The organism is Sphaerisporangium sp. NPDC005288 (assembly GCF_040607475.1).
Taxonomy (GTDB): Bacteria; Actinomycetota; Actinomycetes; order Streptosporangiales; family Streptosporangiaceae; genus Sphaerisporangium; species Sphaerisporangium rhizosphaerae.
Genome location: NZ_JBEXGT010000044.1, coordinates 1 through 84,126 on the forward strand (window position 1 = coordinate 1; position 84,126 = coordinate 84,126).

The following is an 84,126-nucleotide window of genomic DNA, read 5'->3' on the forward strand; positions in this document are numbered from 1 at the left end:
CGGGCGGCCTCCGCCGCGGCGGCCGGCCGTCCGGCGCGCGCGGCGGTGTGCTCGCGGTCCGCCCGCCCGTCCCCGTCTTCGGCGAGTTCCCGCCGGGCCTTCGCGGTGGCGACCTCGCGGATGGCGTCGACGATGCCGTTGTAGGCGCCGCAGCGGCACAGGTTGCCGCTCATGCGCTCTCTGATCTCGGCGTCCGTCAGCTCGGCGCCGGTCGCGGCCAGGTGCTCGGTGACCAGGCTCGGCGCGCCGGAGGCGTGCTCGGCGAGCATGCCGATCGCCGAGCAGATCTGCCCGGAGGTGCAGTAGCCGCACTGGAAGCCGTCGTTGCGGATGAACGCCGCCTGAAGCGGGTGCGGGCCCTGCTCGCCCGCGACGCCCTCGATGGTGGTGACCTCGCGGCCGGCGTACTGCACGGCGAGCGTCAGGCAGGAGTTGATGCGCTCGCCGTCGACGAGCACCGTGCACGCGCCGCACGCCCCCTGGTCGCAGCCCTTCTTGGTGCCGGTGAGCCCGAGATGCTCGCGCAGGACGTCCAGCAGGCTGACCTGTGGCGGGATTTCGCAGGTGTGGACGGTCCCGTTGATCCTTAGTTGTACCTCGACCACGCGCTGCCTCCCGCCGGTGGACGTGATGCGTCCAGATGTGCGCCGACGTTAACAGAACGATGTCATCTTAACAAGAGAACGGCGTTCTTTTATCGTCACCGTATGCTTGCTGCGACATGACGCAGGGATTCCTCCGGGCCAGACGGCCCGAGCACAAGCTGCAGCGGCGCGAGGCCATTCTGGAGGCCGCCCGCGAACTGGCCCTGCGATCCGGCGTGCGCGCGGTCAGCCTCGGCGGGGTCGCCGCCGCCGCGGGCCTGGCCAAGTCCAACGTCGGACGCTACTTCGGCACCCGCGAGGAGATCTACCTCGTCCTGGCCGCCGAGGAGTGGCGAGAGTGGGGGAGCGAGGTCGCCGAACGGCTCGGCCGGGCCACCGGCCTCGCGGCCGTCGTCGCCGCGCTCACCGAGACGCTCGAGGCGCGGCCGCTCATGTGCGACCTGCTCGGCAACACGGCCACCAGCCTCGAGCACAACGTCTCGGTGGAGGCGGCGCGCGCGTGCAAGCGCGCCGTGCTGGACGTCATCGGCGACCTGGCCGCCCGCGTTGCCGCGGCGCCCTCCGGCCTGACCGAGAGCGAGGCCTACGAGCTGGTCGGGCTGGCGACCGCGGGCGCCGGAATGCTCTACCCCGTCTCCAACCCTCCCGCGGTGCTGCGCGAGATCTACGCCGAGGACCCGGTCATGGCGGCCGCCTGCCCCGCGTTCCTGCCGGCGCTCAAGCGCATCGTGATGGCCGCCGCCGTCGGCCTGCCCGCGCTGCGCTGACCCTTCCGCACCCGCGCCTCAGGGGACCGGCGGCCCGGCCGCGCCCATCGCCGCGTGCTCCCCGGGGTAGTCCTCGCCGAGCCCGGTGGTGGTGGTGGGGGCTTGGGCGGTGAGGTGGAACCAGCCGTCGGTGTCGATGCCGGCGGTGAGGTGGCCGTTGATGGTGCGTAGGCGGGTGGTGAGGTTTCCCAGGCCGTTGCCGCCGTTGACGGTGGGGGTGGTTTCTGTGGGGTCGACGCCGTCGTTGGCGATGTGCAGGCGGATGGTGTCGTTGTGGCCGTTGGTGTGGAGGGTGGCGTGGATGGTGGCGTGCTGGGCTTTGCTGTGGCGCAGGATGTTGGTGACGGCTTCGCGTAGGACGGTGGCCAGGACGGTTTCGATGTGGGGGGGGAGGTCGGGGGTGGTGATGGTGGTGGTGACGTCGATGTCGGCGGCGGTGAGGACGCTGGTGGCGGAGTCGGCTTCGGTGGTGAGGGACATGGTGCGGTAGCCGTTGGCGACGGTGCGGACGTCGGAGAGGGCTTGGCGGGCGACGGTGAGGATGTCGGTGATCTCGTCGCGGGCGCGGTGGGGGTGTGCGGGGAGCAGGCGGTGGGTGAGTTCGCTTTTGAGGGTGATGGCGGAGAGGCTGTAGCCGAGTAGGTCGTGCAGGTCGCGGGCGACGCGCAGGCGTTCGCGGGTGACGGCCATGCGGGCGAGTTTGCCGCGTGCGGCGTACAGTTCGGCCACCAGCGTCGACAACGAGCTCATCCCGTACACGATCATGCCGGTCAGCAGGCTGGACACCGGGAGGTACACCAGGTAGCGGGGCTCGGCGCCGAGGGCCATCGCCAGCGGCACCACGCTGCCCACCACGGCCGCGTACAGCGCCCACCCGGCGCCGCCGGGCACCACCAGCAGCACCGATCCGGCCAGGAAGCCCACCATGGAGCCCCACGGACGGCCGACCCACAGCAGGGGCAGATAGCAGACGAGCGCCTGGGCGCACAGAGAGAACACGCGGGCCCCTCGTGACCAGCTTCGGGGACCGCGGAACGAGTGGACGAGTTGCAGGCCGAGGTCGGCGGCCAGGCACGCCGCGAACCCGAGCAGGCCGGCGGTGCCGGGGGCGGCGTCGATCACGTTGATCAGCATGATCGCCGCGTATCCCGCCAGCACCACCAAGGTCACCGGGATCGGCTGGCGCGGCCCCCACAGGTCGGTGTCGACGTCGTCGGGCACCATGCCCGCGCGGGGGAACGGCAGCATCTGTTTCAGCCGGTGCCGCGCCGACCTGAGCCGCCACAGCGGTGAGACGCGCGGCGCGGCGCCGTCGGCGGGATCGGCGCGCGGGGCCGGGCCCCGGGAGAGCGCCCGCTGCGCGAGCCGGGGGACCAGCCGGGGGACGATCGCGTCCGGCGGCAGCGCCCGTTCCGGGACGGGCCGGTGCCCGGTGGTGGTGGTGGGGGCTTGGGCGGTGAGGTGGAACCAGCCGTCGGTGTCGATGCCGGCGGTGAGGTGGCCGTTGATGGTGCGTAGGCGGGTGGTGAGGTTTCCCAGGCCGTTGCCGCCGTTGACGGTGGGGGTGGTTTCTGTGGGGTCGACGCCGTCGTTGGCGATGTGCAGGCGGATGGTGTCGTTGTGGCCGTTGGTGTGGAGGGTGGCGTGGATGGTGGCGTGCTGGGCTTTGCTGTGGCGCAGGATGTTGGTGACGGCTTCGCGTAGGACGGTGGCCAGGACGGTTTCGATGTGGGGGGGGAGGTCGGGGGTGGTGATGGTGGTGGTGACGTCGATGTCGGCGGCGGTGAGGACGCTGGTGGCGGAGTCGGCTTCGGTGGTGAGGGACATGGTGCGGTAGCCGTTGGCGACGGTGCGGACGTCGGAGAGGGCTTGGCGGGCGACGGTGAGGATGTCGGTGATCTCGTCGCGGGCGCGGTGGGGGTGTGCGGGGAGCAGGCGGTGGGTGAGTTCGCTTTTGAGGGTGATGGCGGAGAGGCTGTAGCCGAGTAGGTCGTGCAGGTCGCGGGCGACGCGCAGGCGTTCGCGGGTGACGGCCATGCGGGCGAGTTTGCCGCGTGCGGCGTACAGTTCGGCCACCAGCGTCGACAACGAGCTCATCCCGTAGACCACCAGGCCGGTGAGCAGGGCGAAGCCGGTGCCGTACGCCAGGCCCACGGGGGGCACGCCCTCGGAGGCGAGCACCGGCAGGATGCCCGCGCCGCCGGCCACGTACAGCGGCCAGCGCGCGGGCCCGGTCACCGACAGCAGCGCCGATCCGGCGAGGAAGCCGATCATGCCGCCCCACGCGCTGCCGAGCCACCAGAACGGCAGGTAGGTGGCCAGCGCCTGGAGTGTCAGGGTGGTGGCCCTGGTGCCGGCCCGCCAGTGCCGCGGTCCGGCGAGGGAGTGGGCGAGCTGCAGGGTGAACACGAGCGTCAGGCAGACCGCGAAGCCGGCGAGACGGGCCGCGTCCGGGCCGGTCATGAGCACGTTCATGATCGTGGTCAGCGCGAACCCTGCCAGCATCACCACGGTGATGGGCAGCACCACCCGGGGGGTCCACGGCGGGCCCTCCGCCTCGCCGGAGGGCTGCAGGGGCGCCGCTCGCGCGCCCCTGGTATGCAACGGTGAAAGCCCGCTTGTCACTTCGCTGTCCATTGACTCCCGCTCCGAAGCGCGAGGACTGGGAGCGCTCCCATGTGTCCGCCGCTCTCTACGGATGTCCATGGATGGTGCGCGCCGTGATCAGGGTCTCAGGGGATTCTACGGAAGAACAAGGGTTGACGCTCATCGCGGTCGAGCGCGGGCTTGGCGTGCGAAGGGTCTCGGTCGTGCGCCGGCACGGGGTGCGGGGGCACCGGGTGCGGGGGCGCAGGCGGAGGGCGGGCGGCGCCGCCGGTGGTTCATCCGCAGTAGGTGGGCACCGCGAACGCCGGGGTGGAGCCGTCCAGCTGCTCGATGATCAGGTCCTGCCCCAGGTCGAAATGTGACTCGAACTCGTATCCGGCGTCGGCGGGGCGAATGCCGAATGCGCCGAGAAGGTGGTTTTCCCCCGATCCCGTGGACTTCGGGTCCTGCCAGGCCTGGGCGACGAACTCGGTGAAGTGCCGGTCGGTGTCGATGGTGCAGGTCGGCATGGCCTTCCCCTTCTTTTCGCGGTGGCGTTCCCAGCTGTCCTAATTGTGCGATGAGAAGCCGGGTAAGAGGAAGGCCGCACTTCACGAACCGGTCGTGAATTCCTCATGGCCGGTATTCCCCATGGTTTGACCGAGCATTTTATATCGGACCGAAATCAGCGCTTGATATGGCGCGGCGGGCGTCGGGAGGCGACCGGAGGGCGCGGCGCGAGGCGGGAGGAAGCCGCCCGAAGTCGCCGCGGGACGGCCGGGGAGCGCGGCGGCGGGGTCAGCCGGCGCTCTTGTGCAGCAGCTCCGCGGCGAGGTCTCCCCAGGCGGGGTCGTTGGCCGGGCGGCGGCCGGGCGGCAGGGCCTGCGGCTCCTCGTCCCGGTTGCCGAGCGCGAACCCGCTCACGCACGACTCGGTGCGCCAGTCGGTGCCGAGGGCCCGGGCCGTGGCCTCGATGTCGGCGGCGCCGAGCGCGCACCCGGCCAGCCCCATGGCCGTGCTGACCAGGTAGAGCGTCTGGGTGAGCGCGCCGGCGTTCTTCAGGATGAGCGCGTACCCGGGGCCGGTGTACTTCCAGGAGACGCGCCTGAACCGGGCGGTGACCAGGATCAGCACCGGCGGGACGGACGCCAGCCCCGCCGACAGCCGCCCCCGGTCGAGCAGTTCCCGCAGGTCCACCGCGTCCACGTCGATCGGCTCCAGCCGGTGCCCCAGCGGGTCGTAGTGGTACATCCCATCGCGGATGCCGGCGCACCCGCTGACGGCCGTGTACAGCTCCAGCTCGTAGGCCGACCCCGCGCTCGCGTACGGGCGGTCGCTGGCCAGGCCGCTGCCCGCCCCGCCGTGGGCGGCCGAGGTGAGCGAACGCACCCGGGCCGTCCGGTACAGCACCTCGCCGAGCTGCCGGTCGCTCAGCGGTTCATCGCCGAAGCGGAACGCGGGGCGGTGGCCCTCGATGGCGGCGGTCAGCGGCGGGTCGCCCTCGATGAGCCGGTCCCAGCACGGCCGGGGCAGCGGGACGTACCCGCCCTCGGTGGCGGGTTTGGTGACCGGCTCGACGGCCCAGCGTTCGCCCATCGGATAGGTGGCGCCGAAGTCGCGGTCGTGCCGGCCGAGCGTCGAGCGGGTGTGGAACATCAGGTCCTGCGGCAGCCAGGTGACCAGCGCGGGGTCGGTGTCCTCGGCGAAGGTGGGCGGGCCGGGCGACTCACCCGGCTCGGCCTGGACCACCATGCCGGCGGCCACCAGGTAGGCCAGGGCCGCCGCGCCCGGCACGGACGCGGGCAGCCCCGCCAGCGCGGCGTCCGGGGTCATGCCCCGGCTCAGCGCGCCGACGAGCCACATCGCCTCCGCCCGGTGGAACACCACGCGGTGCAGCGACAGCGGCGACTCCAGCCAGTACGCGCCCTCCTCGGCCCGGAGCACCGCGAACCGGGACATGCGCACCGCCCGCACCGGCGACAGCCGCGCCGGCCGGAAGCGCGCCTGCCTGCTCAGCGGCACGACCGACAGTAGGGCCCGCTCCTGGTCCAGGCCGAGCGAACGGACCACCAGGTGCTGCAGCCGGACCAGCAACCGGTCCAGCTCGGCCCGCTCGGCGGGGTCGCTGATCGCGTTCTCCAGCGAGACCGGGCCAAGGCTCATCCGGCGCAGCGCCTCCACCACCCGGGGCGCGGGATGCGGCACGCTCTCGTCGCCCCAGCGGCTGTGCAGCGTGACCACGTCCTCGCGCGCGTCGGGCTCCACGTGCACGTCCTCGCGCAGCGACCAGAGCAGGAAGCCGCCTGAGGCGGCTTCCTCGTCCAGAGGTGGGGACACGTGGCTTCTCCTGGTTCGTGTTACGGCGCGGCGCGGATCACAAGAAGAACGGGATCGGGTTGAGGTCCTGATAGGCCGTCGGCGCGTCAAGGCGGCCGAGCGCCACCGGGACGTCGTACAGACGGCCGGGCGCGAACCTCGCCCAGAAGTGGCGCAGACCCGGGACCACGACCTTGACCACGGGCAGCCCGATGTCGGGCCGGGTCTGGTCGAGCACGAGCACCTCCAGGCCCTTGGCGCGGGCCAGCTCGGTGATGTGGGCGACGTCGTCGCGCAGGTCCGCGAACGGGGTGTACGGGCGGCAGGCCGCCGCCGTCCGCGCCAGGCCGGGGTCGGGCAGCAGGTACGGGTTCCGGGCCACCGTCTCGCGCGTCCACCAGGCCAGCAGCCCAGGGTCGGTGGTCGCGTACCCCGCGCCGTCCCCGGCCGGCGTGATGGGGAGCAACTGGCCGAGCTCGGCCAGCGCACGGCGCAGCGCCACCTTGGGGTCGAAGTGCGCGCCGAAGCCGAACATGATGTCCTCGGCCCGCCCGCCGGTGCGCCGCGAGATCGCCGCCATCACCGGGATGCCCAGGTCGGAGGTGAGGTCCAGCACCCAGACCTCGCGGCCCATCGAGGCCAGGCCGCGCCGCACGGTGGCGATCCACGGGTCGTCGAAGGAGTCCAGCGCGACCCCGGGCTGGCGGGTACGGTTGTACCACCACAGCGCCACCGCGTCCCGTTCCACCAGTTCGAGGAACCCCTGCAGGATCGCGTCCTCCACGCTGGCGCCGGCCGCGGCGCCGTTGGAGTCCGCGCGCACCGGCGAGGCGCCGCGCGGGGTGAACGGCCGGTAGTACAGCAGGTCGGACGGCAGGTAGCGGTGCCGCTCACCGGTGAGCGACCACACCGGGGTCCACTCCAGCGGCGCCCGCTCGTCGAACGGGGCGGGGACGTGCTGGAACGGGGGCTGCGCGGCGTTCCACCGGTCGCGGTCGCGGAACTGGCGCGGGTGGAACAGCTGGCAGGCGTCGGGGTGGACGGCGGCCCCGCCGAGCCCCCGGTAGGTGTCGGTGATCGCCGGCTCGTCGCCGAAGCGGGAGCCGCAGTAGCGTTCCACGGCCTCGCACAGCGCGCTGACCCTGGAATCGAGGTCGGTGACGCCCTTGCCGCCGGCCTGCGCGCGCAGGCCCGCCCGCGCCGTCGTCAGGCTGCTCACCGGCAGCGCCAGGTTCGGGCCCGCGAGGTGGCAGTGCAGGAACGAGGGGCTGCGCGGGTCGCGCCGGACCCCGCCGATGATCCCGGTGACCGGGTCGACCAGGCCGCCGAACCGCTCCCAGACCTGGCGGGCGGACGCGGCCCGCTCGCCGGTGCCGCCGAGCGCCTCCTTGGGCCGGGAGACCGGGACGACCGGCCGGCGCACACGGCGGGCGACCAGGCCGGGGTCCCCGCATGACGGGCACTGCGGCCGGCGGGTCAGCCGGTGGTGCCGCCCGGCCATGGTGAGGGTGTCCAGCGTCCACACCGCGTCCTGGCCGTCGTGGCGGTGCCCGGCCAGCCACTTGGCGGCCTCCAGCGCCACCGCCAGCAGCCCCATGCCGCGGGTCAGCGCGGTCGAGGCCTCGGGCGGGAGCGCGGGGGCCCCGGAGGCCGTCAGCAGGCAGCTCTCGGCGCGGCGGTGGCCGCGCAGCCGCCGCTCCAGGCACGCCCAGCACGGGCCCGAGCCGGGGCGGAACACCGGGCCGACCCACACGTCGGCGCCGTTCGGCTTGGCCAGCAGCCAGGGCCGCCCGTCGGCCAGCCGGCGGGCGTTGACCTCCGCCAGCGCCGGGTCGAGGTAGTCGTCGCAGACCACCAGCGAAAGCTCGCCACACGGCTCGCCCCCGCCGGTGTCGGGCACGGCGGCCAGGCCCGCCGCCCGGCAGGCGGCCAGGACGGCGCCGGTCTCGACGTGGCCGAGCGCGAGGACGCCGACGACCGCGCCGGCGAGCGCGGCCGGGGCGCGGGAGCCGTCCAGCCCGGCCAGGTCCCAGTACGCCTCGGCGGCCGGGTCGGCCGGGCAGGTGGAGGCGCGGTGCCCGACGAGGTTGGCCTTGGCCATGCGGCCGAGCACCTGGCCGACCTGTGCGGCGGGCAGCTCCCGGGAGGCGTGCTCGTGGATCTCGGCGAGGGTGCGGGTGCCGTCCAGCAGCGGGGCGAGCACCTCGGCGGGGCGGCCGGACAGCGCGGTCGTGCCGCGCGCGGAGACCAGGTACACCGCCTCGCCGGGGATGATCTCGGGGCGCAGGTGGCTCTTGAAACCGATGCGCGGGGCCGTGGAGGCGCCGGTCGTGGCCGGGTCGGCCACGGGCGCCGGCGCGGGCGCGGGCGCCGGGAGGGGCGTGCCGGCGACGCGGGCGCCGGGAGTCGTCGTGCCGGGGCGGCGATGGGCGACGGTGACGCCGGTGCCGGTTTCCGTTTCCACCATGAGAGCCTCTTCCGGGCCGTCGGGGGGCACAGGGGGATGCAGGCGGACCTCGCCGCCTCGGTCGGCGCATTACCCGCGGGCGCGGGGCGCAACCGCCGCCCCGGTGGAGCGACCCCGCGCACCGCATCTTGCACCGCCGCCCCGCCACGGGGCCAGTTCGCCGCTCACCTTCGCGGCATGAATCCTTCACATCGCACCGATGAGCCGGTCAGTGGCCCTTTCGCCCCATTTCCGAGCACACTTGTCGAACGTCGGACCGATCGGAGGGAGCCGGTCATGCGTCGCATCCGGTGCACAAGACCCGCCACCCCGAAATCAGCGGGAAAACGGCTCACGGACCATTTGGACCTGCGAACTCCCGCCGGTCGCCCGATGTCCTACTAGCGAGTTCTCCTCAAGCGATCGGCCGCCGCATTTTCGATGACCGGACATGCCGGCGGCGAAATACCAGACAGCCGAAAATCGGCCTCCAGGAAGGGAGCGGAAACATGGCTCCGGTGCTGGAAATCACCGGCGACCGTTTCAGGGCCGAGGGGGTGTGGCGCGACCGCACCGCCATGGACGACCTGCGCGGCGCGGTCGAGCGCTTCCCCGGCCGCACGGCGGTGGTCGTCTGGCACGCGGACGGCCGCGAGCCCGACCGGCTCACCTACGCGGAACTGGCAGCGCGCGTCGAACGGCTGGCCGCCGCCCTGCACGGGCTCGGCGTGCGCCGGGGCGACGTGGTGACCCTCCAGTTGCCGAACTCCTGGCAACTCGTCGCCCTGAGCCTGGCCTGCGCCCGCGTCGGCGCGATCGCCGGCCCCGTCGCGACCATCATGCGCCGCCGCGAGGTGGAGTTCATGACCCGGCTCACCCGCAGCCCGCTCTACGTGGCCGCCGCCGAGGTGCGCGGGTTCTCCTTCGCCGACATGAGCGCGGAGGTCGCCGCCGCGGTGCCCACGCTGCGGCACCGGGTGCTGCTCGGCGGCGGCGGGGCCGGCGGCACGCTGGACCTCGACCGCGACCTGCTCGGACGGGAGTGGGAACGGGAGGTCGAGCCGGGCGTGCTGGACGCCCGCGAGGCACGGCCGGACGACCTGGCGCAGGTGATGTTCACCTCCGGCACGACCGGCGAGCCCAAGGGCGTCATGCACAGCCACAACACCCTCGGCGCGCTGAACCGCGCGCAGATCGAGGTGCTAGGCCTGACCCCCGACGAGGTCACCGCCATGGGCTCGCCCACCACCCTGCAGGCTGGCTACACCTGGAACTTCCTGATGCCGCTGATCCTCGGCGCCACGGCCGTCCAGATCGACGCCTGGGACCCCGGCCTGATGCTGCGCGTCATGGAGCAGGAAGGGGTCACCTTCTTCTACGGCCCGCCGCCGTTCCTGATGGACCTCATCCGAGCCCAGCAGGAGGGTCCCCGCGACCTGTCGGCGCTGCGCTCCTTCGCCACCGGCAGCGCCCCCATCCCGCCGGTGCTCGTCGAGCAGGCCCGCGACGTGCTGGGCTGCCGGCTGTACGCGCTGTGGGGGATGACCGAGAACGGCGCGGTCACCGTCACCCGTCCCGAGGACCCGCCGATGCGGGCCGCCGAGAGCGACGGGACGCCGGTGCCGGGCATGGAGGTCCGCATCGTCGATGAGCGGACCGGCCGGCCCGTGCCGCCCGGCGCGACCGGCCTGCTCCAGGTGCGCGGCGCGAGCCAGTGTCTCGGCTACTACCGCCGCGAGGAGCTCTACGCCGAGTCGCTCACCCCCGACGGGTGGTTCGATACCGGCGACCTCGCCAGGGACGACGGGTACGGCGGCATCCGCATCGCCGGCCGGGTCAAGGACGTCATCTCCCGCGGCGGGGTGAAGATCCCGGCGGTGGAGGTGGAGGCGGCGCTGCTGCGCCACCCGGCCATCCGCGACATCGCCGTCGTGGGCCTGCCCGACGAGCGGATGGGGGAGCGCGCCTGCGCGGTCATCGTCCCGGACGGGACTCCGCCCACCATTTCGGACCTGCGCGCCCACCTGGCGGAGCTGGAGATGGCCAAGCAGTACTGGCCCGAGCGCGTCGAGATCGTGGACGCGCTGCCCAGGACTCCCTCGGGCAAGGTGCAGAAGTTCGTGCTACGCGACCGGCTGACCGGCTGAACGGCTGAGTGAGGGCATTCCCATGGACTTTCTCCTGACCCCTGAGCAGAACGCGCTGGCCGAGAAGGTCCGCGCCTACGTCGCGGACCGGCTCGCCCCGGCCGCCGCCGAGAGCGACCGCGAGGGCCGGTTCGCGCCGGGCCTGTTCGCCGAGCTGGCCGCCGAAGGCCTGTTCGGGCTGCGCATCCCCGTCGAGTACGGCGGCATGGGCCTGGACGCGGTCAGCACCGGCGTCGCCATCGAGGAACTGGCGCGCGGCGACATCACCGCCTGCTACCCGGTGCTCAACGCCGCCCTGGTCGGCGGGGTGCTCAACCTGCACGGCGGCGAGGAGCTCAAGGCGCGCTGGCTGCCGTCCATCGCCCAGGGCGACGCCGTCGTCGCGGTGTGCATGACCGAGCCGGCCCACGGCACCGACGCCGCGGCGCTGGAGCTGCGCGCGGAGCCGGACGGCGACGGCTGGCGGCTGTCGGGCGAGAAGACCTCCATCATGCTCGGCGCGTACGCCACTCATGGGCTGGTGTTCGCCCGCACCGGCGAGAAGCGCGAGCGCTCGCGCGGCGTGACCGCCTTCTACACCCGGCTCGACGACGCCCACGTGACCCGCACGACGCTGCCCAGCCTCGGCAGCCGGACCGGCGGGCGGGCGACCATGGTCTTCGACGGGCTGCACGTCGGCCAGGAGAACGTGGTCGGCGGCACCGGGCTCGGGTTCGTGCAGGGCATGCGCGGCTTCGACTACTCCCGCGCGCTCATCGCGCTCATGGCCGTGAGCGCTGCCAGCGTGACGCTGGAGGCGGCCTTCGAGCACGCCAGCGAGCGCGAGGCGTTCGGCCAGCCGCTCAGCCGCTTCCAGGGGCTGACGTTCCCCCTGGTCGAGCACGCCACCTACCTGCACGCCGCCCGGCTGCTGGCCTACGAGGCGCTGTGGCGCAACGACGCCGGCCTCAACCACCGGGTCGAGGCGAACATGGCCAAGTGGTGGGCGCCCAAGACCTCGGCCGAGGCCGCCCACCAGGCGCTGCTCACCCTCGGGCACTTCGGCTGGTCGGAGGACGGCCCGGTGGCGCGGCGCCTGCGCGACGTGATCGGCACGCAGCTCGCCGACGGCACCGCCGCCGCGACCAAGCTGGTCATCGCCCGCGAGTTCCTCGGCCGCGAGCACGCCCCCTGACCGTCCACCCGACGAGCGGAGACCGCCTGATGCGCGAACCCCACGCACCCTTGCCGACCTACGCCTCCTATGTTGGAGGGCGCGACATCGACGCGGCCGAGCACATCTACGCCGTCTCGTCCCGCGCGATCCTGGAGGACGCCCCGCGCGCCCTGCGCCTGAAGCGCATGCTGGAGCGCGGCGAGATCGACCCCGCCTCGGCCGGTCCGGAGGTGATCGGCCGGTGCGCGCTGGCCGACGCCGCCACCGCCCGGGCGTCCCTGGAGGCGGCCGCCACCGCGGCCCGCGAGTGGTCCAGGAGCCCCCTGGACGTACGGCTGCGGGCCGGTGAGCTGATCCGCAAACGCCTGGCCGAGACGCGGTCCGCCTTCGTCGAGATCATGGTCGCCGAAGGGCGGACGCGGACGCTGGCGGAGTGGGAGGTCGACGGGCTGCTGCACATCGTCAGCCCCGAGACGCTGAGCTGGTGCGCCGAGCTGCTGCGGCGTGACTTCCACTACGGCGGCAAGCGCATCTCGATGCGGCGCAAGCCCGACGGGGTGGTCTGCGTCGCCCCGCCGCAGAACGCCCCCCACTCCAACGCCATCTACGGCGCCGCCGCCGTGCTGTCGGGGAACGCGGTCGTCGTGCGCGCGCCGCGCAGCATCCCGTTCGGCGTCATGTACGCCCTGCGGGAGATCGTCGCCCCCGCCCTGGAGGAGGCCGGCGCCCCGCCCGGCACCCTCAACGTGGTGTGCGGCCCGCCCATGATGCAGGAGTGGCTCGCCAGCGAGCACGTCGACGACATCATCTACTTCGGCGGCACCGAGAAGGGGCTGGTCTTCCAGAACGACTGCGTCGCCGCCGGCAAGAAGCCCATCCTCGAACTGGCGGGCAACGACTGCGCGGTCGTCTGGCGCGACGCCGACCTCGACCTCGCCGCCGGCGCGCTGGTCGAGGCGTTCCACGCCTCCGGCCAGATCTGCAACATCCCCAACCAGGTCATCGCCCACCCGGCCATAGCCGAGGAGCTGATCGCCCGCCTGGCGGACGCCGCCGCGCGGATCAGGCCCGGCTACCCCGAGCAGGAGGGCGTCGTCCTCACCCCGGTGCTGGCCGCCGACGGGTTCTTCGCCTTCCTCGCAGACGCGCTCGGCAAGGGGGCCGAGCTGGTGTGCGGCGGGCGGCGCCTGGAGGTGGACGGCACGCCGTCCGACACGGGGTTCTTCATCGAGCCCACGGTGATCCGCGTGAACGGCCTGGCCGGGGCACGGGAGGTCGAGGCCGTGCGCAGCGAGACCTTCTTCCCGTTGCTGCCCGTGGTCGTCCCCGAGGCCGGCGGCTCCGACGAGCGCCTGCTGGACGAGGTGCTGGCGTTCGTCGACGGCAACGCCTACGGCCTGCGCAACTCGCTGTGGACCGCCGACGAGCGGATCGCCGGGCGGTTCGCCGACGAGGTGCGCAACGGCGGCGTGCTCAAGGTCAACGACGACTCGCACTGCGGCTTCTATCCCTACATGCCCTCCCACGGCGGCACCGGCTTCACCGGCGGCGTCTTCGGCGAGGCCAGCTACATGATGATCCGCACCACCCACCTCCAGGGCGTCGCCCTGACCCCCGCGAGACCGGCCGCGGCCGGCGGGATGTGAAAGGGGACCATGACATGCGAGAGGTAAGGGTGCGTGCCCGCGTCGCCCTCGACGCCCGCACCGCGCTGGCCCGCCTGACCACGAGCGCCTGGCACGGCCGCCTGGACGGCGACGCCCTGAGGGTGACCACAGGGAAGCGACCTCCCACCTCCGGGGCGTCGGCCGAGCCTGCGACCCCCCTCGACATCGAGTCGCCCCCCGGCATCGAGGCGGTCCCCGGCCGCCCGGTGAGCCCGGCAGGACCGGCCGGAGTGGGAAGCGACGACGACCGCCTCAGCGAATGGGCCCTGCCCTTCCGCGGCGGCACGGTGCGCTGGCGCCAGCGCGAGTGGACGCCCGCCGCACCGGCGGACGTCTCCTCCGCGGCGCCAGGCATCGCCTTCGAGCAGGTGGACGGCGACTTCGCCGCCCTGTCCGGCGCCTGGAACCTCCTCCCCGGCCCCGGTGACGCCTCCTGCGAGGTGGTCTTCGAGGCCCGGTTCGACCTCGGCGTGCCGATGTACGACCGCGTGGTCGAGCCGCTGCTGGCGCGGGTGCTCGCGCGAGCCGTACGGGCGGTCCTGGCCGCCGCCTACGGCCACGTGGAGACCGAGGAGGACCCGCCGACGATCCCCGCCCCCGAACGCCAGGTGGCCGCCGCCCTGTCGGCAGCCCTCTGAAGTGGGGGCCGCAGGAGCGGCCCCCACCGCCGGCGCCGCGACCGTCACCACCGCGGGGCCGAGCCCGGCGGGCACGGCCACCGAGGGAACGACGGCCGGGCGGGAATGTCCTTCGGCCCTTCCGGCGCGGGGTGCGAGGCCGCATCCTGAGCACCATGGCTCCGATCTCAGCGAATGAGCCGATGAGCGAGGAGATGAGGATGATGTACTGGAACGGGCCCGGCATGAGCTGGGGCTACGGCCTGATGATCCTGAACATGGTGCTCTTCTGGGGCCTGGTGATCGCCGTGGTCGTGCTCCTGTTCCGTTACCTGACCCGCAGGACGGGTCCCCAGGGCGCCGCGGGCACCGCGGTGCCCGCGGCGGAGGACGTGCTGGCGCAGCGGTACGCCCGGGGGGAGATCGACGCGGAGGAGTACCACGCCCGCCTGCAGACCCTGCGCGGCGCCCGCCCTCCCGGCGACTGAGGCCGGGCGCGGCTCCCGTCGCGGGGCCGCCCGCCGTCACGGCGGCCCTGCGACGACGCTCAGCCTGGCCGTGGACGTCGACGCCGGTGGGGAAGCGGCCGGAGCAGGCAGCGTCGCCCACCGGGCGGGTGTTCGCCGCGCAAGCGGTGGCCGTGCGGGCGCGGCCGGGTTAGGTTGCCGTTCATGGCGGATACCCACGGCATGTGTGACGAACGGTTCGGCGCGGTGCGCGAGACGCTGGCGGCGTCCCTGGACGACCGGGACGTCGGCGCCTCGGTGGCGGTGTACCTCGACGGCGAGCCGGTGGTGGACCTCTGGGGCGGGTACGCGGACGCGGAGCGCACCGTCCCCTGGGAGCGCGACACCATCGTCAACGTCTGGTCCACCACCAAGACCATGACCGCGCTGTGCGCGCTGATCCTCGCCGACCGCGGCGAACTCGACCTGACGGCCCCGGTGGCCAAGTACTGGCCCGAGTTCGCCGCCGCGGGCAAGGAACGCGTGGAGGTGCGGCACCTGCTCTCCCACACCGCGGGCCTGCCCGCCTTCGACGAGCCCATCACCGTCGAGCAGGTCTGCGATCGGGAGGAGTCCACGCGGCGGCTCGCCGGGCAGTTCCCGCGCTGGGAGCCGGGCACCCAGGCCGGCTACCACGCCGTCACCCAGGGGCACCTGGTCGGCGAGGTCGTCCGCCGGGTCACCGGCCGCACCCTGGGCGCTTTCTTCGCCGAGGAGGTGGCCGGGCCGCTCGGCGCCGACTTCCACATCGGGACGCCGGCCGAGCACGACCACCGCGTCGCCCCCGTCATCGCGCCCCCGCCGTCGCCGGGGGACTCCGGCGAGCCCGGCAACCCCCCGCTCCGGGCCGAGGACGCCAACACCGTCGCCTGGCGGCGCGCCGAGATCCCGGCCGGGAACGGGCACGGCAACGCCCGGGCGGTCGGCGCCGTCCAGTCCGTGCTGTCCAACGGCGGGACGGCGCGCGGGGTGCGGCTGCTGTCACCGGCCGGCTGTGAGCGCGTCCTGGAGGAGCAGTACCACGGCCCGGACCGCGTCCTCGGCGTGCCGATGCGCTACGGCATCGGGTACGGGCTGGGGGGCGGTATGTTCCCCGGCCGGCGCATCTGTTACTGGGGCGGATGGGGCGGTTCGCTGGTCGTCAACGACCTCGACGCCCGCATGACCGTCGCCTACGCGATGAACCGCATGCTGAGCGGCACCCTGGGCGACGACCGCGGTCTCCTGCTCGTCACCGCCGCCTACGAGAGCCTTCCGGCGTAGGCGCCGGCCGCTGGTCCTCGTCGGCGCCTTCACCTCTGCCCAGGGCCGGCCAGGCCCCCTACGTCCGAGGCTGTTCCGACTCGGTGACGTGACCCTCCGACGCCGGTTCGGCTCCGCTGAGCAGGCCCGACGTGGCGGCGCTGTCGCGCGGAGGCGGACCGCGGCCGCAGGCGGCTGCCGTACCGCACCGTGCACGCGGGCCCGCTGGGCGCTCAGGGGATCAGCAGGGTTCTGCCGGTCGTCATCCTGGATTCGATGGCCTGGTGGGCTCCGGCCGCGTCGGCGAGGGGGTAGGTCTGGCCGATGACGGGGTGCAGGCGACCGGACGCGGCGAGCGCGAGGGCCTCCTCGGTGAGGGCGCGCGTCCGCGCGGCGTCGGGCGGAGGCGCGGAGATCACCTTCACGTGCTCGCCGGCCTGCGGCCACGACCCGCCGGCCATGCCGTAGATGCGCGCGCGCCCGCCGGGCCGCACGGCCGACATGCCCTGAGTGCCCACCGGCCCGCCCACCCCGTCGAAGACCACGTCGACGCCGGCGCCGCCGGTCAGCTCGACCACCTCGCGCTCCCAGCCCGGACGGGTGTAGTCCAGGCAGGCGACCGCGCCCAGAGACCTGACCAGCTCCGCCTTGCCGGGACCGGCCGCGCCCACCACCTTGGCGCCCGACGCCGCCGCCAGTTGCACCAGCAGGGTGCCGACGCCGCCTCCGGCCGCCTCGACCAGCACCCACTCGCCCGGCTCGATCTCCGCCTGCCGGTGCAGCATGACCGCCGTGCGCCCGCCGGCCAGCAGGGCCACCGCGTCGGGCATGCTCACGCCCGGCGGGACCGGGATCGCGTCCTGCGCCCGGCCGAGGGCCAGCTCCGCGTACCCTCCCTCGCCGCCGGTCGTCGTGACCACGGTCCGCCCGGCCAGCCCGGGATCGACGTCCGCTCCCACGGCGCGCACCCGGCCGCCGACACCGTTGCCCGGGATGCGCGGCAGGGTGGGCGTCTCGAAGACCGGCGGGGCGTTTCCGCTCCGCACCTGCGTCTCCACGAACGTGATGCCCGCGTACGCGACCTCCACCAGCACCTGCCCTGGCCCGGGGACCGGGTCCTCGACCTGCCGCAGGCGCAGGACCTCCGGCCCGCCGAACCGCTCCATCACCACAGCGCGCACGCCCGCCGTCCCTTCCCGAACCTTCGTCGAAGCGCCGTCGCCGGCGCGCCCCGGACGATCGGCACGCCGGTCGCCGGGTGGCCGCTTCGTCTCGCAGGGGCCAGCATGCGAGTTGAACCAAGGTTGAGGTCAACCCCGCGCGGACGGCCTGGCCGGATCGTCCCTGTGGCGCAGGCGCGGCCGGCCGCGGGAGTGGCGATGACGGCCGCGGGAGGCGATGACGGCCATGGGAGGGGCGATGTCGGCTCAGGGGAGTGGCGGTGACGGCCACCCGGGGGTGAGCCGAGGGTTCGCTCGTGATCCATCTTTCGGCCGTCGCCGCTCCATGCCGGTGTCATCCGGCGCGGGGACCTTGATCATGTGCCTGCCACGTGGTGTCGTGACACTGCGAGGCATGTTCCACATCGGCGCCGCAACGCCGCCGGTGCCCCTGCCACCCCCCACCATGCCGGCGCGATGTCGCGGCATGGCCCGTGCGTCGAGAGAGCGGAAGAATGCGAAAACTGCCGTCATTCACGTCGTCCCCCAGGGCATCGAAGTCAGCGACCGTGTCGGACAGGAGCACGTCCCCCGCCAGGCGCGCCAAGCGCGGGCGTTCCCGGCTCGGGGTCGTGCTCGGCCTCACCGCCATGGCGGTCGTGGTTCCCGCGTCGGCGGCCTTCGCCGACCCGCCGCACAACCTGCCGCAGAACGCCGGCGGATACGAGCAGTCGTTCTCGCCGGCCTTCGACTACGACGGCGACGGCTGCTACGCCACCCCCGCCATCGGGCCGGACGGCACCCTCGCTCCGGGGCTGAACCCGACCGGCGCGGTCAACGGCAACTGCCGCGACCAGTCGGACCTGGACAACTCGCAGACCTACGCCCGTTCCACCTGCAACAACGGCTGGTGCGCCGTCGTCTACGCCGGGTACTTCGAAAAGGACCAGGCGCTGCCCGGCAGCAGCCTCGGCGGGCACCGCCACGACTGGGAGCACGTCATCTCCTGGATCGACCAGGCGTCCAACCGGGTGGAGTACGTGTCGACCACGCAGCACAGCGGCGTGGTCACCTACGCGCGCTCACAGGTGCGCTTCGACGGCTCCCACCCCAAGATCGTCTACCACAAGGACGGGCTGTCCACCCACTTCTTCCGGCTCGCCAACGGCAACGACGAGCCGCCGGAGAACCACTACCACAACTGGCGCTACCCCCCGCTGGTGGACTGGAACGGCTGGCCCAGCACCGCGCTGCGCGACCGGCTGATGAACGCCGACTTCGGGGCGGCGACCATCAAGATCAACGACGGGCGGTTCCAGGACCTGCTGTCGCGCTCCAAGCCGGCCGGCATCCCCTTCGACCCCTTCGCCTGACCGGCGGCCGGCCGCCTCAGCCTGACGGGCCGGTCGTGGCGGCCGGCCTCCACTGGTCGCCCGGCCGCCCTGCTCCCGCCGCGCCCGCGCCGCCGGTCCCACAAGGGGCCGGCGGTGTCCGGCGGGGCGGGTCTAGGGGACCCAGCCGGCCTCGGTGGCGATGCGGATGGCGTCGACGCGGTTGCGGGCGTTGAGCTTCATGACGATGGTCGTCAGGTAGTTGCGCACCGTGCCGGCGGACAGGTGGAGGCCGGCGGCGATCTCGGGGGCCTCGGCGCCCTTGGCGGCCATGCGCAGCACCTGCAGCTCGCGTTCCGACAGCGGGTTGTCGCCCACGTCCCAGGCGCTCAGGGCGAGCTGGGGGTCGATGACGCGCTTGCCGGCGGCCACGTTGCGCACCGCCTCCGCGAGCTGGTCGGCGGGGGCGTCCTTGAGCAGGAACCCCGACACCTGGGCGGCGAGCGCGCGGCGCACGGTGCCCGGCCGGCCGAGGCTGGTGAGGATGAGCGTGCGGCACGACGGCAGCTGCTGCCGCAGCAGTTCGGCCGCGGTCAGGCCGTCGACGACCGGCAGGTCGATGTCGATGATCGCCACATCGGGCCGATGCTCCATGGCGGCCGACACGATCGCGTCACCCCGGTCGAGCTGTGCCACGACGGTCAGATCGGGCTCGAGTTCGAGCAGGGCCACGAGCGCTCCACGCACCATGTGGACGTCCTCCGCCAGGAGGATCTTCAGGGTGCGCACTAACAGCTCCCGCTTTCCGTAGGCACCCGCCGCTTCCCTTCGTTGATCTCCAGGACAACCCTATGTGCCCGGCCCCGGAAACGTAAGCGACGGTCCTGTTTGACTTCACCTTCGCACAAAGGTGAACGGCGAGAGTTCGGGCACTCCCGCCGTTCAGGTCAAGCGGCTGGTCAAAGCGGTCGAGCGACTGGAAATCGGTCAATCGGTCAGCCAGCGCACCTCGCCGATCGAAAGGACCGTCCGGCCCTCGGTGTAGAGCATGAAGGGCACGTCCACGTGGCGAAGGTCCACGCCGGCGCGTTCGAGGTCGGCCAGCGGCACCTCCAGGGTGGTCCAGGTCCCCGCCGGCAGCGCGCGCAGGGAGGGGGCGAGGTCCAGCCCGGGCTGGGCCGGGTAGTCGTCGTGACAGCCGAGGTACACCGGCAGGTCCGGGGCCTCGACGACCTGCACGTCGAAGGCGATGCGCCCGCCGGCCTCGCGGTAGCCGCGCAGGTCCCGCGGCCGCTGCTGGGGGTCCTGCGCGTAGACGAAGGCCACGTACCCCATGAACCGCAGCGACACCGCGGACGTGCCGCCCGGCCCGGGGACGGGCTCGGCCCGCACCACCAGCGTCTCGGTGGGCCGGTCGAAGGAGATGTCCTCCCGCGACCAGGTGTTGTGCCCGCCGATGCGCAGCCGGTACGCCCCGCCCGCGCGGGCTCCGGCCACCTCCAGCGGCCCGGCGACCGGGGGAGCGGGCGGCGGCGGGGGCTCCTGGTCCAGCGGCAGCTCGCCGGGGTCGGCGGCCGTGCCCGTGTCGCGCAGGGACAGTCCGAAGCCGTAGGGGAACAGCGGCTCGTGCTCGCCCTCGGGGGACAGCTCCTCCGCCGGCACCTGGTACCCCGGGATGTGCGGCGGGACGCGGTTGACGCTCATCGACCGCTTCCTGCGCGGCCAGCTGAAGGTGAGCCGCCCCTGGAAGTCGTGGGCCGGCGCGCCGTCCGGCCCGGCGAACAGCACGTCGGTGATCCCCACACCCTCGGTGCCGGGCAGCCAGGCCACCACGAACGCGTCGGACAGGTTGATCTCCTCGGTGACGTACAGCGGGCGCCCGGTGAACATGACCGTCACCACGCGCACCCCGGCCTCGCGGAGCCGGCGCAGCGTCGCGAGGTCGCGGGCGTAGGACTGCTTGAGCCTGGCGTACTCCAGCGTCCCCCACGGCTTGATCGTGCCGCGCATCTCGGCGTAGGCGTCCTCGCCGATCGCCACCACGGCCACGTCGAACGCGGCCGGGTCGGCGTGCTCCAGGTAGGGGTCCACCTGGCAGCGGTCCTCGCCGGTGACCGAGGCCACGGCCGCGGCGAGCGTCGTCGCGCCGGGCAGGTCCGACAGGGTCACCTCGTTGCCCTGCCAGCTCAGGGTCCAGCCGCCGGCCTGCTTCCTGATGTCGTCGGCTGCGCTGCCGGCGACCAGCACCCGCGACGCCGGGGACAGCGGCAGCGTGCCGCCCGCGTTCTTCAGCAGCACCAGCGACTTGCGCACCGCCTCGCGGGCGAGCGCGCGGTGGTCGTGGTGGCCGAGCACCGACGCCTCGCCGGCCAGCGACCGCTCGCGCGGGCGCGGCTTGTCCCACAGTCCGGCCCGCATCTTGACGCGCAGCACCCGCCGCACCGCGTCGTCGACGCGCTCCATGGGGATGACGCCGGACAGGACCTGCTCGCGGGCGTTGCGCCACACCGACCGCCAGGCCTCCCGCCCGGCCACCATGAGCACGTCCAGCCCGGCGTTGATCGCGTACCCGGCGTCGCCGACGGTGCAGCCGGCCACCTCGGCGTGCGCGTCCCAGTCGCTGATCACGATGCCGTCGAAGCCCATCGCGCCCTTGAGGACGTCGGTCAGCAGGTACCGGCTGCCGCAGATCTTGTGGTTGTAGGCGACCGGGCGCCCGGGGGTGTGGTCGTAGTTGGCCGGTCCCGACCAGCCGCTGAAGGACGCCATGACCGCCTGCGCGCCGGCCTCGATGGCGGAGATGAACCCCATCGCGTGGATGTTGCGCAGCACGTCCTCCTCGCAGCGGGCCGTGCCCCGGTCGACGCCCTCGAAGGTGGCGCCGTCGGCGACCCAGTGCTTGATGGTGGAGATGACGTGCGCGTCGGTGGCCAGCCCGTCCGTGCCGCCCTGCAACCCGCTCACCATCTCGCGCGCGTAGGCGTACACGACCTCCGGGTCCTCGGAGTAGCCCTCGTAGTAGCGCCCCCAGCGGCGGTCCCTGGGAGTGGCGACGGTCGGGGCGAAGGTCCAGTCCATCCCGGTCGCGGCGATCTCACGGGCGGTGGCCTCGCCGATCCTGCGCACCAGGCCGGGGTCGCGCGCGGCGCCCAGGCCGATGTTGTGCGGGAAGATCGTCGCCCCGTACACGTTGTTGTGGCCGTGCACCGCGTCGGTGGCCCACATGAACGGTACGCGGAAGGGACGGTCGGCGTACCCCTCCTCGACGGCCTCCCAGAACGCGTCGACGGTCTCGACCCATTCCTTGACGTCGGCGTGCCGGTTCCCGCCCGGCCAGATGCCGGCGCCGTTCAGCGCCGAGCCGATCTTGTACTCGCGGGCGTCCTCCAGGGTCAGCTCGGCCAGCTCGGGCTGGATCATCTGGCCGAGCTTCTCCTCCAGCGTCATCTGCGCCAGGATGCCCTCGACGCGCTCCTCGACCCGCGGGTCGGCCGCGAACGCCGATGCCACGCGCGGCCACTCGGGGAAGTAGGGCAGCCCGGCCGCGGGCGCCCCGGCGCCGTCCCGCCCCGTCCCGCCGGCGGCGGCGTCCTCGGCGTCCTCGGTGGTCCGGTTCTCCGGCTGGCCGGTCACGCGTCCTCCTCGGACTCGTCGATCCAGAAGTCCTCGGTGCGCTTGGCTCGCAGGCGCGCGAGGAACGGCTCGGGCACCACGGTGCGGGTCTGCGCCGGGGAGAACAGCGTCACCTGGGTGCGGTGCTCCTCCAGTGCGTCCAGCTTGCGGGCCACCCACGGCGCGATGTCCACGCTCACCAGCCGCTCGGTGGGGGACGGCTCGCGCTCGGGCTCGGCGCGGTTGGCGAACGCGAACGCGGCCTCGGTGTCCTCGTCCCACACCACGTACTTGCGCAGCCGCGGCGACAGGCCGAGCCCGGCCAGGCAGCCGGTCACGCCCTCGCCGGTCAGCCGGTGGTCGGCGTTCAGTTCGCGCACGTCGTGCGGCAGGTACACCTCGGCCACGTCCCTGTGCCCGGCCAGCAGGCGCGTCACCTGGGCGCGGAAGGCGTCCATCGACGCGGCGAGCCGGGTGTCGGTGTGGCCCAGCCAGACCACGTTCTCGGCCGGCACGCCGAGCGCCTTGGCGGCCGACTCGGCCTCCTTGCGCCGGATGACCGCCAGTTCGGCGGGCGTGGGGTCGGACTCGATGCCGAGGACGGCGCTGTGCGAGCGCGACCCGTCGGTGGAGAACACGATGAGGACGCGGGCGCCCGCGGCGGCCTTGGCCGCGATGACGCCGCCGCAGGCGATGACCTCGTCGTCGGGGTGCGGGGCGAAGACGATGACCTTCTCGCCCGCCGCCGGCTCAGCGCGCATGCTCCACCACCTTGGCCAGCGCCCGCTCGCGCGCGGCTCGCGCCCGCGCGCTGACGATCTCCGCCTGCTCCAGCAGGGGCAGCTTCGGGTGGACGGTCCCCGCCGGCTCCGGCGCCGCCGCGCCGGCCAGGTACTCCTCGCAGGAGGGCAGGCCGCGTTCACGGACCAGGTCGTTGATCAGGAAGAAGTGGTTGCCGACGACCAGGCGCGTGATCGGGGTGTCGTGCTTCTGGGCGATGTACTCGTAGTTGCCGAGCGCGCCGCCGACGTTGGCGTCGTAGTCCTTCTCGTGCGGGTGGTGGATGGCCGCGGCCTCGCGGTTGAGCACGAACCTGGCGCCGCCGCGGTGCAGCCGGTAGCCGATCTCGACGTCCTCCCCGCCCCAGCGGCTGAACCACTCGTCGAACCCGCCGATCTCGCGCAGCAGATCGGTGGACGCCGAGACGTCGCAGGTCCAGTAGACGACCCAGGGGACCGGCTCGTCGGCGAAGTCGTCGCCGTAGATTGAGTAGAAGTCCTCGCGGATGTCCAGCCACTGCCCCTTGTCGCGCAGCATGGCGATGGTGGCGTCGGGGTCGTCGACGTCGATGACGCGCAGCATCTGCGCGCCGTCCTCGTTGCCCTCGTTGAAGCAGTAGACGTAGCCGACCACGGCCACCGGGCCCGGCCAGGCCGCGTGGCTGGCCAGGTGGGCCACAAGGCAGCCGGAGGCGAGCAGGACGCCGGAATCGACGAAGACGCAGACCTCGCCCCGGGCGTTCGCGATGCCCACGTTGCGGGCCTTGGCCACCCGGTAGCCGCGGTCCTCCTGGTAGAAGTAGCGCACGTCGAGACGGTCCTTGAACGACTCCACCACGGCCGCGGTGTCGTCGCTCGACCCGTCGTCGACCACCAGCACCTCGAAGTCCGCGGGGGAGAGGGTCTGCCGTACGAGGGAGTTGAGGGTGTGGGCGAGCAACTCGGCCCGGTTGTACGTCGGGATGATCACACTGCACGTGGGCGTGCTTTTCATGCTTTTCTCCTAAGGATGACGGAGAGGAGCGCTCCGGCGGACAGGACGGCGCAGGCCCAGAAGACGTTGGTGAAGCCCACGTACTGGGCGACGATCCCGGCGACGACCCCGCCGAGGAAGATGCCCGCCTTGAACGCGCTGGAGTACAGGGAGGAGGCGACGCCGGGACGGTCGGGCATCGAGTCCTGCAGGATGGTCACCGGGATGCTGAGCGCGATGGCCGTCCAGATGGCGTTGGGCACCTGCAGCAGCAGCAGCGCCGGCTTGGAGGTCGCGAACGGCATGGCGGCGAAGAACAGGGTGGCGCAGATGGCGGCTCCCATGACCACCCGCCAGTGGCCGATGCGGTCCGCCTTCGCGCCGATGTACATGATCGCGGGAACCTCCAGCGCCGAGCCGAGCCCGAGGACCAGCCCGGTGAACCCCTCGTCCATGCCGAGGTCCTTGGTGATGTAGAGCGCGATGTCGAACTGGTACATGGCGTTGACGGCCAGCAGCAGCACGATCGTGACCAGCAGCGCCTTCACCTTCGGGGTCAGCCCCGCGAACGGGTTGCGCGTCCTGCGCTCCGGTTCCGCGGTCACGGCCGCCCCGCCGGAGCCGCCGGTCCCGGCGTCGGCGTCGGCGATGAGGGAGGCGGTGCTGTCCGCGTCCGGGGCGGGCCGCCGGTCGGTGTTGGGCAGCCCCACGAAGCAGATCACCCCGCCGATGGCGTAGAGCACGGCGGCGACCCCGTACAGCGTCTCGAACCCGCGGGTGGCGATCAGCGCGAACGCCAGCGGCGGGCCGGCGATCCAGGCCAGCGAGGTCACCGCCCGCAGCGCCGAGTTGAAGAACGTCACGCCGTGGCCGCGGGTCTCGGCCAGCTCGCGGGTGTAGGCGAACATCTGCGGGAAGGTGGCGCCGCCGAGCCCGAACATCACCGCGGAGGAGGCCAGCAGCAGCCAGTACTCGCGCATGAACAGGTAGCACAGCGCGCCCCCGGCCGCGAACATGGCGCACACGCCCAGCACGATCCTGCGGTTGCCGATGCGGTCCGACAGAACCCCGACCGACAGGTCGGTGGCGATCTCGGCGATCGCCCGCCCGGCGACGAACGCCCCGATCATCAGCGGCGTGGCGCGCACGGCGTCGGCCAGGAAGAGGCTGACGGTGGGGACCACCATCGCGCCCCCCACCCCGATGGCGGCGGTGGCGGCCGCGAGGCGGGTGACCGCGCCGTCCCTGAAGATGCGCAGGCCGCTGCTCTTCGTCGAATACACATCGTCTCCTTGGGGGGTGAGGGCGGGACTAGCCGGCGTCCGGCCCGGGACGCGCCCGCAGGGACGCCGTCCCCGCGGCGGGCAGTGGGGGATCGCCCTGCAGCCGCTGGCGGTAGGGCAGCCACGGGGCGACACGGCGCGCCGGCGGCACCTCCAGCGCCCCGGCGTGCTCGGCCGCGCCGATCTGGCCGGACGCCAGCAGAGCGTCCAGCGCCGGCCGGGGCAGCCAGGCGAGGAGCCGCAGTTTGAGGCCGGGAAGGTCGAACAGCTCGTCGCAGGGCGCCGGACGGTCGGTCTGCGCGCCCGGCCGAAGGTTCGCCGGGTCGACGACCCCCGACACCAGCCGCCAGTAGTCGGCGAACTGGGTGGCGGGGTCGGGCAGCGCGCCGCTGTCCAGGCCGATGCGGACGGTCTCCAGCCAGCAGTCGTAGTAGCGGCGCTCGTGCAGCGCGCCCATGTGGCGCTCGCACCAGGCGGCCATCTCCTCCCGGCCCGGCAGCTCGGCCTTGCCCGACAGCACGGCGAGCGCCCATCCGGCGATGGCCTCGAAGTACGGGCAGGCCGTGCCGAACGCGTCGGTGTCCACCGGGGTGTTGACCACCACCAGGGACGGGTCCCGGTACCAGAAGAAGTGCTCGTACAGCTCCCGGCGGTCGAAGCCCTCGACGAACCCGTAGTCGGGCATCTGGTACCCCAGGCACAGGATCACCGCGTCGTACCGGCCCCACGTCCCGTCCGCGAAGACGACGCGGCCGTCGGCGGCGAAGCGGTCGAACGCCGCGCGGGCCCCCACCTCGCCGCGGTGCACGTGCGGCACGATCTTCTCGTTGACGTGCACGGCGCCGTGGAATCCGGTCTCCGGCAGCAGACCCGTGTCCCGGTACATGGCCATGTACTCCGGCATCAGCCGCGACAGCCACGCCAGGTAGCCGTCGTAGGGCATCTCCTCCAGGGCGACCCGGCCGATGTAGGAGAACAGCATGTCGTTGGCCAGGCCGCCGCAGTCGCGGGGCAGGAACAGCGCCTTGCGGCGCACCGCCCAGTCGACCGCCGCCGCCTCGCCGACCAGCTCCGAGGCGATGTCGGCGCCGCTCACCCCGCCGCCGGCCACCAGCACGCGAAGGCCGCGGAAGGCGTCCGGGCGGCGGTAGTCCTTGGCGGTCAGCACGCGGACGCCGTGCGGCGCCTCGCCGGCGGCGGGCGGCACCCTGGGCCGCCACAGCTCGCCGTTGGCGACCATGACCGCGTCGAACCGGGCGGTGACCGGCACGCCACGGCACTCGGCCGTGACGTGCCAGTCGCCCTCGCCGCCGGCCACCCGGGTCACCTCGTGCCCGAACCGGATGACCGGCCACACCCCGAACCGCTCGGCGTATCCGCGCAGGTACGCGTGCACCTCGGGGACGGTCAGGAAGTCGCCGCCCTGCCGCGGGGCGAAGTCGGAGAACGGGAAGCCGGACCGCGAGGTCTGCATCCTGACGCCCTCGTAGGCGCCGAGCGACGCCGGATTCCAGATGCCTCCCACGTCGTCGTGCTTCTCGAACACCACGACGTCATGTCCCGCCTCCAGCGCCTGCTTGGCGCTGGTGAGGCCCGCGGGCCCCGCTCCGATCACCGCGATGCGCATTCCCGCCGCCTAGATGAAGGGGTCGAAGTCGTCGAGGAGCTCCACCGGCCGGCCACGGCCGGGCATCGCGGCGATCTCCAGGTTGGTCTGGTGCCGCGCGCAGTGGAACCGGCAGTCGGTGCTCGGGTCGACGACGGTGGTGTCGGCCTTGGCCCACAGCTCGGCGAAGGACGACTCGTTGATGTCGCCGAGCCTGGCCTTGTCGTTGCCCCGGTGGTAGGGGCAGACGAACACGCCGTTCGGCGTCACGGTCGTGCGCAGTTCGGCCACGTGGCAGGTGCGGTAGTCCTTGGGCTGCACCGGGTCCAGGTCGTGGCGCACCGTCTCCCAGTTGGAGGAGCCGAGCAGGTGGAACGAGCCGTCCTCCAGCTCGCGCAGCCGGGCGATCTGCTCCTCGACCAGGGCGACGTCGGCGGGCGTCTGGTTGACGGTGAAGTGGTCGTCGTCGAGCATCGCCTTCAGCTCGAAGTAGTCGCAGCCGAGGTCCTTGGCGAGCTTCCCGGCCGTGTACACCTCGTGGTAGTTGGTGTCGACCACGGCGCCCGCGGCGTCGCGGCGCTGCATCAGCAGGAAGGAGTACCCGAGCGCGCCGCGCTTGCGCTCGGCCAGCGCCCGCAGGTTGTCCACGATGAGCGGGAAGACGCTGGTCTTGCGGCGGCTCGGCCGGAACTTGTCGTAGGTCTCCATCGTGCCGGCGTCCATCGACACCCGCACCCAGGACACCATCTCGGCGAGCTGGTCGATGTAGCGGGCGATGAGCGTGCCGTTGGTGACCAGACCGACCTGGATGCCGGCCTCGTACAGGATGGTGATGATCGTCCCGATCGACCGGTGCATCAGCGGCTCGCCGCCGCCGATGAGGATCACCGCCTTGACGCTGGAGGCGGCCAGTTCGTGCGCCAGCTCGACGATGCGGTCGCGCGAGAGCTGGCCCTTGTGCAGCACCCCGGCGCTGATGCACTCGGGGCAGGCCAGGTCGCACAGGGTGGTCGGGTCCAGGTCGACCACCAGGGGGGAGCCGAGCCTGCGCCCGTGCGCGACCTCCGCGGCGCTCGGGTACACCGACCGCTGGTACAGCTTGCCGGCCAGGTCGAGGTTGCGGTCGATCCGGTCGGTGCCCAGGGTCCGTTCGGATCTGCCGGCGGCCGACAGGTCGTGGATGAGGGTCATGCCGCCTCCACCGCCGCGGAGTCGCTGTGCTCGGCGCGCTCGGTGAACTCGTGGGCGAAGCGGTCGATGCGCCCGATGGGCTCCTCGGGCTTCCAGCTCAGCGGCGGGATGTGCGCGTTGGTCAGCTCGCCGTCCTCGCGCAGCGCCGACGCCGGGGGGTGGCGCAGGTGCAGCAGCGGGTCGTCGTAGCTGTCGTAGGCGTTGGCGAAGTCGAAGCGGTAGTTGAAGTCGATGTCCTCGCCGCCCCAGCCCTCGTACCGCTCGTCCATGCCGTCGATGCGGTGGAAGGCGCTGGTGCGCACCCACAGCGAGCAGCCCGGCCCGCGGCGCAGCGTGTAGCCGCGCAGCCGGTCCAGATCAGGCTGGCCGGCGCGGTCCCACAGCCGCTCCTTGATCGCCCTCTGGCTGGAGGGGGTGTCCAGGCACAGCATGTTGCGGTAGGTGAGGTGGCCCATCGTGCCGGGCCGCTCGAACCGGGTCGCGTTGCGCTCGACGAACTCGCGGTCGGCGAGCACGTCGGCGTCCAGGATGGAGATGACCTCCGAGTGGCCGGGGGAGTGCACCACGCCGACGTTGACCACCCACGACTTGTTGAAGGTGCTCGCCTTGGGGGCGAACAGGTAGTTGTCGGCGTAGGGCTCGATGACGTCGCGCCAGCGCGGGAAGGAGTCGGACTCCACCACCGTGACCTGGTAGCGCTCGCGGGGGAAGGACTGGTCGCGCAGCGACTGCAGGCAGGCCAGCAGGTTGCGCAGGCGGGCGCCGCCGGTGTCGCGGTCGCGGAAGGGCACGACGATGAGCACCTCGGGGTCGGCGCCGGCCGGCAGCCCGGGCCCCGGCGGCAGGGTGCGCAGCTCTTCGACGGTGACCACGCTCTCCTTGGCCGTGTAGGCGGCGCCCACATGGTGGCCCAGGCGGTTGTTGCACTCCGACCGCCACGCCAGGTCGAAGATGCGGTCCAGTCCCGGTCCCTGCGCTTCGGGCGCCTTCAGGGCCTCGCGCAGGGCGGCGTACCGGCCGGCGTCGGACGGGTCGGCGATCAGGGCGCGTCCGAGCTCCCGGACGGCGGGGTCCTCGGCGTCGCGCACGGCCTCCACCACCGCTCCGGTGAACGGGCGCGCGCACTCCCAGTAGTAAAGGCCCGACTGGGGCGCGTCCGGGTCGAGGGCAACCGCGATGGAGTCCACGACGGCGGTGGCGAGAGTATCGAGATCCGACGGTCGCAAGGTGGGCATCGGAGCTCCTTCCGGTTAAGGGGGACATACGGGGGCGGCGCCGTTTGCCAAGACGAAGGTACGAAAGGCGGCGGTGCCGGGTTAATGGCCGGCGCTACTCCATTGGCGCCCGGCGTTACTCAATTCGCGGACCGGCCGCCCGGAACCCCCGGGCGGGTCCGTCCCGGGGGTGGCGCCGCGTCCAGGTGACGGTCGGCGGGACCTCAGTCGAGGCCGCCCGACCCGGTGATCATTCCGGCGCCCACCGTGGCGTTGGTCGCCTCGTCGATGAGGATGACCCCGCCGGTGAGCCGGTTGCGCGAGTAGGGGTCGCAGAACAGCGGGCGGGTGACCCGCAGGCTCACCCTGCCGATCTCGTTGCGGCGCAGGACGCCGGCGTCCTGGTCGCGGTGCAGCGTGTGCACGTCGAGCCGGTAGTGCAGGTCGCGGACCTGCGCCCGCGCGGTGCGGGTGGTGTGCTTGACGGTCAGCGTGGACTGCGGCCGCATCGGCTGGTCGCCCATCCAGCACACCATCAGGTCGACGTCCTGGGTGACCGACGGCGCGTTGCGGGGACGGCAGAGCATGTCGCCGCGGGAGATGTCGATGTCGTCGGCCAGCCGCAGCGTCACCGACATCGGCGGGAACGCCTCCGCCACCGGCCCGTCGAGGGTGTCGATGGCGGTGACCCGGGTGGTCAGCCCGGACGGCAGGTGCAGCACCTCGTCTCCGGGCCGCAGCGTGCCGCCCGCGAGCTGGCCCGCGTAGCCCCGGTAGTCGCGGTGGTCGCCGGTCTGCGGCCTGATCACGTACTGCACGGGGAAGCGCAGGTCGACCAGGTTGCGGTCGGAGGCGATGTGCACGGTCTCCAGCAGGTGCAGCAGCGAGCCGCCCTCGTGCCAGGGCATCTCCGGCGATCGGGCGACCACGTTGTCGCCGTTCAGCGCCGAGATGGGCACGAAGGTCACGTCGGAGGCGGTGAGCTTGGCGGCGAACGCCGTGAACTCGTCCTTGATGCGCTCGAAGACCTCCTGGCTGTAACCGACCAGGTCCATCTTGTTGACGCACACCACGATGTGCGGCACGCCGAGCAGGCTGAGCAGGACGGCGTGCCTGCGGCTCTGCTCCAGCACGCCCTTGGTCGCGTCGACCAGGACGATGGCCAGGTCGGCGGTGGAGGCCCCGGTCACCATGTTGCGGGTGTACTGCACGTGGCCGGGGGTGTCGGCGATGATGAACTTGCGCTTGGGCGTGGCGAAGTAGCGGTAGGCCACGTCGATGGTGATGCCCTGCTCCCGCTCGGCCCGCAGGCCGTCGGTGAGCAGCGCCAGGTCGATGCGGTCGTTCCCGCGGGCCAGGCTGACGCGTTCGACCGCGTCGAGCTGGTCCTCGAAGATCGATTTGGAGTCGTACAGCAGGCGGCCGACGAGCGTGCTCTTGCCGTCGTCGACCGAGCCGGCCGTCGCGAACCGGAGGATGTCCATGGTCATAGTGGCTCGATTCGCCGAGTCGGAAGTGGCCGTGGTCATGGAGGGTTCATGGCGGGGTCACGGCGGGGTCGTGGCTGGGGCGTGGCGGGCGCGCGGCGCGCCGCGGGGCGGCGGCCCGGAGGCGGTCGCCGGCGCGGCCCGCCGCCGGCGTACGAGGGTCAGAAGTAGCCCTCGCGTTTGCGGTCCTCCATCGCCGCCTCGCTCGCGCGGTCGTCGGCCCGGGTGGCCCCGCGCTCGGTGGTCCTGGCGACCGCGATCTCCTTGATGATCGAGTCCACGTCGGAGGCGGCGGAGGAGACCGCCCCCGTGCACGTCATGTCGCCCACCGTGCGGAAGCGCACCGTCGTCCGGTACACCGGCTCGTCCGGGCCGGGCGACAGGTACGGGTTCTCGGCGAGCAGCATGCCGTCGCGCTCGAAGACCCGCCGGGCGTGGGCGAAGTAGATGGAGGGCACCTCCAGCCGTTCGCGCTCGATGTACTGCCACACGTCCAGCTCGGTCCAGTTGGACAGCGGGAACACCCGGATGTGCTCGCCCTTGCGGATGCGGGTGTTGAACAGGTTCCACAGCTCGGGCCGCTGGTTCTTGGGGTCCCACTGGCCGAACTCGTCGCGGAAGGAGAAGACGCGCTCCTTGGCCCGCGCCTTGTCCTCGTCCCTGCGGGCGCCGCCGAACACCGCGTCGAACCGGTGCTCGGCGATGGTGTCCAGCAGCGTCGTGGTCTGCAGCCGGTTGCGGCTGGGCCACCGCCCGCCCGGCTCGGCCACCCGGCCGGCGTCGATGGAAGCCTGCACCGAGCCCACCACCAGCCGCATGCCGAGCTCGTCCACCCGCCGGTCGCGGAAGTCCAGCACCTCGGGGAAGTTGTGTCCGGTGTCGACGTGCACCGCGGGGAAGGGGATCGGCGCCGGCCAGAACGCCTTCTCCGCCAGGCGCAGCAGGACGATGGAGTCCTTGCCGCCGGAGAACAGCAGGGCGGGGCGCTCGAACTCGGCGGCGACCTCGCGGAAGACGTGGATCGCCTCCGACTCCAGCGCGTCGAGCTGCCCGAGCTGGTAGTCCATCACCGCCGCCCTCATCCCAGCCCCCGCGTGTTGCCGCCGTCGGCGACCAGCACCGTGCCGGTGACGAACCGCGCCTGCTCACTGGCGAGGAACGCCGCCAGAGCCCCGAAATCGTCCGGATCGCCGACCGTGCCGAGCGGGATCTCCGCGGTGATCTCCTTGAGCGCGGTCTCCTTGTCGTGGGCCAGGCGGGCGTCCAGGAAGGTCTCGAACGCGGGCGTGCGGTGGCACCCGGGCGCCAGCACGTTCACCGTGACGCCGCTCGCGCCCAGGGTGTGCACCAGGCCCTTGGCGAAGCCCAGCAGGCCGAGGCGGGCGGTCGCCGACAGGGCGGTGCCCGGCAGCGGCTGGCGCACCGCCTCGGAGGTGATCAGCAGGACGCGGCCCCAGCCGGCGGTCTTCAGGTGCGGCAGCGCGGCCAGCGCCAGCGCCACGTGCGGGAGCATGGAGGAGTCCATCGCCTCCCGGTACTGGTCAGGGGTGAAGGCGTCGGCCCGGCCGTGCGGCACCCCGCCGGAGTTGGTCACCACCACGTGCAGCGCGCCGAACGCGGCGACGGTGCGCTCCACCCAGCCGGCCACCGCGCCGTCGTGGCGCAGGTCCACCGCGGTGCTCAGCACCCGCCCGGGACCGGCGGCGTCGACCTCGGCGTGCGCGGCGGCCAGGCGCTCGGGGTCGCGGGCGGCGATGGACACGTGCGCGCCCTCGGCGGCGAGCGCGCGCGCCACGCCGAGGCCGAGCCCGCTGCTCGCCGCCGCGACCAGGGCGACCCGCCCGGTCAGTCCGAGGTCCATCTCAGGCTCTCCTTTCCGATCGGGGTGCGGCGGCCCGGCACCTGCACCGGGTAGCCGTAACGGGGCAGCAGCGGCAGGGCCAGAGCGGTCGCCGTCACCGTGTGGCGGGCCGGCAGGTCGGTGCGCCACCGCTCGTCCGGGCGGATCGCCACCGCGCCCTGACGCAGCCGGTCGGGGTTGCCGGTGACGGTGTGGTTGCCGCCCAGGTGGACGGTCCCGCCGGCGTCGACCGGCGTCGCGTCGTCCAGCCCGGCGAACCGGATGACCCGCTCGACCACCTCGGCCGGGGCCGCGCACAGGTCCTCGTGGCGCACCCGCAGGTAGCGGTCGCCGGCGGCGGAGCCGACCAGCTCGGAGGCCACGTTGAACCCCGTCCAGTAGGCGGTGCTGGCCGCCGGGCTCATGGGGGAGATGTACTGCTTGCTCTTGTGGTACGAAAGGGCGGTGGCGCGCGGGTCGCGCACGACGTGCAGCACCCGCACGTCCAGGTCGTCGCGCCCCAGCAGAGCCGCGGCCTCGGCCGGGTACTTGGAGCCGTCGACCACCAGCCGCTCGCCGCCCCGGGCGGCCAGCTCGCGGTAGAGCCCGGCCATCCGGTCGAGCACGGCCGCCACCCGGGCCGGGGCGGGCCGGCCCGACCGCGTCTCGGCCAGCCGGGCCCGCGTGTGCCGGGTGCGCAGCAGCCGCCGCTGGGCGGCCGTCATGCCGCGCGCCGCGGCCGCGAGGTCCTGCTCGCCGGTGGAGGCGAGGACCGCCGACCACAGGGAGCAGGCCCGAACCTGCTCCCCGCAGCCGCAGACCGAGTTCGTACCCGCCCGCAGCACCCCGTTCTGCCACAGATAGTGCAGCTCGCCCGCGTGAAGCACCCCCGGAAGCTCGTTGAGCACGTTCCCCAGGAGGGTGCTGCCGCTGCGCAGCCAGCCGGTGATGTACAGGACTCTGGGTCGGTCTGTCATCGTGGGTGAACCTCCGGTCGCATCAGGGGCGGGACAGCAGCAGGAAGTGCTGGGGCAGGTGCACGGCCAGGCCGACCCGGGCGTGCGCCCTGACCACGTCCTCGCCCTCGGGCCCGGCGTTCCTGCGCAGTGACAGGGACGACACGCCCGGGTCGAGCAGCGTGACCGCGGCGCGGAAGTCGCCGAGCAGCGCCTTGCCGCGCGGCATCATGCGGGTGCGGGCCACCTTGATGCCCACCTCGGTGAGCTTGCTCAGGGTGCCGTCCTGCACCAGCCGCCAGTACAGGGACGGGTGGGCGACGATGCCGTCGCAGGAGCCGCCGGTGTCCTCCACGCGTGCGGCGGCGGCGGTCAGGTCCGCGCAGACGTCGTCGCCGAGTTCGCCGGTGCGCACCTCGGGCAGGGTCAGCAGGCCGCTGATCCTTCCGTCGGCGGTGCCGTGCAGCAGCGACTCGTTCTCCACCACGCCCAAGCGGACCAGCACGCGGTAGTCGACGAACGCGGCCAGCAGGGCGGGCTCGTCCAGCAGGCCCTTCGGCAGCGGGACGTCGATCACCAGGTCGGTCAGCTCGGCGTGCTGGACGCTCGGCCCGAACGCCGACTCCGGCGTGCTGGCGTAGGTGTTGCCGGGCACGTCCCGGCCCGCCTGGGGGGCCTCGCGGACGTAGGCGGAGGGCCGGTCGCTCACGCTGGCCACCTTCAGCAGGTGGCGGACGGTGTAGCGCGGGCGGGTGGCGAACAACGGGAACGCCGCCGGCAGGTAGCCGTGGATCGGGACGACGGTGTCGCCGTCCTCCCGGCCGCGCGAGACGCTCCAGGCGAACTCCTCGCCGGGGCTGCGCCTGGTCAGCGCCGGGTCGGCGAGGGTCTGGCGGGTCACCTCGAGGGCGGTGGCGCTGCTGTGGGTTGTCGTTGTCATGTCGCTCCCTGGCTCAGGTGGTGGGGGAGAGCGTGGCGCCGGGGTTCGCCATGCTGGGGGTGGGACGGCCGGCGGGGGCGCCCGCCGGACGGGTGAGGGGGTCGTGCGGCCGCGCCGGGCGGGACGCGCCGAGGACCGATGCGCCCGCGGGGGTCTCGCCGGCGCCCGCCGCGGCCAGCACGGCGGGCACGGTGAGGCCGAGCGCGGCCAGGGTCTCGTCGTGGGACCCGCCCTCCGAGGGCCAGGAGGGCCCGGCGTTGACGCTGTGCACCTCGTGCCGGGGCAGCAGCAGCGCCAGCGTCGAGGCGACGCTGCCGGCGGCCCGGTGCTCCTCGACCACGACGATCCGCCGGGCGTGGTCGGCGAGCTCGGCGGCGGCCTGCGACAGGCTCTCGAAGTCCACCCAGCACAGGTGGGCGTGTGAGAGGTCCGGGCGCCGCTCGGTGGCGGCCACGCAGAGCTGCGCGGGCTTCTCGCCGACCGACACCAGGAGGGTGGGCCCGCCCGTGCCGCTGACCCAGCCGACCTCGCCGCGCCCGGCCGGCTCGAACGGCGCCTCGTAGGGCTCGTTGCGCGCCAGCCGCACGTAGCAGGGCCGGTCCTCGTCGGCGGCGGCCTGGATGACCGCCCGGGTCTCGGCCTCGCCGCACGGCACGGCGATGCGCACCCCGGGCAGGCTCTGCACCACGGCCAGGTCCTCCAGGCTGTGGTGGGTGGGCCCGAACCAGCCGCCGGACACCCCGCCGTACGGGCAGACCAGCACGACCGGCGCCTGCTGGTAGCCGAGCCCGAGCTTGACGCTCTCGGCCGCCCGCCAGGTGCCGAACGCGGCGAAGGTGCTGAGGAAGGGCCGCAGGCCGGCCGAGGCCAGCCCGACCGCGATGTCCACCGCGGCGGTCTCGGCGATCCCCAGGTTGAGGAACCGCTCGGGGAAGCGCTCGGCGAACGGGTGCGACGGGCCGCCGAGGTCGGCCTCCAGGCAGACGATGCGCGGGTCGAGGGCCGCGAGCGCGGTCAGCTCGTCCTTGTAGGCCTCGCGTCCGGGGAGCGTCATCGGAGCACCGCCTTCCACTGCCGGGCGCGGGCCGGGCTGATCTTGACGTAGTGGGAGGCGGCCTTGCCCTCGGTGGCGGGCACGCCCTTGCCCTTGACGGTCGCGGCGAGCACCGCCTTGGGCCGGTCCTCGGGGACCAGCACGGCGGCGAGCTTCTCGATGTCGTGCCCGTCCACCTCGGCCACCTCGAACCCGAACGCGGCCAGCCGAGCCGGCAGGTCGGTCATCGGCGAGATGTCGGCCACGTACCCGTCGTTCTGGCCGCCGTTGACGTCGACCACGACGGTCAGGCCGCCGATGCGCTTGGCCTGGACGATCTGGAGGGTCTCCCACACCAGGCCCTCCTGCAGTTCGCCGTCGCCGACCACGGCGATGGCGCCGCCGGGCTCGCCGAGCAGCCGCCGCGACAGCGCCCAGCCGGCCGCGTAGGCGAGCCCGTGGCCGAGGCTGCCGGTGGGGAACCGCACGCCGGGCACCTTGGGGGAGGGGTGACCGGTGTAGGGGCCGCCGGCCCTGCCGTAGCGCGGCGCGGGGTCCTCCTCGATGTCGCCGGTCTGGTGCAGCACCGCGTACAGCGCGGCGGCGGCGTGGCCCTTGCTCAGGACGACCTCGACGCCGGGCCTGGACTCCGCGACGGTGTGCGCGGCGATCAGGATGTCCAGCACCGACAGGCTGCCGCCGAGGTGGCAGCCTGCCGGGCTCGCCGCCATGTCCACCACCGACCCGCGAGCGCGCAGGGCGCGCTCACGAGCCAGGTCGATGTCGTTCATCTCCTCTCTCCCGTCGTGACGGCGCCCGCGACGACGGGCACAGGGGACACTGGGGACACGGGGGACAGCGGGGACACCGCGGGTACGGCGGTGACCGCGGGCGCCAGGGACGCGGCGGAGGTGCCGTCGCTCAGCCAGCGCCGCACCGCCTCGCCGAGCACCTGGACGGCCAGCCGGTACTCGGCCGCCTCCAGGCGCTCGTGCGGGGTGTGGTCCAGCGAGGCGTCGCCCGGCCCGTAGGCCACCATCGGGACCTCCCGCCAGGTGGTGGCGAGGGTGTTCATGTCGCTGCTGCCCTTCTTGGCCAGCAGCCGGGGCGAGGCGCCTGTCGTGGCCCGCAGGGCGCGGGTGAACGACTTGACCAGCGCGCTGGTCCGCGGGGTGGCCACGGCGGGGGTCGCCAGCAGGGTCTCCACGCGCACCGGGTCGGGGGCCGCCCTGCGCAGGGCGTCGATGACCTCGCTCGTCGTGGTGCCGGGCGGGACCCGCACGTCCACGACGGCCTCGGCCGTCTGAGCCTCGCCCTCGCTGCCCGCGCGCAGGCTGAGCACGGCGAACAGCGTGTCGGCGCCCAGGCGGGCGACCTCCGCCTCCGCCGCGGTGACCGCGTCGGCGATCCGGCTGGCCGCGGTCCGCGCCGCCTTGCCCGCGGTGTGCGCGGTCGTCTGGGACACGCTCAGGCGCGCCTTGCACACCCCGTGGTAGCCGACGGTCAGGGCCGCGGCCCCGCTCGGCTCGCCGATGATCACCGCGTCGGCCGGGTAGTGGTCGCGGGCGTAGAACGCGCCTTCGGCGGTGCGCTCCTCCTCGACGGTGCCGACGACGCGCACGGTGGCGTCCTCGGGCACCTCCAGGGCGGCCAGCGTGGCCAGGAAGGCGGCCAGGCTGCCCTTGGCGTCGACGCTGCCGCGCCCGGTGATCGCCTCGCCGTCCCAGCGGACCGGCCACCGGTAAGGCACCGTGTCCAGGTGGCCGAGCATCAGCAGCCGCCGCGGCCCGGTGCCGCGGGTGGCCACCAGGTTGCCGGCCGCGTCGACGCGTGCGTCCACGCCGTTCGCGGCGCACCAGTCGACCAGGTAGTCGGCCAGCTCCCGCTCGTCGCCCGACACCGAGGACAGCTCGACCATCCGGGTCAGCAGCCCCAGGTCGGGCGCGGGGGCGGGGGCCCGCCAGAAGCGGGTGCCGCCCCGCGCGTCCAGGGTGTGCGGGCCGGTGATGGCGATGTCGGGCGTGCCCGCCAGCGCCAGCTCGGCCGCGCGCACCTTCTGCCGCATCCGGCCCCCGGCGTAGCCCATGCCCTCGCCCGCGGTGGCCTCCGGAAGCGTGCTGCCGGGGTCGGCCGGGTCGGTGAGCAGCCCCGCCGTCCCGGTCACCAGCCGCAGGTGGTCGGCGTCCAGGGCCAGCGCCGCCTCGGCGGCCAGCACGTCGGCGTCGACGTTGAGCGCCGAGCCGCCGTCGGTGGCGGCCACCGGCGGCGACAGGCACACCACGTCGAAGGCTTCCAGCAGCCGCGCCAGGCGGGCGCCGTCCACCTGGGCGACGGTGCCGGCGCGGTGGTCGCGCACGAAGCGCTGCCGGCCGCCGTCCAGCGCCCGGATGGGGCCGTTCGGCGTCGCGGTGACCAGGCTCTCGGCCCGGCCGGTGGTGGCGAACACCGACAGCCCGCGCCGGCCCAGCTCCTCGCGCACCCGGGGCAGGGTGATCTGCTCGTAGGCGTCGATGATGTGCGCCATCTCCTCCGGAGGGCAGTAGCGCACCTCGTCGCCGCCGCGCAGGGTCAGCGTCCTGACCGGCCGGCCGATGAGGGCGTAGTGCAACTTGATGTCGGCCGCGCCGCCGGTGATCACCAGCAGCCGGACGCCGCGCCCGCTCAGCTCGGCCAGCTCGTCGTACACGCCGTCGTGGCGCAGCGTCGAGCTGCCCAGTTTGACCACGTACAGCGCCCGGTGGCCGTTGACGGCCTTCAACGCGGGGGCGCCGTACCCGGCGGCCCGGCTCACGGCCATGGTCCCACCTCCGGCAGTCCGAGGGTCTCCTCCAGGCCGAAGATGCGGTTCATGGCCTGGACGGCCTGGCCGGCCCCGCCCTTGATCAGGTTGTCCAGGGCGGACACCGTCACGCAGCGGGAGCCCTCCACCGACACCCCGACCTCGGCGGTGTTGGAGCCGACCACGGTCTTGAGCATGGGGAACGCCATCGGCGAGCGCCCGTTGCTCATGCGCACGAACGGGGCGTCCGCGTAGGCCCTGGCGTAGGCGCGGCGCACCTGGCCGGCGTCCACGCCCTCGCGCAGCCAGGTGTAGGCGGTGGCGAACACCCCGCGGGTCACCGGCAGGCTGAAGGCGGAGAACTGCAGCTCCGGCGCGGCGCCCGTCCAGGTGGACAGGGCCTGGCGGATCTCCGGCGCGTGCCGGTGCCCGTGCAGCTTGTGCACCCGCACGTTGCCGTCGCGCAGCGCCGGATGCTCGGCGCTGTGGTTGCCGCCGCCGCTGGAGCCGGTCTTGGCGTCGACCACCGCCCTGGGCTCCACCAGCCCGTCGCGGAACAGCGGGTACAGCGCGTACAGCCCGGCCGAGGCCATGCAGCCCGGCAGGTTGACCACCGGCTCGCTCGGCTTGGCGGTGAACTCCGGCACGTAGTAGGGGATCGGCTCGCGCCAGCCCTCCGCCGACTCGGGGTAGTGCTCGGCGATCTCGCCCGGGTCGCGCAGCCGGTAGTCGCCGGCGACGTTCAGCACCAGGTCGGCCTGGCCGCTCACCTCGTCGAGGATGCGCGGGAGCACTCCGTTGGGCAGGCAGGAGAAGGCCACGTCCACCTTGGACAGCTCGTCGGCGGCGCGCAGCCGCCGCCCGGCGAGCCGCGAGTTGCGCAGCCCGGACACCACCTGCCCGAGCGGCTTGCCCGCGTGCTGCTGGGACGACATGAACGACACCTCGGCCTGCGGGTGGTCGCTCAGCAGCCGGATCAGCTCGGCGCCGATGAAGCCGCTCGCCCCGAGCACGGCGACTCTCATCCGCTCGGTCATGCCGCCCTCTCCTTCCGCTCGGCGAACCTGCCGGCCCGGTCCTGGGCGTCGATGACCGAGCGGGCGAAGCGGGCCAGGTGGGCGGGGATGTCGACGCCGTGGACGCCCACCGACTTGGCGAACTCGGGATTGGTGTTGACCTCCAGCACGTACAGCTCGCCGGTCTCGGCCGACTCGGCCAGGTCGACGCCGTAGAAGCCGGGGCCGAACAGGTCCACGACGCGCCTGGCCAGCTCCGCCGACCTCGGCAACAGCGGGATCGGCTCGACCGTCCCGCCGAGGTGGGTGTTGGTCCGCAGGTCGGGGCTCACCTGCTTGTAGGCCACGACCGGCGTGTGCCCGACGATGATCACCCGCTCGTTGAAGCCGGGCTTGGGGATGTACTGCTGCACGACCACCGGGAAGGAGCGCCCTCCGGGGTCCAGCCCTTCCCAGCCGCCGCTCCAGGCGGCCAGCTCCGCGGGGGTGGTGATGTGCACGATGCCCCGGCCCCAGGAGCCGCTGACCGGCTTGACGACGGCGTGGCCGCCGAGGGCCTCGATCTGCTCGCCGACCTGCTCGGCCGAGAAGGCGATGCGGGTGGTCGGGTGGGGGAGCCCGGCGCGGGCGAAGGCGAGCGCCTGCAGGTCCTTGGACAGGCACAGGCGCACGGCGGCGGGCGAGTTCAGGGTGGGGATGCCGGCATGCTCGAAGCGGTCGGACATCCCCGCCAGTTCGCGGTGGGAGACGTTGCGCAGGATGACCAGCCGCGGCGCGAGCGCCGGGTCGTTGAGAAACGCGGTGGTGTGGCGGGGCGTCACGGACCGCGCGGTCAGACCGGCCGCGCGGAACGCCGAGAGGAGAAGCCGTTCCTCCGGGCGCATGATCGTGACGGAGACCAGCACGTCCGCAGGGGCGTCACTCACCCCAGTCCTCCTCGACCTCCGGCGCCAGGTCCAGACGGACGACCGGCGCGGTGTCCAGCACTTCGTGCTCCTGGCCGCAGCCGCGGCAGGCCAGGATGTCGCCCAGTTCGACGTCGGACGGCACGGCGATGTCCGTCTCGCACTGCAGGCAGGCGGGGGCGGCCGTGATGTTTGCCATGACAACTCCTCGGCGTGGTTTGGCGTTTCGGGTGACGGGACGTCCGGCCCGGCCGGTTCGCCCGGGGCCGGCGCGTTCGCGCGCGCCTCGCATGCGGCGCCCTCGAGGTGCAGGGCGCCGATGGCGTGCGGGCGCCGCCCGGGGCGGCGGTCGGTTCAGCCGCCGGGCTGCACGCGGTCGAAATCGATGATCATCATGTCCCGGACGGCGCTGGTGGCGTCGGCCGGCCTGATCGGGGTGACCTCGTGCTCCATCGTGCGGTCGTCGATCACGACGGTCTCCATCGGCTCCAACAGCGTGTGCTCCAGCGCGGGACGGTCGCCGCCCTTGCGGAACACGCGGCTGAGGCCGCCGGAACAGCGCTCCCGGTTGACCAGGTGCATGATCACGTAGTCGTGGCCGTCGCTGTGCCGCCCCTCGGGGGCCGGCGCCGACGCGGCGTCGCCGGTGGCCACGATGCGGATCAGGTGCACGGTGACCAGCCAGGTCTGATGGTCGCCTTCCAGGCGCCTGACCAGGGCGAGGTCATGTTCGAGGGCCGCACGGAAGCAGAGGTTCTCGTAGGTCTCGGCGGTGATCGGGGCGAAGGTACGCACCTGCCCGCCGTACACCGAATTGATCTCAGCGCTCTGGTAGAAGGCCCCGTGCGGCGCCCTCTCCATGGTCACGCCCGCGCCCTCGCCGCCGCGGGCCAGCAGGTGCCCGATGCGGCGGAGCCGGGTGGTGCCGTGACTTTCCCTGACGTACTCGTCGGCCGGAAGGTCTTCCCAGTACTTGGCGAACTCGTTCCATTCGCTGGTCGCCGGAATGGGGAGCCTGCCGTGGCTCCACCCTTTCTCGACGACCTCGGCGGGCCATGGGGCGGACGTTTTCGTTATACGCATTGGGCCGCTTTCTCGTGTCGGGTTTCCCTGTTCTGTGCGCGGAGTGCCGGTCCGATCGGAACTTTCAGCCTTGCCTGCGACCAAGGTAGGCAACGGTTTATCGCGAGGTAATACCTCGCGCTGCTCTGTTGGCCGCACGGCGCTACTCAATGGGCGCCGGGTCGTTACTCAGCCGCTTTGCCGCCGGTAACGGCGCAGGTGGGAGCCCATTGTGAGCGTGTAAGGGAACGCGCATGACGGATTCACATCGGCCGAATGACCGGCGCACTGGTGTCGGAGATGGGCGCTAAATGACAATGATCGGGAAACGCGCAACGATGACACGGGAGAGGCGATATGACGCTCGAAGTCCCTGTCGCGCCGGACCAGGTCGGCCTGATCACAGGCGACGGGCGCTCCCCGCTCTACGTTCCGCGGTCATGGGTCGCGATGGCCGAGCTCGGGCACGTCTTCGTCGGCCGGCGCGACGAGCTGGACCGCATCGCCGCCGCCATGCGCCACCCCGGCCTGTCCGGGGCCGCGCTCATCGGCGACGGCGGCGCCGGCAAGAGCCGGCTGCTCGCCGAGGTGGTCCAGCGGGCGGACGACGAACGGTTCCACGTCGTCCGCGCCTGCGCCTGCCAGGCCACCTCGGCGGTGCCGTTCGGAGCCTTCGCGCAGTACCTTCCCGCCGCCCTCATGGACACCGCCTTCAACGGCAACGCCCTGCGCATGGCCGCCGACGCCCTGATCGGCCAGTCGGGCGGCCGTGACCTGCTCCTGATCATCGACGACGCCCACCAGCTCGACGAGGCCTCGGTGGCCCTGGCCTTCCAGATGGCCCGCCACCGCGAGGCGTTCGTCCTGACCGCCTCACGCAGCGGCGAGGGCGTCCCCGACCCCGTCGCCGACCTGTGCACCAGCGGCCTGGCCGAGTGGATCGAGGTGCGCCCCTTCACCCGCGACGAGGTCAGGGAGATCCTCTCGACCACGCTGGGCGGCCCGGCCGAGGGCGTGCTGGTCCAGCGGTGCTGGGACGCCACCCGCGGCAACGCCTTCCTGCTGCGCGAGCTGATCACCGCCATGCTCGAGACCGGCGCGCTCACCCTCGCCGAGGGCGTCTGGCGCGGCGGCGACCCGCTCCCGGTCACCTCCCGGCTGGCCGGGCTGGTCGACAAGCGCCTCGCCGGCCTCACTCCCGAATGCCGCAGCGCCCTGGAGCTGCTCGCCTTCGGCGACTCGGTCAGCCCGGACGTCCTGGCCGCCCTGGTCTCCCGCGCCGCCGTCGAGACCGTCGAGGCGCGCGGCATCGTCAAGGTCGAGCGGCTCGGCGGCCGCGACCGCGCGCGGCTCGCCTACCCCCTGTACGGGGACGTCCTGCGCGCCCGCGCCCCGCGCCTGCGGGCACGCCGATGCAGGGAAGAGCTCGCCGACGCCGTCGAGGCCGCGGAACCCGGCGCGGACGACCTGCTCAGGGTCGCGGCCTGGCGCCTGGAGAACGGCGTGCAGCCGCCCGCCGGCGCCGTCGCCGCCGCCATGAGGAGCGCCTGGTCGCACATGGACCTGCCGCTGAGCCGGCAGCTCGCCGCCTGCGCCGTCGCCGCGGGCAAGGGCGTGGAGATCGCCGAGCCGCTCGGCTACGGGCTGATGTTCGCCGGCCGGCCCGGCGACGCCGAGGCGCAGCTCGCCCGTCTCGGCCGCCCCACCCGCGAGCGCGAGCGCGCGCTGCTGACCGGCGTCCGCGCCTTCAACCTCGCCTTCGGCCTCGACAGCGTGTCCGAGGCGTGGCTGCTGCTCCGCGCCGAGCTGCACGACCTGCACGGCGGCGAACCCCGCGCCGAGCTGCGCGCCCTGCAGTCCCTGCTGCACGTCTTCGCCGGACGCTGCCAGACGGCCGTCGTGCTCGCCGAGCAGGTCATGGCCGAGACGCCCGCCGGCGTACGCGCACGCTGCGTCGCCGAGGTCGCCCGCGGCGTGGCGCTGGCCTTCCTGCGGCGGCCCGAGGAGAGCCTCGCCGCCCTCGCCGAGGCCCGCGAGCACAGCCTGCGCTGGCAGGGCGAGCTGCCCTGGCTGGAGATCTTCATCGAGCTGGGACGGGTGCACGCCTGCCTGCTCACCGGCCGCTTCCTGGAGGCCCAGGAGTGCGCCACCGAGGGGTACGACCGGGCGGTGGCGCGGCAGTTCCCCTTCGCGATCGCCTGGTTCTGCCTGCTGCGCGGCCTGGTCGCCCGGGCGCGCGGCGAGGTCCGCGAGGAGCTGCACCGCTGCCGTGAGGGCGTCGCCATCGCCCGCGACCACGGCAACCGCGGCCTGCTCGCCGTCCTGCTCGCACAGCTCGCCCAGGGCCTCGCGCTCGCGGGGGACGTCAAGGCGGCCCGCAGGGCCCTGGCGGAGGCCGACGGCCTGGACCAGCGGTCCCTGTGGCTGCTCCAGCCGTGGATCGAGCTGGCCCGCTCATGGGTCGCCGCGGCCGGCAACTCTCCCGACGCCCCCGCCATCGCCCAGAAGGGTGCGGCGCTCGCCCGCGAGTTCGGCGCCGTCGGCATGGAGGCCCTCGCCCTGCACGACGTGGCCAGGATGGGCGCCCCCCAGCACGTCCTCGGCCGGCTCCGCGAGCTGGCCGGGCAGGCCGGCGGCGGCGCGGTGCCGCTGTACGCGGCGCACGTCGCGGCGGCCGCCGCCGGCGACGGCGACGGGCTCGCCGCCTCCTCGGCCGGTCTCGAGCGGCTCGGCAGCCCCCTGCTGGCCGCCGAGGCGGCGGCCGAGCAGGCCAACTGCCACCGCGCGGCCGGCGACCTCGCCGCCGCCTCGGCCGCGGCGGCCAGGGCGCTGCGCCTGGCCAAGTCGAGCGGCGCCCGCACTCCCGCCCTGTCCGCGCTGGAACGGCCGCGGCTCACCCGCAGGGAGCACCAGATCGCCGAGCTGGCCGCCAAGGGCATGTCCAGCAAGGAGATCAGCGCCCACTTCGTGCTGTCGGTGCGCACCGTCGAGAACCACCTGCAGCGCGCCTACCGCAAGCTCGGCATCGGCGACCGCACCGAGCTCGGCGCCCTTCTCGGCCTCTTCCAGCCCGCCCCCGACGACGACCGTGACCCGGCGACGTGAAACGAGGTGTGCGATGAACTCCGGCATGCAGTCCTACGTGGAGTGGATGGTCAGGGCCCGCTGGGGCCAGGTCCCCACCACCCCCGACGCCCTCGCGGGGCCCCCGTCCACGCGGCCCCCGCACGGCGACCAGGACCACAGACCCGGTGACCCGGCCCGCGCGGACGACGACCCGGCCTTGGCCACCGGTCAGCCGCCCCTCGCGAACGGCGACCCGGCCGCCGCGAACGGCGAGCAAGGCCATGGCCGCGAGGGCGGGCGTACCCGTGTTCCGCGACTCGCGAGCCTCCTCGGGCGCCGACGCGGCGGGTTCCCCGTGGACCATCGGGAGTCGGCGTTCCCTCCGCCTCTCGATTGATCTCCGGCAGCGGCGCTCCCGGTTCGGGACACCCGCCTCTGTGCGGGCGCGGGACCGGTGGGTTCCTGGTGGGACGTCGCGCGGCGGGGGTCACTCCGCCTCTCGATCGACCGCCCAGAGCCGGGGTCACTCGGTTCCGCACGTCGGGCTTGTTTCCAGGCGCCGGCGCGGCGGGAGGTGGCACGGTGGTTCCGGCGCCTTCGTACGGCGCCGAGCCGGTGAGAGCGGGCCGGGTCAGCGGCGGGGAGTTCTGTCCTTGCCGGCGGCGATGGCGTGCCGCGACTCGGTGATGTACGAGGCGACGTAGGGGTGGGCGGGGAAGAGCGCGCGCACCCGCTGGAACCGGGGGAGCGCCGCCCGGTAGCGGCCGGCGAAGAAGTCCTGCAAGGCGGCGTCGTACAGCACCGTCGTCCGTGAGGCGGACGGCGCGACCCCGGCTGCGACCAGCCGCTTGCGCACGATGCTCACCGGCAGGATGAAGCTGTGGTTCTCGGCGGTCTCGCCCGTGGCCGGGTCGACCGAGCCGGCGATCAGCGTCCCGATGACCTTGCCGTCCTCGTCGAAGACCGGTCCGCCGGAGTTGCCGTGGTAGGAAGGCGCCTGGGCCTGGATGTACGGCACGCCGAGCACGGTGGTGCGCCGGGCGTTGTAGGCGCCTTCGGTCAGCGCCGGGTACAGCCGCGAGCGCAGGTCGAACACGGCGGTGTTGGTGGTGATGAGCCCGGGGAACCCGTTGATGTACAGCGGGTCGCCGACGCGGACGTCGGAGTCGCGGCCGAGCGGCACCGTGGGCAGGTCATGGGCGCCGGGCATCTTGAGCACGGCGAAGTCCTCACCGGGGTAGTCGCGGCCCTTGGCGACCAACCGGATCCGCGTCACCTTGGCCGTCTTGTCCCTGCCGCCGCCGGGCAGAGGAGTGATGACGGCGATGCTCCGGTGGATCCCGGTCACCCGCATCTGCCGCGCGTTGAACCGCCCGAACATCTCCTTGGCCAGCCGCACCAGCTCGTCGTCCGGCTGGGCGCTCCTGCGGATCGCCGTGAGGAACGACTTCGCGTCCGCCCCGGTCACCGTGGGGAGCACCTTGGCGCCGTAGAACCGCCGCAGGGCCGCCCGGGTCGCGCTCACGCAGTGCGCGCCGGTCACCATGTACCCGTCCGGCGTCACCCACCAGCCGGTGCACAGGCCAGGACGGACCAGCTTGGCCGTGCGCGCGGGCCCGGCCGGGGCCAGGTAGCGCTCGACGTGCCCGGCGGCGGTGCGCAGCACCCACTTGGCCTGGCTCTGGTGGTCGGCGGGGATGCGCCCCGCCTTGGCGTGCCGGGCGGCCGCGTCGAACAGGGCGGAGAACGCCTTCTTGGCCTTGGGTGACGGCACGGTGACGGTCGCGGCGTAGTCGGTCTCGATCAGCTGCACCGCCGGATCGGTGCGGGCCGCCAGCCGCGTGCCGACCGCCACCCCGCGTTCCGCCTCCGCCGGGGCGGACCCGGTGACCCCCGGCACCACGGCCATTCCCGCCAAGCTCAGCCCCGCCGCCGCCATCCGTAAGCGCGTTCGCATGGCTCCACCCCCTCAGGCATCTCCTCCACAGAGTCTGGGCGAACCCCCTGAAAGCTCCCTTGCATCCCACTTACTCACTGTTCCGAGGCAGCCCGTGCCCAGCGGAGAGGCCGCCGGCCATCTGCGGGGCGACCGCAGCCACGTGGGCTTGCGCCGTCGCTATTCAGCGTTACTATGTACCAGTAGCTAGTGTCACCAAGTAGCTGGAGGAGGGATGCCTCATGGGCAAGCTGGTGACGGAGATGCTCAAGGGGACGCTGGAGGGCATCGTCCTCGCGATCCTGTCCGGCCGGTCCGCGTACGGCTACGAGATCACGGCGTGGCTGCGCGACCAGGGCTTCTCCGAAATCGCCGAAGGCACCGTCTACGCGCTGCTCATCAGGATCGAGCAGCGCGGTCTCGTCGACGTGCAGAAGGTTCCGTCCGAGAAAGGGCCGCCGCGCAAGGTGTATTCCCTGAACGCTCAGGGGCGGGAGTACCTCGAAGAGTTCTGGAAGACCTGGAGTTTTCTCGCCGAACGGCTCGAACAGCTCCGCGACGGAGGTAATGGAAAATGACCACGGATCCGATCGAGCAGAAGAATCGCTACCTGCGGTACCTGGAGCTGGTCACCGGGCCGTTCGAGCATAAAAAGCGCTACCGGCGGTACAAGGCGCGCACGGAGCGGCTTCCCGCGGACTACCACACGGCGATCGACGCGCTGCAGCGGTACATGTTGTTCTTCGGGCCGGGAAAGGCGGACAGCCTGCTGGCGATGCTGGACGACCTCGCCGACCTGTTCGAGCAGAGCGCGGCGAACGGGACTCCGGTCCGCGAGGTCGTCGGGGAGGACCCGGTCGAGTTCGCCGAGGCGTTCCTCCGCAACTACCCGGAGGGTCAGTGGATCAGCCGCGAGCGGGCACGGCTCAGCGACGCCATCGACCGCGCCGCCGATCTGGCCGCGGGTGACAAGTCATGACGAAACAGAGAACGGATATCGGAATGACAGCCGATCGGATTCAGGGCCCCGCGATCCGGGTGCAGGGCCTGGAGAAGTCGTACAAACAACTGCGGGTGCTGCGCGGCGTCGATTTCGACGTGGCGCGGGGCGGCATTTTCGCCCTGCTCGGCTCGAACGGGGCGGGGAAGACCACGGTCGTGAGAATCCTGTCCACGCTGCTGAAGGCCGATGCGGGAAAGGCGCGCGTCAACGGCTTCGACGTCGCCACGCAGGCCGCGGACGTGCGGGAGTCCATCAGCCTCACCGGGCAGTTCGCGGCCGTGGACGAGATCCTCAGCGGGCGGGAGAACCTCGTGCTGGTCGCCCGGTTACGGCACCTGAAGGATCCGGGCCAGATCGCCGATGACCTGCTGGAACGGTTCTCGCTGACCGACGCGGGCGCGCGGAAGGTGTCGACGTATTCGGGTGGCATGCGCCGCCGCCTGGACATCGCGATGAGCCTCGTCGGCGATCCGCCGGTCGTCTTCCTCGACGAGCCGACGACCGGGCTCGACCCCCAGGCGCGCATCGAGGCGTGGCGGGCCGTCAAGGAACTCGCCGCGCGAGGTACGACGGTGCTGCTCACGACGCAGTATCTGGACGAGGCCGAGCAGCTCGCCGACCGGATCGCGATCCTGCACGAGGGCCGGATCATCGTGAACGGCACCCTGGCCGAACTGAAGCGACTGCTCCCGCCGGCCAAGGTGGAATACGTCGAGAAGCAGCCGACCCTGGAGGACGTCTTCCTCACCCTCGTCGGCGGCGGCGGCAAGAACGGCAAGAACGGTGAGCACGGCGAGCACGGCGGGAGCGGCCCGGACGCCATCTCGGCACCGACGAGTGAGGAGCAACGATGACCAGGCATTTTCTCGGTGACACCGCCGCCCTGCTGGGACGATCGCTGCGTCACATCACGCGCAGCGTGGACACCATCATCACGACCACGATCATGCCGATCGCCATGATGCTGATGTTCGTCTACGTGTTCGGCGGCGCGATCAAGACAGGGGCGGAATCGTATGTGAACTACCTGCTGCCCGGCATTCTGCTCATCACGGTCGCCTCAGGCATCGCCTACACCGCGTTCCGGCTGTTCATGGACATGAAGAGCGGCATCTTCGAGCGCTTCCACTCCATGCCGATCGCCCGGTCGTCCGTCCTGTGGGCACATGTGCTGACCTCGCTGGTCGCCAATCTGATCTCGCTCGTGGTCGTCGTGCTCGTCGCCCTGCTCATGGGGTTCCGCTCGGCGGCGGGAGTGCCGGCGTGGCTCGCCGTCGCCGGCATCCTGGTCCTGTTCACCCTGGCGCTGACGTGGATCGCCGTCATCCCCGGCCTGTCGGCGAAGTCCGTGGACGGCGCGAGCGCGTTCTCCTACCCGCTGATCTTCCTGCCGTTCCTCAGCTCGGCCTTCGTGCCCACCGCCACCATGCCCGGCCCGGTGCGCGCCTTCGCCGAGCACCAGCCGGTGACCTCCATCGTCAACGCCATCCGCGACCTGTTCACCCAGCGGCCGGTGGGCACCGACATCTGGATCGCCCTGGCCTGGTGTGCCGGCATCCTCGTCGTCGCCTACATCGCCGCCATGGCCACCTACCGCCGCAAGATCGCCTGAACCGTGGTGGTCGCGCCCGTCCTGACCCCCCTCAGCGTGGCGAACAGGCGGAATGCGGTTCACCCGCAGGATTTCCGCCCGGACGCGGGCGTGGGGCACCATGGAGGGGTGAACGAGGGCGCGGGCATGCTGGCGAAGTTCCTGGCCGAGGGCGACGTGGTGGTCCTGACCGGGGCCGGCATCTCCACCGAGTCGGGCATCCCCGACTACCGGGGGCCGAGCGGCGCCCTGCGCCGGCACACCCCGATGACCTACCAGGCCTTCACCGGCGACCCGGCCGCCCGGCGCCGCTACTGGGCGCGCAGCCACGCCGGGTGGCGGTCCATGGCGCGGGCCAGGCCGAACGCCGGGCACCACGCGGTCGCCCGCCTCCAGCGGCGCGGCCTGGTGTCCGGCCTGGTGACCCAGAACGTCGACGGCCTGCACCAGGCCGGCGGCGCTCGGAGCGTGATCGAGCTGCACGGCAGCCTGCACCGCGTCGTCTGCCTCGACTGCCGCGACACGACCCCGCGCGAGGAGCTGGACCGCCGCCTGCGGGAGGCGAACCCCCGGTTCGGCGCCCTGGTCACCGCCGTCAACCCCGACGGTGACGTCGAACTGCCCGGCGAGGCCGTCGAGGCGTTCGTTCCCGCCGCCTGCCGGGCGTGCGGCGGCGGGATGCTCAAGCCGGACGTGGTCTTCTTCGGCGAGACCGTTCCGCGGGACCGCGTCGACGCGTGCTTCGCGCTCGTCGAGCGCGCCCGGCTGCTGCTGGTCCTCGGCTCGTCCCTCAGCGTCATGTCCGGACGCCGGTTCGTGCTGAGGGCCGCCAAGCTGGGCGTCCCGGTCGCCATCGTCAACCAGGGCCCCACCCGCGGCGACGACTACGCCGACCTCACCGTCGACGCCCCCCTCGGCCCCACCCTCACCCACACCGCCGACCTCCTGGACACCACCGCCGGCCTCTGACGAGGGCCGGCGGTCCGCGGTGCGGATGGCACATCGTGAAGGTGGAGTCCCGTTCCGGCGAGCAGCGGCGCCGGGGTGATCACTCACCCCGGCGCGGCTCGGGTGCGTCAATGAGCCGTCGGGCCTCCGGCGATCGAGTCGCGGCAGAGCAGGCAGCCGGGGTCGGGACAGCGAGTGATGTCCTGGTCGGCGGCGATGGCGGCTGTGGCGACGTCGAGAACCTGCCGGGCCGGGTAGGCGCGCCAGCGCGAGCCGCCTACGACGGTGGTCCGGGCGAGGGGGCCGAGGACCGGTTCCAACCGCGGGAATCCCTCGGAGCAGGAGCCGACCTCCACCATGCGGACCTCGCCGTCCTCGTCGCGGGCGCAGCGGCGGAACAGGCGGCGGCCCGACCGCTGCTCGGCCAGGTGCAGCGCCGTCATGCGATTGAGCTCCACGCCGATGAGCAGGATGGCGCCGTCGCGATCGGCCAGCTCGCGGATGGGCCCGTACACGTCGTCGGGGCTCTGGACGTCGATGAGCTCGGCGGCCCATGGGCCGATGGCCGCGAAGGAATTGAGCGGATGCCTGCCGCGTACGGCGGCGGGGCGGTCGATGAGCGCCGCGGGGAGCTTGCCCAGATGGGAGTTGATCAGCCCGCAGTCGACGCTGTAGGCAGGTCCTGCCGGCAGGTCGGTTCCGGAGGGCAGGGTGGTGTAGTCGAGACCATTGCGCGCAGGGCGCATGTCGACGGGCGCCGGCAGGCCGAACTGAGGCTCGGTGAAAGCGGGCACCACCACGGTGCATCCGCGCTTCAGCAACGCGTCCAGCAGGGTGTCGGGGCCACCGGCGATGGCGGTTCCGAAGGACCGCAACGAGGTGTGCAGCATGACCGGGCGGTCGGCGAGGTGCAGTTCGTCGATGGCGATGTCGAGGTGTTCGGCGAGGATCATGTGGACCTCCACGTGGTCAGGCCAGGTGATCGGCGTCGGAGATGCGGCCCTGGAGGAGCTCGCTCAGTGCCCGCCGGGTGATCTCGGTGTCGGGGTGGTCGTCGCCCAGGGTCTGCCTGCGATGCTGCAGGACCTTCCGGTAGAGGGATTCCGCCTCGGCCAGGCGTCCTTGGCGTGCGATCGTCCAGGCGAGTTCGTGCAGAGTGAGCAGAACATGGGGATGGTCGGTCTCGAACACCTGACGCAGGTTGAGCAGGTTACGGTACATGGCCTCGGCCTCTGCCCATCTGCCCTGCTTGGCGGTGATCCAGGCGAGCTCGTGCTGGGTCTGCAGGGTCTGGGGATGACCGCCGCCGAGGACGCGCCGCCGGTCTCGAAGGACGCCCTGAAAGGCGGCGAACGCCTCGTCGAAACGGCCCTGCCGGGCGATCGCGTAGGCCAGTTCGTGGCGCGTGGTGAGGGTTTCTCCTGTGTCGGCGCCCAGATATCGCAGGCTGTCGCGCAGGGTGTCCTGGTAGCGCCGCTCCGCCTCCGCCCACCTGCCCAGGCAGGTGGCGATCCAGGCGAATTCGTGACGACTGGCGAGGGTGTCGGGGTGGGAGTCGCCGAGCACGCGCAGCCGTATGCCCAGGACGTCCCGGTAGATGGCCTCCGCTTCATGGGGGTTCCCTCCGTCGGCGACCGTCCAGGCGAGCTCGTGCCGCACGCGCAGCACCGCAGGATCTTCCTCGCCCAGCGCCGCACAACGTGCCAGGGCGGCCCGGCACATGACGCCGGCGGCCCTGCCCGCGCCGCTGTTGAGGAAGGCTCTGGCCGTGATGTCCGCGGCGTGCACGAGCATGGCGAGGTGCTCGCGGTCCACATGTTCGGCCGCGTTGTCGAGCAGCGCCAGCACATGCTGTCCGAGCTGCCGGTATTGGGGCCAGTGGTCTGGCCGGTACACGTCGAGTTCCTCCAGCGCGTCGACCAGTCGCTCGACCGCGGTGTGCCGGATTTCCGGTCCCTCCAGGTGGGCACGGTTGGTGTCGGTGACGACCGGGTGGAGCGTGATCGTGGCGGAGTGCTCCTGGATCAGACCCACGCCTCCGAGCCCGTCCAGCGCTTCCTTCAGGCCCTTCATGGTCAGGATGCGTGTCGGGATCGACGTGGGCGCGTAGCAACTGGCCAGCAGCAGCAGCGTGCGGGCCTGAGGGATGCCATGGCGTGCCAGCCCGTCCAGGGAGATCTCCGCGGTTCGGGCCACCATGGTTCCCTCCGCGCGACCGATGGCGTGGGCGTATGCGGAGAAGGTTCGCCGCTGCGCGGCCTCGGAGCGCAGGTAGGTCCCGGCCAGATGGAGGGTGAGTGGAAGCCCGCCAAGGCGGCGCGCCAGAGCGCGGGCCTCGTTCTCGTCCCCCGCCTCCGGCGCCAGATCACGCAGGACCTGGGCGGCGTCGGTCGTGCTCAGGTCACCGACCTGGAAGAGCCGGGCGGCTCCCCACATACGGGGGTCGGTCTCCCGGCTGGTCACCACGACCAGGCCACGCCGCGATGCGCGCGCCCAGCCGGAACCGTCCTGCACGCCCGCGGACGAGTCCGCCGTGGCCAGCACCCACGGGTCGTCGGCGTTGTCGAGGACGAGCAGCCATTCACGGGGCGAGCCTTCCAGAAGGCGCCAGAGCCGTCCTGGAGCGTCGGCTCCTCCCTTGGCGATGGACTCCACGTCGTTGGGGGACCCGCCCAGCTCCCGGGCAACCTCGGCCAAGCTCGCGGAGAATCCGGTCAGGTCGGCGGCGGAGATCCACCACACCTGCCGTCCCCGGTTTCGTGCCTGCTCGGCCAGGGCCGCGGCCAGTGTGGACTTCCCCGCGCCGCCCGCCCCGATGAGCACGGCGGGGCCGTCCTCGGGTCGGCGTGTCAGTGCGGCCAGTTCCTCCAGCACGTCATGGCGCCCGCGGAGCTCAACTCGGGGACTCCGTACCGCGGCCGGTTCCCCCTCCGCTTCGTCGACGCCCGGGTCCTCCTCGACGATGTCGACCTCCCGGTCGATCCACGTTCTGAGTTCTTCCAGACCGCGTGCGAGGTCGAAGGGCGCGAACGCCCCAGAAGCGTGGGCGCGCCGGTAGAGTTCGGCGAACGTGACCGGAATCGGCTCCTCCTCGTGGTTCATTGGGCGGACTCCTCCTCTCCTTCGTCTTCGTCTTTGTCGTCTTCGTCGCTGAAGTACACCAAGGGGCCGAGTTCGTCCTTCAACTGCTTGCGCGCCTTGCGCCGGTGTCCTCGGACGGTGCTCGGTGTTATCCGGAGATGCTCGGCGATGCGCTCGTCGCCCCAGTCCTCATGCCAGGTGAGGAACGCGACCGCCCGCCGCATCCGAGGCATCGCCGCTATCACCTTCCGGCAGGCGTCGAGGGCGATCCTCATCCTGGCGCGCTCACAGGTGTCGTCGGACGGTGGGCGCGGCGACGGGATCTCGGCGGAGAGGTCGATCACGCCTTGTCTTCTCATGTGGTCGATCGCCTTGTTCTTCAGTACCCGGCGCAGCCATCTTTCGCGCTCGTCGGGGCTGAACAGACCCACCTTCGCCCACTGCTCGATCGCCGCTTGGAAGGTCGTCTGCACCAGGTCATGGGGATCTGCGCCATAGCCCTGTGAACGCAGTCGGCAGGCGTACTGGAACAGGCCCGGGGCGCTCTGCCGATAGATCTCCTCGGCCTGTTCGAGTTGCCTCTTGGTGAGCTTCGGCCGGCGGTCGGAGGGATCCACGTCATCTCCCCGTCCGCCGTGGGCGCCGATCGGAGTCGTGGTCGGCTCCCCAGGACAGCCGTAAGGCATGCCCGGGCGGGGCGTTCCCGGGGATGGTGATCCGCCCCGATCGGGCCGTGCGGGCGAGGGCGACCAGGGTGCGTCGCATCTGCCACTCGGTGAGCAGGCGCATCGCGGTCCAGGCCGCCAGCGCGCCGGCCATGAGTGCGGTCGACTGCCAGGACGAGGCGCCGGCGGTCAGGGCGGTCAGCGCCGCCCATCTGTCGTGCTTGGGGGAAGTCAGCAGCGTCACACTTCACTGTCGTGCGACCCGCCTTCGGCGTTTGCTCCTTTCCGATGTCCCGTCGAGTTTCTCAGCCGGCGGCGGGCGGGGGGATGACGGCGGTGAGTTCCACCTCTACCAGCAGGCCTGGGCGGAACAGGCGGGTGACCTCCACGGTCGTGCTGGCGGGGGGCTCGCCGGTGATGTGGCGTGCGCGCACGGCGGCGTGCTCCTGCAGGCGGGACATGTCCGTGAGGAACGTCCTGATATGGGTCACGTCGTCGAACGTGCAGCCCTGGTCGGCGAGGATGCGGGACAGGTACTCCATCACCTGCTCCGACTGCGCGGTCATGTCGTTCTCGCCGATCACCTTCCCCTCGGCGTCCAGCGCCACCTGTCCGGAGACGAACAGCAGGTCGCCGGCCCGCGTGGCGTGGGAGTAGCGCCCGTTGGTGGCGGGCACCGAGGCGGGGTTGAGCTTGTCCACCCCGGCACGCGCGCGCGGCGCCGGGCCGCCGGCGATGTGGGGGAACACGGCGGTCAGGTCCTCGCCGCCGAGGCCGGCGGCGACCGCCGCCTCCAGCCGGCTCCCCGCCGCCCCCGCGAGCGTCTGGACGGGGTGCGCGGCGAGCGCGAGATCCTTGGCCGCGAGGCCGAGCCCGTAGCGGCGTTCGGCGCGCGTGCCCTCCACCGCGGGGCGCACCCGTTCGGCCAGGGCGGCGAGGGGGCTGGCGCCGAGCACGTCCAGCAGCGCCCCGGTGTCCACCCCCGCCGCGCGGGCGTAGGCGACCGTCTCGGCCAGCAGCACCTGGGCGGGCACCACCGCGCTCATCACGGCCAGCTTCATCGCCGCCCCGGCGCCGGGGCCGCCGATCTCCCGCACGTGCCCGAAGACCTCCAGCACCTTGCGGCACCGTGCCAGGTCGCCGGGGGACCCGCCCGCGAGGACGGTGAGCGTGCCGTCGCGCGCCGGGTCCACGCTGCCCAGCACCGGTGCGTCCACCAGGCCGACGCTCGCGGGGAGCAGGTCGCGCAGGGCGGCCACCGCGCCGGGGCCGATGGTGGACATCTCGACCACGAGCGTCCCCTCCCGCAGCCCGGGCGCCGCCAGGCCGAGCACGTGCGTCACCGCGGGCGGGTCGCTGAGCACCGTGATGACCAGTTCCGCCTCCGCCACGGCCTCGGCCGGCGAGGCGGCGGTTCGCGCGCCCGGCACCGTCCGCGAGGTGCGGTTCCACGTCGTCACGTCGTGCCCGGCCTCCACGAGTCGCCGGGCCATGGGGACGCCCATGCGTCCCAGTCCGAGAAAGGCAATCACGGGCTCGACCGTAGAGAAGCGCCACGCATTCCACCAGCGACTAGATTGCATGCATCCCATGCGCTGGAGGAATGTGTTCGCCATCGACGCACTGCGCCTGCTCGACGCCGTCGCGCGCAGGGGCTCGTTCACGGCCGCGGCCGGCGAGCTCGCCTACACCCAGTCCGCGGTCTCGCGCCGCATCGCGTCCCTGGAACGACAGGCGGGCGGGCCGCTGTTCGAAAGGCTCCCCCGGGGCGTGCGGCCGACCCCGGCCGGGGAGCTGCTGTGGCAGCACGCGCGGGCCGTGCTCAACCGCCTGGCCAGGGCCGCGGACGACCTGGCGGGCATCCACGGCGGCTACCGGGGGCGCGTCCGCCTCGGGGCGTTCGCCACCGCCAACGTCGCGCTGGTCCCGGCCGCGCTGAGCGCCTTCCGCCGGGAGTTCCCGCACGTCGAGATGGTCCCCGCCGAGGGACAGAGCGGCGCGCTGCTGCGCCGCATGCGTGAGGGGAGCCTGGACGTCGCGGTGGTCAGCGACTACCCCTCAGGGCTCCCCTACGACGAGGACCTGGAGTTCGTCGAGCTGGTGCGGGACGAGCTGCTCGTCGCGCTGCCCGGCGACCATCCGCTCGCGGCGGCCGGCCGCGTCGACCTGCGCGACCTGCGCGAGGAGACCTGGCTGGAGGCGCCACCTCCCGGGCAGCGCACCATGCTCGCGGACGCCTGCGCCCGCGCCGGCTTCACCCCGCGCACGCTCAAGATCGCCGAGTGGACGGGGAAGTTCGGGTTCATCGCGGCCGGGCTCGGCGTCACGCTGGTTCCCTCCATCGCCGCGTGGGCCGTGCCGGACGGGCTCGCGCTGCGCCCGCTCGGTGAGCCGGCGCCGTGCCGGACCGTGTCGGCGGTGCTCCCGCCCGCGCCGCTGCCCGCCGCCCGCACGGTGGTCGGCTTCCTGCGGCGCGCGGCCGGTCGGGAACCGCCGGCTAGAGCAGAGTGAGCTGGCCGGAGGCGGCGAGCGGGTCGCGGTGCCTGCGCAGGTGCCGCCACTTGGGCAGGTCGTCCAGGTAGGACCAGCTCAGGCGGTGGTGCGGCGTCGGGCCGTGCTCGGCCAGCGCCGCCTGGTGGACGGGGGAGGGGTAACCGGCGTTGCCCGCGAAGTCGTAGGCCGGATGCCCGGGGGACAGATCGGCCATCAGCCGGTCGCGGTGCACCTTGGCCAGCACCGACGCCGCCGCCACGCTGACCGACCGCAGGTCGGCCTTGACCTCGCAGCGCACCCGCCACGGTGCCCGCAGGAAGTCGTGCTTGCCGTCCAGGATGACCGCGTCCGGACGCACGGGCAGGGCCGAGAGCGCCCGGGACGCGGCCCGGCGCAACGCCTCGGTCATGCCCACCTCGTCGATCTCCTCGGCGCTCGACGCGCCGATCGCGTGGCAGGTCAGCCAGCCGGGCAGCGCCTCGGCGAACGCTTCGCGGTGGGTGCGCGCCAGCAGCTTGGAGTCGGTGAGCCGCACCGTCGTCCCGCCGCGGCCGGGCAGCTCGGGCGGCGGGCCGAGGTCGGTGACCGCGGCGCACATCACGACCGGACCGGCCCACGCGCCGCGGCCGACCTCGTCCACCCCTGCGATGACGCGAGCCCCTCCGGCGCGCAGCTCCTGCTCGATCAGGTAGCCGGCGGCACGAGGCTCGGCGGGCGGCTCCTTCCGCGTGGCCCGGGCGGCCGCCGTTGCCGGGGTGGCCTGCGTGGCCTGCGTGGCCTGCGTGGTCCGCTTTCGCATCGGTCCATCATGGCAGGACGGCGCGCACGGCGGCGCGGCTTCGCGGACGGACACCGGTCACCCGGGTGTGCGGTGGTCATTGGACGGGTGGTCACCGGACCGACGCCGGTCACGGGCGGGTGGTGACCTTCGGGCGGACGCCGGTCTCCGGCGGGCACCCGTCATCGGACGGGTGCCTGTCACTGGACGGGCGGTGGTCGCCGGCGCCGTCCCCGGCAGGCACGGGCGCCTGTCGCTGGACGGCGCGGGCCGGCGGACGGAGCCGGATCAGGGGCGCAGCGCCGCCAGCTGCTGTTCGAAGGGGATGAACTCCTCGGCCGGCTCGGCGGCCGGAGGCCGGCGCAGCATCAGGTCGGCCAGCTCGCCGGCCGCGCGGGCGACGCGGGATGCCAGGCCCTCTGTGCGCTCGTCCCCGGCCGAGCCCCAGTCCTCTGAGGCGGCGTACACCGCGGTCGGCACGACCACCGCGCGCAGGTAGCCGAACAGCGGGCGCATGGCGTGCTCCAGCGCCAGCGAGTGCCGGGCCGTGCCGCCGGTCGCCGCGATCAGCACCGGCTTGCCGGCCAGCGCGGTGTTCGGCAGCACGTCGACGAACGACTTGAACAGCCCGCTGTAGGAGGCGGTGAAGATCGGGGTGACGGCGATCAGGCCGTCGGCCTCGCCCGCCGCTCGCTGTGCCTCGTCCAGCGCGGGGGAGGGGAAGCCGGTCACCAGGTTGGCGGCGATGTCGCCGGCCAGTTCGCGCAGTTCCACGACGCGCACCTCCACCTCTCGGTCCTCCGTCAGTCGGGCGCGGGCGGCCTCGGTCAAACGGTCGGCGAGCAGGCGCGTCGAGGACGGCAAACTGAGGCCCGCGGACACGGCGACGAGCTTCAACGGCTTCATGGGGTGCTCCCGGAGGTCGGGGGATGGCGGGGAAGGGACCGGCGTCCGGGCGGATCGACGCCGGTCAGGAGGCGGGACGGGGCCCAAGTCCGGCTCTCGGACAGGGCCCGCGTGGACGGTTCCAGGGCCCGGGCTGGAATGGCCGGTTCTGAAGGCCGGGTTCGAGTGGCCGGGCCTGACTACGGGCTCGAGTGACCGGTTCTGAGGCGGGGTTCGAGGGGCGCTACTCCGGCGGGGAATGGCGCCCGAGGGCCGGGGGCCCGTGCCTCGTGGGCGTGCGGAGGTTCAGGAGGAGGGTCCGGTGGTGACCTGGGGCTCCTGGGCCGCCGCCTCGGCGTCGCGGTGGGCGACGCGGGCGGCGTGGGTGGGCCCGTCCGGCACCTGGGCCGGCCGGCCGGAGGCGAACTCCTTGCGCAGCACCGGGACGACCTCCTCGCCGAGGATGTCGAGCTGTTCCAGGACGGTCTTCAGCGGCAGGCCGGCGTGGTCCATCAGGAACAGCTGGCGCTGGTAGTCGCCGAACGACTCGCGGAAGGTCAGCGTCTTGTCGATGACCTCCTGCGGGCTGCCCACCGTGAGCGGGGTCTGCTCGGTGAACTCCTCCAGCGAGGGGCCGTGGCCGTACACCGGGGCGTTGTCGAAGTACGGCCGGAACTCGCGCACCGCGTCCTGGGAGTTCCTGCGCATGAACACCTGGCCGCCGAGACCGACGATGGCCTGCTCGGGAGCGCCGTGCCCGTAGTGGGCGAAGCGCTCGCGGTAGAGGCCGATCAGCCGGATGAAGTGCTCCTTGGGCCAGAAGATGTTGTTGGCGAAGAACCCGTCGCCGTAGTAGGCCGCCTGCTCGGCGATCTCGGGGCTGCGGATCGAGCCGTGCCAGACGAACGGCGGGACGCCGTCCAGCGGGCGCGGTGTCGCGGTGAATCCCTGCAGCGGCGTGCGGAACCGGCCCTGCCAGTCGACGACGTCCTCGCGCCAGAGGCGGTGCAGCAGCGCGTAGTTCTCGACCGCGAGCGGGATGCCCTGGCGGATGTCCTGCCCGAACCACGGGTAGACCGGGCCGGTGTTGCCGCGGCCCATCATCAGATCGACGCGCCCGCCGGCCAGGTGCTGGAGCATGGCGAAGTCCTCGGCGATCTTCACCGGGTCGTTGGTGGTGATCAGGGTGGTGGCGGTGGACAGGATGATCCGCTCGGTGCGCGCCGCGATGTAGCCGAGCATCGTGGTCGGGGAGGAGGGGACGAAGGGCGGGTTGTGGTGCTCGCCGGTGGCGAAGACGTCCAGGCCGACCTCCTCCGCCTTCAGGGCGATGGCGACCATCGCCTTGATGCGCTCGTGCTCGCTCGGCGTCGTGCCGGTGGTCGGGTCGGTGGTGACGTCGCCCACGCTGAAGATCCCGAACTGCATCGCCCTCATCATCCTTCGTATTGTTGAAGTTTCAACGACCTAAGCGTCGTCACCGTACCGGTTATTCCACCGGGCCCCACGGCCGCGCGTGCCCGGCCGGGCCGGTCTCCATACCCGCTGTGACGACAGACGCGCGGCGCGGGGACGTACGGTCCGGAGCACGCTGGGGGAAAGCTACGATGCCTTGCATGTCCGCCATCGTCAGGGTCGTTTCGGGCGCCCTATGAGAGCTCGCTGGAGCGCCCAGGCGTGGTTCGCCTTGGTGCTGGTCGTCATGGTCGTCCTGCTGGCGCTGTCCGCACTGGCGGGCTCGGTCGTCCTGCGTCACACGACGGAGGTCTCCAACCGCCTGACCGACGTGATCTCCCCGGCGCGCATCGAGTCCGAGCGCATCAGGACCGCGCTCGTCGACCAGGAGACCGGCGTCCGCGGCTTCCTGCTCACCGGCAAGGAGGACTTCCTCGAGCCCTACGTCGCCGGGCAGGCCGCCGAGCGGCGGACGGCCGCGGCCGTGCGCGGGCTCGCGCCCGGCGCGCCGCCGTTGCACGAGCTGGACGAGGTCGAGCGGCTGAGCGCCGAGTGGCGCGCCCGCTACGCCGAGCCGCTGATCGCCACCGTCCGGCGCGACGGGTTCGACAAGGTGTCGGCCGAGCGAACCGAGGCGGGCCGCCGCGCGTTCGACACCCTGCGGTCCGCGCTCGACGCGCAGGACGCCGCGTGGCTGCGGACCCGTCAGGCCGCCCGCGCCGAGCTGACCTCCGCGCGCACGGTCAGGAACGTCAGCTTCAGCGGCATCATCGTCTTCTTCCTGCTCACCATCATCGCGCTCGCGGTGCTGCTCCGGCTGGTGGTCTTCCGGCCGCTGGAGCGCCTGCGCGCCGCCTCGCGGCGGGTCACGGCGGGCGACTTCGGCCACCACGTCGACACCGGCGGCCCCTCCGACGTCGCCGAACTGGCCCTGGACATCGAGGCGATGCGGGTGCGCATCGTGACGGAGCTGGAGGAGACCCGCCAGTCGCGCGAGATGCTCGAGCGGCAGACGGAGGAGCTGCGGCGCTCCAACGGCGAGCTCGAGCAGTTCGCCTACGTCGCCAGCCACGACCTGCAGGAGCCGCTGCGCAAGATCGCGAGCTTCACCCAGATGCTGGAGCAGCGCTACGGTGACCGGCTGGACGAGCGGGCCAAGCAGTACATCGGCTTCGCCGTCGACGGCGCCAAGCGCATGCAGACGCTCATCAACGAGCTGCTGACCTTCTCCCGCATCGGCAGGCTGAACGTCGAGTTCACGCGGCTGAAGCTCAGCGAGACCGTGGAGCTGGCCGTGCGCAACCTCGCGGTCCGGGTCGAGGACACCGGCGGCACCGTCGAGGTGGGCGAGCTGCCGGAGATCACCGGCGACCGCACCCAACTGGTGATGCTCTGGCAGAACCTCATCGGCAACGCGCTGAAGTTCCGCCATCCCGATCGCGCCCCTGTCGTGCGGGTCGACGCCGAGCGGGTCGACGCCGAGCGGGTCGACGGCGAGCAGGGCGGCGACGAGTGGCGCATCACGGTGACCGACAACGGCATCGGCATCGAGCCCAAGTACGCCGACAAGATCTTCCTGATCTTCCAGCGGCTGCACACCCGCGACGCCTACGAGGGCACCGGCATCGGGCTCGCGATCTGCCGCAAGATCGCCGCCTACCACGGCGGGCGCATCGAGCTGGACCTCGCCTACACCGGCGGGAGCCGCTTCATCATCCACCTGCCCGTCACCGACGGGCCCGCCGCGCCCGTCGGCGCACCGGTCGTCGCGGCCACGGCCGCATCCGCGATCCCCGCCAGGCAGGCCACCGCCGCCCGCGACGCCTGAGTCTCCGCCTCTCCCCGTCGCCTGCCGGGGCCGTACGCCCGTGACGCGGTGTCTCGGAGCCGGGACGCCGCGACGCGCGGCCGTACTCGCCGGTCTGACCCCTCCGCCGCCGGCGGAAGGGTCAGGTGTCCTGGCCGATGTCCTCGTACCACAGCTCCGGGTGCTCGCCGATGAACGCCGTCATCAGCTCGGCGCACTCGGCGGAGTCCAGCACGACCACGTGGACGCCGTGGCGGGCCAGCCACTCGTGCTGACCTGTGAACGTGCGGCTCTCGCCGACGACCAGGCCGGTGATGCCGAACTGCCGGATCAGGCCGCTGCAGTACCAGCAGGGTGACAGCGTCGTCACCATGGTGGTCCCGTGGTAGGTGCGCTGCCGGCCGGCGTCGCGGAAGGCGGCGGTCTCGCCGTGGACCGACGGGTCGCCGTCCTGCACCCGGCGGTTGCGGCCCCGGCCGAGCAGCCGCCCGTCCGGTCCGAACAGCGCCGCGCCGACGGGGACCCCGCCCTCGGCGAACCCCTTCCTGGCCTCTTCCAGCGCCACGGCCAGCATCGCGGCCGGGGTGGTGTGCTCGACGGTCATGGCGTGAGCATTCCGCGACCGCCGCCACGGGAAACCGGCCGCGCGTCGTGGCGCGTCACAGGATGGCCGAGCGGGTCGCCTCCTGCCGCGACAGGCCGTACGTCGCGCCGCACGCCGTGCACTGTGCCGCGTACCTGGTGCGCAGCCGGAACAGCGGGACGAAGAACAGGCTGAACCGGGTCACCCGTTCTGACAGCATCTGGGCCGCCACGGTGCCGCAGACCCGGCAGGCGGAGCGGAGCGTGCCGAGCGGATGGATGGTCGTGCGGAGCCCGAACAAGATGAACATCACCCACCTCTACCCAATGCGGGACGCTCGAGTCCGTTTCACCATCGCCCCCGCGATCCGACAACTTAGACAGTCTTGACAACTTCGTTTGTCGGTGAGACCGTTGTGTCATGTTCGAAGTTGCGGTGATCGAAGATGCGGCGGCGGCCCAGGTCTCGCTGGACCCGGTGCGGGCCCGGCTGCTGGCCGAGCTGGCCGAACCCGCTTCGGCCGCGACGCTGGCCGGGCGGGTCGGGCTGCCGCGCCAGAAGGTGAACTACCACCTCAAGGCGCTGGAGCGGCACGGCCTGGTCGAGCTGGCGGAGGAGCGGCGCAAGGGCAATGTGACCGAACGGGTGATGCGGGCCACGGCGGCCTCGTACGTCATCTCGCCGGTGGCACTGGCGGCGGTGGCGCCCGATCCGGCGCGCTCGCCGGACGCGCTCTCGGCGCGCTGGCTGCTCGCCGTCGCCTCGCGGCTCGTGCGCGACGTGGGAAGACTCGTCGTCGCCGCGGCCAAGGCCCGCAGGCGGGTGCCGACCTTCACCATCGACGGCGAGGTGCGTTTCGCCTCGGCCGCCGACCGCGCCGCGTTCGCCACCCGGCTGGCCGAGGCGGTCACGGCCCTGGCCGGCGAATACCACGACGAGTCGGCCGATGGCGGCCGCGTACACCGCCTGATCGTGGCGATGCACCCCTACGTGCCAAGTGAGACGGACCTCGAGCCTGAAGGGACCCCGTGATGACGCATCCGTTCGAAGTGCGCAAGAAGATCGAGCTGCGGGCGAGCGCCGAGCAGGTGTGGGAGGCGGTGGCCAGCGGGCCGGGGTTGAACTCCTGGTTCCTGGGCCGCAATGAGGTCGAGCCGTGGGTGGGCGGCAAGGCGGTGCAGTTCTTCGGTGACTTCCCGGTGGAGGCGACGGTGACGGCGTGGGAGCCGGGGAGGCGGTTCGAGTTCCGGGGAGCCGAGGGCGAGGACGGCACGTTCATGGCCTTCGAGTTCCTGATCGAGGGGCGTGAACAGGGCGGAACGGTGCTGCGGCTCGTGCAGAGCGGTGTTCTGGGTGATGGATGGCAGGCGGAGGTGGAGGCGTTGGAGCGCGGCTGGGACATGTATCTGCACACGCTGGATCAGTATCTGACGCATTTTCCCGGTCAGTTCGCGCTGGTGGTGTTCGCGGCGCGGCCGGGTGGCGGCGGGGTGGAGCCGGTGTGGTCGGTGCTGGAGCGGGGTCTGGGATTGTCGGGGAAGGTGGTTCAGGGCGATCGGTTGCGGTTGACGCCGGAGGGCTTCGCGCCGATCGAGGGGGTGGCCGATTATGTGGCGCCGGACTTCCTGGGGGTGCGGACCGGTGATGGGTTGTACCGGTTCATCCGGGGCCAGCAAGACACGGTCGTGGTGGCGCACCACATCTTCACCGACAAGATCGACCCGAGGAAGGTCGAGCAGGCCTGGCAGGACTGGCTGGACAAGCTCTTCGCCTGACGGCCCTTCCCGCCGCACGTGAGAGCGGCGGCCCCCACCAGCGCAGCATCAGACGACAGGACGCCGGTACCGAAGGTCACCATGGGCATGGACGAGAGCACGAATCCCCGATACGGCGACGACCGCGGTCGCGCCGACGATGACCCCCAGGCGGGCGAGCCGCGCGACCGCCTGGGTCACTCTTCCGCCTCCGTCCCCCGTCCGGGGAACGTCGGCGCTGAGGGCGAACCCGAGGCCGGCGAGCCGCACGACCGCCTGGGTCACCCTTCCGCCCCCGTCCCCCTTCCGGGGAACGACGGCGGCCCGCAGGACCAGGACGAGGTGGTCCTGCACCGGGACCCGGGCGAGCGCGGAGAGGAACCGTTCCATCAGGCCCCTCCAGAGGCGGCCCGCGGCGTGCTCCCACGCCCCCCGGAGCCGCCCGGCGGCGGGCCCTTCCAACGTCCCCCCCCGTCCAACCCCGCCGATCGGGACCACCCCACCCCCAACGGGGCAGGACGTCCTGCGGCCCCCGGCACTCGCCGTACGGAGCCGGTTCCGGGCGAAGGGCTCTCCCCGCGGGATCCGAGTGGCTTCGGTGAGGAAGAACGTGCGGCGGACCCGGATGGTCCGGCCGCGGGTTCTCCGGGGCCGGATCGCGGCAGGGGCGAAGAAGAAGACAGGCGGCGGCCTGAGCCGTCCGCCGGCAACGACGCGCACGCCGATCGGCCGCCCGGCGAGGACGACCATCGCCAGGAGCCCCCCGGCTCCGGCAGGTCCTTCCTCCTGGGACTCGCCTGGTGGCCCTAGACCGCCCGGCCCGCCGCGCGGGCCCGGCCCCCCGTCCCCGTCCGGGACGGCGGGCCGGCGCCGCGCGGCGGGCGAGCCGGCGGTCCGAATCTTCCGCGCAACCGATGAGGATGACCATGTCTCCACGCGACGACCACCACGAGCGCTGGGAAGAGGAACCGCCTTGGTGGGAGCAGGACCCGACCGAGTGGACACATCACCCCACCCCGGATGACGACCATCTCCCACCGGGCGGGAACGACGAGGCCGCTGCCGACCGGCGCCGGCTGCCACGTCCCGACCAGGACGCGTTCCGGCCCGGGACCTTCTCCGCGCCCGGCGAGATGTTCCCGGACCCGAGCCGGCCTTCCCGCCGCGGTCAGGACGGCCCCTCGCCGAGGCGGCCCTCGACCCCGAGGAACGCGTTCCCAGGTGAGGACGGTCGGCCGCGGCCGAGTAACGGCGCATTCGGCCTCGGAGAGCAGCCGGTGCCCAAAGACGAGTTCCCGGGCGAGAGTCGTCGTCCGTGGCCGGGCGATGGCGCCCCCGGCCTCGGAGAGCGGTCGAGGCCGAGGGATGTGTTCCCGGGCGAGAGTCGTCCGTGGGCAGGGCATGACGTGCCGGGTTCTTCGGACCGTCCGGCGCCGCAGAACGTGGTCCCGGGGCAGGGTGGTTCTTCGTGGCCGGGCAATGGCGCTCCCGGCCACGAAGACCGTCCGGCGGCGGGGGAGGCGTATTCCGATGACCGGCGACGGTCGTGGCGCGGAGAGGACGTGACCTCGCACCGGGACCGGTCCGCCCCGGCGGAACCGGGTGACGGGGAAACGCCCCGGCCGGAGGCGTCCCGGCATGTCTCCCTCGGCGATCACACCTACCTGTGGGAGCAGCACGTGGCCCTCTGGGAGGAGGAGATCGCCGAGGCGCGACGGGAGGCCGCCGCACGCGGGGATCGCACCGCTTCCGCGGCACGAGCCGTGCCGCGCCGGCCCGGCGTCTGCCTGCGCGGCATGGGCTGCGTCGGATGCCCTGGGCCTTCCGCGGCCGACGGAGATTCCTCCTCCGCGTCCACATGCTGGTGCACCCGGCGCCGTGATCAGCAGTGAGGGCCGTCGGACGAACCGCCCCGCGTCGCCATGGGCGGTCCGAGGACGAGGAGCGGGGACGTATGCGCCCGTCTGAGTGATCGCGACCATCCTGAGCTGCCGGTTCAGCACCGCCGCCCGGTGGCCCGGCCCTTCGGGGCCGGGCCCGTGGCGCCGGATTCGGACCGGCGTGTCGCCCGGCGAGCCGGTGCCTGCCGCAGGTGCGGTCGGCGGGTACCGGCTCGTCGGCCTTTCACCTTCCGGTGGCCGGTTCTTCCCCCAAGTGCGGTCGACGCGGCGGGGTCTTCCCCCAGGTGCGGTCGACGGGTTCCGGCTCGTCGGCCCTTCGCGTCCTGGCGAGCAGACCCGCTCGCCTCGCGTTCGTCTGTGGCTCACCGCTGCGGCCCACCGGGCCCCGCCGCGCGCTGTGCGGCCGGGGTGGGGGAGGGCCCTGGAGGAGGGCGACAGGCGGGTCACCGGCCCCAGGCACGGGGCGGGCCGGCCGCACGTTACCTGCGGTTGGGAGCCGGGGGCGATGTTGTCCCGAGGGTGGTCCAGGGGTCACTTGACCCATGGATTTCCACCGTCACCGGAACAATGTTTCGTGGCGATATCGGGTTGACCGGAATGGCAGTGATGGTGTTACCGATATGAGTCAGGGGAAACCATCCTGAAATATCGGAATACTTCGAATAGGGGGCGACAACCTGCTGCAATAGCCTGTTTTCCTGCATGAGAAGCGTACCGATAGGGAGTGAATAGCGGGCGCGAATAGCTTCGCTAGTGCGACGGCGGGACGGCACAACGCCAGAACCGCCATGGACGAGGGGTCAGCGCAATGAGCGAGTACGTCGGGACCACCGCCTCACCTCAAACCCTCATCGACACTCTGACTTCGGCGGCGCAGTTGAGCCTGACCCCCGACAAGTTCGGCAACACTCCCTGGGGCTGAGCCCCACCAGAGCCGTGATTTTGATGCGGCCGGAGCCCACACGGCTCCGGCCGCATCGCCCTTTCCGGACATCGGCATCCCGCCATTGCCAGGGCACCTCTCTGCCACCGCCAGACCTCAGCCGCCACCGCCAGACGTCAGCCGTCCGCGCCGGCTCGAGGTCGGCCGTCTTCGACTGCAAGAGAGCAGCCGTCCGGGACTGGCATGGGCGACGACCGTCCAGGGGCCGGCCGGGTGCCGGCCTGTGTGAGGTCAGCCGCCTGCGACGCTGGGAAGAAGGTGGACTTCCGCCTCACCGGGCACGGGGGCATCCGAGCCGCCGATGGAGCGGCAGTCGACCCCGTCGATGTAGACGTTCATGTAACGCCGCAGGGCGCCCTGCTCGTCGCGCACCCGCCGTTCGAGGCGGGGCCAGCGCCGGCCCACCTCGTCCAGCACCGCGCGCAGCGTGCCCGTGGCGTCCACGCTGAGCGCCTTGACGCCGTCGACCTCGCCGCGCAGCGTGGAGGGCACCAGAACGGTTACCGCCATCGGTCAGACCACCGCTGCCCGGACGCAGAGCACATCGGGAAGGTGGGAGGCGACCAGCGCCCATGAGTCGCCCTCGTCGGGGCTGGCGTAGACCTCGCCTGACCGGGTGCCGAAGTAGACGCCCGCGGGGTCGGCGTCGTCGGTGCACATGGCGTCGCGCAGCACGGCCGGGTAGAACGGCTCGGACGGCAGGCCGTCGGACAGCGCCTCCCAGCTCTTGCCGGCGTCCTGCGAGCGGTAGACGCGGCAGCGCTCCTCGGGCGGGAAGCGCATCGCGTCGGCGACGAGCGGGAAGTTGTAGACGACGTCGGGCCGGTGCGGGTGGGTGACGATGGTGAAGCCGAAGTCGCTCGGCAGGCCCTCGGCGATGGACTCCCAGTGCGCCCCGCCGTCGTCGGAGCGGTAGACCCCGTGGTGGTTCTGCGCGTACAGGCGGTCGGGGTCGCCGGCGTCCCTGCCGACCTTGTGCACGCACTGGCCGAACTCGGGGAAACGGTCGGGCTGGAAGGTGGCCTGGATGCCGGAGTTGGCCGGCGCCCAGGAGTCACCGCCGTCGGCGCTGCGGTAGACGCCGCCGGTGGACATCGCGACCAGCAGCGAGGACGGGTCGCCGGGGTGGGGGAGGATCGTGTGGATGGCCTGCCCACCGAAGCCTGCCTGCCACTGCGGGCGGTGCGGGTGATCCCACAGGGAGCGCACGAGCTCGAACGTCACCCCGCCGTCGTCGGAGACGAAAAGGGCCGAGGGCTGCGTGCCTGCGTAGACGCGCCCGGGGCGGAAGGGGTCGGGGACCAGTTGCCAGACGCGTTCGAGCGCCGCGCCGGTGTCCTGCGGGAAGGCCACCGGCGGGCGGTCGGGCTCGTGCCATGTGGCGCCCAGGTCGTCGCTGTAGGCGACGCTCGGCCCGTAATGGGAGCTGCTGACCCCCGCCAGCAGGCGCGGGACCGGCCCCCGCTTGTCCACGCACACACCGTAAACGCCGGTCATGGGGAAGTGGGGGCCGGTGATGTCCCACGACGCGCGGTCGTCGTCACTGCGGGCCAGGAACAGCCCCTTCGCGGTTCCAAGGGCCAGAAGGACGGTCATCGCGATGCCTTTCGGTGTGGACGGAATGGTTACCGACGGTCAGTATTCCGTCCACGGCACCGGTTCCGGAAGACCTGGACGCCAGGTTTCTAGAACAGGTGTTTGATCGGGCGCGTCGTGAGCCCTCGCTTCGCGCGGATCAGGGGCTCGCGGTCCCCTGCGGATCGGCGGGCAGCGGGATGCGCAGGCTCACGGTGCCGCGCATGTCCAGCCAGGCGGCATCGGGGCCGCGCACCAGGCGTATGACGACCTCTTCGCACCCGGGGCAGCGGGCCACCCAGCCCGGGGCGGGCCCGTACACCCGCAGGGACGCGAGCGGGCCGGCGAGCCCGCAGCCCGCGCACCGGCCGTCGGCGGCGGTCACGTCGACGGCGAAGATCTCGCGCAGCGGGCCGGCCAGGGCGTTGCCGTCCTGGTAGGCGTCTTCGATCGGTCGGGTCATGTCAGCCTCCGGTGGGGCCGAAGCGTTCGGTCCTGATCTTGCGGGGATCGTGGCCGAGGGCGAGCAGGATGTCGGCGGCCGTCTCGACGAACCCCGTGGGCCCGCAGACGTAGCAGTCGGGCGCGAGCCCGGCCGGCCAGCCGTGGGCGCCGAGGTCGGCCGCCATGAGCCGCCCCGCCGCGCGGGGCCAGCCGTCCGGGGCGGACCGCGTGTACAGGTAGGCCACGTCGAGCCCGGCGTCGCCTGGGCCGGCGCGGCGCAGTTCCTCGGCGTAGAAGCGCTGGCGCGGCTCGCGCACCGAGTAGACCAGGCGGAAGGGCGTCCGGCTCCCCGCCTGCCGGCGCGCGCGGATCATCGCCATCAGCGGCACGATGCCCGACCCGCCCGCGACCAGCAGCACCGGCTCCACGCCGGTGGGGCGCCACACGAACCAGCCGCCCACCGGTCCGCGCATCTCCACCTCGTCGCCCACCTCCAGGACCTCGGCGAGGTAGGGCGAGACCTCACCGCCGGGGACGTTCTGCACGGTCAGCTCGACGAGGTCACCGTCGGAGGCGGAGGCCACCGAGTAACTGCGCTGGGTGCTGTAGCCGTCCTCGGCGGTCAGCCGCACGTCCACGTGCTGGCCGGGCAGATGGCCGGGCCAGCCGGGGATCTTGAAGACCAGCGTGCGCGCGGCGTCGGTCTCGGCGCGGGAGCCGACCAGCCGCGCGGCCCGCCACGTCAGCCGGCGGGTGTTCAATCGCCCTGGTAGCGCTGCTCGCGCCACGGGTCGCCGTAGTTGTGGTAGCCGGCGGTCTCCCAGAAGCCGGGCCAGTCGTCGTTGAGCAGCCGGATGCCGCGCACCCACTTGGCCGACTTCCACAGGTACAGGTGCGGGACCAGCAGCCGGGCGGGGCCGCCGTGCGCGGGCGCGAGCTCCTCCCCGTCGTATTGGTAGGTGATCCATGCCTGGCCGTCGAGCAGGTCCTCCACCGGAAGGTTGGTGGTGTAGCCGCCGTAGGAGTGGACCAGCGCGTACTCGGCGGTGGTCTCGACGTCCTCCATCAGCACGTCGAGCGACACGCCCTTCCACGCGGTGCCGAGCTTGGACCACTTGGTGACGCAGTGCAGGTCGACGGTTGGCGTCTCGGCCGGCAGGCCGAGCAGTTGCTCCCAGCTCCAGCGGTGGGTGTGCCCCGCCTCGGTGTCGATCGTGAACTCCCAGCGGTCCAGTGGGATGCGCGGGGTGGGCCCGGCCGACAGCACCGGGAAGTCGTGCGTGAGGTACTGGCCGGGCGGGAGCTTGACGCCCTCGTCCCTGGGCCGGCCGCGGAAGCCGCGCGAGATGATGCCCATCGGTCTCTTTCCTTCGTGCCGCCGACGGTCGTTGCGGAGATCGTGCCAGAGAAGGTGGTTCGACCCGATTACGCGATGATTGAAGCCGAGTGAACCGATTCGTACGGCTCTAACTCACAATAGCGGTCTTCCCTCGGCGGGCCGGAGCGGACTCGCGGGCGAAATCGGCGTCGGCCCGCGCCCACACGCCACCCCTGGTCGCGGGCCAGGACGGCGCCCTCGCGCACCGGCCGGGGCGGCGACAGGCGTCCAGCGGCGTCGGCATCAGTCGTGTGCGGTGATGAGAGCGCATTCATGGTGAAAGTTTCACCGGCCGCTTCGTGTGCGGTCCGGCTTGTCGGCCTGCACTATCGGAACGGTTGACCACCTGTATGGGGCTCGTTAACATCCGGTTGTTTTTGGGGACTACCGAAACTTTCGTAATACGGGAGCAAATTTCCGTCATCCGCGCCGTTCCGCCCCCTCAGGGAGATCCCAGAATGAGAAGGCACGCCGCAGCTCCCCCTCATACGAAAAGGCGCGGACGATGGAGGCCGCTCCAGATTCTGCTGTCGCTGGCCGTCATCGCCACCGGGGCTGCCGTGTCGTCGCCCGCGACGGCGACGGCGACGGCGACGGCCGCGACGGTCCGGCACGAGCCCGCCGACCCCGGCTCCTACATCGCCTTCACCGGCGGAGCCGGGCGCTTCCCCCTCGTCGCGTCGGGCAAGGCGGCGCCCATCGTCGTCAGCGGGAGCGACCACGCCGGCGTGACCCGCGTCGTCGACGACCTGCGGGCCGACATCGAGCGGGTCACCGGCGTCAGGCCCGCCGTCTCCACGGACCAGGCGCCCCGGGGCGACGTGGTGCTCGTCGGCACCATCGGCAGGAGTCCGCTCATCGACGGGCTGGTCTCCAAGGGCAAGCTCGACGTGAGCGGCATCGCCGGCAAGTGGGAGACCTCCCTGGAGCAGGTCGTCGCCGACCCGCTGCCGGGCGTGCGCCGCGCGTTCGTCATCGCCGGCAGCGACCAGCGCGGCACCATCTACGGCGCCTACGACGTCTCCAGGCGCATCGGCGTCTCCCCGTGGTACTGGTGGGACGACGTGCCGGCCCGCCACCACGACGCGCTGTACGTCCTGCCCGGCCGGCACAGCCAGGGCACGCCGAAGGTCAAGTACCGCGGCTTCTTCATCAACGACGAGAACCCGGCGCTCGGCACCTGGGCGCCCCGCCACTTCGGCCCCGGCCTGGCCGCGGGCTACCCGGGCGGCTTCAACAGCAAGTTCTTCGCCAAGGTCTTCGAGGTCATGCTGCGGCTGAAGGCCAACTACCTGTGGCCGGCGGTCTGGGGGCGCGCCTTCGCCGAGGACGACCCGGACAACCACAAGACGGCCACCGCCTACGGCGTCGTGATGGGCACCTCGCACGAGGCGCCGATGATGCGCGGCATCGAGGAGTGGAACCGGCACGCCGTCGCCGCCCAGCGCGACAGCGCGGGCAACATCACCGTGCCCGGCCACGACCCCTACGGCGGCACCGGCGAGTGGAGCTTCCGCCGCAACGGCGAAGCCATCAAGAAGTACTGGGCCGACGGCATCCGCCGCATGAAGGAGCAGGACTTCGAGGGCGTCGTCACCCTCGGCATGCGCGGCAACGGCGACGTCGGCCTGCCCGACGGCGACGGCATCGAGCTGATGCAGAGCATTCTGGCCGCCCAGCGCGAGATCCTGGCCAAGGAGAGCGGCGAGCCCGTGACGTCCATCCCGCAGGTGCAGACCCTCTACAAGGAGGTCCAGCGCTACTGGGACCAGGGGCTTCGCCCGCCGGACGACGTCACCGTCGTCTTCTGCGACGACAACTGGGGCAACATGCGCAAGCTGCCCGACCAGGCGCTCCCCAGGCGCAGCGGCGGCTACGGCATGTACTACCACTTCGACTACGTCGGCGGCGGCCGCAACTACAAGTGGGCCGACACCGTCAACCTTGCCAACACCTGGGAGCAGCTCAACCTCGCCTACACCTACGGCGTGGACCGGCTGTGGGTGGTCAACGTCGGCGACATGAAGAACGAGGAGCAGCCGCTGCAGCTCTTCCTCGACTACGCCTGGGATCCCTCCGGCCTGACGCTGGACCGGCTGGACGACTGGGAGCGGGGGTACGCCGCGCAGAACTTCGGGTCCGAGCAGGCGCGGGCCATCGCCGAGGTGCTGAGCGCGTACGGCCGCCTGCAGTCACGGCGCAAGCCCGAGCTGCTGAACCGCCGCATCGGCCTCGACCCCGCCAAGGACCCGGCCACCGACTCCTCGGCCATCGTCTACGACGACAAGGACACCCCCTTCAGCCTGACTGCCTACCAGGAGATGGACCGGGTCACCGCCGAGTGGCAGGCCCTGGCCGCCAAGGCGGAGAAGATACGCGAGGCCCTGCCCGCCGGGTACGACGACGCCTACTACCAGCTCGTCTACTACCAGGTGAAGGCGACGGCCAATCTGTACGCGCTGCGCAGGGCGCAGTTCACCGGCATCCTGTACGCCAGGCAGGGGCGCGCCGCCACGAACGACCTCGCCGACCTGGCCCAGGCCAGGTTCGACGAGGACCAGGCGATGTCGCAGTACTACAACAAGACCCTGGCCGGTGGGAAATGGGACGGCTTCCAGCTCCAGCCGAAGATCGGCTACGGCGACATCGACAGGTACGGACCGAACGCTCCCTGGCAGCAGCCCGAGAAGGACAACGTCGCCCTGCCGGACGCCTTCTACCCGCACCTGCAGCGCATCGAGGTGCCGGCGGCGGCCGACCTCGGCGTCGCGGTCGACGGCTCGGACAAGTGGTGGCCGGCCGAGCGGACTCCGGCCGTCCTGCCGGCGTTCAGCCCGTACCAGTCCTCGCCGCAGCAGTACATCGAGGTGTTCAACCGCGGCACGACCCCCTTCGGCTACACCGTCAAGCCGTCGGTGCCGTGGGTGAGCGTCACGCCGAGGTCGGGAGAGGTCGGCGAGCAGGTGCGCGTGACCGTGCGCGTCGACTGGTCACGGGCCCCGAAGGGCAGGATCGAGGTGCCCATCACCGTCACGGGCGCGGGCGCGGGCGTGGTGGTCACGGCGGTCGTGGACAACCCCGCGACGCCGCCCTCGCGGGTCAAGGGCTTCGTCGAGGCCGGCGGGTACGTCGCGGCCGAGGCGGCCGACCACACCAGGGCGGTCGGCGCGCCCGGCGTCACCTGGAAGCGCATCCCGGGCATCGGCAAGACCGGCGACGGCGTGACGCCCTGGCCGGTCACCGCGGCGAGCCGCACGCCAGGAGGGGACGGCCCGCGTCTGGAGTACACGATGACCGTGTTCACCACCGGCCCGGTCACGGTCTCGGCGTACCTGTCGCCGAGGAACAACGTCCTGCCGACCGACGGGCTGAAGTACGCCGTGTCGTTCGACGACCAGGCGCCGCAGACCGTGAACGTCACCAAGGCGACCGGCGCGAACGACACGACGATGAACCGGCAGTGGGAGCGCAACACCTCCGACAACGCCAACGTGACCACGACCACCCACACGATCAGCACGCCAGGAGTGCATGTCCTGAAGTTCTGGATGGTCGACCCGACGGTGGTGGTGCAGCGGCTGGTGGTGAACACCGGCGGCGTCCTGCCCAGCTACCTCGGCCCGCCCGAGAGCAAGGTGGTCCAGGCACGAACGGCACACTGAAATCCGGGCCGCCGGCACGCCGGCGGCCCGTCAGGCCACCACCGCGCGCACCGGCAAGCCGATGTGCTTCGCAGGGCCGCCTTCTCGGCGTCACCCGCCGCACCTCGCTGCCCCTGACCGGCCTCCGCACCCGGCGAGACCGTCACCGTGTCGGCCCGCGACCGCACCGGCCGGACCTCCCGCCCCTCCGCGCCGGTCACCTTCACCGCGCCCACCTCCGCCGACAGCGCCCGCGCCGTCCGCTACCGGGTGACGCAGGGCTGGGGGCGCGGGTTCCGCGCCGAGGTCACCCTCACCGACCACGCGGCCGTCGGCCTCATCGGCCGGCGTTGCGGCCGGGGCGCGAGGCGGGGGCGGCGGGACTTCGGCGTCGGCGTCCGCTGGGCACTGCTGTGGGAGGGAATCGGCGGACATGTCACAAGAATGGAGACCGGCAACATGACGGACATCACGGGCAACTCCCCGGACGGCGCGCACCTGCCTGGCCCGGCGCGCGCACCGCGGCACCTGCTCCCGGCCTCCGCGGCGCAAGCCCACAGGCAGGGCACCGGAGGTGAGGCCGCGGCCGTACCGGTCGATGAAGAGCGGGACGGTGCGAGCGTGGCCCCGGCCCGTGCGGCGCGCGGGCGGGGCGGGTTCGGGCGTCTGGCCCGTGCAGTGCCGGTCACCGCGCTCGCACCGGTCGTCGCGGCGGCCCTCGCGGTCTCCGCCGTCGCCGCCCCTGGCACCGCCGCAGCCGTCAGAGGCCCGGGGCTGCGGTGGGAGGCGTGCGCCGGAGTGAGCGCGCCGGACCTGCGGTGCGCCCGGGTCACCGTCCCCCTCGACCACCGCCGCCCGTCCGGCCCCGAAATCTCCATCGTGATCTCCCGGCTGCCCGCCACCGACCCGGAGCGGCGGCGGGGGGTGCTGCTCACCACCGGCGGCGGGCCGGGAGGGCCGGGCGTTCCGCTGCCCGCGAGCCTCGCCCCCGCATTGCCCGCCGACGTCCGCGCCCGCTACGACCTGGTCGGATTCGACATGAGGTTCGTCGAGCGCAGCACACCCATCGGCTGCGGGCGGCCCGAGGAGGAGCCGGGCGGGTTCTGGGTGCGGCCCGCGGCACCCGGACGCTTCCTCGCCGAGGCGGCCGAGGCCCGGCGGTACGCCGAGGACTGCGTGCGCGTCTCCGGCTGGGCCCTGCCGCACGCCACCACCGCGAACGCCGCCCGCGACATGGACCTCATCCGTGCGGCCCTCGGCGAGGAGAAGATCTCCTACCTGGGCGGCTCCTACGCGGGGCTGCTCGGCGCCGTCTACGGCACGCTGTTCCCGCACCGCGTTGACCGGTTCGTCCTGGACAGCCCGGTGAACGCCGACACGATCTGGCGGCCGTTCGAGCTGAGCCGCACCCCGGCGTTCGAGGAGGGCACGGTGGCCTTCGCCGCCTGGGTCGCCGCGAGGCACGCAGAATACGGCCTGGGGGAGACCACCGCGAAGGCGCACGCCACGCTCACCGGCATCCTCGACCGGGCCACCCGGGCGCCCATCGTCATCGCCGGCCACGCCTGGACCGGCGGCGAGCTGGGCGCCCTGCTGGTGGCCGGCATTTACGACGAGCGGGCCTTCGGCATGGTCGCCGCGGCCTTCGCCGCCGTCGCCGCCGGACGGGAGCCGTTCGTCCCGTTCCCCATCCGTCCCGCGCCGCCGGAGGGCGTGCCCGGTGTGCCCGCCGACCACCACACCGCCACCAACACCGCCTACCGCTGCGCCGACGCCCCCTGGCCGCGCGACCCGCGCGTCTACCTGCGCGACATCGCCGCTTATCGGGCGCGTCACCCGCTGTTCGGGCCGGGCAACGCCAATATCAACCCCTGCGCGTTCTGGCCGCCCGCCAAGGAGGAGCCGGTGCGACTCGACCGCGACCGCGCGCCGGCCGCCCTGGTCGTGGCGGCCCTGCGGGACGTGGCGGTGCCGGCGTCCGTGAGCAGGGCCGTCGCCGCGCGCATCCGCGGATCACGCCTGGTCACGATCGACGCCCAGACCCACGCCCCGTTCCCCCATTACGGCGACCAGTGCCTCAACGCCACGGTCGCCCGTTACCTCGTCACCGGTGAGCTGCCGGCCGCCGACACCGCCTGCTGATGCCGGCGCCCCGCCTCAACGACACCCACCTGCACCGTCGCGAGGTCCGACCGGCGCACATTCCGGTGGGCCGGCCGCTACCGGCGGGCGGTTCCGGAGGGGACACCTTGAAGGGTGAGGCGGGCGACGCGGCCCTGCTCGCCGGACGCCCAGCAGGCCAGGTCGGGGGCGCAGGCCACGGTGTCGTAGGAGCCGCCGTCGAAGTTCTGCCAGCGGTCGCCGGCGGAGAAGGTGACGTCGCTGCCGGTGGGCCCGACCGCGATGGCGGCCCAGGGAAGGTGCGGCAGCCAGGCGACGCCCGAGCGGTAGCCCTGCGGCGGAGCGGACGCCTCGCGCCACGTCGCTCCTCCGTCGCCGGTCACGGCGGCGGCGTCGGGGGAGGGCAGTCCCGGCTGGAAGTCGCCGCCGACCGCGATGCCGTGCCGGGGGTCGCGGAAGGCGAGCGCGAACACTCCGCGCGCCGGGTCGCCCGCAGGGATGGGGGTGTCGGCCACCGTCCAGGTGAGGCCGCGGTCGCGGGAGTGGAACACGCGCGAGCGCGCGCCTCCGCCGGTGGCGAGCCACACGTCGCGGCCTCCGGCGGTCACCAGGCACTGCCCGCTCGCCGCGAATCCCGCCTCGCCGGGCAGCGCCTCGGGCATGCCGGCGGAGGGCAGAACGCGCCAGCTGCGGCCGCCGTCGTCGGTGGACAGGATGCGGAACCTGCCGTCGACCGGGTCGCTCATCGCCAGGCCGTGCCTGTGGTCGAAGAAGGCCATGCAGTCGTAGAAGGCGCGCGGCTCGTCGTTGCGGAAGGTCTCGGCCCAGGTGCGCCCGCCGTCCTCGGTGCGGTAGACGCGCGAGGCGTCGCCCTCGCCGATCGACAGCACCACGGCGGTGCGCGCGTCGAACGCTTCGACGTCGCGGAACTGCAGGTCGGCGGTGCCGGGCGGGGCGACCGGACTCCAGTCGCGCCCGCCGTCGGTGGTGCGCAGCACGGTGCCGAGGCTGCCGGACACCCACGCGACGCGGCCGCTGACCGGCGACAACCCGCGCAGGCGCCCCTGGGTTCCGGTGGGCCGCGGGTCCCAGGCGAGGCTCACCCGTCCCGCCGCCGCGTCGCCCGTCCCGGGAACCCCCGCGGTGGCGGGCGCGCGCGAGGCGGACACCGCTCCGCCGGCGGCGGGAGCGGCGGAGGCCGCGGAGGCCGAGGGCACGGCGCCGTCGTCCGAAGGGGCGCCGGACACCGCCTGCGCGGACGCGGCATCGCCATGACGACCGCCGACACGGCTGTGATCATCCCGAGCACGGATCGAAGCATCATGCCCGGCAAAGTAGCCCAAAATGATCTATTTCGTCCATGTTCGCAGGACGGCGCGACCGCCCCCGCGCACCGCGCCGGCTTGCTGAGCCCGGACCGAGGCTTTGGGCTATACGGGATGACCGCCCAGATTCGCTTCATCTAGCGTGGGTCTCAGGTAAGACGTCGTCTCGACATCTTCCCGGGAACCGACACGGCGCTCCGTCAGCCCGAGCAACCCGCCGGGCGCAACGCAGGACACGGAGTGATCTCTCATGCTCAAGCATGCTCTGGCCGCCGGCGCCGTGGTGGCCACCACCCTCATCGGCCCGGCCGCGATGCCCGTCCAGCAGGCGAGCGCGGCCACCACCACGCAGGTCCGGCAGGCCACCGTCACGCCGGGAGCGGCGTCCGGCTTAACCGACGACTGCCGGCGCCGGTGGTGCCGCGGCGACTCGCACAGGCGCGACTCCAGCTCCAGCAGTTCGAGCAGCTCCAGCTCCAGTTCCAGCGGTTCCAGCGGTGGCAGGGGCGGCGGTTCGAGCGGGTCCAGCAGCTCCAGTTCCAGCAGCTCGAGCTCCAGCGGCGGCTCGGGCGGCGGCAGAGGCGGCGGGTCCGGTTCCAGCAGTTCGAGCAGTTCGAGCTCGAGCAGCTCCAGCGGCTCCGGCGGCGGCTGGGACGACGGCGGCCGCTGGGGCGGCGGCGGGTCCAGCAGCAGCTCCAGCAGCAGTAGCAGCAGTTCGAGCAGCGGCTGACGGCGTGCCGCGAACCGGGTAGGGCCGTGCCGCGAGGCGCCCGAGGGCGCGCGGCACGGCCCGCTCCGGTGAACGGGTGCGTGGCATGGCCTGGGGCGGGCCGGGCGTGCCACCTGTGACCTGAGGACCCCCGCCGCCGCGGCGGCGTGACGCCGGGCGTGCCACCTGTGACGTGAGGACCGCGGCCGCCGCGGCGGCGTGACGCCGCAGGGCGCCGGCGCGGGGTCAGGCGGGATCCCAGGTGACCGGCAGGCGGTGCACGCCGTAGATGAGCATGTCGGTGCGCAGCGGCACCTCCTCGGGAGGGACGGCCAGGCGCAGCCCGGGGAACCGGTCGAACAGCGCGCGCAGGCCGACCCGCATCTCCACGCGGGCGAGCTGCTGTCCGAGGCACTGGTGGACGCCGTGGCCGAACGCCACATGCCCCGCCGTCACCCGGTGCAGGTCCAGGGTGTCCGGGTCGGGGAAGTGTGCGGGGTCGCGGTTGGCCGCCGGCACCGAGACGGTCACCGACTGGCCGGCCTTGACCAGCCGTCCCCCCAGCTCGACGTCCTCCAGCGCGGTCCGCACCGTGACCGGGATGATGCTCAGGTAGCGCAGCAGCTCCTCCACGGCCTGGTCGCCCAGGCCCGGGTCGGCGCGCAGGGCCGCGAGCCGGTCGGGGTGGCTCATCAGCGCCCAGGCGCCGAGCGCGATCATGTTGGCGGTCGTCTCGAACCCGGCGCCCATCAGGGTGCCGCCGATGTTCGCCAGCTCCTCGTCGGTCAGGTCGCCGCTCGCGGCCAGGCCGCCGAGCAGGTCGTCGGTCGGATCGGCGCGCTTGGCCCGCACCAGGTCGCCCATGAACTCCTGGATCGCCGTGTAGGCGGCCATCTTTCGCTCGGGCGTGGCGTCCAGGCTGAGCAGCAGGGTCATGTCGCGCTGGAAGCGGCCTCGCTCGGCGACCGGGACGCCGAGCAGCTCGCAGATGACCAGGCCGGGGATGGGCAGCGCGAACGCCTCCACCAGGTCGACCGGGGGGCCGTGGCGTTCCATAGCCTCCAGGTGCTCGGCGGTGATCGCCTCGATGCGCCCGGTGAGGCCGCGCATCCGCCGCACGGTGAACTGGCCGGTGAGCAGGTGGCGGTAGCGGGTGTGCTCGGGCGGGTCCATCGCGGTGAACTGTCCCGGGGGCGCCGACGGGGGCCTTTGGCCGACACCGGCCCCCGGCAGCGGGATGTGCGTCAGCTCGGAGCGATGGCTGAAGCGCGGGTCGGCCAGGACGGCGCGCACCAGGGCGTGGCCGGTCACCAGCCAGCCGACGTGGCCGTCGGGATAGGCCATCGGGCTGATGGGGTGCTCGGCGCGCAGCCGGGCGAGTTCTTCGGGCGGGTCGAACGGGCGACCGGCGTGCCGGGCCATCGGGAGCGGGGCCGGGGGAGGGGTCGGGGACATCGCGATCCTTTCGCGGGCGCTTGCCGGCCTTCCGGGACGGAGGCCGGACCTCCTGCCGGTTTCCATGTAACACCATCAAATATAAAGATACAACTGATGTAAAAATAGTAGAGATGTAAGAGCCGCGTGTAGGCTGATCCGCATGGAGGAGACGCGGCGCGAGCGCAAGAAGCGCATGACCCGGCAGCTGATCGCCGAGACGGCGCTCAGGCTCTTCGCCGAACAGGGCTACGAGCAGACCACCGTTGCGCAGATCACCTCCGCGGCGGACGTGGCCACCAAGACGTTCTTCAACTACTTCCCGAGCAAGGAGGACGTGCTGTTCGCCCACACCGAGCGGCACTCCCGCGTCCTGCTCGACACCCTGGCGGCCCGGCGGGAGGGCGAGAGCATCCCCGACCTGCTGGCGCGCGTCTACGAGGAGACCATCGCCCGGTACGTGGCCGAGGACCCCCCGATGGAGCGCGAGCGCGAGCTGTCGCAGGCGTACGCCCACATGATCATGACGGTGCCCGCACTCCAGGCCAAGGCGCTGCATCTGATGCTCGACCTGCAGCGCCGCATCGCCGAGGAGCTGCTGAAGGCATTCCCGGGCGAGCTCGACCCGGTGAGCGCGGGGGCGGTGGTCGGCGCCATGATGGGCGCCGTCCAGGGCGCCGGCCTCGCGGGCGCCGCGATCGGCCGTTCGCAGGCGGAGGTGCTGGACGCGCTACGGCGCGGCATCGAGGTCGCCATGGCCGGCGTGCGCTCGTTCGGCTGAGCGCACCCGCCGCGTCCCCGTACCCGCCGCGTTCCCGCGACGCCGCGGGGCGTTCGTCGCGTGTCCCGGCGTGCCGCGCCGGCGAAATGCTCACCACGTGCCGCGACGAGCGGTGAGCATAAGGTAACGGCGGCGTCGATTGACCGGGCGGTCAATCAGGACGATGGTCGAGGTCCACGACACCTTTGAGGACGAAAGGCACCGAGATGGATCTGTCCAGAGCATGGCCGGACCTCGTGGCGTTCCTCGCGGGCGCGGCCGCGGTCCTGGCGCCCTTCTTCTGGGCGGGCGGCGCCTCCAACGCCGCCCAGCCCCTGCTCGTGCTCGGCGCGCTGCTGCTGGTCTCGGCGCTGTGGGCGCTGCTCGGAGCCGGCGGCGCGAGCTCCTGGGTGACCGCCGCGTTCGGCGCCCTGCTCGTGGTGTCCCCGTGGGCGTTCGACTTCGACGGCTCGGCCGCCGCGGCCTGGACGGCATGGATCGCGGGCGCCGCGACGGTTATCGTCACACTGTGGACGGCCAGCCAGATCCGCGGCCGCGCCCGGGTGAACGCGTGATCGTACCCTCCGTGTGGTCCCGCACCGCCCGCCGGCGGTCCGGGGCCCCCGGAGGGGAGCCCGACGCGCGCACGCGCATCCTCGACGCGGCCGAGGGGCTGTTCGCCGCCGGAGGCTACGAGGCCACCGCCACCGCCGAGATCGCCAAGCGGGCCGCGGTGCCCAAGGGCCTGGTCTTCCACTACTTCCCGCGCAAGATCGACGTGCTGGTGGCGCTGGTCGACGAGCGCACCGGCATCGAAGAGCTCGGCGACCGGCCCGCCGAGGACGTCCCCGGCGACCCGGCCCGCGCGCTGGCCGGGCTGGCCCGCCGGGTGCCGCTGCGCGCCTCGCCGGCGATGCGGCGCATCCTGTTCCGCGAGGCCGACACCCACACCTCGGTGCGCGAGCGGCTCAGGCATCTCAACGCCGAGATCATCCGCCGCGCCGGCTTCGCGCTGGAGCTGACCCTGCCGGGCGGCCGCGGCGACGCCGCCCGGCTGGAGGCCGCGGCGGCGACGTTCGCCGCCGTGCTGCTCTACCAGGAGAACCTCTGCCTGCTGACCGGCCATCACATCGATCCCGACATGGTGGCCGATCTCATCGTCAGGGCTCTCACCTGACGCCTACGTGAGCCCGGTGGGGACGGCCGGCGGTCAGCGGGCCGGGGAAGCGCCGGAGGCGGAGGAAGCGCCGGAGGTGGAGGAGGCGGCGGGAACGGGCGGCAGGTGGTGCAGCGCCCGGACCAAGGGGGCCAGTTCGGGAAGGGCGCCGGCCTCCGCGAGGGCCCTGGCGAGGACGGCGTCGTGCGCCGGGCGCGCCTCGCCCAGCAGCGCCACCCCCGCCGAAGTCAGCTCGGTGTAGATGCCGCGGCGGTCGTCCTGGCACAGCACGCGCGTCAGCAGTCCGCGGTCCTCCAGCCGGTTGACCAGCCGTGTGGTGGCGCTGCTGGACAGCGCCGCCGCCCGGGCGAGCTGCTGCATGCGCATGTGCCAGCCGTCCTGCCGCGACAGGGCGTCGAGCACGGTGTACTCGACCACCGACAGCCCGTGGCCTGCCTGCAGCTCACGTTCGAGGGCGGCCTCGATCAGGCCGTGCAGCGCCGCGAGCGTGCGCCAGCCCTGCGCGCGGACCTCCACGGCGTCGTCGGCGATTCCCATGACCGGTCCCTCCTCAGGCGCGCCGCCAGGCGGCACGGGACGACGCGCGCATTGTACCAAGCACACGGCGAATAGCGGCGTGTGCAAGTTCTCCGGAACGCGCGCGGGACGGCTCGTGCCAGGGCCGTGCGATGGGTGTCGAGGCGCGTGGCCGCCACACGAGAGCCGATCTTCGTGTATCCATGTATCGATCCTCTGTTCGCACACGGGGTCGCCAGGCAGGTGGGTGAGACAGCCGGGGGAGGGACGATCCGCTTCCCCGCGATCGACGCGATCGCCGCCGCGGGCCTCCGGCCGGAGAGCCCCGCGGTCCGGCCGGGGGAGTGGGATGACCGACAGAGCCGTCACGGGCGGGACGCGCGCGCCCGAGCTGAGCGCCGCCGCCGTGAGCGACCGCTTCCGCCTGTTCAACTTCACCCGGCGCGACGACCACCTGGTCTACCTGTGGGTGCTGCGCGCGATGGACGGCCTGAGGGCCGTCCACCAGATGCAGGCCCACCCCGACGACGTCGCCCGCGTGCTCGCCGAGCTGGGCCGCGTGCACGACCAGGTGCCGGCCGCCGAGGAGAACCTCCGCGCCCGCCTGGACGCCCTGGCCGACGACGGCGTCGTCCACCGCCTGGAGGACGCCTCACGGGCGGGCAGTCTGGTCCGTTATCGCAACCGCCAGTCGGTGTACCAGTTCAGCGAGCTCGGCTACCAGGCATTCGCCGCCGTCGAGGAGGTGCTCGCGGCCCGGCCGCAGGACGCCAACCTCTCCCGCCTGGTGTTCTCCGACATCCTGGACGACCTGCGGGCGCTGGCCGCGGCCAACCGCGCCGGCCACGGCGAGCAGATCTGGCGCCGGCTGTCGCGCCTGGACGGCGTCATGGAGGACATGGCACGCCGCTCCGCGCGCTTCCACCTCACCCTCGGCGAGATCACCCGCTCCACCGACGCCTCTCCCGAGACCTTCCTGCGCCACAAGAACACCCTGCTCACGCACATGACCGACTTCATGGCCGAGCTCGACCGCTACCTGCCCCGGCTCGACCGGGCCGTACGCGACGTCGAGCGCACGGGCGTGGCCGCCATGCTGGCCCGGGCCGCCGCGGCCGACGAGCGTCCCTTCCTGCACCAGGACGAGCGCCTTTCGGACTGGCGCCGGCGCTGGGCGGTCCTGCGCGCCTGGTTCGCCGCCGACGGCGGCGAGGCCTCCCGCGCCGCCGAGCTGCGCGCCGCCACCAGGACGGGCGTGTCCGGCGTCATCGCCCTGCTGCGCCAGATCGCCGAGGCACAGCGCGGCGGGGTCAACCGGTCGACCCAGCTACGCCACCTGGCCGAATGGGTGTTCAACGCCCCCGACGAGGGCGCCGCCCACGCCCTGATGGCCGCCGCCTTCAACACGCGCACGGCCCGCCACCTGGGCGGCGCCCACGAGGACGCCGACGACATCTCGGTCCGCTCCACCTGGTGGGACGCGCCCGGGGTCGAGATCTCGGTGCCGCTGTTCCGCAAGGGCAAGGCTCCCGCGCCGGGCGTCCCGCAGCCGGCGCGCGGAAGGGCCGGCATCCGCGGCGAGCTGCGCCGCCGCCAGGCCTCCCACCGCGCCGCCGAGCGCGAGGCCGCCGGCGGGCTCATCGAGGCGGGCGTGCACGACCGCGTCCTGGACGAGGCCGAGACGCGGGTCGTCCTGCGCCTGCTCACCCGCGCGCTGGAGGCCCGCACCATCGTCGCCGGCCGGCTGCGCGACGCCTCCGGCGGCAACGAGGTGCTCACCGTCCGCCTGGTCCCCGCGGCGCGGGGCAGCTCGGTGCGCACCCCGCACGGCGTCCTGCACCTCCCGGGCCTGCGGCTCGAACTGGCCCCCGCCGCGCACGCGAGGGGAGCCCTGCGATGAGCGCCCGCGGCGCCGCGGCCGGCGTCGCACCCGGCGACCTCGGGTCCTACCAGCACGCCGTGCGGCTCGCCCTCACCAACGACCTGATCACCGCCTCCCGTCCGCGCCCCGGCGCGCTGGAGCAGGTCCTGCCGTGGGCCGACCAGCTCACCCGCGACCTGCGCGAGCTGCTCGGCTACACCGTGGTCGCGACCACCCGCCAGGTGCGCGTGGTGCGCCGCCTGGACGCCCTGGACGACACCCAGCGCCACCTGTTCGCCAAGAAGGGCAAGCCGTTCGACCGCCGCCGCCTGGCCTACCTGTGCCTGGTGCTCGCCCTGTTCCAGCGGTCGCGCGTCGAGATCAGCCTGGCCGACCTGGTGCGGGCCTTCGCCCCGGCCGCCGGCGCCATCGAGGGGCTCGGCTTCGACCCGACGCTCGGCGCGCACAAGGCCGCGGTGGTCGACTGCCTCGACTGGCTGGTCGAGCGGGGCGCCCTGCGCATCTCGGACGGCTCGCTGGACTCCTGGGCGCACGACACCGAACGGGGCGACGCGCTGTTCGACATCGACCACGACGTCTGCGCGGTGCTGTTCAAGCCCGCTCGCCCGGTGCAGCACCTCACCAGCGCCGCCGGCCTGCTGGAGGGCGCGGACGGCGGCGCGCGTCCCGGCGAGGCGGCCCGCCGGGCCCGCCGCGCCCTGGTCGAGCACCCGGTCGTCTACTTCGGCGAGCTGGAGCCGGAGGTCGCCGAGGAACTGCGCCGCCCCGCCCTGGCCGCCGATCTCGCGCGGCTCACCGGGCTGGTCGTGGAGCGCCGCGCCGAGGGCGTCATGCTGGCCGACCCCGGCGGCCGCTTCACCGACAAGCCCTTCCCGGGCAGGGGAGGGGCGGTGAACAGGGCGGCCGGGCTGCTGCTGGCCAAGATGGCCGACCTGCTGGAGGATCCCGCCGAGCGGGCGGCGCTGCACTTCGCCGAGCCGCCCGCGCGGGCCGCCGACCTCGGGGGCCTCGGCGCCCTTGGCGGCCATGCGCAGCACCTGCAGCTCGCGTTCC

72 protein-coding genes and 1 pseudogene are annotated in these 84,126 nt (G+C 72.9%); 26 read left to right on the top strand and 47 right to left on the bottom strand.

The annotated features are described in order from the left end of the window. Positions 1–107: 107 nt before the first annotated feature. Positions 108–605: pseudogene (locus ABZU32_RS32250) on the bottom strand (2Fe-2S iron-sulfur cluster-binding protein); the annotation flags it as partial. Between the two features lie 116 nt (positions 606–721). Between ABZU32_RS32250 and ABZU32_RS32255 the strand changes: the two are divergent. After that, the gene (locus ABZU32_RS32255; protein WP_354835681.1) at positions 722–1,372 is read left to right on the top strand and encodes a TetR family transcriptional regulator; all 651 of its coding nucleotides are present in this window, start codon (positions 722–724) and stop codon (positions 1,370–1,372) included. Between the two features lie 18 nt (positions 1,373–1,390). Here ABZU32_RS32255 and ABZU32_RS32260 read toward each other — a convergent pair whose 3' ends face one another. From ABZU32_RS32260 to ABZU32_RS32275, 4 genes are all read right to left on the bottom strand, one after another. Beyond that, positions 1,391–3,901 carry a histidine kinase gene (locus ABZU32_RS32260; protein WP_354928094.1) on the bottom strand — a complete coding sequence of 837 codons (2,511 nt, stop codon included), beginning with the start codon at positions 3,899–3,901 and terminating at the stop codon, positions 1,391–1,393. 353 nt (positions 3,902–4,254) lie between these two features. Next, entirely contained in the window at positions 4,255–4,488 is a 234-nt protein-coding gene (locus ABZU32_RS32265) for a hypothetical protein (RefSeq protein WP_354928097.1), read from the bottom strand. Positions 4,489–4,756: 268 nt separating this feature from the next. Then, positions 4,757–6,295: a SagB family peptide dehydrogenase gene (locus tag ABZU32_RS32270; protein ID WP_354928100.1), complete on the bottom strand. Its 1,539-nt coding sequence runs from the start codon at positions 6,293–6,295 to the stop codon at positions 4,757–4,759. Between the two features lie 37 nt (positions 6,296–6,332). Next, positions 6,333–8,741, bottom strand: a complete 2,409-nt coding sequence (locus ABZU32_RS32275; protein WP_354928103.1) for a TOMM precursor leader peptide-binding protein — start codon at positions 8,739–8,741, stop codon at positions 6,333–6,335. Positions 8,742–9,229: 488 nt separating this feature from the next. Here ABZU32_RS32275 and ABZU32_RS32280 point away from each other — a divergent pair, with 488 nt between their 5' ends. The 6 genes from ABZU32_RS32280 (at position 9,230) to ABZU32_RS32305 (ending at position 16,076) form a co-directional block, all read left to right on the top strand. Further along, on the top strand, positions 9,230–10,867 hold the full coding sequence (locus tag ABZU32_RS32280) for an AMP-binding protein (RefSeq protein ID WP_354928106.1): 1,638 nt from the start codon (positions 9,230–9,232) through the stop codon (positions 10,865–10,867). Between the two features lie 22 nt (positions 10,868–10,889). Next, on the top strand, positions 10,890–12,041 hold the full coding sequence (locus ABZU32_RS32285; RefSeq protein WP_354928109.1) for an acyl-CoA dehydrogenase family protein: 1,152 nt from the start codon (positions 10,890–10,892) through the stop codon (positions 12,039–12,041). 29 nt (positions 12,042–12,070) lie between these two features. After that, positions 12,071–13,669 (top strand): aldehyde dehydrogenase family protein, encoded by a 1,599-nt coding sequence (locus tag ABZU32_RS32290; protein ID WP_354928112.1) that lies wholly within the window; start codon positions 12,071–12,073, stop codon positions 13,667–13,669. Between the two features lie 14 nt (positions 13,670–13,683). Next, the gene (locus ABZU32_RS32295; RefSeq protein WP_354928115.1) at positions 13,684–14,328 is read left to right on the top strand and encodes an SRPBCC family protein; all 645 of its coding nucleotides are present in this window, start codon (positions 13,684–13,686) and stop codon (positions 14,326–14,328) included. Positions 14,329–14,510: 182 nt separating this feature from the next. Then, positions 14,511–14,795, top strand: coding sequence for an SHOCT domain-containing protein (locus ABZU32_RS32300; RefSeq protein ID WP_354928118.1), 285 nt, complete (start codon positions 14,511–14,513; stop codon positions 14,793–14,795). Positions 14,796–14,978: 183 nt separating this feature from the next. Continuing rightward, positions 14,979–16,076, top strand: coding sequence for a serine hydrolase domain-containing protein (locus ABZU32_RS32305; protein ID WP_354928121.1), 1,098 nt, complete (start codon positions 14,979–14,981; stop codon positions 16,074–16,076). Positions 16,077–16,288: 212 nt separating this feature from the next. Here ABZU32_RS32305 and ABZU32_RS32310 read toward each other — a convergent pair whose 3' ends face one another. Next, positions 16,289–17,236: a zinc-binding dehydrogenase gene (locus ABZU32_RS32310; protein ID WP_354928124.1), complete on the bottom strand. Its 948-nt coding sequence runs from the start codon at positions 17,234–17,236 to the stop codon at positions 16,289–16,291. A 548-nt stretch (positions 17,237–17,784) separates the two neighbouring features. On the opposite strand from ABZU32_RS32310, the gene ABZU32_RS32315 reads away from it, so the two are divergent. Then, the gene (locus ABZU32_RS32315) at positions 17,785–18,588 is read left to right on the top strand and encodes an NPP1 family protein (RefSeq protein ID WP_354835654.1); all 804 of its coding nucleotides are present in this window, start codon (positions 17,785–17,787) and stop codon (positions 18,586–18,588) included. A gap of 132 nt (positions 18,589–18,720) precedes the next feature. Here ABZU32_RS32315 and ABZU32_RS32320 read toward each other — a convergent pair whose 3' ends face one another. From ABZU32_RS32320 to ABZU32_RS32415, 20 genes are all read right to left on the bottom strand, one after another. Next, complete coding sequence (locus ABZU32_RS32320) at positions 18,721–19,335, bottom strand: response regulator transcription factor (RefSeq protein ID WP_354928127.1); 615 nt, start codon at positions 19,333–19,335, stop codon at positions 18,721–18,723. 198 nt (positions 19,336–19,533) lie between these two features. After that, complete coding sequence (locus ABZU32_RS32325) at positions 19,534–22,179, bottom strand: glycoside hydrolase family 3 N-terminal domain-containing protein (RefSeq protein ID WP_354928130.1); 2,646 nt, start codon at positions 22,177–22,179, stop codon at positions 19,534–19,536. Further along, positions 22,176–22,919: a PIG-L deacetylase family protein gene (locus tag ABZU32_RS32330; protein WP_354928133.1), complete on the bottom strand. Its 744-nt coding sequence runs from the start codon at positions 22,917–22,919 to the stop codon at positions 22,176–22,178. Before ABZU32_RS32330 ends, ABZU32_RS32325 begins: the two co-directional genes overlap by 4 nt. Further along, complete coding sequence (locus ABZU32_RS32335) at positions 22,909–23,931, bottom strand: glycosyltransferase (protein WP_354928136.1); 1,023 nt, start codon at positions 23,929–23,931, stop codon at positions 22,909–22,911. The genes ABZU32_RS32330 and ABZU32_RS32335 overlap by 11 nt, the downstream gene beginning before the upstream one ends. Further along, positions 23,928–25,193: a sugar efflux transporter gene (locus tag ABZU32_RS32340; RefSeq protein ID WP_354928139.1), complete on the bottom strand. Its 1,266-nt coding sequence runs from the start codon at positions 25,191–25,193 to the stop codon at positions 23,928–23,930. Before ABZU32_RS32340 ends, ABZU32_RS32335 begins: the two co-directional genes overlap by 4 nt. Before the next feature lie 28 nt (positions 25,194–25,221). Continuing rightward, on the bottom strand, positions 25,222–26,820 hold the full coding sequence (locus ABZU32_RS32345; protein WP_354928142.1) for an NAD(P)/FAD-dependent oxidoreductase: 1,599 nt from the start codon (positions 26,818–26,820) through the stop codon (positions 25,222–25,224). 9 nt (positions 26,821–26,829) lie between these two features. Beyond that, on the bottom strand, positions 26,830–27,990 hold the full coding sequence (locus ABZU32_RS32350; RefSeq protein ID WP_354835639.1) for a radical SAM protein: 1,161 nt from the start codon (positions 27,988–27,990) through the stop codon (positions 26,830–26,832). Next, on the bottom strand, positions 27,987–29,225 hold the full coding sequence (locus tag ABZU32_RS32355) for a glycosyltransferase (RefSeq protein WP_354928145.1): 1,239 nt from the start codon (positions 29,223–29,225) through the stop codon (positions 27,987–27,989). The genes ABZU32_RS32350 and ABZU32_RS32355 overlap by 4 nt, the downstream gene beginning before the upstream one ends. 203 nt (positions 29,226–29,428) lie before the next feature. Continuing rightward, complete coding sequence (locus ABZU32_RS32360; protein WP_354835635.1) at positions 29,429–30,694, bottom strand: GTP-binding protein; 1,266 nt, start codon at positions 30,692–30,694, stop codon at positions 29,429–29,431. 158 nt (positions 30,695–30,852) lie between these two features. Continuing rightward, a complete protein-coding gene (gene cysD / locus ABZU32_RS32365; protein WP_354835632.1) occupies positions 30,853–31,758 on the bottom strand; it encodes a sulfate adenylyltransferase subunit CysD in 906 nt (301 codons plus the stop codon). Positions 31,759–31,769: 11 nt separating this feature from the next. Beyond that, positions 31,770–32,552, bottom strand: a complete 783-nt coding sequence (locus ABZU32_RS32370; protein WP_354835630.1) for an SDR family oxidoreductase — start codon at positions 32,550–32,552, stop codon at positions 31,770–31,772. Then, positions 32,537–33,508: a sulfotransferase gene (locus tag ABZU32_RS32375; RefSeq protein WP_354835628.1), complete on the bottom strand. Its 972-nt coding sequence runs from the start codon at positions 33,506–33,508 to the stop codon at positions 32,537–32,539. The genes ABZU32_RS32370 and ABZU32_RS32375 overlap by 16 nt, the downstream gene beginning before the upstream one ends. A 22-nt stretch (positions 33,509–33,530) precedes the next feature. Then, positions 33,531–34,427 carry a family 3 encapsulin nanocompartment shell protein gene (locus ABZU32_RS32380; RefSeq protein ID WP_354928148.1) on the bottom strand — a complete coding sequence of 299 codons (897 nt, stop codon included), beginning with the start codon at positions 34,425–34,427 and terminating at the stop codon, positions 33,531–33,533. Positions 34,428–34,440: 13 nt separating this feature from the next. Beyond that, positions 34,441–35,481: a transketolase gene (locus tag ABZU32_RS32385; RefSeq protein WP_354928151.1), complete on the bottom strand. Its 1,041-nt coding sequence runs from the start codon at positions 35,479–35,481 to the stop codon at positions 34,441–34,443. After that, positions 35,478–36,251, bottom strand: a complete 774-nt coding sequence (locus ABZU32_RS32390; protein ID WP_354835622.1) for a 1-deoxy-D-xylulose-5-phosphate synthase N-terminal domain-containing protein — start codon at positions 36,249–36,251, stop codon at positions 35,478–35,480. Before ABZU32_RS32390 ends, ABZU32_RS32385 begins: the two co-directional genes overlap by 4 nt. Further along, positions 36,248–38,257, bottom strand: coding sequence for a M20/M25/M40 family metallo-hydrolase (locus ABZU32_RS32395; protein WP_354928154.1), 2,010 nt, complete (start codon positions 38,255–38,257; stop codon positions 36,248–36,250). The genes ABZU32_RS32390 and ABZU32_RS32395 overlap by 4 nt, the downstream gene beginning before the upstream one ends. Continuing rightward, a complete protein-coding gene (argC, locus tag ABZU32_RS32400; RefSeq protein ID WP_354928157.1) occupies positions 38,248–39,276 on the bottom strand; it encodes an N-acetyl-gamma-glutamyl-phosphate reductase in 1,029 nt (342 codons plus the stop codon). The genes ABZU32_RS32395 and argC overlap by 10 nt, the downstream gene beginning before the upstream one ends. Further along, positions 39,273–40,181: a RimK family alpha-L-glutamate ligase gene (locus ABZU32_RS32405; protein ID WP_354928160.1), complete on the bottom strand. Its 909-nt coding sequence runs from the start codon at positions 40,179–40,181 to the stop codon at positions 39,273–39,275. Before ABZU32_RS32405 ends, argC begins: the two co-directional genes overlap by 4 nt. Then, complete coding sequence (locus tag ABZU32_RS32410) at positions 40,174–40,359, bottom strand: lysine biosynthesis protein LysW (RefSeq protein WP_354835614.1); 186 nt, start codon at positions 40,357–40,359, stop codon at positions 40,174–40,176. Before ABZU32_RS32410 ends, ABZU32_RS32405 begins: the two co-directional genes overlap by 8 nt. Positions 40,360–40,514: 155 nt before the next feature. Beyond that, positions 40,515–41,243, bottom strand: coding sequence for a 2OG-Fe dioxygenase family protein (locus ABZU32_RS32415; RefSeq protein WP_354928163.1), 729 nt, complete (start codon positions 41,241–41,243; stop codon positions 40,515–40,517). Positions 41,244–41,579: 336 nt separating this feature from the next. On the opposite strand from ABZU32_RS32415, the gene ABZU32_RS32420 reads away from it, so the two are divergent. Together ABZU32_RS32420 and ABZU32_RS32425 are read left to right on the top strand one after the other, a co-directional pair. Continuing rightward, on the top strand, positions 41,580–44,327 hold the full coding sequence (locus tag ABZU32_RS32420) for a LuxR C-terminal-related transcriptional regulator (RefSeq protein WP_354928166.1): 2,748 nt from the start codon (positions 41,580–41,582) through the stop codon (positions 44,325–44,327). A 13-nt stretch (positions 44,328–44,340) separates the two neighbouring features. Beyond that, positions 44,341–44,685 (top strand): hypothetical protein, encoded by a 345-nt coding sequence (locus ABZU32_RS32425; protein ID WP_354928169.1) that lies wholly within the window; start codon positions 44,341–44,343, stop codon positions 44,683–44,685. A gap of 234 nt (positions 44,686–44,919) precedes the next feature. Here ABZU32_RS32425 and ABZU32_RS32430 read toward each other — a convergent pair whose 3' ends face one another. Continuing rightward, positions 44,920–46,245, bottom strand: coding sequence for a serine protease (locus tag ABZU32_RS32430; RefSeq protein ID WP_354928172.1), 1,326 nt, complete (start codon positions 46,243–46,245; stop codon positions 44,920–44,922). Positions 46,246–46,466: 221 nt separating this feature from the next. Between ABZU32_RS32430 and ABZU32_RS32435 the strand changes: the two genes are divergently transcribed. From ABZU32_RS32435 to ABZU32_RS32455, 5 genes are all read left to right on the top strand, one after another. Further along, the gene (locus ABZU32_RS32435; protein ID WP_354928175.1) at positions 46,467–46,802 is read left to right on the top strand and encodes a PadR family transcriptional regulator; all 336 of its coding nucleotides are present in this window, start codon (positions 46,467–46,469) and stop codon (positions 46,800–46,802) included. Beyond that, on the top strand, positions 46,799–47,203 hold the full coding sequence (locus ABZU32_RS32440) for a DUF1048 domain-containing protein (protein ID WP_354928178.1): 405 nt from the start codon (positions 46,799–46,801) through the stop codon (positions 47,201–47,203). The genes ABZU32_RS32435 and ABZU32_RS32440 overlap by 4 nt, the downstream gene beginning before the upstream one ends. Before the next feature lie 23 nt (positions 47,204–47,226). Further along, the gene (locus ABZU32_RS32445) at positions 47,227–48,081 is read left to right on the top strand and encodes an ATP-binding cassette domain-containing protein (protein ID WP_354928180.1); all 855 of its coding nucleotides are present in this window, start codon (positions 47,227–47,229) and stop codon (positions 48,079–48,081) included. Then, positions 48,078–48,839 (top strand): ABC transporter permease, encoded by a 762-nt coding sequence (locus ABZU32_RS32450; RefSeq protein ID WP_354835596.1) that lies wholly within the window; start codon positions 48,078–48,080, stop codon positions 48,837–48,839. Before ABZU32_RS32445 ends, ABZU32_RS32450 begins: the two co-directional genes overlap by 4 nt. A 126-nt stretch (positions 48,840–48,965) precedes the next feature. Then, complete coding sequence (locus ABZU32_RS32455; RefSeq protein ID WP_354928264.1) at positions 48,966–49,787, top strand: NAD-dependent protein deacetylase; 822 nt, start codon at positions 48,966–48,968, stop codon at positions 49,785–49,787. A 107-nt stretch (positions 49,788–49,894) separates the two neighbouring features. Here ABZU32_RS32455 and ABZU32_RS32460 read toward each other — a convergent pair whose 3' ends face one another. The 5 genes from ABZU32_RS32460 to ABZU32_RS32480 form a co-directional block, all read right to left on the bottom strand. Next, entirely contained in the window at positions 49,895–50,719 is an 825-nt protein-coding gene (locus ABZU32_RS32460; RefSeq protein ID WP_354928183.1) for an AAC(3) family N-acetyltransferase, read from the bottom strand. Positions 50,720–50,735: 16 nt separating this feature from the next. Continuing rightward, positions 50,736–52,868, bottom strand: a complete 2,133-nt coding sequence (locus ABZU32_RS32465) for a tetratricopeptide repeat protein (RefSeq protein WP_354928186.1) — start codon at positions 52,866–52,868, stop codon at positions 50,736–50,738. Next, entirely contained in the window at positions 52,865–53,464 is a 600-nt protein-coding gene (locus ABZU32_RS32470) for a sigma-70 family RNA polymerase sigma factor (protein WP_354928189.1), read from the bottom strand. The genes ABZU32_RS32465 and ABZU32_RS32470 overlap by 4 nt, the downstream gene beginning before the upstream one ends. 1 nt (position 53,465) lies before the next feature. Then, complete coding sequence (locus ABZU32_RS32475) at positions 53,466–53,756, bottom strand: hypothetical protein (RefSeq protein ID WP_354928192.1); 291 nt, start codon at positions 53,754–53,756, stop codon at positions 53,466–53,468. A gap of 61 nt (positions 53,757–53,817) precedes the next feature. Continuing rightward, complete coding sequence (locus ABZU32_RS32480) at positions 53,818–55,044, bottom strand: NAD(P)-binding domain-containing protein (protein WP_354928195.1); 1,227 nt, start codon at positions 55,042–55,044, stop codon at positions 53,818–53,820. 58 nt (positions 55,045–55,102) lie between these two features. Here ABZU32_RS32480 and ABZU32_RS32485 point away from each other — a divergent pair, with 58 nt between their 5' ends. After that, complete coding sequence (locus tag ABZU32_RS32485; protein ID WP_354928198.1) at positions 55,103–56,023, top strand: LysR family transcriptional regulator; 921 nt, start codon at positions 55,103–55,105, stop codon at positions 56,021–56,023. On the opposite strand, the gene ABZU32_RS32490 is transcribed toward ABZU32_RS32485, so the two are convergent. The 3 genes from ABZU32_RS32490 to ABZU32_RS32500 form a co-directional block, all read right to left on the bottom strand. After that, complete coding sequence (locus ABZU32_RS32490; protein WP_354928201.1) at positions 56,010–56,804, bottom strand: ribonuclease HII; 795 nt, start codon at positions 56,802–56,804, stop codon at positions 56,010–56,012. The genes ABZU32_RS32485 and ABZU32_RS32490 overlap by 14 nt on opposite strands. 267 nt (positions 56,805–57,071) lie before the next feature. Next, complete coding sequence (locus ABZU32_RS32495) at positions 57,072–57,689, bottom strand: FMN reductase (protein ID WP_354928204.1); 618 nt, start codon at positions 57,687–57,689, stop codon at positions 57,072–57,074. 285 nt (positions 57,690–57,974) lie between these two features. Continuing rightward, complete coding sequence (locus ABZU32_RS32500; RefSeq protein ID WP_354928207.1) at positions 57,975–59,096, bottom strand: LLM class flavin-dependent oxidoreductase; 1,122 nt, start codon at positions 59,094–59,096, stop codon at positions 57,975–57,977. A gap of 223 nt (positions 59,097–59,319) precedes the next feature. Between ABZU32_RS32500 and ABZU32_RS32505 the strand changes: the two genes are divergently transcribed. Further along, complete coding sequence (locus ABZU32_RS32505; RefSeq protein WP_354928210.1) at positions 59,320–60,951, top strand: ATP-binding protein; 1,632 nt, start codon at positions 59,320–59,322, stop codon at positions 60,949–60,951. A 121-nt stretch (positions 60,952–61,072) separates the two neighbouring features. Here ABZU32_RS32505 and ABZU32_RS32510 read toward each other — a convergent pair whose 3' ends face one another. Next, entirely contained in the window at positions 61,073–61,534 is a 462-nt protein-coding gene (locus ABZU32_RS32510) for a nucleoside deaminase (RefSeq protein WP_354835574.1), read from the bottom strand. Between the two features lie 55 nt (positions 61,535–61,589). Further along, positions 61,590–61,823, bottom strand: a complete 234-nt coding sequence (locus ABZU32_RS32515) for a zinc-ribbon domain-containing protein (protein ID WP_354835572.1) — start codon at positions 61,821–61,823, stop codon at positions 61,590–61,592. 110 nt (positions 61,824–61,933) lie between these two features. Here ABZU32_RS32515 and ABZU32_RS32520 point away from each other — a divergent pair, with 110 nt between their 5' ends. Further along, entirely contained in the window at positions 61,934–62,545 is a 612-nt protein-coding gene (locus ABZU32_RS32520) for a helix-turn-helix domain-containing protein (RefSeq protein ID WP_354928213.1), read from the top strand. Next, on the top strand, positions 62,545–63,288 hold the full coding sequence (locus tag ABZU32_RS32525; protein ID WP_354835568.1) for an SRPBCC domain-containing protein: 744 nt from the start codon (positions 62,545–62,547) through the stop codon (positions 63,286–63,288). The genes ABZU32_RS32520 and ABZU32_RS32525 overlap by 1 nt, the downstream gene beginning before the upstream one ends. A gap of 48 nt (positions 63,289–63,336) precedes the next feature. Here the strand turns inward: ABZU32_RS32525 and ABZU32_RS32530 are convergent, their stop codons facing one another. The 6 genes from ABZU32_RS32530 to ABZU32_RS32555 all read right to left on the bottom strand — a co-directional run bounded on the left by ABZU32_RS32530 (position 63,337) and on the right by ABZU32_RS32555 (position 69,487). After that, on the bottom strand, positions 63,337–63,657 hold the full coding sequence (locus ABZU32_RS32530) for a hypothetical protein (protein ID WP_354928216.1): 321 nt from the start codon (positions 63,655–63,657) through the stop codon (positions 63,337–63,339). Positions 63,658–66,342: 2,685 nt separating this feature from the next. Beyond that, complete coding sequence (locus tag ABZU32_RS32535) at positions 66,343–66,621, bottom strand: MoaD/ThiS family protein (RefSeq protein WP_354928219.1); 279 nt, start codon at positions 66,619–66,621, stop codon at positions 66,343–66,345. Between the two features lie 3 nt (positions 66,622–66,624). Next, a complete protein-coding gene (locus tag ABZU32_RS32540; protein WP_354928222.1) occupies positions 66,625–67,707 on the bottom strand; it encodes an exo-alpha-sialidase in 1,083 nt (360 codons plus the stop codon). A gap of 139 nt (positions 67,708–67,846) precedes the next feature. Then, the gene (locus tag ABZU32_RS32545) at positions 67,847–68,149 is read right to left on the bottom strand and encodes a DUF6510 family protein (protein WP_354928225.1); all 303 of its coding nucleotides are present in this window, start codon (positions 68,147–68,149) and stop codon (positions 67,847–67,849) included. Position 68,150: 1 nt separating this feature from the next. Next, positions 68,151–68,891 carry a ferredoxin reductase gene (locus ABZU32_RS32550; protein WP_354928228.1) on the bottom strand — a complete coding sequence of 247 codons (741 nt, stop codon included), beginning with the start codon at positions 68,889–68,891 and terminating at the stop codon, positions 68,151–68,153. Continuing rightward, positions 68,888–69,487, bottom strand: coding sequence for a molybdopterin-dependent oxidoreductase (locus ABZU32_RS32555; RefSeq protein WP_354928231.1), 600 nt, complete (start codon positions 69,485–69,487; stop codon positions 68,888–68,890). Before ABZU32_RS32555 ends, ABZU32_RS32550 begins: the two co-directional genes overlap by 4 nt. 581 nt (positions 69,488–70,068) lie before the next feature. Between ABZU32_RS32555 and ABZU32_RS32560 the strand changes: the two genes are divergently transcribed. Beyond that, entirely contained in the window at positions 70,069–73,170 is a 3,102-nt protein-coding gene (locus ABZU32_RS32560) for a glycosyl hydrolase 115 family protein (RefSeq protein ID WP_354928234.1), read from the top strand. 147 nt (positions 73,171–73,317) lie between these two features. Further along, positions 73,318–75,291, top strand: coding sequence for an alpha/beta fold hydrolase (locus ABZU32_RS32565; RefSeq protein WP_354928237.1), 1,974 nt, complete (start codon positions 73,318–73,320; stop codon positions 75,289–75,291). Between the two features lie 77 nt (positions 75,292–75,368). Here the strand turns inward: ABZU32_RS32565 and ABZU32_RS32570 are convergent, their stop codons facing one another. The 3 genes from ABZU32_RS32570 to ABZU32_RS32580 all read right to left on the bottom strand — a co-directional run bounded on the left by ABZU32_RS32570 (position 75,369) and on the right by ABZU32_RS32580 (position 78,759). Then, entirely contained in the window at positions 75,369–76,517 is a 1,149-nt protein-coding gene (locus ABZU32_RS32570) for an oxidoreductase (RefSeq protein ID WP_354928240.1), read from the bottom strand. 183 nt (positions 76,518–76,700) lie between these two features. Further along, entirely contained in the window at positions 76,701–77,438 is a 738-nt protein-coding gene (locus tag ABZU32_RS32575; RefSeq protein WP_354928243.1) for a hypothetical protein, read from the bottom strand. A 112-nt stretch (positions 77,439–77,550) separates the two neighbouring features. Beyond that, positions 77,551–78,759 (bottom strand): cytochrome P450, encoded by a 1,209-nt coding sequence (locus tag ABZU32_RS32580; protein ID WP_354928246.1) that lies wholly within the window; start codon positions 78,757–78,759, stop codon positions 77,551–77,553. A gap of 142 nt (positions 78,760–78,901) precedes the next feature. Between ABZU32_RS32580 and ABZU32_RS32585 the strand changes: the two genes are divergently transcribed. The 3 genes from ABZU32_RS32585 (at position 78,902) to ABZU32_RS32595 (ending at position 80,675) form a co-directional block, all read left to right on the top strand. Next, entirely contained in the window at positions 78,902–79,519 is a 618-nt protein-coding gene (locus ABZU32_RS32585) for a TetR family transcriptional regulator (protein ID WP_354928250.1), read from the top strand. A gap of 206 nt (positions 79,520–79,725) precedes the next feature. Further along, complete coding sequence (locus tag ABZU32_RS32590) at positions 79,726–80,073, top strand: SPW repeat protein (RefSeq protein ID WP_354835541.1); 348 nt, start codon at positions 79,726–79,728, stop codon at positions 80,071–80,073. Then, positions 80,070–80,675 (top strand): helix-turn-helix domain-containing protein, encoded by a 606-nt coding sequence (locus ABZU32_RS32595; RefSeq protein ID WP_354928252.1) that lies wholly within the window; start codon positions 80,070–80,072, stop codon positions 80,673–80,675. Before ABZU32_RS32590 ends, ABZU32_RS32595 begins: the two co-directional genes overlap by 4 nt. Before the next feature lie 33 nt (positions 80,676–80,708). On the opposite strand, the gene ABZU32_RS32600 is transcribed toward ABZU32_RS32595, so the two are convergent. After that, positions 80,709–81,212 carry a MarR family transcriptional regulator gene (locus tag ABZU32_RS32600; RefSeq protein WP_354928255.1) on the bottom strand — a complete coding sequence of 168 codons (504 nt, stop codon included), beginning with the start codon at positions 81,210–81,212 and terminating at the stop codon, positions 80,709–80,711. 328 nt (positions 81,213–81,540) lie between these two features. On the opposite strand from ABZU32_RS32600, the gene ABZU32_RS32605 reads away from it, so the two are divergent. Next, positions 81,541–83,091, top strand: a complete 1,551-nt coding sequence (locus ABZU32_RS32605) for a TIGR02677 family protein (protein ID WP_354928258.1) — start codon at positions 81,541–81,543, stop codon at positions 83,089–83,091. Continuing rightward, positions 83,088–84,126, top strand: a 1,039-nt coding sequence (locus tag ABZU32_RS32610) for a DUF2398 family protein (protein WP_354928261.1), incomplete at its 3' end; no start/stop codon positions are given. The genes ABZU32_RS32605 and ABZU32_RS32610, both read left to right, overlap by 4 nt.

What these genes read in the sequence shown, in the direction of transcription:
- ABZU32_RS32580 (WP_354928246.1), bottom strand. Translation starts at nt 78,759, where the DNA reads ATGTCCCCGACCCCTCCCCCGGCCCCGCTCCCGATGGCCCGGCACGCC.
- ABZU32_RS32255 (WP_354835681.1), top strand. Translation starts at nt 722, where the DNA reads ATGACGCAGGGATTCCTCCGGGCCAGACGGCCCGAGCACAAGCTGCAG.
- ABZU32_RS32490 (WP_354928201.1), bottom strand. Translation starts at nt 56,804, where the DNA reads ATGCGAAAGCGGACCACGCAGGCCACGCAGGCCACGCAGGCCACCCCG.
- ABZU32_RS32605 (WP_354928258.1), top strand. Translation starts at nt 81,541, where the DNA reads ATGACCGACAGAGCCGTCACGGGCGGGACGCGCGCGCCCGAGCTGAGC.
- ABZU32_RS32525 (WP_354835568.1), top strand. Translation starts at nt 62,545, where the DNA reads ATGACGCATCCGTTCGAAGTGCGCAAGAAGATCGAGCTGCGGGCGAGC.
- ABZU32_RS32600 (WP_354928255.1), bottom strand. Translation starts at nt 81,212, where the DNA reads ATGGGAATCGCCGACGACGCCGTGGAGGTCCGCGCGCAGGGCTGGCGC.
- ABZU32_RS32555 (WP_354928231.1), bottom strand. Translation starts at nt 69,487, where the DNA reads ATGGGCATCATCTCGCGCGGCTTCCGCGGCCGGCCCAGGGACGAGGGC.
- ABZU32_RS32500 (WP_354928207.1), bottom strand. Translation starts at nt 59,096, where the DNA reads ATGCAGTTCGGGATCTTCAGCGTGGGCGACGTCACCACCGACCCGACC.
- ABZU32_RS32415 (WP_354928163.1), bottom strand. Translation starts at nt 41,243, where the DNA reads ATGCGTATAACGAAAACGTCCGCCCCATGGCCCGCCGAGGTCGTCGAG.
- ABZU32_RS32535 (WP_354928219.1), bottom strand. Translation starts at nt 66,621, where the DNA reads ATGGCGGTAACCGTTCTGGTGCCCTCCACGCTGCGCGGCGAGGTCGAC.
- ABZU32_RS32435 (WP_354928175.1), top strand. Translation starts at nt 46,467, where the DNA reads ATGGGCAAGCTGGTGACGGAGATGCTCAAGGGGACGCTGGAGGGCATC.
- ABZU32_RS32460 (WP_354928183.1), bottom strand. Translation starts at nt 50,719, where the DNA reads ATGATCCTCGCCGAACACCTCGACATCGCCATCGACGAACTGCACCTC.
- ABZU32_RS32275 (WP_354928103.1), bottom strand. Translation starts at nt 8,741, where the DNA reads ATGGTGGAAACGGAAACCGGCACCGGCGTCACCGTCGCCCATCGCCGC.
- ABZU32_RS32495 (WP_354928204.1), bottom strand. Translation starts at nt 57,689, where the DNA reads ATGAAGCCGTTGAAGCTCGTCGCCGTGTCCGCGGGCCTCAGTTTGCCG.
- ABZU32_RS32390 (WP_354835622.1), bottom strand. Translation starts at nt 36,251, where the DNA reads ATGAACGACATCGACCTGGCTCGTGAGCGCGCCCTGCGCGCTCGCGGG.
- ABZU32_RS32380 (WP_354928148.1), bottom strand. Translation starts at nt 34,427, where the DNA reads ATGACAACGACAACCCACAGCAGCGCCACCGCCCTCGAGGTGACCCGC.
- ABZU32_RS32590 (WP_354835541.1), top strand. Translation starts at nt 79,726, where the DNA reads ATGGATCTGTCCAGAGCATGGCCGGACCTCGTGGCGTTCCTCGCGGGC.
- ABZU32_RS32445 (WP_354928180.1), top strand. Translation starts at nt 47,227, where the DNA reads ATGACAGCCGATCGGATTCAGGGCCCCGCGATCCGGGTGCAGGGCCTG.
- ABZU32_RS32465 (WP_354928186.1), bottom strand. Translation starts at nt 52,868, where the DNA reads ATGAACCACGAGGAGGAGCCGATTCCGGTCACGTTCGCCGAACTCTAC.
- ABZU32_RS32360 (WP_354835635.1), bottom strand. Translation starts at nt 30,694, where the DNA reads ATGACCATGGACATCCTCCGGTTCGCGACGGCCGGCTCGGTCGACGAC.
- ABZU32_RS32430 (WP_354928172.1), bottom strand. Translation starts at nt 46,245, where the DNA reads ATGCGAACGCGCTTACGGATGGCGGCGGCGGGGCTGAGCTTGGCGGGA.
- ABZU32_RS32585 (WP_354928250.1), top strand. Translation starts at nt 78,902, where the DNA reads ATGGAGGAGACGCGGCGCGAGCGCAAGAAGCGCATGACCCGGCAGCTG.
- ABZU32_RS32280 (WP_354928106.1), top strand. Translation starts at nt 9,230, where the DNA reads ATGGCTCCGGTGCTGGAAATCACCGGCGACCGTTTCAGGGCCGAGGGG.
- ABZU32_RS32450 (WP_354835596.1), top strand. Translation starts at nt 48,078, where the DNA reads ATGACCAGGCATTTTCTCGGTGACACCGCCGCCCTGCTGGGACGATCG.
- cysD (WP_354835632.1), bottom strand. Translation starts at nt 31,758, where the DNA reads ATGGACTACCAGCTCGGGCAGCTCGACGCGCTGGAGTCGGAGGCGATC.
- ABZU32_RS32290 (WP_354928112.1), top strand. Translation starts at nt 12,071, where the DNA reads ATGCGCGAACCCCACGCACCCTTGCCGACCTACGCCTCCTATGTTGGA.
- ABZU32_RS32355 (WP_354928145.1), bottom strand. Translation starts at nt 29,225, where the DNA reads ATGCCCACCTTGCGACCGTCGGATCTCGATACTCTCGCCACCGCCGTC.
- ABZU32_RS32520 (WP_354928213.1), top strand. Translation starts at nt 61,934, where the DNA reads ATGTTCGAAGTTGCGGTGATCGAAGATGCGGCGGCGGCCCAGGTCTCG.
- ABZU32_RS32485 (WP_354928198.1), top strand. Translation starts at nt 55,103, where the DNA reads ATGCGCTGGAGGAATGTGTTCGCCATCGACGCACTGCGCCTGCTCGAC.
- ABZU32_RS32285 (WP_354928109.1), top strand. Translation starts at nt 10,890, where the DNA reads ATGGACTTTCTCCTGACCCCTGAGCAGAACGCGCTGGCCGAGAAGGTC.
- ABZU32_RS32335 (WP_354928136.1), bottom strand. Translation starts at nt 23,931, where the DNA reads ATGAAAAGCACGCCCACGTGCAGTGTGATCATCCCGACGTACAACCGG.
- ABZU32_RS32330 (WP_354928133.1), bottom strand. Translation starts at nt 22,919, where the DNA reads ATGCGCGCTGAGCCGGCGGCGGGCGAGAAGGTCATCGTCTTCGCCCCG.
- ABZU32_RS32395 (WP_354928154.1), bottom strand. Translation starts at nt 38,257, where the DNA reads ATGGCCGTGAGCCGGGCCGCCGGGTACGGCGCCCCCGCGTTGAAGGCC.
- ABZU32_RS32265 (WP_354928097.1), bottom strand. Translation starts at nt 4,488, where the DNA reads ATGCCGACCTGCACCATCGACACCGACCGGCACTTCACCGAGTTCGTC.
- ABZU32_RS32540 (WP_354928222.1), bottom strand. Translation starts at nt 67,707, where the DNA reads ATGACCGTCCTTCTGGCCCTTGGAACCGCGAAGGGGCTGTTCCTGGCC.
- ABZU32_RS32410 (WP_354835614.1), bottom strand. Translation starts at nt 40,359, where the DNA reads ATGGCAAACATCACGGCCGCCCCCGCCTGCCTGCAGTGCGAGACGGAC.
- ABZU32_RS32300 (WP_354928118.1), top strand. Translation starts at nt 14,511, where the DNA reads ATGAGCGAGGAGATGAGGATGATGTACTGGAACGGGCCCGGCATGAGC.
- ABZU32_RS32345 (WP_354928142.1), bottom strand. Translation starts at nt 26,820, where the DNA reads ATGCGCATCGCGGTGATCGGAGCGGGGCCCGCGGGCCTCACCAGCGCC.
- ABZU32_RS32440 (WP_354928178.1), top strand. Translation starts at nt 46,799, where the DNA reads ATGACCACGGATCCGATCGAGCAGAAGAATCGCTACCTGCGGTACCTG.
- ABZU32_RS32350 (WP_354835639.1), bottom strand. Translation starts at nt 27,990, where the DNA reads ATGACCCTCATCCACGACCTGTCGGCCGCCGGCAGATCCGAACGGACC.
- ABZU32_RS32385 (WP_354928151.1), bottom strand. Translation starts at nt 35,481, where the DNA reads ATGACGCTCCCCGGACGCGAGGCCTACAAGGACGAGCTGACCGCGCTC.
- ABZU32_RS32375 (WP_354835628.1), bottom strand. Translation starts at nt 33,508, where the DNA reads ATGACAGACCGACCCAGAGTCCTGTACATCACCGGCTGGCTGCGCAGC.
- ABZU32_RS32295 (WP_354928115.1), top strand. Translation starts at nt 13,684, where the DNA reads ATGCGAGAGGTAAGGGTGCGTGCCCGCGTCGCCCTCGACGCCCGCACC.
- ABZU32_RS32305 (WP_354928121.1), top strand. Translation starts at nt 14,979, where the DNA reads ATGGCGGATACCCACGGCATGTGTGACGAACGGTTCGGCGCGGTGCGC.
- ABZU32_RS32530 (WP_354928216.1), bottom strand. Translation starts at nt 63,657, where the DNA reads ATGGAACGGTTCCTCTCCGCGCTCGCCCGGGTCCCGGTGCAGGACCAC.
- ABZU32_RS32425 (WP_354928169.1), top strand. Translation starts at nt 44,341, where the DNA reads ATGAACTCCGGCATGCAGTCCTACGTGGAGTGGATGGTCAGGGCCCGC.
- ABZU32_RS32505 (WP_354928210.1), top strand. Translation starts at nt 59,320, where the DNA reads ATGAGAGCTCGCTGGAGCGCCCAGGCGTGGTTCGCCTTGGTGCTGGTC.
- ABZU32_RS32545 (WP_354928225.1), bottom strand. Translation starts at nt 68,149, where the DNA reads ATGACCCGACCGATCGAAGACGCCTACCAGGACGGCAACGCCCTGGCC.
- ABZU32_RS32510 (WP_354835574.1), bottom strand. Translation starts at nt 61,534, where the DNA reads ATGACCGTCGAGCACACCACCCCGGCCGCGATGCTGGCCGTGGCGCTG.
- ABZU32_RS32455 (WP_354928264.1), top strand. Translation starts at nt 48,966, where the DNA reads ATGCTGGCGAAGTTCCTGGCCGAGGGCGACGTGGTGGTCCTGACCGGG.
- ABZU32_RS32370 (WP_354835630.1), bottom strand. Translation starts at nt 32,552, where the DNA reads ATGGACCTCGGACTGACCGGGCGGGTCGCCCTGGTCGCGGCGGCGAGC.
- ABZU32_RS32420 (WP_354928166.1), top strand. Translation starts at nt 41,580, where the DNA reads ATGACGCTCGAAGTCCCTGTCGCGCCGGACCAGGTCGGCCTGATCACA.
- argC (WP_354928157.1), bottom strand. Translation starts at nt 39,276, where the DNA reads ATGACCGAGCGGATGAGAGTCGCCGTGCTCGGGGCGAGCGGCTTCATC.
- ABZU32_RS32515 (WP_354835572.1), bottom strand. Translation starts at nt 61,823, where the DNA reads ATGTTCATCTTGTTCGGGCTCCGCACGACCATCCATCCGCTCGGCACG.